At 61.0% G+C, this 114,442-nt stretch carries 102 protein-coding genes, 1 tRNA gene and 2 pseudogenes; 63 read left to right on the top strand and 42 right to left on the bottom strand.

The genetic code is table 11. The features are described 5' to 3' along the window. Window positions 1-968 precede the first annotated feature (968 nt). Window positions 969-1,175: a cold-shock protein gene (locus VNT00_RS17820; protein WP_325589952.1), complete on the bottom strand. Its 207-nt coding sequence runs from the start codon at window positions 1,173-1,175 to the stop codon at window positions 969-971. A gap of 419 nt (window positions 1,176-1,594) precedes the next feature. Here VNT00_RS17820 and VNT00_RS17815 point away from each other — a divergent pair, with 419 nt between their 5' ends. Further along, window positions 1,595-2,764: a methionine aminotransferase gene (locus VNT00_RS17815; protein ID WP_325589950.1), complete on the top strand. Its 1,170-nt coding sequence runs from the start codon at window positions 1,595-1,597 to the stop codon at window positions 2,762-2,764. A 616-nt stretch (window positions 2,765-3,380) separates the two neighbouring features. On the opposite strand, the gene VNT00_RS17810 is transcribed toward VNT00_RS17815, so the two are convergent. From VNT00_RS17810 to VNT00_RS17795, 4 genes are all read right to left on the bottom strand, one after another. Then, a complete protein-coding gene (locus VNT00_RS17810) occupies window positions 3,381-4,430 on the bottom strand; it encodes a metallophosphoesterase (RefSeq protein WP_325589948.1) in 1,050 nt (349 codons plus the stop codon). 175 nt (window positions 4,431-4,605) lie between these two features. Beyond that, window positions 4,606-5,088, bottom strand: coding sequence for a MarR family winged helix-turn-helix transcriptional regulator (locus VNT00_RS17805; RefSeq protein ID WP_325589946.1), 483 nt, complete (start codon window positions 5,086-5,088; stop codon window positions 4,606-4,608). Then, window positions 5,069-6,886 (bottom strand): acyl-CoA dehydrogenase C-terminal domain-containing protein, encoded by a 1,818-nt coding sequence (locus VNT00_RS17800; RefSeq protein ID WP_325589944.1) that lies wholly within the window; start codon window positions 6,884-6,886, stop codon window positions 5,069-5,071. Before VNT00_RS17800 ends, VNT00_RS17805 begins: the two co-directional genes overlap by 20 nt. A gap of 46 nt (window positions 6,887-6,932) precedes the next feature. Then, complete coding sequence (locus VNT00_RS17795; RefSeq protein WP_414650953.1) at window positions 6,933-7,736, bottom strand: crotonase/enoyl-CoA hydratase family protein; 804 nt, start codon at window positions 7,734-7,736, stop codon at window positions 6,933-6,935. Between the two features lie 309 nt (window positions 7,737-8,045). Here VNT00_RS17795 and VNT00_RS17790 point away from each other — a divergent pair, with 309 nt between their 5' ends. Further along, window positions 8,046-8,402: a hypothetical protein gene (locus VNT00_RS17790; RefSeq protein ID WP_325589942.1), complete on the top strand. Its 357-nt coding sequence runs from the start codon at window positions 8,046-8,048 to the stop codon at window positions 8,400-8,402. An 81-nt stretch (window positions 8,403-8,483) separates the two neighbouring features. Here VNT00_RS17790 and VNT00_RS17785 read toward each other — a convergent pair whose 3' ends face one another. The 4 genes from VNT00_RS17785 to VNT00_RS17770 are packed head-to-tail and all read right to left on the bottom strand — an operon-like array spanning window position 8,484 to window position 12,716. Continuing rightward, complete coding sequence (locus tag VNT00_RS17785) at window positions 8,484-8,792, bottom strand: antibiotic biosynthesis monooxygenase family protein (RefSeq protein ID WP_325589940.1); 309 nt, start codon at window positions 8,790-8,792, stop codon at window positions 8,484-8,486. 14 nt (window positions 8,793-8,806) lie between these two features. Beyond that, window positions 8,807-10,363, bottom strand: coding sequence for an AMP-binding protein (locus VNT00_RS17780; RefSeq protein WP_325589938.1), 1,557 nt, complete (start codon window positions 10,361-10,363; stop codon window positions 8,807-8,809). Then, a complete protein-coding gene (locus VNT00_RS17775) occupies window positions 10,360-11,568 on the bottom strand; it encodes a thiolase family protein (RefSeq protein WP_325589936.1) in 1,209 nt (402 codons plus the stop codon). The genes VNT00_RS17780 and VNT00_RS17775 overlap by 4 nt, the downstream gene beginning before the upstream one ends. Further along, window positions 11,565-12,716 (bottom strand): ABC transporter substrate-binding protein, encoded by a 1,152-nt coding sequence (locus tag VNT00_RS17770; RefSeq protein WP_325589934.1) that lies wholly within the window; start codon window positions 12,714-12,716, stop codon window positions 11,565-11,567. Before VNT00_RS17770 ends, VNT00_RS17775 begins: the two co-directional genes overlap by 4 nt. Before the next feature lie 123 nt (window positions 12,717-12,839). On the opposite strand from VNT00_RS17770, the gene VNT00_RS17765 reads away from it, so the two are divergent. Continuing rightward, window positions 12,840-13,796 carry a LysR substrate-binding domain-containing protein gene (locus VNT00_RS17765; protein ID WP_325589932.1) on the top strand — a complete coding sequence of 319 codons (957 nt, stop codon included), beginning with the start codon at window positions 12,840-12,842 and terminating at the stop codon, window positions 13,794-13,796. 1 nt (window position 13,797) lies between these two features. On the opposite strand, the gene mnmE is transcribed toward VNT00_RS17765, so the two are convergent. Further along, the gene (gene mnmE / locus VNT00_RS17760) at window positions 13,798-15,186 is read right to left on the bottom strand and encodes a tRNA uridine-5-carboxymethylaminomethyl(34) synthesis GTPase MnmE (protein WP_325589930.1); all 1,389 of its coding nucleotides are present in this window, start codon (window positions 15,184-15,186) and stop codon (window positions 13,798-13,800) included. 176 nt (window positions 15,187-15,362) lie between these two features. On the opposite strand from mnmE, the gene VNT00_RS17755 reads away from it, so the two are divergent. Continuing rightward, window positions 15,363-15,659 carry a YciI family protein gene (locus tag VNT00_RS17755; protein ID WP_325589928.1) on the top strand — a complete coding sequence of 99 codons (297 nt, stop codon included), beginning with the start codon at window positions 15,363-15,365 and terminating at the stop codon, window positions 15,657-15,659. A gap of 209 nt (window positions 15,660-15,868) precedes the next feature. On the opposite strand, the gene VNT00_RS17750 is transcribed toward VNT00_RS17755, so the two are convergent. The 5 genes from VNT00_RS17750 to rpmH all read right to left on the bottom strand — a co-directional run bounded on the left by VNT00_RS17750 (window position 15,869) and on the right by rpmH (window position 20,404). Next, a complete protein-coding gene (locus VNT00_RS17750) occupies window positions 15,869-17,302 on the bottom strand; it encodes a catalase (protein ID WP_325589926.1) in 1,434 nt (477 codons plus the stop codon). Between the two features lie 503 nt (window positions 17,303-17,805). Further along, entirely contained in the window at window positions 17,806-19,506 is a 1,701-nt protein-coding gene (yidC, locus tag VNT00_RS17745; RefSeq protein ID WP_325589924.1) for a membrane protein insertase YidC, read from the bottom strand. A gap of 111 nt (window positions 19,507-19,617) precedes the next feature. After that, window positions 19,618-19,851 (bottom strand): membrane protein insertion efficiency factor YidD, encoded by a 234-nt coding sequence (gene yidD / locus VNT00_RS17740; RefSeq protein WP_325589970.1) that lies wholly within the window; start codon window positions 19,849-19,851, stop codon window positions 19,618-19,620. A gap of 8 nt (window positions 19,852-19,859) precedes the next feature. Next, on the bottom strand, window positions 19,860-20,222 hold the full coding sequence (gene rnpA / locus VNT00_RS17735) for a ribonuclease P protein component (protein ID WP_325589968.1): 363 nt from the start codon (window positions 20,220-20,222) through the stop codon (window positions 19,860-19,862). A 47-nt stretch (window positions 20,223-20,269) separates the two neighbouring features. After that, window positions 20,270-20,404 carry a 50S ribosomal protein L34 gene (gene rpmH, locus VNT00_RS17730; protein WP_013521800.1) on the bottom strand — a complete coding sequence of 45 codons (135 nt, stop codon included), beginning with the start codon at window positions 20,402-20,404 and terminating at the stop codon, window positions 20,270-20,272. A gap of 261 nt (window positions 20,405-20,665) precedes the next feature. Between rpmH and dnaA the strand changes: the two genes are divergently transcribed. The 4 genes from dnaA (at window position 20,666) to dinD (ending at window position 26,845) form a co-directional block, all read left to right on the top strand. Beyond that, window positions 20,666-22,081, top strand: a complete 1,416-nt coding sequence (gene dnaA, locus VNT00_RS17725) for a chromosomal replication initiator protein DnaA (protein WP_325589922.1) — start codon at window positions 20,666-20,668, stop codon at window positions 22,079-22,081. A 2-nt stretch (window positions 22,082-22,083) separates the two neighbouring features. After that, window positions 22,084-23,193 (top strand): DNA polymerase III subunit beta, encoded by a 1,110-nt coding sequence (dnaN, locus tag VNT00_RS17720; RefSeq protein ID WP_325589920.1) that lies wholly within the window; start codon window positions 22,084-22,086, stop codon window positions 23,191-23,193. Between the two features lie 158 nt (window positions 23,194-23,351). Beyond that, window positions 23,352-25,802 (top strand): DNA topoisomerase (ATP-hydrolyzing) subunit B, encoded by a 2,451-nt coding sequence (gyrB, locus tag VNT00_RS17715; protein WP_325589918.1) that lies wholly within the window; start codon window positions 23,352-23,354, stop codon window positions 25,800-25,802. 194 nt (window positions 25,803-25,996) lie between these two features. Next, window positions 25,997-26,845, top strand: coding sequence for a DNA damage-inducible protein D (dinD, locus tag VNT00_RS17710; RefSeq protein ID WP_325589916.1), 849 nt, complete (start codon window positions 25,997-25,999; stop codon window positions 26,843-26,845). Window positions 26,846-27,017: 172 nt separating this feature from the next. On the opposite strand, the gene VNT00_RS17705 is transcribed toward dinD, so the two are convergent. Next, on the bottom strand, window positions 27,018-27,965 hold the full coding sequence (locus VNT00_RS17705; protein WP_325589914.1) for an AraC family transcriptional regulator: 948 nt from the start codon (window positions 27,963-27,965) through the stop codon (window positions 27,018-27,020). 172 nt (window positions 27,966-28,137) lie between these two features. Between VNT00_RS17705 and VNT00_RS17700 the strand changes: the two genes are divergently transcribed. The 7 genes from VNT00_RS17700 (at window position 28,138) to VNT00_RS17670 (ending at window position 33,589) form a co-directional block, all read left to right on the top strand. Next, a complete protein-coding gene (locus VNT00_RS17700; protein ID WP_325589912.1) occupies window positions 28,138-28,539 on the top strand; it encodes a (R)-mandelonitrile lyase in 402 nt (133 codons plus the stop codon). 65 nt (window positions 28,540-28,604) lie between these two features. Continuing rightward, a complete protein-coding gene (locus VNT00_RS17695; protein ID WP_325589910.1) occupies window positions 28,605-29,627 on the top strand; it encodes a zinc-dependent alcohol dehydrogenase family protein in 1,023 nt (340 codons plus the stop codon). A gap of 7 nt (window positions 29,628-29,634) precedes the next feature. After that, a complete protein-coding gene (locus VNT00_RS17690) occupies window positions 29,635-29,787 on the top strand; it encodes a hypothetical protein (RefSeq protein WP_325589908.1) in 153 nt (50 codons plus the stop codon). 76 nt (window positions 29,788-29,863) lie between these two features. Further along, entirely contained in the window at window positions 29,864-30,124 is a 261-nt protein-coding gene (locus tag VNT00_RS17685) for a helix-turn-helix domain-containing protein (RefSeq protein WP_325589906.1), read from the top strand. 4 nt (window positions 30,125-30,128) lie between these two features. Beyond that, window positions 30,129-31,487 (top strand): type II toxin-antitoxin system HipA family toxin, encoded by a 1,359-nt coding sequence (locus VNT00_RS17680; RefSeq protein WP_325589904.1) that lies wholly within the window; start codon window positions 30,129-30,131, stop codon window positions 31,485-31,487. Between the two features lie 156 nt (window positions 31,488-31,643). Further along, entirely contained in the window at window positions 31,644-32,138 is a 495-nt protein-coding gene (locus VNT00_RS17675) for a MarR family winged helix-turn-helix transcriptional regulator (protein WP_325589902.1), read from the top strand. Between the two features lie 254 nt (window positions 32,139-32,392). Beyond that, window positions 32,393-33,589: a M24 family metallopeptidase gene (locus VNT00_RS17670; RefSeq protein WP_325589900.1), complete on the top strand. Its 1,197-nt coding sequence runs from the start codon at window positions 32,393-32,395 to the stop codon at window positions 33,587-33,589. A gap of 92 nt (window positions 33,590-33,681) precedes the next feature. Here VNT00_RS17670 and VNT00_RS17665 read toward each other — a convergent pair whose 3' ends face one another. Further along, window positions 33,682-34,155: an antibiotic biosynthesis monooxygenase family protein gene (locus tag VNT00_RS17665; RefSeq protein WP_325589898.1), complete on the bottom strand. Its 474-nt coding sequence runs from the start codon at window positions 34,153-34,155 to the stop codon at window positions 33,682-33,684. A 160-nt stretch (window positions 34,156-34,315) separates the two neighbouring features. On the opposite strand from VNT00_RS17665, the gene VNT00_RS17660 reads away from it, so the two are divergent. The 7 genes from VNT00_RS17660 (at window position 34,316) to VNT00_RS17630 (ending at window position 40,238) form a co-directional block, all read left to right on the top strand. Continuing rightward, window positions 34,316-34,795: a flavodoxin domain-containing protein gene (locus tag VNT00_RS17660; RefSeq protein WP_325589896.1), complete on the top strand. Its 480-nt coding sequence runs from the start codon at window positions 34,316-34,318 to the stop codon at window positions 34,793-34,795. A 10-nt stretch (window positions 34,796-34,805) separates the two neighbouring features. Then, the gene (locus tag VNT00_RS17655) at window positions 34,806-36,077 is read left to right on the top strand and encodes an NAD(P)/FAD-dependent oxidoreductase (RefSeq protein ID WP_325589894.1); all 1,272 of its coding nucleotides are present in this window, start codon (window positions 34,806-34,808) and stop codon (window positions 36,075-36,077) included. Window positions 36,078-36,087: 10 nt separating this feature from the next. Next, complete coding sequence (locus tag VNT00_RS17650) at window positions 36,088-36,780, top strand: dienelactone hydrolase family protein (protein WP_325589892.1); 693 nt, start codon at window positions 36,088-36,090, stop codon at window positions 36,778-36,780. Between the two features lie 102 nt (window positions 36,781-36,882). After that, window positions 36,883-37,548, top strand: coding sequence for a cupin domain-containing protein (locus VNT00_RS17645; protein ID WP_325589889.1), 666 nt, complete (start codon window positions 36,883-36,885; stop codon window positions 37,546-37,548). After that, complete coding sequence (locus tag VNT00_RS17640) at window positions 37,545-38,102, top strand: cupin domain-containing protein (protein ID WP_325589887.1); 558 nt, start codon at window positions 37,545-37,547, stop codon at window positions 38,100-38,102. Before VNT00_RS17645 ends, VNT00_RS17640 begins: the two co-directional genes overlap by 4 nt. A 106-nt stretch (window positions 38,103-38,208) precedes the next feature. Beyond that, complete coding sequence (locus VNT00_RS17635) at window positions 38,209-39,426, top strand: OmpP1/FadL family transporter (protein WP_325589885.1); 1,218 nt, start codon at window positions 38,209-38,211, stop codon at window positions 39,424-39,426. Between the two features lie 62 nt (window positions 39,427-39,488). Further along, a complete protein-coding gene (locus VNT00_RS17630) occupies window positions 39,489-40,238 on the top strand; it encodes a class II aldolase/adducin family protein (RefSeq protein WP_325589883.1) in 750 nt (249 codons plus the stop codon). A gap of 87 nt (window positions 40,239-40,325) precedes the next feature. On the opposite strand, the gene VNT00_RS17625 is transcribed toward VNT00_RS17630, so the two are convergent. Both VNT00_RS17625 and VNT00_RS17620 read right to left on the bottom strand, forming a co-directional pair. Next, a complete protein-coding gene (locus VNT00_RS17625; protein ID WP_325589881.1) occupies window positions 40,326-42,149 on the bottom strand; it encodes an ABC transporter ATP-binding protein in 1,824 nt (607 codons plus the stop codon). Between the two features lie 14 nt (window positions 42,150-42,163). Next, the gene (locus VNT00_RS17620) at window positions 42,164-43,090 is read right to left on the bottom strand and encodes a LysR family transcriptional regulator (RefSeq protein WP_325589879.1); all 927 of its coding nucleotides are present in this window, start codon (window positions 43,088-43,090) and stop codon (window positions 42,164-42,166) included. 144 nt (window positions 43,091-43,234) lie between these two features. Between VNT00_RS17620 and VNT00_RS17615 the strand changes: the two genes are divergently transcribed. Continuing rightward, entirely contained in the window at window positions 43,235-44,440 is a 1,206-nt protein-coding gene (locus VNT00_RS17615) for an MFS transporter (RefSeq protein WP_325589966.1), read from the top strand. A gap of 32 nt (window positions 44,441-44,472) precedes the next feature. Here the strand turns inward: VNT00_RS17615 and VNT00_RS17610 are convergent, their stop codons facing one another. After that, window positions 44,473-45,243 carry an IclR family transcriptional regulator gene (locus VNT00_RS17610; RefSeq protein WP_325589877.1) on the bottom strand — a complete coding sequence of 257 codons (771 nt, stop codon included), beginning with the start codon at window positions 45,241-45,243 and terminating at the stop codon, window positions 44,473-44,475. A 124-nt stretch (window positions 45,244-45,367) separates the two neighbouring features. Here VNT00_RS17610 and VNT00_RS17605 point away from each other — a divergent pair, with 124 nt between their 5' ends. From VNT00_RS17605 to VNT00_RS17560, 10 genes are all read left to right on the top strand, one after another. Next, the gene (locus VNT00_RS17605; protein ID WP_325589875.1) at window positions 45,368-46,519 is read left to right on the top strand and encodes an ABC transporter substrate-binding protein; all 1,152 of its coding nucleotides are present in this window, start codon (window positions 45,368-45,370) and stop codon (window positions 46,517-46,519) included. 26 nt (window positions 46,520-46,545) lie between these two features. Beyond that, window positions 46,546-47,064, top strand: coding sequence for a VOC family protein (locus VNT00_RS17600; protein WP_325589873.1), 519 nt, complete (start codon window positions 46,546-46,548; stop codon window positions 47,062-47,064). A gap of 1 nt (window position 47,065) precedes the next feature. Beyond that, window positions 47,066-48,415 (top strand): fumarylacetoacetase, encoded by a 1,350-nt coding sequence (gene fahA / locus VNT00_RS17595; protein ID WP_325589871.1) that lies wholly within the window; start codon window positions 47,066-47,068, stop codon window positions 48,413-48,415. 23 nt (window positions 48,416-48,438) lie between these two features. Then, a complete protein-coding gene (locus VNT00_RS17590; RefSeq protein ID WP_325589869.1) occupies window positions 48,439-49,470 on the top strand; it encodes an aromatic ring-hydroxylating dioxygenase subunit alpha in 1,032 nt (343 codons plus the stop codon). Between the two features lie 93 nt (window positions 49,471-49,563). Beyond that, window positions 49,564-50,568 (top strand): aromatic ring-hydroxylating dioxygenase subunit alpha, encoded by a 1,005-nt coding sequence (locus VNT00_RS17585; protein ID WP_325589868.1) that lies wholly within the window; start codon window positions 49,564-49,566, stop codon window positions 50,566-50,568. 62 nt (window positions 50,569-50,630) lie between these two features. Next, on the top strand, window positions 50,631-51,428 hold the full coding sequence (locus tag VNT00_RS17580; protein ID WP_325589866.1) for a ferritin-like domain-containing protein: 798 nt from the start codon (window positions 50,631-50,633) through the stop codon (window positions 51,426-51,428). A 103-nt stretch (window positions 51,429-51,531) separates the two neighbouring features. Continuing rightward, window positions 51,532-52,641, top strand: coding sequence for a bifunctional DNA-binding transcriptional regulator/O6-methylguanine-DNA methyltransferase Ada (ada, locus tag VNT00_RS17575; protein WP_325589864.1), 1,110 nt, complete (start codon window positions 51,532-51,534; stop codon window positions 52,639-52,641). A 155-nt stretch (window positions 52,642-52,796) separates the two neighbouring features. Further along, window positions 52,797-54,923: a TonB-dependent siderophore receptor gene (locus tag VNT00_RS17570; protein WP_414650955.1), complete on the top strand. Its 2,127-nt coding sequence runs from the start codon at window positions 52,797-52,799 to the stop codon at window positions 54,921-54,923. A gap of 22 nt (window positions 54,924-54,945) precedes the next feature. Beyond that, window positions 54,946-56,091 (top strand): PepSY-associated TM helix domain-containing protein, encoded by a 1,146-nt coding sequence (locus VNT00_RS17565; RefSeq protein ID WP_325589860.1) that lies wholly within the window; start codon window positions 54,946-54,948, stop codon window positions 56,089-56,091. A gap of 53 nt (window positions 56,092-56,144) precedes the next feature. Beyond that, window positions 56,145-56,279, top strand: a complete 135-nt coding sequence (locus VNT00_RS17560) for a hypothetical protein (RefSeq protein WP_325589858.1) — start codon at window positions 56,145-56,147, stop codon at window positions 56,277-56,279. A gap of 61 nt (window positions 56,280-56,340) precedes the next feature. Here the strand turns inward: VNT00_RS17560 and VNT00_RS17555 are convergent, their stop codons facing one another. Next, entirely contained in the window at window positions 56,341-56,844 is a 504-nt protein-coding gene (locus VNT00_RS17555; protein WP_325589856.1) for a MarR family winged helix-turn-helix transcriptional regulator, read from the bottom strand. A 154-nt stretch (window positions 56,845-56,998) separates the two neighbouring features. On the opposite strand from VNT00_RS17555, the gene VNT00_RS17550 reads away from it, so the two are divergent. From VNT00_RS17550 to hppD, 4 genes are read left to right on the top strand one after another with little or no spacing between them, the layout of a single operon-like run. Then, window positions 56,999-58,144 carry an ABC transporter substrate-binding protein gene (locus VNT00_RS17550; RefSeq protein ID WP_325589854.1) on the top strand — a complete coding sequence of 382 codons (1,146 nt, stop codon included), beginning with the start codon at window positions 56,999-57,001 and terminating at the stop codon, window positions 58,142-58,144. 16 nt (window positions 58,145-58,160) lie between these two features. Continuing rightward, window positions 58,161-59,312 carry a hypothetical protein gene (locus VNT00_RS17545; protein WP_325589852.1) on the top strand — a complete coding sequence of 384 codons (1,152 nt, stop codon included), beginning with the start codon at window positions 58,161-58,163 and terminating at the stop codon, window positions 59,310-59,312. Further along, a complete protein-coding gene (locus VNT00_RS17540; protein WP_325589850.1) occupies window positions 59,309-59,731 on the top strand; it encodes an antibiotic biosynthesis monooxygenase family protein in 423 nt (140 codons plus the stop codon). The genes VNT00_RS17545 and VNT00_RS17540 overlap by 4 nt, the downstream gene beginning before the upstream one ends. A 13-nt stretch (window positions 59,732-59,744) precedes the next feature. Further along, complete coding sequence (gene hppD / locus VNT00_RS17535; RefSeq protein ID WP_325589848.1) at window positions 59,745-60,818, top strand: 4-hydroxyphenylpyruvate dioxygenase; 1,074 nt, start codon at window positions 59,745-59,747, stop codon at window positions 60,816-60,818. Window positions 60,819-60,859: 41 nt separating this feature from the next. Here the strand turns inward: hppD and VNT00_RS17530 are convergent, their stop codons facing one another. The 9 genes from VNT00_RS17530 to VNT00_RS17490 form a co-directional block, all read right to left on the bottom strand. Further along, complete coding sequence (locus tag VNT00_RS17530) at window positions 60,860-61,246, bottom strand: VOC family protein (protein ID WP_325589846.1); 387 nt, start codon at window positions 61,244-61,246, stop codon at window positions 60,860-60,862. Window positions 61,247-61,277: 31 nt separating this feature from the next. Continuing rightward, on the bottom strand, window positions 61,278-62,147 hold the full coding sequence (locus VNT00_RS17525) for an alpha/beta hydrolase (RefSeq protein ID WP_325589844.1): 870 nt from the start codon (window positions 62,145-62,147) through the stop codon (window positions 61,278-61,280). Between the two features lie 101 nt (window positions 62,148-62,248). Next, complete coding sequence (locus VNT00_RS17520) at window positions 62,249-62,716, bottom strand: MarR family winged helix-turn-helix transcriptional regulator (protein ID WP_325589842.1); 468 nt, start codon at window positions 62,714-62,716, stop codon at window positions 62,249-62,251. Between the two features lie 89 nt (window positions 62,717-62,805). Continuing rightward, complete coding sequence (locus tag VNT00_RS17515) at window positions 62,806-63,495, bottom strand: ABC transporter ATP-binding protein (RefSeq protein ID WP_325589840.1); 690 nt, start codon at window positions 63,493-63,495, stop codon at window positions 62,806-62,808. After that, window positions 63,488-64,258, bottom strand: a complete 771-nt coding sequence (locus VNT00_RS17510) for an ABC transporter ATP-binding protein (protein WP_325589838.1) — start codon at window positions 64,256-64,258, stop codon at window positions 63,488-63,490. The genes VNT00_RS17515 and VNT00_RS17510 overlap by 8 nt, the downstream gene beginning before the upstream one ends. Continuing rightward, a complete protein-coding gene (locus VNT00_RS17505) occupies window positions 64,251-65,285 on the bottom strand; it encodes a branched-chain amino acid ABC transporter permease (protein WP_325589836.1) in 1,035 nt (344 codons plus the stop codon). Before VNT00_RS17505 ends, VNT00_RS17510 begins: the two co-directional genes overlap by 8 nt. A 4-nt stretch (window positions 65,286-65,289) precedes the next feature. Next, window positions 65,290-66,162 carry a branched-chain amino acid ABC transporter permease gene (locus VNT00_RS17500; RefSeq protein WP_325589834.1) on the bottom strand — a complete coding sequence of 291 codons (873 nt, stop codon included), beginning with the start codon at window positions 66,160-66,162 and terminating at the stop codon, window positions 65,290-65,292. Between the two features lie 32 nt (window positions 66,163-66,194). After that, entirely contained in the window at window positions 66,195-67,373 is a 1,179-nt protein-coding gene (locus VNT00_RS17495; RefSeq protein ID WP_325589832.1) for an ABC transporter substrate-binding protein, read from the bottom strand. Window positions 67,374-67,711: 338 nt separating this feature from the next. Further along, a complete protein-coding gene (locus VNT00_RS17490) occupies window positions 67,712-68,269 on the bottom strand; it encodes a flavin reductase family protein (RefSeq protein WP_325589830.1) in 558 nt (185 codons plus the stop codon). Window positions 68,270-68,603: 334 nt separating this feature from the next. Here VNT00_RS17490 and VNT00_RS17485 point away from each other — a divergent pair, with 334 nt between their 5' ends. From VNT00_RS17485 to VNT00_RS17475, 3 genes are all read left to right on the top strand, one after another. Beyond that, window positions 68,604-69,875: an acyl-CoA dehydrogenase family protein gene (locus tag VNT00_RS17485; protein WP_325589828.1), complete on the top strand. Its 1,272-nt coding sequence runs from the start codon at window positions 68,604-68,606 to the stop codon at window positions 69,873-69,875. 89 nt (window positions 69,876-69,964) lie between these two features. After that, complete coding sequence (locus VNT00_RS17480; RefSeq protein WP_325589826.1) at window positions 69,965-70,939, top strand: amidohydrolase family protein; 975 nt, start codon at window positions 69,965-69,967, stop codon at window positions 70,937-70,939. A gap of 110 nt (window positions 70,940-71,049) precedes the next feature. Then, window positions 71,050-71,385, top strand: coding sequence for a FlxA-like family protein (locus tag VNT00_RS17475; RefSeq protein WP_325589824.1), 336 nt, complete (start codon window positions 71,050-71,052; stop codon window positions 71,383-71,385). A gap of 87 nt (window positions 71,386-71,472) precedes the next feature. Here the strand turns inward: VNT00_RS17475 and VNT00_RS17470 are convergent, their stop codons facing one another. Next, entirely contained in the window at window positions 71,473-72,576 is a 1,104-nt protein-coding gene (locus VNT00_RS17470) for a cupin domain-containing protein (protein ID WP_325589822.1), read from the bottom strand. A 127-nt stretch (window positions 72,577-72,703) separates the two neighbouring features. Between VNT00_RS17470 and VNT00_RS17465 the strand changes: the two genes are divergently transcribed. Beyond that, window positions 72,704-73,777, top strand: a complete 1,074-nt coding sequence (locus tag VNT00_RS17465; RefSeq protein WP_325589820.1) for an FUSC family protein — start codon at window positions 72,704-72,706, stop codon at window positions 73,775-73,777. A gap of 46 nt (window positions 73,778-73,823) precedes the next feature. On the opposite strand, the gene VNT00_RS17460 is transcribed toward VNT00_RS17465, so the two are convergent. After that, complete coding sequence (locus VNT00_RS17460; protein ID WP_325589818.1) at window positions 73,824-74,339, bottom strand: LysR substrate-binding domain-containing protein; 516 nt, start codon at window positions 74,337-74,339, stop codon at window positions 73,824-73,826. Here VNT00_RS17460 and VNT00_RS17930 point away from each other — a divergent pair. Both VNT00_RS17930 and VNT00_RS17925 read left to right on the top strand, forming a co-directional pair. Further along, window positions 74,302-74,397, top strand: a pseudogene (locus VNT00_RS17930) (hypothetical protein); the annotation flags it as partial. The gene VNT00_RS17460 and the pseudogene VNT00_RS17930 sit on opposite strands and share 38 nt — an antisense overlap. A 279-nt stretch (window positions 74,398-74,676) precedes the next feature. Next, on the top strand, window positions 74,677-75,060 hold the full coding sequence (locus tag VNT00_RS17925; RefSeq protein ID WP_491700835.1) for an MFS transporter: 384 nt from the start codon (window positions 74,677-74,679) through the stop codon (window positions 75,058-75,060). Window positions 75,061-75,160: 100 nt separating this feature from the next. Here the strand turns inward: VNT00_RS17925 and VNT00_RS17450 are convergent, their stop codons facing one another. From VNT00_RS17450 to mdlC, 3 genes are all read right to left on the bottom strand, one after another. After that, window positions 75,161-76,495 carry an MFS transporter gene (locus VNT00_RS17450; RefSeq protein ID WP_325589814.1) on the bottom strand — a complete coding sequence of 445 codons (1,335 nt, stop codon included), beginning with the start codon at window positions 76,493-76,495 and terminating at the stop codon, window positions 75,161-75,163. A gap of 66 nt (window positions 76,496-76,561) precedes the next feature. Then, complete coding sequence (locus VNT00_RS17445; protein ID WP_325589812.1) at window positions 76,562-78,037, bottom strand: aldehyde dehydrogenase; 1,476 nt, start codon at window positions 78,035-78,037, stop codon at window positions 76,562-76,564. A gap of 57 nt (window positions 78,038-78,094) precedes the next feature. After that, on the bottom strand, window positions 78,095-79,696 hold the full coding sequence (gene mdlC, locus VNT00_RS17440) for a benzoylformate decarboxylase (protein ID WP_325589810.1): 1,602 nt from the start codon (window positions 79,694-79,696) through the stop codon (window positions 78,095-78,097). Window positions 79,697-79,791: 95 nt separating this feature from the next. Here mdlC and VNT00_RS17435 point away from each other — a divergent pair, with 95 nt between their 5' ends. After that, window positions 79,792-80,715 (top strand): LysR family transcriptional regulator, encoded by a 924-nt coding sequence (locus tag VNT00_RS17435; RefSeq protein WP_325589808.1) that lies wholly within the window; start codon window positions 79,792-79,794, stop codon window positions 80,713-80,715. Beyond that, window positions 80,702-81,790: a tellurite resistance/C4-dicarboxylate transporter family protein gene (locus tag VNT00_RS17430; protein WP_325589806.1), complete on the top strand. Its 1,089-nt coding sequence runs from the start codon at window positions 80,702-80,704 to the stop codon at window positions 81,788-81,790. The genes VNT00_RS17435 and VNT00_RS17430 overlap by 14 nt, the downstream gene beginning before the upstream one ends. On the opposite strand, the gene VNT00_RS17425 is transcribed toward VNT00_RS17430, so the two are convergent. Further along, complete coding sequence (locus tag VNT00_RS17425; RefSeq protein ID WP_325589804.1) at window positions 81,787-85,104, bottom strand: autotransporter outer membrane beta-barrel domain-containing protein; 3,318 nt, start codon at window positions 85,102-85,104, stop codon at window positions 81,787-81,789. The two genes, VNT00_RS17430 and VNT00_RS17425, sit on opposite strands and share 4 nt — an antisense overlap. A 445-nt stretch (window positions 85,105-85,549) precedes the next feature. Here VNT00_RS17425 and VNT00_RS17420 point away from each other — a divergent pair, with 445 nt between their 5' ends. The 13 genes from VNT00_RS17420 (at window position 85,550) to modC (ending at window position 100,246) form a co-directional block, all read left to right on the top strand. Further along, on the top strand, window positions 85,550-86,254 hold the full coding sequence (locus VNT00_RS17420; protein WP_325589802.1) for a glutathione binding-like protein: 705 nt from the start codon (window positions 85,550-85,552) through the stop codon (window positions 86,252-86,254). A gap of 225 nt (window positions 86,255-86,479) precedes the next feature. Then, window positions 86,480-89,542 carry a formate dehydrogenase-N subunit alpha gene (gene fdnG / locus VNT00_RS17415; protein WP_325589801.1) on the top strand — a complete coding sequence of 1,021 codons (3,063 nt, stop codon included), beginning with the start codon at window positions 86,480-86,482 and terminating at the stop codon, window positions 89,540-89,542. A gap of 10 nt (window positions 89,543-89,552) precedes the next feature. Beyond that, entirely contained in the window at window positions 89,553-90,452 is a 900-nt protein-coding gene (gene fdxH, locus VNT00_RS17410) for a formate dehydrogenase subunit beta (RefSeq protein ID WP_325589799.1), read from the top strand. After that, the gene (locus tag VNT00_RS17405) at window positions 90,445-91,089 is read left to right on the top strand and encodes a formate dehydrogenase subunit gamma (protein ID WP_325589797.1); all 645 of its coding nucleotides are present in this window, start codon (window positions 90,445-90,447) and stop codon (window positions 91,087-91,089) included. The genes fdxH and VNT00_RS17405 overlap by 8 nt, the downstream gene beginning before the upstream one ends. Before the next feature lie 79 nt (window positions 91,090-91,168). After that, window positions 91,169-92,098 (top strand): formate dehydrogenase accessory protein FdhE, encoded by a 930-nt coding sequence (gene fdhE / locus VNT00_RS17400; protein ID WP_325589795.1) that lies wholly within the window; start codon window positions 91,169-91,171, stop codon window positions 92,096-92,098. 2 nt (window positions 92,099-92,100) lie between these two features. Further along, the gene (gene selA, locus VNT00_RS17395) at window positions 92,101-93,534 is read left to right on the top strand and encodes an L-seryl-tRNA(Sec) selenium transferase (RefSeq protein ID WP_325589793.1); all 1,434 of its coding nucleotides are present in this window, start codon (window positions 92,101-92,103) and stop codon (window positions 93,532-93,534) included. Further along, window positions 93,531-95,465, top strand: a complete 1,935-nt coding sequence (gene selB / locus VNT00_RS17390; RefSeq protein WP_325589791.1) for a selenocysteine-specific translation elongation factor — start codon at window positions 93,531-93,533, stop codon at window positions 95,463-95,465. Before selA ends, selB begins: the two co-directional genes overlap by 4 nt. A gap of 145 nt (window positions 95,466-95,610) precedes the next feature. Then, a tRNA-Sec gene (locus tag VNT00_RS17385) sits at window positions 95,611-95,703 on the top strand. Window positions 95,704-95,762: 59 nt separating this feature from the next. After that, the gene (gene selD / locus VNT00_RS17380) at window positions 95,763-96,824 is read left to right on the top strand and encodes a selenide, water dikinase SelD (RefSeq protein WP_325589789.1); all 1,062 of its coding nucleotides are present in this window, start codon (window positions 95,763-95,765) and stop codon (window positions 96,822-96,824) included. A 77-nt stretch (window positions 96,825-96,901) separates the two neighbouring features. Further along, on the top strand, window positions 96,902-97,711 hold the full coding sequence (locus tag VNT00_RS17375) for a TOBE domain-containing protein (protein ID WP_325589787.1): 810 nt from the start codon (window positions 96,902-96,904) through the stop codon (window positions 97,709-97,711). Window positions 97,712-97,733: 22 nt separating this feature from the next. Continuing rightward, window positions 97,734-98,489, top strand: coding sequence for a molybdate ABC transporter substrate-binding protein (gene modA, locus VNT00_RS17370; protein WP_325589785.1), 756 nt, complete (start codon window positions 97,734-97,736; stop codon window positions 98,487-98,489). Between the two features lie 15 nt (window positions 98,490-98,504). Then, entirely contained in the window at window positions 98,505-99,179 is a 675-nt protein-coding gene (gene modB / locus VNT00_RS17365) for a molybdate ABC transporter permease subunit (protein WP_325589783.1), read from the top strand. Continuing rightward, window positions 99,176-100,246 (top strand): molybdenum ABC transporter ATP-binding protein, encoded by a 1,071-nt coding sequence (gene modC / locus VNT00_RS17360; RefSeq protein WP_414650952.1) that lies wholly within the window; start codon window positions 99,176-99,178, stop codon window positions 100,244-100,246. The genes modB and modC overlap by 4 nt, the downstream gene beginning before the upstream one ends. Window positions 100,247-100,280: 34 nt before the next feature. Here modC and VNT00_RS17355 read toward each other — a convergent pair whose 3' ends face one another. From VNT00_RS17355 to VNT00_RS17330, 6 genes are read right to left on the bottom strand one after another with little or no spacing between them, the layout of a single operon-like run. Then, window positions 100,281-103,010, bottom strand: coding sequence for a nitrate reductase (locus VNT00_RS17355; RefSeq protein ID WP_325589779.1), 2,730 nt, complete (start codon window positions 103,008-103,010; stop codon window positions 100,281-100,283). 4 nt (window positions 103,011-103,014) lie between these two features. Next, window positions 103,015-103,353, bottom strand: coding sequence for a nitrite reductase small subunit NirD (nirD, locus tag VNT00_RS17350; protein ID WP_325589777.1), 339 nt, complete (start codon window positions 103,351-103,353; stop codon window positions 103,015-103,017). A gap of 7 nt (window positions 103,354-103,360) precedes the next feature. Then, window positions 103,361-105,796 (bottom strand): nitrite reductase large subunit NirB, encoded by a 2,436-nt coding sequence (gene nirB / locus VNT00_RS17345; RefSeq protein ID WP_325589775.1) that lies wholly within the window; start codon window positions 105,794-105,796, stop codon window positions 103,361-103,363. Further along, a complete protein-coding gene (locus tag VNT00_RS17340; protein ID WP_325589773.1) occupies window positions 105,793-106,695 on the bottom strand; it encodes an ABC transporter ATP-binding protein in 903 nt (300 codons plus the stop codon). Before VNT00_RS17340 ends, nirB begins: the two co-directional genes overlap by 4 nt. Window positions 106,696-106,699: 4 nt before the next feature. After that, on the bottom strand, window positions 106,700-107,530 hold the full coding sequence (ntrB, locus tag VNT00_RS17335; protein ID WP_414650951.1) for a nitrate ABC transporter permease: 831 nt from the start codon (window positions 107,528-107,530) through the stop codon (window positions 106,700-106,702). Window positions 107,531-107,542: 12 nt separating this feature from the next. After that, the gene (locus VNT00_RS17330; RefSeq protein ID WP_414650954.1) at window positions 107,543-108,835 is read right to left on the bottom strand and encodes a CmpA/NrtA family ABC transporter substrate-binding protein; all 1,293 of its coding nucleotides are present in this window, start codon (window positions 108,833-108,835) and stop codon (window positions 107,543-107,545) included. A gap of 366 nt (window positions 108,836-109,201) precedes the next feature. On the opposite strand from VNT00_RS17330, the gene VNT00_RS17325 reads away from it, so the two are divergent. From VNT00_RS17325 to VNT00_RS17305, 5 genes and pseudogenes are all read left to right on the top strand, one after another. Next, window positions 109,202-110,449, top strand: a complete 1,248-nt coding sequence (locus VNT00_RS17325; RefSeq protein WP_325589769.1) for a LysR family transcriptional regulator — start codon at window positions 109,202-109,204, stop codon at window positions 110,447-110,449. A 156-nt stretch (window positions 110,450-110,605) separates the two neighbouring features. Beyond that, complete coding sequence (locus tag VNT00_RS17320) at window positions 110,606-111,808, top strand: ABC transporter substrate-binding protein (RefSeq protein WP_325589767.1); 1,203 nt, start codon at window positions 110,606-110,608, stop codon at window positions 111,806-111,808. A 59-nt stretch (window positions 111,809-111,867) separates the two neighbouring features. Further along, window positions 111,868-113,067, top strand: a complete 1,200-nt coding sequence (locus VNT00_RS17315) for an ABC transporter substrate-binding protein (protein WP_325589765.1) — start codon at window positions 111,868-111,870, stop codon at window positions 113,065-113,067. Between the two features lie 211 nt (window positions 113,068-113,278). Further along, window positions 113,279-114,154 carry a branched-chain amino acid ABC transporter permease gene (locus VNT00_RS17310; protein WP_325589763.1) on the top strand — a complete coding sequence of 292 codons (876 nt, stop codon included), beginning with the start codon at window positions 113,279-113,281 and terminating at the stop codon, window positions 114,152-114,154. Window positions 114,155-114,187: 33 nt separating this feature from the next. Beyond that, window positions 114,188-114,442: pseudogene (locus tag VNT00_RS17305) on the top strand (hypothetical protein); the annotation flags it as partial.

Genomic DNA, 114,442 nt, shown 5'->3' with positions numbered 1-114,442 from the left:
AGCCCAGAGTAATTTTAATTCGAATATTTCACTGACCAACAGATATCCAGGCTCAGAAAATAGGGTTTTGCTACTAGAACAATTTCAGCTTAAGTATTTACACTGGCGGCAATGCCTAAGTTCGAAGAAGGGGTTTCGCCGCTAATCACTACCGCAAGGCCGGGGAGCGCCTGTGCCGGTAAGCGAAGTTGGAGCAAGCCATGGCGGCGGCCGTTTTCGGGAGGCAAGCGAGCCGTTGTTCGAGGACGGCGTTGACGGCCAGCCGGGGGCTGGCCGTTCGTCCGAGTTCGGCGAGCGCCCGAAAACGGCTGTCGCCATGGGTAGCCCCGGCTGCCGGGGCCGCCGCGACCTGAGCGCACCGGTGCAGGCGCTTCCCGGCCGTTCAAGAACCTAAAAAACACCCACTCCAATAACAAGGATCTAGGTCGAAGCCAACCGCCCAATAACAAAGTGCCAAAAAGTCGGGAAAAACACAGTTATTAAATCAAACAACATCAGATCATGTTTCACGTGAAACAAAAATAAGCTGAGCCTAAAATGCCTAAACCATCTCTGTGAATAACTCTGTGCATAACCCTGTGATTTCAAGCTTGATAATTTCGGGCTGCTCAAGGCTACAGGCTATCTTCACCGACAGCGCACCCAAATGTCCCTATATCCCTCCGAGGACTCAAATCCGAAAACGGGTACAGGCAAACACGATCGAACCAGGTAAATGTTATCCAGTAAATTGTGAACAACCTTGTGTATAACAAGGTGGGAAACCGGTGCATAGAAATGCAAGAGCCAGGTAAAACCTAAGGCCTTCTTAGAACGAAAGGTTCAACAAAAGAGGCCAATATCTACCTGGTCAGCAGCGAATATGAAGTGTCTGACCCTGACTAAGAAATCACAAGGCCAAAAATAAAACGTCCCACCGAAGTGGGACGTTCCCTAATTTGTGCGGATGCCACACAAACCAAACAGCTTTAGATTGCGCGGATTCCGGCTGCTTGCGGGCCCTTGGGGCCGTCTTTTACTTCGAATTCAACTTCCTGACCTTCGTTGAGGCTGCGATAGCCGCGGCCTTCGATTTCCGAAAAGTGAGCGAATACATCTGCTCCGCCTTCATCGGGGGTAATGAAACCAAAACCCTTGTCAGCGTTAAACCATTTAACTTTGCCCTTCTGAGCCATAATGCGTAGCGTCCAAAAAAATAAACAAAAATGCAATGAATCAAGACGCTCACATCAACAGCCTGAAACCTGCAACAGGAGTTCAATATTGATTGAAGCCTGGCGCAAATACCCATAGCGGAAGCTTGCGTGCGGCCTGTTTCAAATGCAGATGTGAGCATACCTATAGGGATTGGTATTTTCAAATACTTATTAACCCCAATGTGGTTTTTTATCGTCAAATAAAAATTAATATAAAGACTGTCAAATTAGAGTTATACGAAATGACGAATAAAAATACCTTTTGATTATTTTGAATATAGAGCGGTTTAATACCTACAAGCTATTTTCCAGGACCCAGGCAATAAATGCATCCGAATGGAAAACAGCATTAATACCCACCAACAATATCCTTTTTCAGCCATCAATATATTAGCGGCATGAACATTCAATCCAAACTACCCAACGTGGGAACCACCATATTTACCGTCATGAGCCAAATGGCCATCGACAACAATGCCATCAACCTCGGCCAAGGCTTTCCAGATTTCAATCCCCACCCGGAGCTTGTTCACCTGGTAAGCCAGGCCATGGAACAGGGGCATAACCAATATGCCGCTATGTCAGGGGTGCCCGCACTTCGTCATCAGATCAGCAAGAAAATAAAAACTCTATACGGCCATTATTACGATCCGGATACGGAAATTACCGTTACCAGCGGTGCAACCGAAGCCTTAATGGCCACCATTCTTGCTCTGGTCAACGCAGGTGATGAAGTCATAGTCATCGAGCCGGTTTACGACCTATATATACCTGCAATCGCACTGGCAGGAGGGATTCCCGTAGTCGTTCCAATGATTCCCCCGAATGAAGAGCAGCCAAAATACAGCATGGATTGGCAACGCGTTCGTGACTCTATAACTGCCAAGACAAGAATGATTATCCTGAATTTTCCTCATAACCCAACCGGAAACATTCTTGCCGAACACGAACTGGATATTCTTGAATCCATTGTTCACGATACAGGCATCCTGATATTGTCCGATGAAGCCTACGAACATATTGTTTTCGACGGAGAACCGCATCGAAGCATTTCCACGAGACGCGCTTTGGCAAACAATGCGATCGTGGTTTTTTCGTTTGGCAAAACGTTTCATACAACAGGCTGGAAAATCGGTTACTGCACAGCACCGGCAAAATTAACCGCCGAAATACGCAAAGTGCACCAATTCAGCGTTTTCAGCGTAAATACCCCCATGCAATATGCATTGGGCCAGTTTCTGGAAAATCCGCAGCACTATATGAATTTATCCGGCTTTTACCAGGCAAAGCGGGACTATTTTTCGAGTGCGTTGGCAACAAGCAGGTTCAAACCATTGGTAAGCCAGGGTACGTTTTTCTTGCTGGCCGACTACAGCAGCATCTCCAATGAAACCGAAATGCAGTTTGCGCAAAAAATGACCAAGGAACATGGTGTAACCGCTATCCCCATGGCCGCGTTCTACCAGAATCCCGAAGCACCCAAATCGAATCACGGGCTCGTTCGCCTGTGTTTTGCCAAGCAAAACGCAACGCTCGATGCCGCCCTTGAACGATTGAAACAAATCTAAAGTCCGCAAACCACCTCCGGGGCCAACTGATCAAACCTGCCTGCCAAAGCCCGGAACGCTCTTCCGGGAACCACCAAGACGGCCAAAACTTCCGTGGATCGAAGTATAGGCCAGGAATGGAAGAGGGTGTGAAGCCAGGATGGCAGGCCGAAAAGGGTTGATGTTTTTGGTTGTTTATCTTTTTTATATATTAAATTGGTAAGAATGATGGGTGTCTGTGGATAACTCTAACAAGCCAATCTTTTGATGTTTTTTCAACAGCCTACAAGCAATTTTTTTGCGGATAAGTCGGGTTTAGCAAAAGGATGGATTCTGGACAACTTTTGGCTGTTGAAAATAACGATAGCTTGTTAGCCTTCCATCCACAAGCTATCCACAAACCAGCCTTCCAGTACTTATCCACAATGTAATATATTGTAAATAACCATCTACGATAGGGGGGCTCGGCACTGCTGGGCCCTTATTTTTGCCGTGGAACCATTGCCGCGGCAAAAAACTCTTCATGATGGCGAGTTTTGCCTGGTAGCGTTTTGTGCTGTGCGGCTGTTTGGTTTGAACAGGCAGGAGCCGGCCTGGCTGCTGCCTGCCAATCTCATGCGAGGTATTCGTGCTGTTGCTATTCGGTGGCGATGATTTCGCCGGTGTCGAATACAAGGCGGTTTTCAGGCCACTGGAGCGCTGCCAGCCTGAACCGGGAGGGAGGGGAGCGTCGCGCCTTTCTATCGCGCCAGCGAGCTCCTACGGAGTAATCAACGCAGAATACATTACGATGCCTGCCGTGCCAGGCCGTGGGGGGGATATTGCGGAACAGCTGGCTGTAGCGCGGCGTCTGCGTGGAAGCGCCGGGCTTGAGCAGGCGCCAGTAATGACCGATGACAACGGGAACCCGGTCGTCGTAATGGTCCCACCAATTGACCCTGTCTGAAAACCGCCAGCGGTTGCCGGCGAAGAACGGCGTGTCGGCCTGCTGCTCGACGCCCGAGGTCAAGACCTTGAGCGGGTTGATCATTTGCTGGGTAGCTTCGTATTCGGCAATGGAATACAGGAATGGCGGAGGGTTGTGTTCGTCCTCGAGTTGGGCTGCCCAGCGGGCTTTCTCGGCCTGGCAGCGTTGAAATAGACCAGAGGCTTCCGCCTTGGATTGCGCGATGGAATCCCATAGCTTGAACTGCTGGGTGACGCTGCCTATGGGGACGTCCTGGATGGCTTCGATGGCGGAAGTGGTCCAGGCGGCGTGGACGACACGGATATCGTCGCGTATCAGGGCTATGGGCAAATTGCCCAGAAAGTCGCGCACCGCCTGCCGGCGCTCCGGCGCGGTGCGCTGGAACGGGGCGTAATTCTTGAGATCCGCCTTGTAACGCTCGTCGAAAAACCAGCCTGAACCGTCCTTGATGTCGTCTATCAGCAAATTGATTTCGTGATTGCCGAGAATGGAATAGGCGTTGCCATTGGCAATAAGCGATTGAACTAGGGCAAGCACGCCGTCGCTGTCCGGGCCTCTGTCGACCAGGTCGCCGATAAAAACCAGCTTTCTGTGTTTGGGGTGGTTTCCGCGCTCGTCGTAGCCAAGTTGAAGCAACAAGGCCTGCAATGCCGAAAGTTCGCCGTGGATGTCTCCGACAATATCAAGAGGGTTGTCTGGCAGTTGTTTGACTAAGTACATGCAATCATGAATGCGGAGGGCAAAAAGACGGATCGGCGCTTATGCAGGTGACTGGTTGGGCGCCCATTCGGCAAATGGAAAAAGACTTTTTATTTTAAAGCACTCGGGTTGGATACCCCCAAAAACCCTTGAGCCGTCATAGGCCCGTGGTCTTGATATAACCCAGGCCTGTCGATTAATTATTATCGTGCAGAAATACTTTTTGCAGCAGCCGCATCAGTTCCATGCGCTCTGCCTTGGTCAATTGCGGTATGGCTTCCAGCTTTTCGGCGCCAGCCTGGGCTTTGGCGCATAATTTCGCGCCCTTTTGGGTAAGGGCCAAAATTTGCGAGCGTTTATCCAGCGGGTTGCGCTGGCGCACCAGTAAACCGTCCGCCTCCATGCGGTCGAGCAGGGTAGCCAGATTGGGCGGCGACACATTTATGGTTTGTCCAAGGCGCTTTTGATTGATCTGCGGATTGGCCTTCACCAAAGACAGCACCGTAAACTCAACCGGCCGCAGGGAATGCTTGGCCAGCTGCTTTTTGATAACGGGAATGACTGCAAGATAAGCCTGCAGGCAGTTGTAGCCCAATAGACTCAGCAAGTCGCTTTGGTCTATTGGGGGAGGCGCCACGTCACGGGCCGTGGAGGTCTGCTTAACTGTTGCGGCAGGCATCGCGAATAGCCTTGGCGAAGAATGTGGTTTGCCTGCCTTTGGCGCTGTTTTTCAGGCTGCTTTCAATAACGGACAAAAGCTGTTCGGTTTCGGGCAGGACAAACGAGTAGTAATAGTCGGCGGTCGACAGTTTTTCGGTATGGAAGCCGAGGTCTTTATCCAGATTGGCCTGGGCCGCATGCGCGGCACGCAGCCAGAGCCAGGCGAACGCGCTGTGTCCCACCAGCCGCAACACTTCCGGCGCTATTTGGTAGGGCAGTTCCGGATACTGGGCGCTGGTCTCGATAATGCCGGCAATGGCGCTGCGAATGCGTTCGACAAGGGCCTTCAATTGATTGGCGTATTCGGCGAACTGGCCTTGCGCATGCTGCTGAACGGTGGCGTCGATGCTGCCCAGGAATCGATCCAGGCCGCGGCCGCCGTCGGCAATGATTTTCCGGATCAGCAAATCCACCGCCTGGATTTCATTGGTGCCTTCATACACCATGGTGATGCGCGAGTCGCGCACGTATTGTTCGATGCCGGTTTCGGCGACGTAGCCGTGGCCGCCGTATATTTGCAAAGCCTGGCTGGCGCCTTGAAACCCTTGCTCCGTCAGCATGGATTTGATGATGGGCGTCATGAGCGCCAGCTGCGATTCCATGGATTTTCGGACTTCGGCATCGGAATGATGTTCGGCATGATCGAGCAGCAGCGCATTCCAGTAGGTGAGCATACGCCCGCCTTCGAGATAGGCGCGCTGCGTCATGAGCAAGCGCTGCACGGCCGGATGCATGATGATGGGATCTGCTGCTGCGCTCTTGCGGTCGGCGGACCTGCTGACCGACCGCATCTGCAGCCTTTCCTGAGCATACGACAGGGAGTTCTGGTAGGCGGTTTCAGAGATTCCAACCCCGTTTATGCCGACTGCCAGCCGCGCGGAATTCATCATGACGAACATGGCGGCCAGGCCCTTGTTGGGTTCGCCGACCAGCCAGCCAGTTGCTTCGTTGAATTGCATGCTGCAGGTCGGGCTGCCGTGGATGCCCATTTTGTGCTCGATGCCAGTGCATTCGACGGCATTGCGCGCACCCGGTTCATTGCCGTCCGGCAGGAATTTGGGCACCAGAAACAGGGAAATGCCTTTGCTGCCGGCCGGCGCATCGGGCAGGCGGGCCAGAACCAGGTGCACGATGTTGTCTGTCATGTCCTGTTCGCCGCCCGAAATGAAGATTTTGTTGCCGCTGATGCGGTATGAGCCGTCTGCCTGGGGCACGGCGCGGGTGCGCAGAAGCCCAAGGTCGCTGCCGGCATTGGCCTCGGTGAGGCACATGGTGGCCAGCCACTCGCCGCTTACGATCTTGGGCAGGTAGCGCTGCTTGAGTTCGGTGGAAGCATGGCGGTGCAGGCAGGCGTAGGCGCCGTGAAGCAGTCCGGGAAACATGGTCCAGGCATGGTTGGTGGCGCTGAGCATTTCGTACAGGACGCTGTTGAGCGTATGGGGCAACCCCTGGCCGCCGTATTCGGGATCGCAGGCCAGCGCGGGCCAGCCGGCTTCGCGGAACTGCCTGTACGCCTGGGCGAAGCCTTTCGGCGTGGTGACCGTTCCTTCGCTGTAGCGCGCGCCTTCCCGGTCGCCCACTGCGTTCAGCGGGAAAAGGACTTCGCTGGCAAACCTTCCCGCTTCCTCTATAACCTGGAGCATCAAGTCGTCGTCGATTTCGGCGAAAGCGGGAATGGTGCGCAAGGACTCGGACGCGTTTAGGAGGTCGGACAGCACGAACTGGATGTCCTTGAGCGGGGCCTGGTAGGTGAACATGGTGAAGAATCCGATGTAGTAGGTATTGCGTGCGCGGCGGCCGAGCTCAGGACTTGAACTGAACCTTGTTTTTCTTGCCCTGCAGGAACTGGGCGAGAAGATCCAGGGTGGCCGGGTCGGTTTGCGCGACGGCTGCCATGAGGGATTCGGTGGCCAGGCCGTCCTGGATGTTTTGATCGGCAATACGCGGCAACATGTGCATGACGCCGTAGTTGGTCATGGCGGCGTTGGTGGCGATGCTTTCGGCCAGCTCCATGGCCTTGGCCAAGCCTTCGCCTTCGCCCACGGAATACTGCGAGATCCCGATGTCGTGGCCTTCCCGGGCGCTGAGCACCCGGCCGGTCAGCATGAGGTCGGTCATGCGGGGAACGCCGATGAGGCGCGAAATGCGCACCGAGCCGCCGCCGCCCACAAACAGGCCGCGCTTGCCTTCGGGCAGGGCGTAAAAGGCCGAGGGTTCCGCAATGCGTATGTGGGTGGCCGATGCCAGCTCGAACCCGCCGCCCACGACGGCGCCGTGCAGTACGGCAATGACCGGTGCGCGGCCGAACTGGATATGTTCGAAGGCGGCATGCCACCTGCGCGAGTGCAGGACGGATTCGGGCACGCTCATGGCGCTTACCTCGGAAAGATCCAGCCCGGCGCAAAAGTGATCGCCTTCGCCGTGCAGGACGATGGCCTTGACGAATTCGGGCATGGATTCGAAGCAGGCGTTGATGGCCATGACCAGTTCTGTGTTGATCGCATTGCGTTTTTCGGGGCGGGTAATCTTTACCTGGGCGATGGCGCCAACGTGCGTGACGGACAGAAGATGGGAGTAATCGGGCTGGCTCATGGTGGCAGGGCTCATAAAAGTGGGCTAATTTAGTTATAAAAAATAATAGTTATTAATTATAAATATTTTCGGGGAATAATCAAGAAAATGTGGATTGGCCGAACGCTGCGCTGACGTGGGCTGTGTGGCCATATTCCCAGGGTTGCGGTATGTCGTGGAAAACGTGGTGATGCGGCGACAAAATTGATAAAACACAACACTTTTGGATTCATTTCAGAGAAAACTGACAATTATTAATATATGTAAGTATTGAAAAGTAACAACAGGTTTTATAATTGGCGGATGTCTTGCTCAACGAGAACCATTTTTTAAGGTGCATCAAGCATGAACCCTCCCAGGAAAATCGACCCGCAGGTTCAAAGCGCCGCCAATGGGAAGCCGCCGAGCATGACGTCGTGGAGCAACGAAACCCGCGCCCAGATCGAGGCGCAGTATCGAGCCTGGGAGCGTATCAGCACAAAAATGGTCAAGAGCGCCGAAGACCTGTCCAAGGACGCGCCGGCGGTGTATAGCAAGGAAGAAATGCTGCAGCTGGACACCATGCTCAAGAACATGAGGCAGCTTTCCTTATGGCTAGGCGGGGAAATGGGCCAGAAAATCGAAATGCTGCATACCGTGACCAAGCTGGCTTACGAGCGGCATCTCGCCCATTTTGCCAAGGTGCATGCTTCGCAGAACTGAACGCGCGCCACAAGGCGACCCGCTAACCGCGTTCGGCCTGATTTGCTGAAATATACCGGCGGCGCAGCGGGAAGGTCGAGATCAGGGCTTGACCCAGCTTCGATCGGACTTGATTTCGGCGATCTGGATCGTGTAGTGGGTGAACAGCTCTTTCTTTCCCAGGGGGATCGCCTTGCGGTGCTCCGCGTTACTCATCCAGGCGCGCAATGACTCGGCGTCCCGCCAGTAGGAAAGGGTAATGACCTTGCCCGGTGTATCGCGGCTGACGAAACCTTCCTTTGAGATAAAGCCGTCGATGGTCCGGGCTTCGACCAGCAGTTCCGTGACCAACGCCCGGTTTTGTTCTTCCTTGCCGGGAACCGTTCCAAATTCAATAATACATACCAGCATTTGTCGTCTCCTTGTCAAATGTCATTGCGCGCCGCGGCGGGCTCGAATGCGGGTCTCAAGGCCTTTTTGTCGGTCTTGCCGACGGATGTCTTCGGCATGGCGTCGATAAAGCTGATGCGCGCGGGCAGTTTGTATTTGGCCAGGTTCCTGGCGCAATGCTCCAGAAGTTCTTCCGCCTGGCAGGTGCCGTTGCGGCGCAGAACGACGAAGGCGTGTAAAGACTGGCCCCGATAGCTGTCGGCTTCGGCAATGACCGCCGCTTCGATGACTTCCTGATGAAGCAATAAAACCTCTTCGATTTCGCGCGGATAAACGTTGTATCCGCCGACGATGATCAAGTCCTTCTTGCGATCCTGGATATACAGGTATCCGTCTTCGTCAAGGACACCGACATCGCCGGTGTACAGCCAGCCCTCACGCAGGGCCTCGGAGGTTTCGAGCGGGAGGTTGCGATAGCCTTGCATGATCTGGGGACCCCTGGCGCGAATTTCGCCAGGCGTTCCTTGGGGCATTGCCAAGCGGCCAGTTTCAACGTCGACGATTTCGATTTCGGTGTCTGGCAGCGCGCGTCCCACGGACCCAGCCTTGATTGGACCTTGCGGGCCGTTATACGCCAGCACGGGACCGGCTTCTGTTTGCCCATAGCCTTCATAGATGGGAACACCCACAATGGAGCGCCAACGGTTGAGCACTTCGACGGGAAGGGCCGAAGCGCCGGAATAGCATGTCTTTACGGAATGCCAGTTCGTGGTGGTTACCTTGGGATGATCGAGCAGGCCGATATAAATGGTGGGGCTGCCGGGAAAAATGGTAATGGCGTGCGTCTCGATGGCTTCCAGCAACGCTTCGCGCCGGTAGGCGGGCAATATGACCAGAGTGCCCCGGCAGCGCGCGGACAGGTACAGACCCATTGCCATTCCATAGGAATGAAACAAGGGCATGGCGCAAAGAATTCGCTCTTCATCTTCCCGCGTGGGTAGAACGGCTTCGCGCTGCTCTACATTTGCGCGCAGCGAAGCATGGGTAAGGTTCACGCCCTTGGGTTTTCCAGAAGTGCCGCCCGTGTATTGCAAAATGCCCAATGAACCCGCGCTTATGCCCGGCAAGGTCGAGACATCGGCAAATGGGGTGTCCGCCAGGCATCTTCCTTCATGGCCAACCCATATCGCGGGGATGCCAAGGCCGGATAACAGCGGCTGCATAACAGGCTGCAGGACGGCGTCGGCCAGGACGAGATCGAGATCGGCGTCTTCCAGCTGGTAAGCCAGTTCCCGTACTGTGTAGGCGGGATTCATCGGCAGCAGCTGGGCGCCGGCGGCCATGACGGCAAAGTGGGCAACGCATGCGTCGATGGAGTTGGAAATAATGGTTCCGATCCGTCCTTTCACCGGCCTGTGGCCAAGAAGCTCGGCCGCCAGGCCCAGCGAGGCATGCGCATACGTGCGGTAGTCGATCTCTTTGGCGTCGCAGACCAGCGCGCAACGATTTGGACTGGCAATGGCGGCGTCCAGCAGAAGTTCGACAACAGAACCCGCAAAGCGATCTTTCAATTGGTGCAGCGAAACACTCATCGGGGGGCATCCTCGACCCTGACGACTACGGCCATTGCGGAATCCCCCGCCGCGCATCCCGTGAACAGGCCGATGCCGCCGCCTTGCAATTCCAGTTCCTCGATCAGTTCCATGACGGAACGCAAGCCGGTGGGCCCCTGAGGATGACCCCAGATGAGCGAGCTGCCGTAGTTGTTGATCTGCATGACGTCGAGCCCGGTTTCCCTGGCCAGGGCGATATCGTTGATGACGAAGGGATTGTGGGTTTTGACGGCGTTCAACTGGGCAATATTCACTTGCGCGCGTTCCAGCGCCAGCCTGGCGGCGGGAATGGGCGCGTAGGGCATGAAGGCCGGCTCGGCGCGAGCCTGGCCGAAGCCGAGGATTTGCACCTGGATTTCAGGGCGCGAGCTGAGTTCCCGGGCTCGTTCCCGGGATGTCACCAGCATTCCGGCATTGCCATCGGCGGGATGGGTTTGCCCCCCGTAGGTCACAGATCCGCCCGGGGCCACGGGCCGCAGCCTGGCGAGTCCTTCGGCGGTTGATGCGAAAATGCCTTCGTCGCCGTCGATGCGATTAATGGTTTTGGCCAAAGCGGCGTTGGGCACGTCGAACGGCAATGCCATGAATCGTCCAAGGAAGGCGCTGTCGTTTTCAAGCGCGGCCTGGTATTGATGGTAGCGGCGCAGGACGACCTCGTGTTGTTCCTGGGTGGAAATGCCGAACCTGGAGGCGACATTTTCCGCGGTGGTGAGCATCGAAAGAGAGGTGGCGGGGTCTTTCTCGATGTTGGCCAGCACCCAGGCTTCGTTCTCGCCCGTGCCGCCAGGGCCCAGGGGATTGGGGTAATAGATTTGCGGGCCGTTGGAAATCCGGTCGGCGGCAATCACCAGCGTGCATTCCGAGGTGCCGTCCGCGATCGCCTGCGAGGCGGCAGCCAGGCATCTTGCGGATGTTGCGCAGGCCTGGGCAATATGCGGGCCCGCCAGATGGGGGGCGCCCATCATCGTGGCGACCCAAGGCAGGCCATAGAAAGCGCCAGGCTGGGGAACGGTTGAACCCAGGACGCCCATATCGATGCGGGATGCGTCGATGTTGCGTTCTGCAAGCGCGTGCCGGGCAACGTGGGCGGCGAACTTCAGGCTATGCAGGTGGGCGAAGCTGCCCTGCCACTTTGCGAAGGGCGTGCTCCAGTAGGCGCCGTAGGGAATATAGGCCGATGTCATTTCGCCAGTCGCCATTGCCCGTTCTTGACCTGAACCATGACGCGGGCCCGCTGGTCCAGCCCGTTATGGTTGGTTGCCGATATGTTGTAGATGCCGTTGGTGCCAACCAGGCCGGCGGTGTGGTTTTCCAATGCGTCGCGGATTGCGGTGCGGAATTGCTCGGTTCCGGGCTTGGCGGTTTTCAGTGCGACGCCGGCCGCTTTATCCAGCAGCAGGTAGGCGTCGTAGGCCCAGGTGGTAAAGGCGTTGACCGGCCCGTCGCCGTAGGCTTTTGAATACTTGGCCATGAAATCGGCCGAGACTTTCTTGATGGGGTCGGAATCGCTGAGATCCTTGTACACGACGACCGGACCGATAGGCGCCAGCGCGCCTTCCACGCCTTTACCGCCGATGCGCAGGAAATCGCCATTGACGGCGCCGTGGGTTTGATAGACCTTGCCCTTGTAGCCGTTGTCGGCCAGGGTGATCTGGGGAAGGGCGGCGGGGGTTCCCGCGGCGCCGATCAATACGGCGTCAGGGTTCAGCGACTTTGTCTTGAGGGCCTGCGCGACCACGGAACTATCGTTGCGGGCATAGCGTTCGTTGTTGACCACCTTGAGTCCGTACTTGCCGGCAAGCGAGGTAAGGGTCTTGTAGCAAAGATCGCCCCAGGAGTCCGAGTACCCAATGTAGCCCACGGTTTTCACGCCGGTGGCCTGCATGTTTTCAAGTATGGCCTCGATCATCAGGCCGGCGGGCTGCGGCACCACGAACACCCAGGGAAACTGGGCGGGTGCGGGCGTGAAGGGAGCCATCGAAATATGCGGAGTTTTGTTTTCCGCCGCGACGCCGGCAATCGCGATAGCGGAAGGCGTGTTGGACGCCGCGATCAGCGCGTCGACATGATCTTCGGAGATCAGCTTTTTTGCATTCTTGATGGCAAGCGAAGGATCCGTGGCATCGTCCAGGACAATGTATTTGACAGGTTCCCCGGCCAATGTCGGCGGCAGCATGTCGATCACGTTCTTTTCCGGCCTGCCTTGCGAGGAAGCGCCACCCGTGGCGCTAAGAACGACGCCAACGGCGATGTCGGCGTGGGCCAGGGGTGTGGCGGCGGTAAAGAGGGTAAGGCATGAAAGCACGAACAGAGATTTAGTGCTGGATTTCACGGGTCGTCTCCTTTATTGGTGATGTATGGTTGTTATGATAGGAGCAGCTTTTCCCCGTGGGCGCTTTCGAGAAAAATTACATATGCGTATAACCAAATCCGTATTGCAATGACTCAAGCCGGCATGCAGACCCCTCCTGTAGCCTTGAACCGCGTACGTTCCCGGCTGCGGATGCGCCACCTTGTCTTCATCGAGGCGCTGGCGCGGCGCAAGAATATCAGGCAGGCGGCGCAAGACCTGTTCATCACGCAGCCGGCGGCCAGCAAGCTGTTGACCGAGATCGAGTCGATATTCGATGCCAAGCTCTTCGAGCGCACGGCGCATGGGGTGGAAATGACTTCGCAGGGCGAAGCCTTGCTGCATTGGGCGGTAAAAGCGTTGTCCGACATGGACGCCGCGCAAACGGAAATCGAGACCCTGACGGAGGGATGGGCGGGGCGGGTAAGAGTGGGCGTATTCCCCGTTGCCGCACCCGTGCTCGTTCCCGACGCCATCGTCCTGCTGCGCGACACCCGTCCGCAAATCAAGGTCAGCATGCACGAAGGGCTGGAAGACACCCTGATCCCCATGCTGCAAAAAGGGCTGCTTGACTGCATCATCGGACGGATGACGTCCCAGCCGAATTCGCGTTCGGTCTCCACGGAAATATTGTTTGAAGAACCCACGGTCGTGGTCTGCCGGCCCAATCATCCGCTGCTTGGAAAACCAAGCTGGGAAGCCCGCGAGCTGAACGCCTACGACTGGGTCCTGCCTTCCACGATAGCGCCGCTGTATGCCTTGGTAACGGCCGGGCTCGCCGCCTATTCTGCCGCTGCTCCCAGGGTGTCGGTGGAAACCTCGTCCATCCTGATGATCCTGGAGATCATCAGGCAGACCTCGATGCTCTCGGCAATTCCCGAAGGCGTCGCCAACAGGTTCGTGCGGGCGGGGCAACTGGCCATCCTGCCCTTGCCGCTATCGGTCAACCTGCATCCCGTTTGCATCATCACGGTAAGCGAGGCCCCGCTCAATGCGGCCACCTCCGCGTATCTGGAAGCCGTCCGGAAGGTTGCGGCCGACTATCGGGCGCAGCGGGGGTGATTCACTTCCCAATACAAAAGCTGGAAAAAATCTCGCCCAGCAGGTCGTCGCTGGTGAATTGGCCGGTGATGGTGCAAAGGTCGTCGTGGGCCAAGCGGAGTTCTTCGGCGAACAGGTCAAGCACGCGGTCGTTGTGGCTGGCGTGTTCGTCGGCGATGTCCAGGTGTTCGGCCGCGAGGGTCAGGGCGCGCAGGTGGCGTTCGCGCGCGAGCCAGGGCGATTCGGCGCTGGGGTTCCAGCCGGCGATGTCCAGAAGCCGCTGGCGCAGATCGTCCAGGCCGGCGCCGGTCTTGGCGGAAATGCCGAGGCTGGATTCGTGGCTTGCGCCTGCGTTCACGCCGGGCAGGGCCATTACGCCCTCCGCCTCCAGCAGGTCGATTTTGTTGTAGACCTTGAGCACGGGGGTGCGGGGGGGCAGGCGCTGGGTGATGGCGGAGTCTAGTTCGTCGTTGTGGGTGCGTGCGTCCTGCAGGTGGATGATGACGTCGGCCTTTTCGATTTCGGCCCAGCTGCGTGCGATGCCCAGGCTTTCGACGGTGTCTTCGGTGTCGCGCAGGCCGGCGGTGTCGATGATGTGCAGGGGCACGCCTTGTATGTGGATTTGCTGGGCGACTTTGTCGCGGGTGGTGCCGGCGATGGGGGTGACGATGGCGATGTCGTCGCCGGCCAGGGCGTTGAGCAGGCTGGATTTGCCGACATTGGGTTGCCCGGCCAGCACCACTTGCAGGCCTTCGCGCAAGATCATGCCTTGCCTGGCCTGGCGGACGAGCGCGGCCAGGTCCTGGCGGATTCCCTCCAGGGCGCTCCGGGCCTGGTATTTTTCGAGGAAGTCGATTTCTTCTTCGGGGAAGTCCAGGGTGGCTTCGACCAGCATGCGCAGGTGGACGATGCGTTCGGCCAGCGCGTTGACGCGCTTCGAGAACTCGCCGCTGAGCGAGGCCATGGCGCTGCGCGCGGCGGCTTCGGAAGAGGCGTCGATGAGGTCGGCCACGGCTTCGGCCTGGGCGAGATCCAGGCGTTCGTTGAGAAAGGCGCGGCGGGTGAATTCGCCGGGCTCGGCGTGCCGCAGCTCGATGTCCCGCCCCGCCTCGATGCAGCGCTCCAGCAGGCGGCGCAGCACGGCGGGGCCGCCGTGGCCCTGCAGTTCCAGCACGTCTTCGCCGGTATACGAGTGCGGCGCCTTGAAGTACAGGGCGATGCCGGCGTCGATGGGCAGGCCCTGCGCGTCGTTGAACGGCAGGTAGTGGGCGTGGCGGGGCTGCAATGGAGCGGAAAACAGGGCTTCCACCAGGCGGCTCAGGTCGCGGCCCGAAACGCGGACGACGCCGATGCCGCCGCGGCCGGGGGCCGTGGCGATGGCGACGATGGGCTGGTGGGAATAGGTGGTCATGGCAATAAGCGGTTTGCGTAGGGGGGGTGAGACGGCCGGCAGGAATGGGAGCCGGAGGCGGCCTTTACATTGTAGTGGGCGCGGGGACGTATCGGTGAATTGGCCTGTACCCATTGGCGCGCGGATCGGGCGCGATTAACATGGTGTCGGGCCTATCCACATATCAAGGAAGCATCATGCCGTATTTGATCGAAACCGACGACAAGGAACACACCCACGCTTTGCGCCAGGCGCTGCGGGACAAGCATCTGGATTATCTTGAAGCGCATCGCCCCTTGCTGCTGGCTTGCGGCGCCAAGCTGGATGACGACGGCATCGGCAGTTCGGGCAGCCTGTACATCCTGAACGTGGAAACCCGGGCGGAGGCGGAGCAGTTCATCAACGACGACCCGTTCGCGAAAGGCGGACTGTTCGAACGGATCAGCATTACGCGCTGGCGCAAGGCATATCTGGACGGCAAATGCTATTTGTAGCACTGCCTGCTCGGCGCGATGCCGCGGCCGGCAGTCAATACCTCATGGGGCGACTTGCGCAAGGCGCTACGCTCGACGCTTGCGTGCATGCGGATAAGGAGGCAGCAAAGTAAGAGCGCTGAAAGTGGAAACTGCATCCGCCTTCAGCGCTTTTGGAAACCCGCCCCGTGTTTATCGGGGCGGGTAGCTACGTTGCTATTGTTCCAGGCTTAGCCCAGGGCCTTGATGGCGGCGGCGACGCCTGCGCCATAGGCCGGGTCGGCCTGGCGACAGTGTTCGATATGCTTGGCCTGAACTTCCTTGGTGACGCCTGCAATGGCCCTGGCCGTGTTGTCGAACAAGGCCTGCTTTTGCGTGTCGTTCATCAGGCGGAACAGGTTGCCGGCCTGGGAGAAGTAGTCTTCATCTACCCGGTGGTTCCAGTGGTCGGCCGCACCCTCGATGGACAGCGGCGGTTCGCGGAAGTCGGGCTGATCCTGCCATTCGCCCTGCGCATTGGGCTGGTTGCCCGTGATGCCGCCGTAGTTGCCGTCGACCCGCATGGCGCCGTCGCGGTGATAGGCGTGCACCGGACACTTGGCGGCGTTGATGGGGATTTGGTGGTGATTGACGCCCAGGCGGTAGCGCTGGGTGTCGCCGTAGGAAAAGAGGCGGGCCTGCAGCATTTTGTCCGGCGAAAAACCGATGCCCGGAACGACGTTGGCGGGTGTGAAGGCGGCCTGTTCGACTTCGGCGAAGTAGTTTTCGGGGTTGCGGTTAAGCTCGAGCACGCCGACCTCGATGAGAGGGTAGTCGCCGTGCGGCCAGACCTTGGTGAGGTCGAAGGGGTTCAGGTGGTACTTGCCGGCATCGGCCTCGGGCATGATCTGGACGTACAGTTTCCAGCGCGGGAAGTCCTTGTTTTCGATGGCGTTGTACAGGTCGGCCAGAGAGCTTTCGCGGTCTTTGGCAATGACGGCGCCGGCTTCGGCGTCGGTGAAGTTCTTGATGCCCTGCTGCGTCTTGAAGGTGAACTTGACCCAGTGGCGCTCGTTCTTGGCATTGATGAAGCTGAAGGTATGGCTGCCGAACAGGTGCATGTGGCGAAAGCCGGCGGGAATACCGCGGTCGCTCATGATGATGGTGACCTGGTGCAGGGCCTCGGGCAGGCCGGTCCAGAATTCCCAGTTGTTCTGGGCGCTGCGCCGGCCCGTGCGGGGGTCGCGCTTGACGGCGTGGTTCAGGTCGGAAAATTTAAGCGGGTCGCGCATGAAGAAGACCGGCGTGTTGTTGCCGACCAGATCCCAGTTGCCTTCTTCCGTGTAGAACTTCATGGCCACGCCGCGAATGTCCCGCTCGGCGTCCGCCGCGCCGCGCTCGCCGGCGACCGTGGAAAAGCGGATGAACATGGGAGTGGTTTTGCCGACTTCCGAAAATATCTTGGCGCGGGTGTACTTGGTAATGTCGTGGGTAACGGTGAATGTGCCGTGGGCGCCGGCGCCCTTGGCGTGCATGCGGCGCTCGGGGATGACTTCGCGGTCGAAGTGGGCGAGTTTTTCAATGAGCCAGACGTCTTGCAGCAGCGCGGGCCCGCGGGGCCCGGCGGTCATGATGTTTTGGTCGTCGGCGACGGGTGCGCCGGCAGCGGTGGTCAGTTTCTTCATGGCAGTCCTTTTGGCAGTTGAGGTTGACACTACTGTTCCATAACGCTTTATAGCCTGGAAAACTGTGCGGGAGGCCCCCGGGGTGTTGTTTCCGGCCGCGTCTTTTTTGCAATGCCTTGAGCAGGCCCTTCGCATCGGTGGCAAGCACGCAGGCTGTCTGCCGGGCAATTGCCAGGTTCGGCGGGGTGATCAGGCACTCCTGGCAAAGTTTACGTGGCTGAACGGCCAAAACAAAGATAATTAATATAAATATATTAATAGTTAAAAACTATTTCAAAATGAGTGAGCGGCTACCGTGCAGCTCGGTTTGGGCACCGAGCGGTTCTCCATCAGGGAGCAAGACGATGGGCGGTGGAAATCAGGCCGCCTGGGCCGGATGATTGAGCGCCTGGAGGTTTCAGGTGGAAGCGGTGGTTTGCGGCCGGCCAAGAAAAACCCCCGATCGGCGGAAGCCTGATCGGGGGCGTGGCGCCGTTTGGGCGGCGCGCTGGCGTATTGGAAAACTAGCGGTGCGCCGCCGCGTTCTCCTTGTCCAGCTTGTGCATGATGAACCGCTGCTGGGCGATCGACACGGCGTTGTTGAAGCAGTAGTACAGCACCAGGCCGGCGGGGAAGAAGAACATCATGCCGCCGAAGACCAAGGGCATGAACATCATCATCTTGGCCTGCATGGGATCGGGCGGCGTGGGGTTCAGCTTGATCTGCAGGAACATGGTCGCCATCATGATGGCCGGCAGGATGAACAGCGGATCGCGGGCCGAGAGGTCGTGGATCCAGAGGATCCAGGGTGCGCCGCGCATTTCGACGCTGCCCAGCAGCACCCAGTACAGGGCAATGAACACCGGCACCTGGACAATCATGGGCAGGCAGCCGCCCAGCGGATTGATTTTTTCGGTGCGGTACATTTCCATCATGGCCTGGTTCATCTTGGCGCGGTCGCCGCCGAACTTCTCGCGCAGGGCCTGCAGCCGGGGAGCCACCAGCTTCATCTTGGCCATGGATCGGTAGCTGGCCGCCGACAGCGGGTAGAACACCAGCTTGATCAGCAGGGTCAGCACCACGATGGTCCAGCCCCAGTTACCCACGAAGCTGTGGATCCAGGTCATGAGCTTGAACAGCGGCTTGGCGATGATGGTCAGGAAACCATAGTCGACCACGACGTCCAGGCCGGGGGCCACGCGGCTCATGGCGCTTTGGTCCTGGGGGCCGACCCACAACTGGGACTGGATGGTCTTGTGCTGGCCCGGAGCGATGGCGCCCAGGGCTTCGATGGCGCGTACCGCGTAAAGGTTGTCGGAGACGCGCAGGATTTCGTTGTGGCGGGCCTGGCCTTCGGGCGGTACCCAGGCGCTGGCGAAATAGTGCTGCACCATGCCTATCCAGCCGTCGTTGGACTGCTTGACGTAGCTGGCCTTGTTCTTGTCGATGTCCGAGAACTTGACCTTCTGGTACTTGTCTTCGCTGGAATAGACGACCGGGCCGGTAAACGTGCTGTAGAAGTGCGACGTATTGGGGGGGTCGTTGCCGTCGCGGGTAAGCTGGTAATACAGCGAGGGGGTGACGGGGCTGTTGCCGACGTTGTAGACGTCGTTGCGCACGCCGATATCGTAGCGGCCCCTGTGCAGGGTGTAGGTCTTGACGACCTTGACGTCGCCGGACTGGGCCTCGAACACCACGTCGAGGCTGTCGCCGGACATGACGCGCTCGGACGAAACCAGGCGGAAGGGAGTAAGGTGGGTGGGGAAGCTTTGCCCCTGCGGCGCGCCGACGACGCCGGTTTGCGCCATGTAGGTGGAATGCGCGGAATCGTCCAGCAGCACCATGGGCTTGCTGGGATCTTCCAGGTCGGTGAACTTGGTGAGTTCGGCCTTGACCAGCTGCGCGCCCGTCGTGTCGAAGGTCAGGTCGTAGACGTCGGTCTTGATGTTGATTTTTTCCGACGGGCTGGCGGCCTTCCTGGCGTTTTCCGGCACGCCGCCCGTGGCGGCGGGAGCCGCGCTGGCAGTCACGCCCGTGGGAACGCTGGTGTCGGCCGGCTTGGCCGGAGCGCTGGCGGCGCCTGGCCTGGCGGGCGTCTTGCTGGTTTGTGTCTGGCCCCACTCGCCGAATAACGACGGCTTGCCGGTATGCACTTGCCAGTTGTTCCACAACAGCAAGAGCGAGAAGGAGAAAATCATCCAGAGGACGGTGCGTCGGATATCCATAGCGCCTGTTTCAAGTTAAAGCCGAGCAAAAGCTGGTTAGTTTAACGTAACCCAACTGAATGACAGTTGAGCCTGCGGTATTCAAAAAAAGCGGGTATGCCCATGAAAGGGCTACTCGCACAAATGCTTCGACCCCGGGACGGGATCGCAGCCGCCGTGACACCACGGGTTGCAGCGGGCAATGCGGCATATGGCCAGCCAAAGCCCGCGTACCGGTCCGTGGATTTCGATGGCCTCGATGGCGTAGGCGGAGCAGGTCGGGGTGAAGCGACAATTGCGGCCCAGCCAGGGGCTAAGAAAATACCGGTAGAACCGGATGGGGGCGATAAGCAGCGTTTGAGCGATGGTGCGGCTCATTGCCTTGCCTTGTCCAGCAGGAGGTCGGTTTCGGCGCGCACCAGCTTTTTCAGCTCGGTCAGCGTAAGCGGCCCGACTTTGCTGTGCAGCCGAAATACATAGTCGCGCAGGGGTAGATTATGCCGGCGCAGCCGAAATGCTTCGCGGATGACGCGTTTGATGGCATTGCGGGTGACCGCCCTGGCGGCAAAACGTTTGGCGATGATGAGCCCCAGACGTGCCTGCCCGGTTTCTTCCACAGGGTTGCGCGGTGTTGTTACAACGAACAAAGCCCCTCTGGCGATACGTTTGCCCTTGAGGGCGGCGGCGTATTCCGAGGGGCGGTGCAGGCGCGCCGCGGGAGTGAACGTGGCACGCATGGGCTGAATCGTAGCCAAGGGGACAGCCTTGGCTGAGCCAAGCTGGCTTAGACGGCCAGGCGCTTGCGGCCCTTGGCACGGCGCGCATTGATGACGGCGCGACCGCCGCGGGTTTTCATGCGTACGAGAAAACCGTGGGTGCGCTTGCGGCGGGTAACGGAAGGCTGGAATGTGCGTTTCATGGATAATCCAAATATAAAAGAGCTAAAAAGCGGTTGCTCATGGCTGTTGCCATGCTTGCCGCAGCAAAGCGGCGGCGCCAAGGCGCAAGCCGCGCAAAATGCGCTGGCGCGACCTGTAAACTGTGAGAAAGCCCACTATTTCAGCAAACTTTGTGAAATTAGTCAACTGCTTAGCATAAATACTAGGAACGTTTTGTATCCCGGCTTGTGGATAACTTGCCGTTCAACAGGGTAGAATCGAGGTTTACTGAAGTGGTGGACATGAACGAATTTTGGCAGACTTGCCTGCGTCAGCTAGAGCAAGAACTTCCTCCCCAGCAGATTAGCGCCTGGATACGCCCCCTGGTTCCGCTTGCATTCGATGAGTCGCAGGCGGTGCTGCGCGTGTCCGCGCCCAACCGGTTCAAGCTGGATTGGGTGCGCAAGAATTTCTTACATCAAATCGAAGACCTGGCCACTGAATGGTACAAGCGGCCGGTACAGGTGGCTTTCGAACTGGCCACGCCCAGCCGCCCGGCCCCGGTGGCGCGCAGCGCCGCGCCCGCCCCCGAGGCCTCCGGCCAGGCATCGCCGGCCGCTGCGCCCCCGGCGGCCCAGGCACCGGCCCCTGCCGCGGCGGTGGTCAATGCCGTGGCCGCCGAAGTGGTGCACGACCGTTCACGCCTGAACACCGAGCTTACCTTCGACAATTTCGTAACCGGCAAGGCCAACCAGCTGGCGCGCGCCGCCGCGCTGCAGGTGGCCGAGAACCCCGGCGTGTCGTACAACCCGCTATTCCTGTACGGGGGCGTGGGCCTGGGCAAAACCCACCTCATCCATGCCATCGGCAATGCCTTGCTGGGCGGCGGCAATGGCAGGCGGGTGCGCTACGTGCATGCCGACCAGTACGTGTCCGACGTGGTCAAGGCATACCAGCGCAAAGCATTCGACGAGTTCAAGCGGTATTATCATTCGCTGGATCTTCTGCTGATCGACGATATCCAGTTCTTTGCCGGTAAAAACCGCACGCAGGAAGAGTTTTTCTATGCGTTCGAAGCCATGGTGGCCCAGCGCAAGCAAATCATCATTACTTCCGACACCTACCCCAAGGAATTGTCCAATATCGACAGCCGCCTGATTTCGCGTTTCGATTCCGGCCTTACGGTGGCCATCGAGCCGCCCGAGCTGGAAATGCGCGTGGCCATTCTGTTGCGCAAGGCGGAAACCGAAGGCGTGGCCATGCCCGAGGAAGTGGCGTTTTTCATTGCCAAGCATCTGCGCAGCAATGTGCGCGAGCTGGAAGGCGCGCTGCGCAAGGTGTCGGCGTACGCGCGGTTCCATGGCCGCGAAGTATTAAGCGTGGAAGTCTGCAAAGATGCGCTCAAGGATCTGCTGTCGGTGTCCAACGGCCAGATCACGGTCGAGAACATCCAGAAGACGGTAGCGGATTTCTACAAGATCAAGGTGGCCGACATGTATTCGAAACGCCGGCCTGCCAATATTGCCTTACCCAGGCAGGTAGCCATGTATCTGGCCAAAGAGCTGACGCAAAAAAGCCTGCCTGAAATCGGAGATTTGTTTGGGGGACGCGATCACACCACGGTGCTGCACGCGGTACGCAAGATCTCCGATGCCCGGTCCAAACAGACCGAGCTCAATCATGCTTTACACGTATTAGAACAAACCTTAAAAGGATAACCATGCAACTCGTACAAACGACTCGCGATGCATTGTTGAAACCGCTGTCGACGGTGGCGGGAATTGTCGAAAGAAGGAATACATTGCCGATCCTGGCCAATATTCTGCTGCGCAAGGAAGGCAACAACGTTGCTTTCATCGCCACCGACCTCGAAGTGCAAATCACCACCCATGCCGAATTCGGCGTGGGCGACTCGAACGAGTCGACAACGGTCGCAGCCCGCAAGCTGCTCGATATTTTGCGTGCTCTGCCCGAGTCGGGCGACGTTACCCTGGGCCTGGCCAGCAGCAAGCTGTCGGTGCAATCGGGCAAAAGCCGTTTCGCCCTGCAAACGTTGGGCGCCGCCGAGTTCCCAACCTTGTCGCAGCCCGAGAAATGGGACGTGTCGCTGTCGTTGTCGCAAAAAACCCTGAAGCACCTGTTCAACATGGTGCACTTCGCCATGGCGCAACAGGACATCCGCTACTACCTCAACGGTTTGCTGTTCGTTTTCGAACCGGGTTTCGTGCGCGCGGTAGCCACCGACGGCCACCGCCTGGCGCATAGCGGCGCCGCCGCCGAAGGCATTGCCGAAAAACACGATGTCATCGTGCCGCGCAAAACGGTCCTGGAAATGCAGCGCCTGCTGTCCGACTCGGACGATCCGGTGTCCATCGACGTCGCTCCCGGCCAGATCCGCTTCCGTTTTGGCGACGTCGAGCTCGTGTCCAAGCTGGTCGAAGGCAAGTTCCCCGATTTCACCCGTGTCATTCCCAACAACTACACGCGCCACTTCGACGTCAATCGCGAAGCCCTGCAGGGCAGCCTGCAGCGCGCCGCCATCCTTACCACCGACAAGCTCAAGGGCGTGCGCATTCAACTTTCCGATCATCTGCTCAAAATCTCGTCGACCAACGCCGAGCAGGAAGAGGCGCAGGAAGAGCTCGACATCGATTACGGCCACGAGCCGCTGGACGTGGGCTTCAACGTCAGCTATTTGCTCGACGTGCTGGCCAACGTCAAGACCGAGACGGTCAAGTGGTCGGTCCAGCCCGACGTCAACGCATCGGCGCTCATCACCTTGCCCGACGACGAGCAGTTCAAGTATGTCGTCATGCCGATGCGCATTTAATCTTCGATATGGACTGCAAGGCGGTTTGCTGCTTTTACGCGCGGATCATGTCGATACGCATCAATCCCCCCGGGTTCATGCCGAATGAGCCGGCCGGCACGCGGTTGCGTGCGGCCGGTTCGCCAGCCGCAAGGCTTATATAGGGTTTTATATTAGTTATGTCAGATCAAGCCACGAATACCCCCGATACCGAATACGGTGCCGATTCCATCAAAATGCTCAAAGGGCTGGAGGCTGTCCGCAAGCGCCCGGGCATGTACATTGGCGACACTTCCGACGGCACCGGCCTGCACCACATGGTGTTCGAGGTGGTCGACAACGCTATCGACGAAGCCCTGGCCGGCTATTGCGACGACATCGTCGTCATGATCCATTCCGACAGCAGCATTTCTGTTTCCGACAACGGGCGCGGCATTCCCACCGCCATCCACAAGGACGACGAGTTCGGCCGCAGCGCCGCGGAAATCGTCATGACCGAGCTGCATGCGGGCGGCAAGTTCGACCACAACTCGTACAAGGTGTCGGGTGGCTTGCACGGCGTAGGCGTTTCCTGCGTCAATGCGCTGTCCGAATGGCTGCGCCTGACCATCTGGCGGCAGGGCGAAACCCACGAGATGGAATTCCGCCGCGGCGAGCGCGTCCAGCCTCTTAGCGTTACCGGCCCTACGGAACTGCACGGCACGCGCGTCCAGTTCCTGGCCGACGCGGAAATCTTCGAGAACGTCGAATACCACTACGAGATCCTGGCCAAGCGCCTGCGCGAGCTTTCCTTCCTGAACAACGGCGTCAAGGTTCGCCTTATCGACGAGCGCCAGGACAAAGAAGAAAACTTCGCCTTCCTGGGCGGGGTCAAGGGGTTCGTGGAATACATCAACCGCACGAAAACCGTGCTGCACCCCAATGTGTTTTCGGTAAGCACCAATTCGGTGGTGGGCGATTCCACCATCGGCGTGGACGTCGCCATGCAATGGAACGACAGCTACACCGAAACGGTCTTGTGCTTTACCAACAACATTCCCCAGCGCGACGGGGGCACCCATCTTACCGGCTTGCGCACCGCCATGACGCGGGTGATCAACAAGTACATCACCGACAACGAAATGGCCAAGAAGGCCAAGGTCGACACCACCGGCGATGACATGCGCGAAGGCCTGGCCTGCGTGCTGTCGGTCAAAGTGCCCGATCCCAAGTTCAGCAGCCAGACCAAGGACAAGCTGGTTTCCAGCGAAGTGCGTCCCGCGGTTGAAGAAGCCGTGGCCCGCACGCTGGAAACCTGGCTGCTCGAGAACCCCAACGACGCCAAGGCGCTGTGCAACAAGATCATCGATGCGGCGCGCGCGCGCGACGCGGCCCGCAAGGCCCGCGAAATGACCCGCCGCAAAAGCGTGCTGGAAGGCGCCGGCCTGCCCGGCAAGCTGGCCGACTGCCAGGAAAAAGACCCCGCGCTCAGCGAAATCTACATCGTCGAGGGCGACTCCGCCGGAGGCTCGGCCAAGCAGGGCCGCGACCGCAAGTTCCAGGCTATTCTTCCGCTGCGCGGCAAAGTGCTCAATGTGGAAAAAGCGCGTTTCGACCGCCTTATCTCCAGCGAGCAGATCACCACGCTGATCACCGCCCTGGGCACCAGTATCGGCCCCGACTTCAATATCGAAAAGCTGCGCTATCACCGCATCATCATCATGACCGACGCGGACGTCGACGGCGCCCACATTCGCACGCTGCTGCTTACGCTGTTCTACCGCCAGATGCCCGAGCTGCTCGAGCGCGGCTACGTGTATATTGCCCAGCCGCCCCTGTACAAGGTCAAGGTGGGCCGCGACGAGCGCTATCTTAAAGACGACCAGGAAGAAGCCCAGTTCATGATGCAGCTGGCCCTGAAAGACGCCAAGCTGTTCCCGCGCGAGGGCGCCAACCCCATCGAGGGCGACGCCCTGGGCGAATTGGCCCGCCAGTACATCCTGGCCGACACCGTCATCAACCGCCTGTCACGCCATACCGACCTGGCCGCGCTGTCGTCCATGGCCGAGGGTGTGGAAATAAGCCTGCTCGACGCGGAACAGGCCCAGGCATCGGCCGAGCGCCTGCAGGCCGCCATCGACGATCCTTCCATGCCCAACAGCGTGACGGTAACGGTGGAAGCCAACGAAGACGCCACCTCGTGGCGCCTGGTGGTCAGGCGCATGCACCACGGCAACGTGCGCGTCAGCATCTTCGACCGCGCCTTCGTGCGCGGCGCCGACTACGCGGTCCTGTCCAAGGCCGCCAAGACCTTCGTCGGCCTGCTGGGCGAAGGCGCGCTGGTCGCGCGCGGCGAAGGCGACAAGCGCAAGGAAAAATACGTGGCCGACTTCCGCGAGGTCGTTCAATGGCTGCGCAACGAAGCCGAGCGCAGCGTCAGCAAGCAGCGCTACAAAGGCCTGGGCGAAATGAACCCCGAGCAGCTGTGGGAAACCACCATGGATCCCGCCGTGCGCCGCCTGTTGCGGGTGCAGATCGAAGACGCCATCGCGGCGGACGAGGTCTTCACCACGCTGATGGGTGATCACGTTGAGCCGCGTAGAGCGTTCATTGAACAGCATGCGCTGCAGGCGGGGAATATTGATATTTGAGTGTATTGGATTCGTTGGCGTTTAGATTTTTTCAGATAAAACCGGATTCCGAGAGAGAGGCCGCTTGAAAAATAACCTCTTTGGTTTTTTGAGGTCGACGAGCGGAAGCATGTTGGTTCTACTACAGGTTGAACTCACGCCGTCACTGCAACCCTTTCTGATGCAGTTTCTTGATTTCGAAGAGGATGCCAAAGATGTCTGAAAAATCGATCGCTCATCGGCATCACGTTACCTTTGAGGGCATCCGCCACGTCGATGATCAAGGTAATGAGTTCTGGCTCGCGAGACAGCTGGCTGCGGTGCTGGACTATTCCCAGTACCGTCATTTTCTCCCTGTCGTTGAGCGGGCCAAGGAAGCTTGTCGCAATAGTGGCCAGTTAGTCGAGGACCATATTGAGGATGTCCTCACAATGGTCGACATCGGCTCGGGCGCAAAGAGGCAGGTTGAAGATTTCCGTCTGTCCCGCTACGCCTGTTACCTGATTGTCCAGAATGGCGACCCAAGTAAGTCAGTTATTGCCAATGGTCAAACCTACTTTGCAATGCAGACACGGCGGCAGGAACTGACTGGTGATGCTACGTTCACTCTGCTCAATGAAGACGAGAAGCGTTTAGCCATTCGCAACGAGTTGGCCACCCACAACAAGCACTTGGCGGCGGCTGCCAAGAGTGCAGGCGTTGCGACACCACTGGACTACGCCATCTTCCAGGATCACGGTTACAAGGGTTTGTATGGCGGTCTGAGCAACAAGGAGATCCACGCCAGGAAGAGCCTCAAGAAAAGCCAGAAAATTCTGGATCATATGGGCAGCACCGAACTGGCCGCTAACCTGTTTCGCGCCACGCAGACTGAAGAGAAACTACGTCGCGATCAAGTCCAAGGTAAAACTCAAGCCAATAAAACCCACTATGACGTGGGTCGTAAGGTTCGCCAGACAATTCATGAACTTGGCGGCACTATGCCCGAGAACCTGCCCAAGCCCGAAACCAGTATCCAGCAGATAGAGTCTGCGAAGAAGCGGCTGGGAAAGAAAAAACCTTGAGGGCGCTGACGGTACGGCTACCTGGTAGCTTGTTGCTCTGCATCAGCTGGATTTCCGCGAATAGCGTGAAATTGACTTGAACGGCAACCGACAGTCCCTTTGCGTCGTGTTACAGATTCCTGGCCTTATATTGTGGTTGTAGAAACACCACCACATCATGTCGCGCCATCGCTTACGCAACCGCACGGGTATCCCCGGTTTGTCGCAGGCCTTCAATGTCGCGCTTTGGTGGCGCCCCGAAAAGGCGGCTGTACTCCCGACTGAATTGGGAAGGGCTTTCATAGCCGACCTGAAACGCGGCCCCTGCCGCGTCCATGTCTTCATTCAGCATCAGGCGTCGCGCCTCTCTCAGGCGCAGCCATTTCTGGTACTGCAGCGGACTCTTTGCCGTCAGTTGGCGAAAGTAATGGTGCAGGCTGGATGTGCTCATTTGCACATGCGCGGCAAGTTCGGCAGTGTGTAGCGGCTCGGCGTAATTCGTCTTCAGCCAGTCGATGGCCCGGGCGATGCGCTGGCGCTGTCCGCTCATCGAGGCAATCTGCCACAGGCGTGCGGCCAAATCGCTTTTCAGCAGTTTATAGTGAATCTCGCGTTTAACCAGCGGTGCCAGTACAGGGATATCCGCCGGTTCGTCCAGCAGCGCCATCAGGCGAGAGCAGGCCTCCAGCAAGGTTGGACTGATCCTGCCCAGGCCGACACTCGCCTCGGCGGAGCACTTGCCGGGTGAGGGCAATCGCGCTTGCGAGATCAGTTCGGCAATGAGGCTCAGATCGAGCTTGAGCACCAACCCAAGCAGCGGCTTGTCCGGGCTGGCTTCGAGCACTTGGGAACTGGCGGGAAGATCCAGCGAAGTGACCAGGAAGTGCTCGGTATCGTAGGCATAGGCGTGATCGCCGATCAGCAGTTGCTTCGCGCCCTGAACGACGATGACCAGGCTGGGCTCCACGACACAGGCACAGGGTTCCGTGACCGATTCCCGGCGGGACAAGCTCAGGCTTTTGATGGCGGTGGTGCAATGTTCACGGCCTACCGTCCGTCGGTCGATGGCTTCGGCCAACTCGGTCTGCATGGCCGTGAGCGTCTTGCGCGGCAGGGGGTCAGCAGGGCTTTGCGTTGGCATGGCGGTCTCCGGATGGTACTGCTTGAACTTTAGACGTTCGAGCGGGTACCGTCGAGAGGAAATCCAGGATTCTGGACGATTAGGCAAGAATTTTGCCAAATCATGCTATTACTAGCCGGCCAACCGAGCGCATCATGACATCGTCATCGCAATACAACATGGGAATACGATCATGAACCACATCCAGCGCAACGGTTCGCAGGCTTCCATCAAGGGCCCGGCAGAATATTTCACCGGCAGCGTGCGGGTTGAGCCCTTGTTTCAGTCGCCCGGCCCCGCAAACGTCCAGGGCGCCAACGTCACCTTCGAACCGGGCGCACGCTCGGCCTGGCACACCCATCCCTGCGGCCAGACCTTGGTCGTCACCTCCGGGCTCGGCTGGCATCAATGCGAAGGTGGGCCCAAAGAAGAAATCCGCCCGGGCGATGTGATCACCTGCCCACCCGGCGAGCGGCACTGGCATGGCGCGACCGCCACGACGGCCATGACTCATCTGTCCATCGTTCAAGCCGATGCCAACGGCCAGGCCGTGGTCTGGATGGAGCAAGTCACCGACGAGCAATACCTCGCCTGAGGCTACGTCGTTACAGTTTGACCGGCTGGCTCCGCAGTGAGTCAACCCCCAACAGGAGAAACTCCATGAAAGGCACCGTGCTCTATGGCGCAAAGGACGTTCGATTCGAAAACGTTCCAGAGCCCAAAATCATTCACCCGACTGATGCCATCATCAAACTGTCCGCAACCTGCATCTGCGGTTCGGATTTGTGGCCCTATCGCGGCCTCAACGAAATCGAATCGCCGATGCACATGGGGCATGAATACTGCGGTGTCGTGGTCGAAGTGGGCTCCGACGTGAAGACCGTCCGGCCTGGCCAGTTCGTCGTCGGCAGTTTCTGTCTGTCTGACAACACCTGCCCGCACTGCCGGTTCGGCTTCCAGTCGTCCTGCGAACAGCGTGAGTTCATGACCGGCGCGCAGGCGCCGTACGCTCGCGTGCCCCTGGCCGATGGCACCCTGGTCGCCACCGCCGAAATGCCGGACGCGGACATGATTCCGCACATGCTGGCGGTATCGGACGTTCTCGGCACCGGCTGGTATGCGGCCAATGCGGCACAGGTACACGAAGGCAGCACGGTCGTCGTGGTGGGTGACGGCGCCGTCGGGCTGATGGGTGTGTTGTCCGCCAGCCAGATGGGGGCCGGCCGCATCATCGCCATGAGCCGCCATGCCGACCGCCAGAAGCTGGCCCGTGAATTTGGCGCCACCGACATCGTTGAAGAGCGCGGCGAGGAAGGCATCGCCCGCATCATGGAACTCACCGACGGCGTCGGCGCCGAATCGGTGCTTGAGTGCGTGGGTATGGAAACGTCCATGCAGCAGGCAGTAGGGGTCTGCCGTCCCGGCGGTACCATTGGTTATGTCGGCGTGCCGCATGGCGTGAGCTTCGATGGCCAACAACTATTCTTCAGGCAACAGCGTATGCTGGGCGGCCCCGCTCCGGTACGCCGCTTTCTGCCCGACCTGATGAATCGCGTGCTTGAGGGCGGCATCCAGCCTGGCAAGGTGTTCGATCTGGTATTGCCCATCGCCCAAGTGGCCGAGGGCTACAAGGCAATGGACGAGCGCCGTGCCATCAAGACGATGCTGCGCGTGGATGAATGATCGTCGCATGGGTTGTAACCCCTACGGTACTTCGATGTTGCTCGAAGCGTTCGGCAGGGGCACGGCCGAAGGCGGCTCAGGCGGGGCGATCTCCTCGCGGTTCGGCTATTGCATTCCCGCGCTGACTGCGGAGCAGGACGCGTTACTGGCCAGCGAGTGATGTTTTACAAAGTATATTGCGTAAATTAGATTTACGCATTATGATTTGTAGATCATAAACACAGTCTGAGGTTTGTATGGCTGACTTCACCGTCCATACCGCGCAGCAACTGCCGGCGCTGCTTCAAGGCTTTCGCAAGCAGGCCGGTTTAACACAGGCCGCCATTGCAATGCGGCTGGGCGTTACACAGCAGACATTCTCCGCGCTGGAGCGTAATGCGGAGAAAATCAGCGCTGACCGTCTGCTGCAGGTGTTGAACATTTATGGGGTGGAGCTTGTCTTGCGTCAGGCAGGTGCCCCCCCCTCGCGTCAGAGCCCCTCCGGCCCGGTATGGTGAGCTCATGGGCCGACGTTCCCGTACACGGGCCCTGGGCCTTTGGATGAACGGCGCCTTCGTTGGCACGTGGAGCATTCAGCCCCATATGGGTGAGGCCCTCCAATACGACCATGGCTGGGTGGCTTCCGAGCAGGGGCGGCCGTTGTCGCTGTCTCTGCCCTTTACTCCAGGCAACCAACCCCATCGCGGCGAAGCAGTTCGGGCCTACTTCGAGAACTTGCTGCCAGACAGCAAGGCTATACGCGAGCGTGTTGCACGCCGGTTTCGGACAGGCTCTACCGATGCCTTCACCTTGCTGGCGGAGGTTGGCAGGGATTGTGCGGGGGCGTTGCAAATACTGCCCGACGGTGTCGCGCCCGCTGGCGTGACGTCTGTACAGGCAACGCCCATGAGCGACGCCGAGGTGGCGCAACGGCTGCGTGGGGTAGCGATGCCGGCGCAAATGGGCGGCCCTGAGCTCGACGATGAGGGCTTCCGCATTTCTATTGCCGGCGCGCAGGAAAAGACAGCCCTGTTGTGGTTCAACGGTCAATGGGGCCGGCCGCATGGCGCGACGCCAACCTCCCATATCTTCAAGTTGCCGCTGGGGTTGGTTGCCAACATGAAGTTCGACCTGAGTGAGTCGGTCGAGAACGAGTGGCTGTGCTCGGAGATTCTTGCTGCCTATGGCTTACCGGTTGCACGCACCGAGCTCCTGCGGTTCGAGGACATGAAGGTGCTTGCGGTGGAGCGGTTCGACAGAATGTGGTCGAACAACGAAAACGAGACGCCCTGGCTTGTGCGGTTGCCGCAGGAAGATATGTGCCAGGCTACCGGCACGCCGCCACACTTGAAGTACGAGGCCGATGGCGGCCCTGGAGTGGAGCGCATCATGAGCCTGTTGGAGACATCCCGTCAGTCGGAGCGGGATCGGCGGGTGTTCTTCCAGTCCCAGGTGTTGTTCTGGATGCTGTGTGCGACGGATGGCCATGCGAAGAATTTCAGCCTGTTTCTGCGTCCAGGCGGTTCTTACGAGCTCGCGCCTTTGTACGATGTATTGTCGGCCTATCCAATTCTAGGGGAAGGGCCGGGGAAGCTATCGCCCTTCCGGGCGAAGATGGCCATGGCGGTACGATCGAAGAACTCGCACTGGATCATGCGCGACATCCAGCGCCGGCACTGGTTGGCCCTAGGCGAACGCTACGGCGTCGTGACGACCGATGGCCGGGGGGCGCGGTTTGTGGTCGATGGCCTGGTCGCACGCACACCGGATGTCGTGCGTATGGTTCGTGCCAAGCTGCCGCCAGGGTTTCCCGAAGGCCTGGCCGACAGCATTCTGGGCGGGTTGCAGGCCGCAGCTGATAGGCTTGCCGGCTTGGCGTGATAGGGCCTAGGATTTGCAGAACATTTTCTCGATGGGGCCATGACTGCTTCGTCATACAAATCAGTGACATTGACATATACTTTCCAATTACGTGCTCCGCTCGATCGCAGCGGAACAATGTAACCCCCTTCCCAGTAAATCTCTCCAACCGAAACAATGCAAAACAAGCTGCACACCGATCCAGGACTCAAGCACAGCCCCGGGGGAAATCTGATTACGGATCTGATCCTGCTGATCTTCAGGGCCAATGCCGACTTCCTCGAGGCGGGTCCGTTGGTCGCGAAAGATCCCAATATCAGTGCGGTCAAGTGGCAGCTGCTTCACATGGTTTCCCGGCAGGCGAGGACGGCTGCCCAGCTTGGCAGGGAATTAGGTCTATCGCGGCAGGGCGCTCTTTGGAACGTACAAGCCCTTGAAGAGCTCGAGTTAATTGAGCTTAGGGATAATCCAGAAGATCGGCGCGCCAAGCTCGTTGCGATCACGGCCAAGGGAAAAAGAAAGCTTCGTACCATTACCAAGCTTCAATATGTTTGGTCGAACAAATTGGCGGAAAGTTTCGACATTGCCGACATCCAAGTTGCGCTACAGGTCGTTACCCGTCTCCGCGGGGATGTGCTTTCCTCCGTGGGTCTGGATACCGAAGAGCCGTGACATGGGCTGAAGCCCAGTGGCAGATTGCCAACTTGTAAAGGCTGGCAACTTACGCTGCTCGATACATAATAAAAAATAGACAAGTACTTGTCAATGTCAATTTAATCTTTTATCCTGCACGATTATCGGGACGCCAAAGTGAATGGTGCGTCTTGTCAACGTCGAGCGGGATGTATGCGTGCGGCTGCTAAAGTTACTTGGGCGGCGGATGATGCGGACCGGCCCCGGCGATCACACAATGAAGGAGAGTATTGATGCCGGGGGGAGATTATGAAGTTCCCAAGTTTTCATTGGATGAACGTGGGCGCCGGTGGGCCCGTGTGCGTGAGCTTATGCGCAGAGATGGCCTTGACGCGATTTTTGCGCCGCCCAATACGGGTATGTTCGACATGTTCCAGGCGAATGTCCGCTATTTGACTGGCCTGGGGGGCAATCATTGCATGGTGGCCGCCGTTTTTCCGGTTGGGGGCGAGGTTACAGCAATTACGAGTCCTGATGTTCCCAAAAAAACCTGGTTGGCGAGGCAGGATTGGGTAAGCGATATTCGCCAAATCACTTCGGGATGGGGGTTCACGGATACGGTCATTGATCGCTTGAAGGAGATAAGCGGATTGAGGCGGCTGGGTGTGACGGGGCTATCTGGCAATACCCGTTTTCCTGAAGGCATCACGTCGCATGGGATTGTGGAACGGCTGCGGCAGGGACTGCCACATGTCGAGCTCGTCAATGCCAACCCATTGATGGAGGAAGCGCGTTTCATTAAGTCCGATGAAGAAATCGCGTTCATAAAGAAGGCTGACTTACTGGTTGAACACGCGATCGATGTCTTGGCCAATGAAGCGCGCCCAGGTGTTCCTGAAAACGTGGTTTATGCACGTATGCTCGCTTCCATGATCGAAGCCGGCGGTGAGATTCCAACGATGATTCTGTGGTCTGCCGGTTGGCCACAGCCTCCGTCCAATGCCTATATGCCAACGCGCAGGCCATTGCAGGCGGGGGATATGATTCAAGTGGAGGCGGAAGCGCGATGGGCGGGATACGTGGCGCAAAATACGCAGCCGTTCTTTATTGGGAAAGCCCCTGATGAGTATCGAAGAATGTTCATCAGGCAGCAGGAAGCTATTGCTGTTTGCTATGACTTATTGCGTCCGGGCGAGACTATTGGAAACCTCGCCGCGAGGGTGGCTTCGATGTCGGATGACAACTGGGATTGTTCCATTCTGATTCATGCACGTGGTCTTGGCGACGATTCGCCGATTTGCATTTATGCACCGCGAGATAACGTAATGGCAAACTGGCGGCTGGAGGAAAACTCCGTGTTTATCGTCAAGCCGCAGATAAGCAACAAGGACAGATCGAAGAGAATTTACTGGGGCGATACGGTTGTATGCACGTCTTCGGGGGCAAGGCGGCTTGGCTCCCGGCCGGCTTCCATCATGGAGCTTGGCTAAGCTGGATTCATGAGCGCGATGCTTGTTCTCTTGGGGGCAAGCATCGCGCGTCGGGGGTTATCGTTCAAATTTTTCGCGGCGTTGTCCTGAAATCAGGCGACGCACAAGTTCTTGACGGTAAGCCTTTGGAAAAGGTGGGGCGATGTGGCGGCGCTTTCTGGATAGTTTCCGAGTTTCGAGTGGAAAACAGGATTATTAAAGGCGGCGCGAAACGCTTCTATGTTCTCCCAGATTGCGCAATTCAGGAATGTGGTACTGCCTGCTATGCCTCTATGCAGCTGCGTTGAAATGAACCCAGGCTGCGATTTGAAGTAATTGGCGTCGTCTTCCCAGGCGGCCAGCAACGCATCGACGTCGGCTTCGGCGACATGAAACACATTGGCGAGAGTCAGCGGCCCTTCGACCGACGATGCCAGTTGATCGCGGATCCCGACAGCAGGATCCAGCTCCACGAATTTGACCATTTCCATTTCCTTGAGCAAATAGTTTAAGAATGATGTTGCCCGTCGGGATGCTGCATCGTGCCTGCAATAGGTGACGGCTCGGGCGTGGCGATGCAAGGACACGGTCCTTAGCCTGTTTGCTGCAGCCCAGCGGGTGACCGAAATATCCCATGCCGCGTTGATGCTGTCTGCCCCCTGTTTACCCTAATTGACAAGTGTTTGTCGAAATCGGAGAATTGCACTCATCGAGAACATTGCCTTGCTATCGAAGGAGCCGTTGTCAGTGAGTCACGTAATCACCATTCTTGTCGCCACCATGAGCGGGACGGCGGAGCTTGTGGCGGATGAAGTTGCCGCTGTGTTCGAAGACGCCGCCTATATCCCAAGGATCATGTTGATGGACAAAGCAACGAGCTCGGATCTGAAACCGGGTTCGTATCTCATATGCACGTCGACGCATGGAACGGGAGATGTGCCGGACAACGGCAAACCGTTTTACTCCGAGCTCGAGAAAAGCAGACCAAGTCTAAAGGGAGTTCTTTACGGCGTGATCAGCCTTGGGGACAGCATGTATCCGAACACCTTCTGTTTTGGTGGCAAGCGGTTCGATGAGCTCTTCGAGGCGCTGGGCGCCAAGCGTGTGGGGGAGCGGCTCGAGCATGATCGGCGCTCGGGGATATACCCCGAGGACATTGCGCGTGAATGGGCTGCTGAATGGATCACGCTTCTGGCACGGCGCAGTTCGGAAACCCAGGCGTCTTGAAGGACTATGAATGAAGAAGTTTGATTACGTGGTAATCGGGGGCGGGCCTGCCGGCGGCGCTGCCGCAATCGAACTGGCGCGAAACGTAGATCGCCCATCTGTTGCGCTGATCGGCGAGGAATCGTTTACGCCATACGAGCGGCCACCGCTTTCGAAGGCCACGTTGGCGGCCCTGCCCGGCCAGCATAAGCCACAGCTCCTGTTCGGCAGCGCGGACGACCTGGCGGCTGCCGGCGTGACGCCGTTTATTCCGGCCAGGGCCGTGCGTGTGGACCCGGCTACCCGGGTAGTGGAGTTGGCGTCGGGCGTGTGTATGGGGTATGGCAGCTTGTTGTTCGCAACGGGCGCTGCACCGCGAAGATTGTCGACACCAGGAGCGACGCTAGGGGGTATTCATTATCTGCGCACCTTCGATCATGCCTTGGCGTTGTCGGCGGAGCTGGGCCCAGGCAAAAAGATTGTTGTTGTCGGCGGTGGCTTCATTGGGCTGGAGGTCAGCGCTACAGCGCGCAAGGCCGGCTGCAAGGCAACCGTGGTCGAGGCCGGCCTGCGGCTGATGGCGCGTGGGGTGCCGGAGGTGATCTCTCGTGCAGTGAAAGAAAAGTTCCAGACGGAAGGCGTCAACTTGATCTTAGGCAAGACCGTGCATGCATTCCATGGAGAGCAGCGGATTCGCGCGGTGGAGCTCGATGACGGCACACTCGTCGAAGCTGATTGCGTGGCGGTTGGCGTCGGCGCGATTCCCAACACGACGTTGGCGCGAGAGGCCGGGCTCGAGATTCGGGACGGGATTGTCGCGGACGCGCTGGGACGGACATCCGATCCATATTGTTTCGCGGCGGGTGACGTGGCGAATCGGCATCAAGGGCTGCCTAGCCACCCGCTGTACATACGCAGGCTAGAGGCGTGGGAGCCGGCGATCGAACAAGCCATTGCAACAGCGAAAGCTATGCGAGGAGAGTCGTGCGAACCAGCAGGCTTCCCGTGGTTGTGGTCGGATCAGTTCGACTGGAATCTGCAGATCGCGGGATATGGCGAGCTTGCGGACACGACGATTACGCGGCCGGGCGCGGAAGCCGGAGCCATGACAGTTTTTCAGCTCTATCGGCAGCGCCTGATTGGCGTGGTGACGCTGAACGAAGGCCGCAACATGACGTTGCTTCGCCGTGCCTTGCAGCGTGGCTTGCCACTTGACGCAAGTAGGCTCGCGGATCCTGGCGTTCCGTTGCGCCAGGCTTTGTCAGAGGCGGCAGCGACGATTTCCCAGTCTTCCGTACATTGAGAGGAAAGTAATGAGCTTCAACGAAGTGATGAATCTGCCCGACGGCGATATGCAGTGTTATGCCGCCGGCGACCGGGACAGCCAAACTCCGGCTGTCATCGTTGTCCAGGAGATATTCGGCGTAAACGCCAACATCCGTAAAACCGTCGATCGTTTTGCGGAAAATGGATTTCACGCGATTGCGCCCGATCTGTTCTGGAGGTTGCGCTCGGGAGTGGAGCTCGATCCTGAGCTGCCGGAATCCCGAGGCGAGGCAATGCGGCTGGCGCAACTTTATAGCGAGGACATCGAGCGGGGAATAGGCGATCTGAGCGTTCTGGTGACCGGGTTGCGCGAGCGGCACAGGAAAGTGGGCATGGTTGGCTACTGCCTGGGTGGGCGCGTCGCGTTCATTGGTTGGCTCAAGTTGGGCCTCGACGCGGTGGCCAGCTATTACGGTGTCGGCCTGGCGCCGTTGCTGGAAAGCATGGTTGCACCGGAGAAACCGTTGTTGATGCATCTGGGCAAGGACGACCCGCTGAATCCGCTGGACGTGCAGGAAGCCATTTCCAGTCGCCTTGGCCAGGAGTCCAATGTCGACGTGCGTTTCTACGAAGGGGTGGGCCACGCCTTTGCCAGGCTGGGCGCAAGCACCTATGTCAAGGGCGCGGCCGGACCCGCCGATGACGCGACGCTTCAGTTCCTGCGCGAACACCTGAAATAGTTGGCTGGGGTGCAGCCAATGCTGGCTGGGTCCTGTCATGTTGGAGAAGAGCCCCAGCAGTCGCATCGCTGCCGGAGGCGTAGAAACTTGAGGAGATGAACGATGAATGATTCACAGAATGTCGAGCCGGTAATGCCGGCGCCAAAGCCTGGGAAGCACCCGATGAAGACCAATGTGTACTTGCAGGCTAGGCACTCGAATGCGCAACTGCTTCCGCTGTTCCCTTATGACGGGGCCGGCGATATGGTGCCGGCCTGCGCATCCATGCGCGGCTTTCCGGGCGGACCGGGAATTGGCTACTTTCAACACACCAATACGGTCGACGAGATCATGGTGTCGTTCGGATCGACGGGCGATATTCGATCTGGCGATGTTGCGGTTGGTTCGAGGACGCACGGCGTTGGCGGATGGGGGGCGACGCATGAGTTCTTTGCCGTCATGTCGATCACGCAAAGGCAGATGGAGGGCCCGGGGCAGACCGAGGCGCTGGCATTCATCTGCGAAGGGTGCGGCGCGGAAATAGACCGGATTGATTATCCAGGGCAGGTCGGTGCTGATGATCGCAGGCAATTTCCCGCAATGCCAACCATTGACTACAGTGCAAAGTGGGCAACCCAGTACAACGAAAGCGAAGCGCTGCGCACCTGCAAGGCGTGTGGTTGCGTCAACAAACCGTTTCCGACGTATATCTGGGGATGGGATCGTTATATGTTCAACACTGGCGTCGTTGAAGAGGCGCGTGCCGCACTGGAGGAAGCAGCAAAATGAGTTCGATCGAAATTCGCCGAAAAAACCAATTGAACCTCTTTCGCGAAAAAGCGAAGTATCACGATTACGATGAAGCGCCTTTATTGAAGGAAGACGTGGATCCGCAGCTTCATGCAAGCCTGAATACTGTTGATCAGCCGTTCTACCTGATTTGCGAGAAAGATACTGTTCTGGCTGCCGTGTCGGGTAGTGCGAAGGTGGTATTTCGCGACTCCTCGATACGTTATTTCGAGCTTGGTCCTGGGGATCATGTGTATGTTCCGGGCGGCATCCCGCATCGCATCGAGTGCTCGCAAGAGTCGTTGCACCTTCGCTACAAAGCACGTGTCTCGGGGCTTGAGGCCATTGCATGGTTTTGTGAAAGTTGTGGGAACGAGGTGGACCGTTATACCTGGGACAACGCAAAGCAGTCGCCACAGGCTGGATACAGGATCGGCTCGAATCGCTTCAATGCGGATGCCAGCCGTCGCGTATGTTCACACTGCGGCGTGGCGCACGCCCCGCTTGACTTGACCCGCTTCCGTTGGGATCAGTTCCCGGACATCAGCGCTTAAAACCAAAATTTTTTCGGCCAGCACTGCTGGAAATGCCGATCAGGGGGCGGCCTTCTGATCGCTTGGATTCGTGCGGCCATATGAATCGAAATATAAGGAGGAGACAGTGAGCAATCTATTCAAATATAAGCTTGGAAAACCTGTTGCCAGCATTTGCGTGGCCATGGCGATTTCGGCTGGCATGGCGGACGTTTGTTGGGCAGGAACCGGGTTGTACACGACGGGATACGGAACGAGAGAGCAGGGCATGGGCGGGGTCGGCATAGCGACCGGAGAATCCGGCCTTGCGCCGGCAGTGAACCCGGCCGGCATCGCCTTTTCAGGCGATCGGTTGGATATCGGCGGTGGCTTGCTTATCATCAATGCCGGGTCGACAAGCAATGGCACAACCTACGCCGGGAAGACGGGATTCGTGCCGCTACCGGAATTCGGTTACGTGCATTCGCTATCTCCCTCTCTTGTATTCGGTGTGGCTTCCTGGACATCGGGGGCGCAAATCGATTATGGAACGCCATTTGGCAGCATTCCAGGAAACTCGGACACGTCCGCCCAGGCCATCTTCCTGCACGTTGCGCCCACCGCCGCATACCGCTTCGGCCTTGGAGGCCAGAAGAACAACGCCATCTCATTGGCGCTGGTCGGCGCACTTTCTACGCTTGATGCCAAAGGCATTGAGGCGCAGACCAGCCAGTCGAACCAGGGGCGTGCCTGGGCGCCAGGCTACGGTTTCAAGGTTGGCTGGATGAGCCAGATCACATCACAGTTTGCCCTGGGCGCGTTCTATTCATCGAAGATCTCGTACTCTTCCTGGAGCCGGTACAGCAAGATTTTTGCGGATGGAGCACGGTTCGAAGAGCCGGAGCAGTACGGCATTGGCGTTGCCTTCCGGCCAACCCCGAAATGGCTGCTGGGATTCGACTGGATCCGCTTTAACTACGGCGATACGCATGTCCTGGGAAACCCGGTTACCTTTGCCGAACCTCTCGGCAGCCCCAACGGGGCGGGCCAGGGCTTCAACAATATCAATGCCTATCGCTTTGGCGTGCAATACGACTTGACCGACCGGATCACAGTCCGGGGCGGCTTCGAGTACACCGATCAACTCATGTCGTCGGACAACACCGGATTCGGATTCCTGGTTCCGGTTCCAGCCAATCGTACCTACACGTTGGGTGGCACTTATAAGATCGACAAGAGTTCAGCATTGTCGTTTTCGTGGGCAATATCGCCACGTGTGCAAGTTACGGGCACGGGGATTAGCACAGGGGCTAATCCGTATGCTCAAGACAATGTCATTTCATTCTCGTATACGAAAAGGCTATAGCGCTTGATTCGTTATACCCGCGGCACGTGGTGCCGCGGCCCATTGAAGAGGATCCGGAACGTATGTCCGCCAGCCACCCCAACCCCATTGCGCCGCCCGACGCGGCATTGATTGACGATCTCGTCTACGCTAACCGCATTCTGTTCGATCAGGGCATTGTCGATGCGTTCGGCCACGTCAGTGTCCGTCATGACAAAGATCCGAACAAGTTTCTTCTTGCCCGGAATATGGCGCCTGGTACCGTTACCCGTGGCGACATCATCGAATTTTCTTTGGACGGCGTTCCAATCGATGGCGGTGGCCGTGCTGTCTACCTCGAACGATTCATCCACGGCGAAATTTACAGGTCTCGCCAAGACGTGCATGCAATCGTTCACAGCCATTCGCCTACCGTCCTGCCGTTCAGCGTGGTGAAGAATGTTCCACTCAGGCCGCTCTGCCATATGAGCGGCTTCCTGGGCAAGGAAACACCTGTCTTTGAAATCCGCGAAGTCGCCGGCGACGCGACAGACCTGTTGATTCGTGATAGCTACCTGGGATCCGCTTTGGCACGCAAGCTTGGCAATTCAACATTGGTGCTGATGCGCGGACACGGATCTACCGTCGTAGGCCCGACCTTGAAACATGCGGTATATCGCGCTGTGTACACGGAAGCCAATGCATGCCTGCAACTTGAAGCATCTCGTCTGGGCGAGGCAATCTATCTTAGCGAAAAAGAGGCGGATGCCGCGTGCCGCAATATTGAAACCCAGATCGAGCGTCCGTGGGCTTTATGGAAGAAACGCGTCCAAGACGACATTCAACGGCGATGAAGCGCGCAATTCTGGCCATTTGGCTCGAACCGGGCAGCAGGTAAAATTGCCAAGGCAGATGGTGGCTCGTTATGGAGTGTCTAGCTCCTACTGAAGAAACCCGCCGCTCTGGCGCCGCCACAGCCTTGCATACATACCGTTTTTCTCCAGCAGCTCGGCATGGCTGCCCTCCTCGACGATACGTCCTTCGTCCAGGACGATGAGGCGATCCATGGCGGCGACGGTGGAAAGGCGGTGGGCGATGGCGATGACGGTCTTGCCTTCCATCATTTTGTAAAGGCTTTCCTGGATGGCGGCTTCGACTTCGGAATCGAGCGCGCTGGTTGCCTCGTCCAGCAGCAGGATGGGCGCGTTCTTGAGCATGACCCGGGCGATGGCGATGCGCTGGCGCTGGCCGCCCGAGAGCTTCACGCCCCGTTCGCCCACCAGGGTGTCGTAGCCGCTGTTGCCTTGCGGGTCGCTCAATAGCTGGATGAAGTCGTGGGCCTGGGCGCTGATGGCGGCGGCCTGGATCTCCGCGTCGCTGGCATCGGGGCGGCCATACACGATGTTGTCGTGGATCGAACGGTGCAGCAGGGACGTGTCCTGGGTGACCATGCCGATGGCGGCGCGCAGGCTGTCCTGGGTGACGTGGGCGATGTCCTGGCCGTCGATGCGTATGCGGCCGCCATTCACGTCATGGAAGCGCAGCAACAGACTGATCAGGGTGGATTTGCCCGCTCCGGAACGGCCCACCAGTCCGACTTTCTCGCCGGGGCGCACAGTCAGGTTCAAACCGTCGAATACCTGGCGTTCGCCGTTGTAATTGAAGGCGATGCGGTCGAACGCCACTTTGCCGTGTGCCACCTTCAGTTCGGGGGCGCCCGGCGCGTCCTGCACCTGGGCCGGCCGCGTCAGTGTGGAGATGCCGTCCTGCACGGTGCCGATGTTCTCGAACAGCGAGGTCAGTTCCCACATGATCCACTGCGACATGCCGTTTACCCGCAAGGCCATTGCGGTCACGGCGGCGACCGCGCCGGCGCCGATCTGGCCGCCGTGCCAGAGCCACAGGGCGTAGCCGCCCGCGCCAAGAATCAACCCCGTGACCAGGGTCTGGTTCGTGATCTCGAACTGGCTGACCAGGCGCATTTGGCGATAGCCGGTGTCCTTGAAGTCTTCCATGGCCGCGCGCGCGAACCGGGCTTCGCGACGAGTGTGCGAGAACAGCTTGACGGTGGCGATGTTGGCATAGGCATCCGTGATGCGGCCGGTCATGGATGAGCGGGCGTGGGCCTGCTCCTGCCCGACTTTGCCCAGGCGCGGCACGAAGTAGCGCATGGCCAGCCCGTACAGCACGATCCACGCGATGAAGGGAATCATCAGCCGCAAGTCGAAGCTGCCCGCCAGCGCGATGATGGTGAAGAAGTACACGCCGATGCCGACCACGATTTCGAACACGGTGAGAAGCACGTCGCGCACGGCCAGCGCGGTCTGCATGACTTTCGTGGTGACGCGTCCGGCGAATTCGTCGGCGAAGAAAGACAGGCTTTGCCGCAACATCAGGCGGTGGAAATTCCAGCGCAGCCGGAGCGGCAGGTTGACGGCCAGGACCTGGTGCTGCACCAGGGTGCGCAGGGCTACCAGCACGATGCTGGCCGCCAGCACAATGCCTATGCCCCAAAGCACCTGGCGCTCATGGGCCGATGCCGGCCCGCCGACCTGCCAGGCGGAGAGAAGGTCCACCACTTGCCCCAGGAAGGCGAACAGCCACGCCTCGTAGATCGATACCCCGGCGCTCAATACCGCCAGCGCAAGCAGATAGCGCCGGGAGCCCCGTGTGCAGCACCATAGGAATGGCAGCAGGCCGCGCGGCGGCAATCGGGGATCTTCGGGCGGGAAGGGATCGAGTAGTGGTTCAATCCGGCTCAACAAGTTCGTCTCCGATGCTATGAGAATTTGCCCTTGGCACTGCGCCTGACGGGGCCAGCCAGACGCAGTGCGTCGACGACCAGCGAGAAGGCGGGCGATGGCTGTCGGCGGCTGGGGTAATACAGATGGTAACCCGTGAATTTCGGGCACCAGTCCTGCAGCACGGAGACAAGCCGGCCGGCTTCGATGTGCGGCATCAACTCATCTTCCGGCAGCAGCGCGATACCCAGTCCGGCCAGCGCCGCATCCACTTGGGGCTGCGTGGTGTTGAAGATCAACGGGCCGTCCACATGCACGTTTACCTGCTGGCCACGGTGTTCGAAGTCCCAGACGTACAGCCCGCCGGAGGTGGGCATGCGCTGGTTGATGCAGCGGTGCGCCGTGAGGTCGCGAGGCGTCTTGGGAACAGGGTGGGCGGCAAAGTACTCCGGCGAGGCCGCGACCGCAAGGCGCAGCGGCGGACCGATGGGCAGGGCGATCATGTCTTTGTCGATGGTGTTGCCCAGGCGCACGCCGGCATCGAAGCGATCGGCCACGATGTCGCGGAAGCCGTAGTTCACATCGAACTCCAGCTTGATGTCAGGGTATTCGCGCAACAGCGGCGTGAGCTTGGGCAGCAGAATGCTGTGCAGAACATAGTCGCCGCAGGTGATCCGCACCGTGCCCGCGGGTTTGTCGCGCAGGTCGGTGAGCTCGTCCAGTTCCGCCTCGATTTCGTCGAAGCGATGGCCGATCGCGTTCAGCAGCCGTTCTCCCGCCGTGGTGGGCGACACACTCCGTGTGGTGCGCGTGAGCAGGCGGATTTCGAGCCTTGCTTCCAGACCGCTGATGGCTTGGCTGAGCGCCGACTGGGTGACACCCAGCAATGCTGCCGCGCGCGTGAAGCTACCCTCGCGCGCCACGGTGACGAATGACAGGAGATCGTTGAAGTTGCGTTTGGCCACGTTTTCAGTTTCCCATGAATTATTTATTAGTACAACTTATAAGGGTTTTAAGTATTGATTAGCTAGTAGGATGGTCAGGCTCCCGCCAGAATATCGGCTATGAATGAATCGATTTCCGCGACTGCCACAGTGATCGACGCCCGGATGGGCGATGCCGAAACCCATAACGATGTCGCAGGACACCCGGCGTCCTGGAGCGGCGTCTTCGCCATGTCGGTTTGCGCATTCGCGCTGATCGCATCGGAATTCCTGCCGGTCAGCTTGTTGACGCCCATGGCGGACGACCTGCGGGTCACCGAAGGCATGGCGGGCCAGGGCATCGCCATTTCCGGCGCATTCGCCGTGCTCACGAGCTTGTTCATATCCGCGCTGGCCGGCGGCCTGAACCGCAAGGCGCTTTTGCTGCTGCTGACGGCGGCCATGGGCGTGTCCGGCGCCATTATCGCGCTGACGCCGAATTATCTCGTCTATATGCTGGGACGGGCGCTGATCGGCGTGGTCGTCGGCGGCTTCTGGTCCATGTCGGCGGCCACGGCCATCCGACTGGTGCCTGCGCGGGATGTCCCGCGCGCCCTGGCCATCGTCAATGGCGGCAACGCGCTGGCTACGGTGGTCGCTGCGCCATTGGGCGCTTATCTGGGTACCGTTATCGGCTGGCGCGGCGCTTTTCTTTGCCTTGTGCCTGTCGCCCTGCTTGCACTGGTCTGGCAATGGATCACGCTGCCTTCCATGCCGGCGGCGGAGCGTGCGCCCGGCACCGGCAATCTGTTCAAGGCATTCATACTGCTCAAGCGCCCGGGCGTTGCCGTGGGCATGTTGGCCAGCAGCCTGCTGTTCATGGGGCAGTTTTCGCTGTTCACTTACGTAAGGCCGTTTCTGGAGACGGTCACGGGAGCGCATGGGGCCACGCTATCGCTCATCTTGCTCGTGATCGGCGCAGCGGGCTTCATCGGCACGGTGCTTATCGGCAGAGCTCTGCAGCGGGGCTTCTACCAGACGCTGATCGTCATTCCGTTGCTGATGGCCGTGACGGCCCTGGCATTGATCGCCCTTGGCGGCTGGATGGCTGCCGTCGTCGTGTTGCTTGGTTTGTGGGGATTGGCGGGCACTTCCGCGCCTGTGGGCTGGTGGGCGTGGCTTGCCAGGGTCTTCCCCGGAGATGCCGAAGCCGGCGGCGGCCTGTTCGTCGCGGTTGTCCAGTTGTCCATTGCGCTGGGCTCCACTGCGGGCGGCCTGCTGTTCGACCACACCGGCTATCAGAGCACATTCGTCGCGAGCGCCGCGCTGCTGGCAATCTGCGCCGTCCTGACGGCCTTGACCGCCCGAAGGACCGGGGCGCATGGTGTCTGAGCGGCGGAATCCCCGATTTGAAGTACGGCGCCTTAAATTGCCTGCTGTATGCGCGTGCTGATCTCGTCCGCGCTTTGCATCACCAGGTTCGCCAGGACCTCGGGGGCCATATCGGGTGCATGCTCGGTGGAATAAATCAGTACCAGGCTGCCCACGATTTCGGTGTTCTCGCTGAATACCGGGACGGCAATGCCCGTTATGCCCGGATCGAGCTGGTCGTGCGAGATGTAATGGCCGGCGGCTCGAATGGCTTTCAGTTCTTTGTTGAAGGCCTTCCAATCGGCGCCTATGGCCAGCGCGTCTTCTCGCTGTTCTTCATTGTCCAATGCCGCTTCGTACAGGCGCTTGAGTTTGCGCTTGTTCATGTAGGCTAGGACGATATGGGCCTGCGCGCCCTTGAACAACGGCATCCTCATCCCTTTCGTGTATGAAAGCTTGATCGGGTACGCCCCTGTGATGTGCAGCATATTGACGATGGTGTATTCGTAGATATTGCACAGCAGCACGTTGCAGCCCGTGGATGTGGCCAGCTTTTCCATCAAGTCTCTGCCCGCCCTGAGAATGGGGTCGTAGGACTGGATCAGGTATTCGAGCTCGATTATTTTCGGGCCGAGCCGATAGCGTCCCGACGAGTTGCGCAACAGTAAGCCGGCGCGGGAAAGGTCGCTGACGTAACGGTAGGTCGAGGCAATGCTCATGTCCAGCGCAGCGGCGATGTCGTCGACGGTTACGTGGATTTTTTCTTTGGTGAACAGGTTCAGGATGTCGACGACGCGACTGATGACGAATGAAGGCCGGGACATAGTGGAAATACCTTAAGGGAAAACACGGATTATGTAGCAGTAAATATCGTTGACTTGCCTGACAATAAAAAATAGACTGTTTTTATCCATTATGGATAAAAAAGTAATTTTTAAAGGAGAGGCAATGCGACTGTTATTCAAGCTGATGCTGGGATTCACCACCATGATGGCAATTACGCAGGCCAATGCCGACATCAATGTGGGGGTCATTGTTTCGTTGACGGGACCGGCGGCGTCCGCAGGCATTCCCGAGCGCGACTCCATTGTATTATGGTCAAAACACATAGCCGGCCATAAGGTGAACCTCACCATCCTGGACGATGCCTCCGACCCATCCAAGACCACCGCCGCCGCCCGAAAGCTCGTTACCGAGAAAAACGTCGACGTCCTGATCGGAGCCTCGGTGACGCCCACCACGCTGGCGGCCTTGCAGGTCGCCGCCGAAACCCATACTCCGCTTATCTCCATTGCCGGCGGCGGCGCCATCGTGAATCCGCAGGACGACATACGCAAGTGGGCGTTCAAAATGCCGCCCCCCGAGGAAATTCCTCTAGGCATGATCTACGACACCATGAAAAAGCAGGGCAAAAAAAGCCTGGCTATTGTGGCCATGAGCAACGCCTATGGGCAAACTTTTGTCGACATTGCACAGAAAACCGTTGGGAAAGCGGGTATTGATTTGGTTCGCGTAGAGCGTTTTGGCGCAGCCGACACCAGCTTCGTGTCGCAGGCCATGAAGCTTATCCATGCCAAGCCCGACGCCATACTGATCGTTGCCGCCGGCAGCCCCGCGGTGATGCCGCAGCTGGAGCTCAAGAGCCGCGGCTACGACGGCATGATTTTCCAAACGCAAGCGGTCGCCGGCAACGACTTCCTCCGGCTGGGGGGCAAGGCATTGAACGGCACGTACATGCCGGTTTCGCCGTTCCTGGTTGCCGAGCAGCTTCCCGACGGCAATCCGACGAAGGTAACCGGAAAACGCTATGTCGACCTTTACGAGGCCAAGTATGGGCCGGGCAGCCGTTCGCTGTTCGGCGGCTGCGCCTGGGACACTCTTCTGCTGCTGGAAGATGCGGCCAAGCGGGTGCCGAAAACGGCCCAACCGGGAACTCCCGCGTTCCGGGCCGCTTTGCGCGATGCGCTCGAGCACACTCACGAGCTGGTCCTGACGCAAGGGGTCTACAACATGACGCCCGCCGATCACAACGGCGCCGATGCGCGCAGCCAGGTCATGGTGCGTATCGAAGATGGCAAGTGGCGCTACGTCGCGCAATAAATGGCCATAACCGGAACGATAATCAAATGCCCATCAATTCTGCGCCAATCCGCATCAAGCAACTGCATCACTTCGCATACCGATGCCGGGATGCGGAAGAAACCCGGCACTTTTACGAAGACCTGCTGGGTCTGCCGCTGGTTCACGTCATCCAGGCCGATAACGTGCCCAGTACCGGCGAATACTGCCCTTACGTGCATATTTTTTTTGAAATGGCCGATGGTTCGTGCATTGCGTTTTTTGATCTGGGCGACAATGAAAAAGCCCTGCCGTCTCCAAATACGCCAAGCTGGGTCAACCATATCGCCGTCCAGGTGGATACGGAGGCCGAATTGCAGATGGCGTCCCAACGTCTGGCCGGGGCGGGCTACGAGGTTGTCGGCGTGACGGACCATCATTTCGTCAAGTCCATTTATGTCTTCGACCCGAATGGGTTGCGGCTGGAGCTCACCACCCCCGTAGGCGATCCCGGTTTTCTGGAACACGCCCGCGATACGGCGCACCAGAAACTGCGGGCCTGGATCAAGCGCAGGCAGGAGGGCTGACGTGATCAATGAAACGCACGATCCGCAGCGGAGAAGCTGGGTCGAGTCCGCCAATGTCCCGGAGCAGGATTTCCCTTTGCAAAACCTGCCTGTAGGCCTGTTTTCCCGGGATGGTTCTTTGGCGCCGCGTCCTGGCATCGCCATCGGCGACCAGGTGCTTGATCTGGCCGAGTGCGCTGAGATGCGGCTTATTCCCGACGAGAGGCTTTCCTCCTTGTTGCGCGCCTGCGTGGAAAGCCGTGCGCTCAACCCATTGATGGCCGCAGGCAAATCCGTGGCGCAGGCGTTGCGCAACGCGGCCTTCCGCTTGCTGGACGGGCAGCACAGCCAGGCAATCGCCACACCGGATTGGCGCGGACGGGTGCTTGTTCGCGCAAGCGACGTGCAGATGCACCTGCCTTGCCGAATCGGCGACTATACCGACTTCTTGACTTCCGCGTACCACACTGAACGCCATGGCCGCTTCAAGGGCCTGGAGGTGCCTTTGCCCCCGGTATTCAAAAGCCTGCCCGTGGCTTATCATGGCCGCGCCTCTTCCATACGCGTAAGCGGTCACCATGTGCAACGGCCCCACGGCCAGTGGCGCGGGGCCGACGGCCAGGTCTGTTTCGGCGCGGCGCAAGCCCTGGATTTCGAGCTGGAGCTGGCCGCCTTTGTCGGGCAGGGCAACGAACTGGGCAAGCCGGTTCCGCTGGACGACGCCCCCTCGCATATTTTTGGCTATTGCCTGTTGAACGACTGGTCCAGCAAGCAGGTCCAGTGGTGGGAGCAAATGCTGGGGCCGTTCCTGGGTAAAAGCTTCGGCACGACGATTTCGCCCTGGATCGTCACCGAAGAGGCGTTGGCGCCATTTCGCAAAGCCGCCCCGGCGGGCGACCCGGCGCCGCTGGCCTATCTGGCTTCCGCACGGCATACGGCCCAGGGTCGGTTGAACCTTGCATTGCAAGCCTGCCTGCATACTCCGAGCATGCGCCGGGCCGGCCAGCCGCCCGAGCGCATCGTCGATACTCATCTGGACCATTTGTATTGGACGTTCCCGCAAATGCTGACCCACCACGCCAGCAACGGCTGCAACCTGCAGGCCGGCGATCTTTTGGGCAGCGGTACGGTGTCGGGGCCGAGCCCGGCCAGCATGGCCTGCCTGACGGAAAAAACCGAAGCGGGGCGCGTGCCCTTCATGTTGGCCAACGGAGAAAGCCGCCTTTGGCTTGCCGACGACGATGAAATCATTCTTACCGCCAGGGCGGCCCAAAAAGGATTCGTGTCCATCGGCTTCGGAGAGTGCCGGGCCCGCCTGCTGCCGGCTCGGCAATGGCCCGCAAAGGGGCGCTCGACCGGGCAAGACGGCTGAAACAGAGACCAAAGGAGATCAACATGGAGTACCTTCCGAACCAGTGGTATGCCGCCGCCTGGAGCCACGAGCTGACCCAGGCACTGATGGTCAGAACCCTGCTCGACGAGCCGGTTCTGATGTACCGTACCCAGGACGGGGAGCCTGTCGCCCTTTCCGACCGTTGCCCCCACCGTTTTGCGCCGCTGCATAGCGGAAAGCGCTTCGGCGATGTCGTGCAGTGTCCGTACCATGGTCTGCAATTCGATAAAACCGGCGCCTGTGTAAAAAACCCGATCGGAAATGGCGCCATACCCGCCAAGGCCAGGGCGCGCGTGTTCCCGCTGGCTGAGCGCAACGGTATCGTCTGGATGTGGTTTGGCGATGCCGGGCCCGATCCGGCGCGGATTGTCAACTTCGGCTTTCTGGACGAGCCCGGCAAGTACGCCTATGCCGAAGGCTATATGCAACTGGATGCCAACTACACCCTGGTTTCGGACAATCTGCTCGATTTGAGCCATGCCGAGTTCCTGCATCCGAACCTCGCCAACCCCGGGGCCAATCAACGGGTGAAGTTTTCGGTCGAACAAGAGGGCAATACCGTCCACGCATTCAACCAGCGTCCCAGTGAGCCGCCAACCGTGCTTATCCGGAATGCCTTCAGCGGGAAGCCGCCGGGGGACACCATAGACATGTGGTCCAACACGACGTGGAATCCGCCTTCGTCCATCTGTGTGGAAGTTGGAGGGACACGGCTCGGCGGTAGCAAGGAAGAAGGGGTGAATACCCTGGCGGCGCATCTTATTACCCCTATAAGCAAGAACCGCAGCCATTACTTCTGGAAAATGGCAAGAACATTCCGCCGCGACGAAGCCGAGTTCGGCGAGAAATTCCAAAGCATGGTGCAAAGCGCGTTCTTCACCGAGGACAAGCCCATTATCGAGGCGCAACAAAGGTATATGGAGTTGCCGGATGGCCGGCAGCCCGAATCGGTGCTGCTGCAAAGCGACGGCGCGGCGGTCAGGGCGCGACGGGTCATGGCCTCGCTCATGGAGCAGAACGTTCGAGGCGGTTGATGCGTCGCGCGGCAGGGTCACAATGCTTTTAGAAGGGCTTCAGTTATGTATCCATATAAAGCTGGACAAAAGTACGTACGAAATGCGTGGTATATGGCCGCCTGGGCCGAAGAGGTCGGCCGGGAGCCTTTGCAGCGGACGTTTCTGGATGATCCCGTTGTTCTGTATCGTAAGCAGGACGGAACGCCGGTGGCGATGTGGGGGTTGTGCCCGCACAGGCACTATCCATTGAAAAACGGCGCTTTGGTCGGCGACTCCATACAGTGTTCGTATCATGGCTACACCCTGAATTGCGAGGGGCGGTGCACGAAGATCCCCGCCCAGGGCAATGCGCCGAAGGCATTCAAGCAGCGTACTTACGCTGTCGTGGAGCGAGGCGGCCTGATATGGATATGGATGGGTGATGCGGACAAGGCTGATTTGTCGCTTTTACCTGCGCTGGATCGTGCCGGCATCGATCTGCCCGGCTGGCGGCTGGTGCCTAACGGTATTACGCCCATCAAGGCGCGCGGGCAATTGATTATCGACAACGTCATGGATCTCAGCCATATCGGCTATCTGCATGGCAAGACAATTTCCGCGCCCGATGCGGCGGAAGCGCCGCCCAACCAGGTGCGTGAAGAACCTATCGCCGTTTACCGCTGGCTGCTGGACCAGGCGCCGGCAATGCCTTATATCCGCGAAGGGTTCCCTGGTTTCGAGGGCGCCATGGATATCGAGTTGGGTTCCGAATTCCTGGGACCGGGTCTGGTTATTACGTTTTTCCATTTTTATACCAGCGCCTCCAAGGGCGAGCGTACATTGCTGGGGATCTCCAATCATCTTCATGGCGTTACCCCTGAAACCGCCACGACTTCGCACGACTTCAGCGGCATCTGCCGCAATTTCCATACAGAGTCGGTGCAATTCGATGCGTGGCTTAAAAAAGCCGTCGAAGACACGCGCGAGGAGGACGTCTTTGCGCTTGAGCAGATCGAGCCGCTGCTGGAGCAATATGCGAACGTCAAGACCGAGCTCTCGGGGGTGTGCGATGTGGGCGCCACATGGGTACGCCGAAAGATAGGGGCGATGCTGGATGCGGAGGGTTCGGGTTCTTAGTATGCTAACTTAGCGAAAAAGAAGCGGATGCCGCGTGCCGAAAAATGGAAAGATCTTGCACGATGGAAAACAAAGGGGAACTGCGCCGACGGGCGCTCGATGCCTTGGCATTGCAAGATGCCGAGGCAAAATGCGCGGCGGTTTGGTCGTTGCGCGCTTTGGTGAACATAGATGTCGATGTGCGCCTGGATGTTCCGCCCGGCATTCCGGGCAGGCCTGCGCGCCCTGAACTCATTGCGCCCGCAAGTGTGCCGCGCCGCACCATGTCGACGATAGAAGGCCGGGTCGTGCTGTTGCATGCGTTGGCGCACATTGAATTCAACGCCATTAACCTGGCGCTGGACATCATGTGGCGTTTCCCTGGCATGCCGGAGGCGTTCTACCAGGACTGGTGCGTGGTGGCGTTCGAAGAAGCGACGCATTTTGATCTGCTTTCACGCCGTTTACAGGCATTGGGCCATGTTTATGGGGATTTTCCCGCTCACAATGGCTTGTGGGAAATGTCTGAAAAGACGCAGAGTGATTTGTTGGCGCGGCTGGCCCTGGTGCCGCGTACGCTGGAGGCGCGCGGCCTGGATGTCTCGCCGCAGATACGGCATCGTCTTGCTCAGGCGGGCGATAACGAAAGCGCGGCCATACTGGACATTATTCTGCGCGATGAGGTCGGCCATGTGGCCATTGGTAATCGTTGGTACAAATGGCTTTGCCTGCAACAGCGGCGTGACGCCCTGGACACATACGAAGCAATGGCCAGGCAGTATCGAGCGCCGCGCCTGCGCGGGCCATTCAACCTCGATGCCCGGCGTGCGGCGGGTTTCGATGAATTGGAACTGGAAGCGCTGCAGCGTATGGCTGAGTGAGCTGTATTCGATTCTTAAAAAATTCCACCGCAAGAATCGGATTCTTTGCGATGGGATTCGGGTTTAAGCTGTCGCCATGGATCAAGTTTTCGGGATGGCAGCCATGAATACCAGCGTTTTGATTTCTGCGGAATACTCGACGGACGAAGCTCGTTGGCGGGCCGTCCAGCGGCGTGATGCGGCGGCGGACGGTTGTTTTGTTTATGCGGTGCGGACCACCGGTGTGTATTGTCGTCCGGGCTCGTCCGCGCGTTTGCCAAAGCGCGAGAACGTGGAGTTCTTCGACACGGCCGAGGGCGCCGAGGCGGCGGGCTATCGTCCCAGCCGCCGTGCCGGGGAGGCTGGGGCCGGCGAAGGCCCGGGGCGGGCGGAGCTCGTGGCGCGGGCCTGCCGGCTGATCGAATCCGCCCAGACTCCGCCGAATCTGGACGAGCTGGCGGCCTTGGCCGGCATGAGCCCTTTTCATTTTCATCGTGTGTTCAAGGCGGAAACGGGGCTGACGCCCAAGGCCTATGCCTCGGCCTACCGGGCCCGCAAGCTGCGTGAGGAGTTGAGCGTGGCGGGGGCCTCTGTTACGGATGCGATCTATGGCGCGGGGTTCAATTCCAACAGCCGGTTCTACGAGGCCTCGGAACGGCTGCTGGGCATGCGAGCGCGCGATTACCGGGCTGGCGGCACGGGCGCGGTGATCCGGTTCGCGGTGGGTCAGTGTTCGCTGGGCGCCATCCTGGCCGCCCAGAGCCAGCGGGGCATTTGCGCCATTTTGCTGGGCGAGGATCCGGATGCGTTGGTGCGCAGCCTGCAGGATCAATTCCCCAGGGCGCAACTGATTGGCGGCGACGCGGGCTTCGAGCAGTTGATGGCCCGGGTCGTGGGGTTTGTCGAAGCGCCGTCGATAGGTCTGGATTTGCCGCTGGACGTGCGGGGCACCGCCTTCCAGGAGCGGGTCTGGCAGGCGCTGCGTGAAATTCCACCCGGGGTTACGGCAAGCTATGCCGAGATCGCCGAACGCATCGGCGCGCCCAGGGCCGTGCGGGCGGTTGCGGGGGCCTGCGCGGCCAACCGCATTGCCGTCGCCATTCCCTGCCATCGCGTTGTGCGGCGCGATGGGCAGCTTTCAGGCTACCGTTGGGGGGTGGATCGCAAGCGCGAGTTGTTGCGGCGGGAGGCCGTTGCGGCGCCGGGGCCTGCGCCGGGCTCATCGGGGTTGTGAAAGGCCACGCACGTAACCTTATTATCAATAAGAATTAGTTGCATTCTCGATATTAATTTATAATCCTGACCGAAATTATCTACTCGATCAGGATTTTTATGCCGGCTGCAAGAAGAAACGTAGGGAAAGGTCTGTCCATATTGACGCGCACGCCGCTGGCGGTGGTGGTCGCGGCGGGCCTGGGCGCGGGGCAGGCTGCTTGGGCGCAAAGTGCGGATTCAGCCGCAAAGTCCGTAACGCAACTGCCGTCCGTGACGGTTACCGGCACGGCCGTGGACGACACACTGCAGCATCTTCAGGCGCCGGTGGATAGCGGCGCGCTGGGCAGCCGCAGCCAACTCGAGACGCCGTTCTCGTCGTCGGTCGTGACCAGCGCCGACATCGAATCCCGCCAGGTGAACAAGCTGGGCGATGTCTTCATGCTGGACGCCTCGGTCTCCGACAACAGCGCCGCGAGCGGCGCCTGGGCCAGCTACCTGACCGTGCGCGGTCTGGACCTGGACTGGCAGAACTCCTTTCGCATCGACGGCAAGCCGTTCATCAGCTACGTCACCACGCTGCCCTACGAGCAATTCGAGCGGATCGACCTGCTCAAGGGGGCATCGGGCTTCATGTACGGCTTTGGCGCACCGGGCGGCCTGGTCAATTACGTTACCAAGAAACCCACGAACGAGCCGGTGCGCGCCGTGACGTTGGGGTACACCTCGAAGAGCCTGTGGCGCGAAAGCGTGGATCTGGGCGGGCGCGCGGGCAACGATGGCCGGTTCGGCTACCGGCTCAATGCCACGCACGAGGAGGGCGCCACCAACAACGACGGCCGGCTGAAGCGGGATTCGATTTCACTGGCGCTGGATGCCAAGCTTATGGACAAGCTGACCTGGGATTTCCAGAGCATTTACCAGGACAGAAAGGCTTCCGACACCGAGCCCACCATCACCACCTCGGAACTGGCGGGGCAGAACCTGCCTTCGCCGGTGCGCAACGACAATGGGCGCCTGGTGGGCAATGGCACGTATTCCGACAATGCCTTCCGGTTCTATTCCACGGGGCTGAAATACGAGATTTCGCCGGAGTGGACGTTGAGCACCAGCTACAGCCAATCGTCCACCAAGACGCGGCGCAACGAAGAGGTGCTGTATTTGCAGGACGACCTGGGCAATTACGATGACGCCCGCTCGGATTACGGCGAAGCCTACCAATTCAATCTGTGGCAGGCGATGGCGCAAGGCCGATTCCAGACCGGTTCGCTCAAGCATGATGTCGTGATCGGCGTATCGTGGCAGGAACAGAAAAACGACTATAGCCTGGGCAATTATGCGAACGGCGGCTATCCGGGGAAGCTGGGAACGGGTTCGTTGTGGACGCAAAACACCAATTCCTTCTACAGCGTCGGCACCGTAAACAGCCTGGGCCTGTATCGCGGCGCCGAGATTACCCAGAAAGCCATCTTCGCCAGCGATACGGTGCAATTGACGGATCGCTGGTCGGTGCTGGGCGGCCTGCGCTATACCAATTACGATCAAAAGGCCTTTACCGCCGCCGGTGCTGAATACTCGTCATACAAGAAGAACGGCGTGGTTACGCCGACCGTGGCCTTGATGTACAAGCTTGCGCCGCAAACCATGGCGTACGCGAGCTACGTTGAATCGCTGGAGCAGGGCACTTCGGTGGGCATCGGCTACGCCAACTACGGGGCGCAGCTCAACCCCTTGAAAAGCCGGCAATACGAAGTCGGCGTGAAGACGGAGAACGAACGCTGGGCGGCGACCGCGGCATTGTTCCGCATCGAGAGGAAGGCGGAGTATGCCAATGCCGCCAATGAGCTCGTGCAGGACGGCTTGTCGACCTACCAAGGGGCGGAACTGGGGGCGTCGGCCCGCCTGGGTTCCAACTGGAACGTGGGCGGCAGCGTAATGCTGCTGGATTCCGAATATAAGCGGGGCGCGGCCAATATCGGCAACCGTGTGGCGGGAGCGCCGAAGTTCGTGGCAGCGGCCCGGATTTCGTATCGCGTTCCGCAGCTTTCCGGCCTGAAGATTTCGGCCGATGCCAAATACACCGGCAGCACCATGCTGCGGCCCACCAACGATATCAAGGTGGGCGGGTATACGATTGTCGACGTCGGCGCGACCTACGACACGCAGATCAGCGGCTACGACACGACGTTTCGCCTTGCGGTGAACAACGTCGCCGACAAGAAGTACTGGATGTATCAGTATGCCGACTACATCAAGGCGGGCGACGCGCGCAGCATCAGCCTCAACGCCACCATGCGCTTCTAGGCCCGCCGGCTGAAGGCTCGATATGAAGACCGCCACCTTGCGATACTGGGCTTGGCTGCATAAATGGAGCAGCCTGGTCTGCACCGTTTTCATGCTGCTGTTGTGCCTGACCGGCTTGCCGCTGATTTTTCATCATGAGATCGGCCATTTGCTGGGAACGGAAGTGGAAGCTCCGCAAATGCCGGCGGATACGCCGCGGGCCAGTATCGACAAGGTGCTGGAAACGGCCAAGGCGCGTTTTCCGGGCAAGCCAGTGCTGTACCTTAGCCAGGAGCCGGACGACGATACGTTCTGGTACGTATCGCTGGCTGACAAGCTGAACGAAACCGAGCGTTTCGACGTGGCGTTGGTCGATGCCCGCACCGCCAGGCTATTGGGCGCTCCCGATTTCAACCAGGGCTTCATGTTCTGGATGACGCGCCTGCACATCGACTTGTTCGCCGGCGTGCCGGGCATGCTGTTTCTGGGCTTCATGGGGTTGCTGCTTGTTCTGGCCCTCGTGTCGGGGGTGGTTCTGTATGCCCCGTTCATGCGCAAGCTGGAGTTCGGCACGGTACGCAGCGGGCGCTCGGCGCGCGTCCGGTGGCTGGATCTGCACAATGTGCTGGGCATTGTCACGCTGGGCTGGGCGCTGGTGGTCGGCCTGACAGGGGTAGTCAATACTTTGTCCGTGCCGCTGGTCGGCTATTGGCAGAGCACGCATCTTGCGCCGTGGCTGGCGCAGTACAAGGACGGCAAGCCGCCTTCCCCCGATGCCCTGGCGTCGCTCGAGCTTGCCGCCAAGGCGGCGCAGGCCGCTGAACCGGGCATGACCATCAGCTTCGTGGCGTTTCCGGGCACGATAAGCAGCACGCCGCATCATTACGCGATTTACATGCGGGGCAATACTCCGCTGACGTCGCGGCTGTATCAACCCGTGCTGGCCGATGCGCTTACCGGCAAGGTGGTCGGCAGCGTGCCGCCGCCCTGGTACCTGAATACGCTTTATATGTCCCAGCCCCTGCACTTCGGCGATTACGGCGGCATGCCCATGAAGATACTCTGGGCGCTGCTGGATCTGATTACTATTGTGGTGCTGGGCAGCGGTTTGTATTTGTGGCTGCGCAAGCCCCGCGCGGTGGCCCTGGCTGCGGGCGCGGGCCGTGTGCACAAAGGGGCATTGTCGTGAGGCCGCCTGCGCGGGGCTATGGCCGCATATTCCGCTGGCCTGCGGCGCTGGCTGTGATGACTCTTGTCGGGCTGGTCGCGGGGTTGCTGGGCGACGGCTGGCATGATGGGGTGGCCTGGATCGGGCTGGGCGTGCCCGTGCTGATTTGCGCCTGGGCGCTATGCCGCCGCCCGCGGGCCCGCCGGTAAGTGTCGAAAGCTCCCGGGCAAAGGCCGCGCATATAGCCGTTCGGGCCGCCGAGATAGCGCGCTAGCCACCTAGAAAATCTTTTTTCAGTTTCGCCATGATTTTTCTTAGCGCCGCCGCTTCGCGGCTGCTAAGGCAATTCAGCATGTCTCTTTCGAGTTCCAGGGCAAGCGGTGTTATGGCTAGAAAAACCCGCTGGCCCTGTTTGGTCAAGGCAAGCGGCTTGCGCCGCTTATCATCGTTCGCGATCGTACGAGTCAGAAGGCCTTTCTTAAGCAGGCACTTCACGGCTCGGTGGATGGCTACCTCGTCCAGTCTGGTGCTTTCGGAAATCTCTCCTGCCGACAGACCGACTTTGTTGCCAAGAAAGGCAACGACCCTCCATTCTGGGATTGTTAGGTTGAATGGTTCGCCGTATTGGCTCATCAAAACTTGACTAAGGTAGCCGGACAACACCGAGAATTGATAAGGGAGATAGTCGTCGAGCTTCAACTCATCAAGCTGGTGGCTCGCCTCGCTTTGAGGTGCCAATTCGGTACGGCGATTTCTGTCTTTTTTTGGAACCATAGTGGTCTTTATACGGTGGAATGGGGTAGGGCGATTGTAAGCGTAATGTGTTCCTGATCGTTGCGAAACGATGCTTGCAACTTTCTTCGAAGCTCGATAATATACTTACAAATGAAAGTAATTGGATTGATAATAAACCCACCGAGGAGACAAGATGGAATTTTTCAAGCAGTCAGCGGCGATTGCAGTTCTAGCGCTTGCAACGGTTACCGTAGCTCATGCTGATATAAAGGTGGGCATTACGCTTGCTTTGACAGGCCCGGCGGCATCAGCGGGTTTGCCCCAGAAAAATACGGTGCCTCTCCTCCCGACGGAGATAGGAGGGGAAAAGGTACGATATATCGTTCTCGATGATGGAACCGACCCGACGAATGCGGTGAAGAACGCGAAGAAATTGGTTTTCGAGGACAAAGTCGACCTTTTGATCGGTTCTACGGCGACACCAGGAACCATTGCCGTCGCCGGGGTGGCATTGGAGACGCAAACACCGCATATTGGTCTGGCCGCATTCGACTTGCCGCCGGAGCAGGAAAAATGGAGCTTCAAGTCTCCGTGGTCGTTCCAGATTGCCGCGGATGGCGTTGTCGAGCGTATCAAGGCAAATGGTGGCAAAACCATAGGCTTTATCGGTTTTTCCGATTCGCTGGGTGAGACCTGGCTTCAGGCGATCAGCAAAGCGGCAAAGGCGGCGAATATCCGTATTGTGGCCGTCGAGCGGTTCAACCGTACCGATACGTCGGTGCTGTCGCAAGCCCTGAAGGTGGTCGCCGCCAAACCCGATGCGGTGGTTGTGGGTGCGACTTCCGCAGCGGCGGCAGTGCCTCAATTGGCAATCGTTGACCGAGGCTATAAAGGGCCTATATATCATACGCACGCGACTGCCACGCCCGATTTCATCCGTATGGCTGGAAAGGCCGCCGAAGGTGCAATCATGCCAGCCTTCCCTATTGTTGTGGCAGAACAGCTTCCCGATGCATTTCCCGGCAAGGCCCAGGCGATGGCATTCGTGCGTGCGTATGAAGGGAAGTATGGTGTCAATACGCGCACGAACTTCGCGGCGCATTTATGGGATGCTGCGTTGCTGTTGAAAGCAGCCGCTCCGTCGGCGCTTGCAAAGGCAACTCCAGGAACGGCCAAATTCCGTGCGGCTTTGCGTGACTCGCTCGAGAGCATAAAAAATCTTCCGGTTAGCAATGGCGTAGTCTCGATGTCACCAACAGATCATAATGGCTTCAACAGCCAGGCCAGGGTCATGGTTCAGGTCAAGGACGGGAAGTTTCAGATAATCCAGGCTCAATAGCGTTGAGGACAATGCGATGGAATTCAAAGAAAGTTGGCAAAGCGCGCTCGACAATCTATGCGATCGTGTTTTGAGCATAAGAAGCGCCATTGGTGATGAATGGCCATATCATAGCGACCCAGAGCAGGGTGTTTGGGATACAACTTCCGATGGCGATTGGTGTGGGGGCCATTGGGTAGAGTGTTTGCGTATTGCGGGCGAGCTACTTGGTAGGCAGGATCTGCTTGATGAGTCGGCCGCGCGTACGGAGAGGTTGCGTCAGTATCTCGAGCGTGACGACATGTTCCGCGCCCATCGATTTTATTATTCCGCTGCGAGACAATATGCGTGGACTGGCGAGTCCAGGTTTCGTACGTTGGCGTTGGCGGGAGCCTACTCTGTCCGATCCATGGCCATGGCGTCCAATGGGGCCATGCCCATCGGCACTCAGGTTCAGGTTCGCTCCACGACTATTTCTGGGCGGGACAAGGTCTGTATTGACAATGTTCATCCCAATCTGATTCTCGACTGGTGGGCGTACAAGGAAACCGGGGACAGTACATTTATCGAAGGTGCGCGTAAGCATCTTGACCTGTCCATTCGTGACTTTGTCCTTGATGATGGCTCTACGCTTGAGTTCATAGACTACGATGCCCGAACTGGTAAAAAACTGAGGCACTATACGCTGCTCGGTGCGCATGACGACAGTTGCTGGTCTCGCGGGCAGGCCTGGGCGATTGCCGGCTACTTGCGCGCCTGGGAAGAGCTTCGTGAACCACGTTATCTGGCGATGGGGAAAAAATTGCTGGGTTATTGGATTTCCAATTCGAATGAGCATCGGATTCCGCCATGGGATTTCAAGGATCCCAAGATAAAGGAATCACCGCAGAAAGTGCCGTTGGATACATCGGCAGCGGCGATTGTTGCCGAGCAGTTGGCGCGGATTTCCATATTGCAGCCATTGCCGCGCGAGGCGAAGGAGGTCTCAGATCTTACCGAGTCCTTTATCGATGGGCTGTTGAATTATGTGACGAATCAGGACGGCAATGATAACAAGCCGGCCGGTATTCTTCTTGAAGGGTGTTTCAATCAGCCCAAGGCTTACGCGAATCGAAGCGAGTTGATCTGGGGAACGGCTTACCTACTGTTTGCGCTGTATTATTTGAAAACCGGCCGGATAGTTGAATGAGCCTGGGTGTCAAGAATAAGCGAAAAAAAATTTTTAGGGCGCCTGGTTTTACTCTGGGAGAGTCGCATCAAGAAGGCGGTGTTTTCGAGTTGGCGCTGCTTGTATTGAAAGATGACGAAGGCATTGCCGAGCGCTTCGAGTCGGCGTTTTCCGAAGCTGTGGTGTTGCTTGAAAATGCGCCTGGATATCGCTCGCATTGTCTGACAAAATGTCTTGAGGCGGCCCGCCATTATGCGCTGGTAGTTGAATGGGAGTCCTTATCCCATCATATCGAAGGGTTTCGGGAGTCGGCGGTATACCCTCAATGGAAGGCCTTGCTGGGGCTGTATATACAGCCAGGCACCTGGGTCAGGCATTTCAGGCCGGTGGTACGAGAGGAGGCGCGGGAAGGCGGCTGCTTTGATGGTGATTATATTTAACAAAGGAATTGCAATGGCCGATTTATTTGAAAACCCGATGGGTTTGATGGGCTTCGAGTTCGTCGAATTCGCCTCTCCGACTCCCAATATCCTGGAGCCGGTGTTCGAGCGGCTGGGCTTTTCCAAGGTCGCCGTGCATCGTTCCAAGGACGTTACGCTGTACCGCCAGGGCGGGATCAACTTCATCATCAATAACGAACCGAAAAGCGTGGCCTCGTATTTTGCGGCCGAGCACGGCCCCTCGGCCTGTGGCATGGCGTTCCGGGTGAAGGATGCGCACAAGGCCTATGCCCGCGCGCTTGAGCTGGGGGCGCAGGCGCTGGACCTGCCGACCGGCCCCATGGAACTGCGCCTGCCGGCCATCAAGGGAATAGGCGGGGCGCCGCTTTATCTTATCGACCGGTTTGCCGAAGGCAAGGCCATCTACGACATCGATTTCGAGTTCATCGAGGGCGTCGACCACCATCCAGTCGGACACGGGCTCAAGGTCATCGATCATCTTACGCATAATGTGTATCGTGGCCGGATGAGCTATTGGGCGGGCTTCTACGAGAAGATCTTCAATTTCAGGGAAATCCGCTACTTCGATATCAAGGGTGAATACACCGGCCTGACTTCGCGGGCCATGACGGCGCCCGACGGCAAGATCCGCATTCCACTGAACGAGGAGGCGGGCGGGGGCGGCCAGATCGAAGAGTTCCTCATGCAGTTCAACGGCGAAGGTATTCAGCATATTGCAATGCTCACCGACAATCTGTTCGCCACCGTTGACAGCTTGCGCAAGGCGGGTGTCGAGCTGATGAAGGCGCCGCCCGACACGTATTACGAAATGCTGGAAGACCGCCTGCCGGGTCACGGCGAATCGGTCGACGACCTGCGCATGCGGGGCATTTTGCTGGATGGCAGCAGCGAACCGGGCAACCGGCGCCTGCTGCTGCAAATCTTTTCCCAGACCCTGCTGGGCCCGGTTTTCTTCGAGTTCATCCAGCGCAAGGGCGACGACGGCTTCGGCGAAGGCAACTTCAAGGCGCTGTTCGAGTCGATCGAGCGCGACCAGATACAGCGCGGCGTGATTAGCGGTTCTTAGGCCGGCAGGCGTATCGGTCGCAGAGATGTCCGTGGGCCCGGCTATGTCTTGCCGGTGCCCTGCCACCCCTTGCCGGAAATGTCGAAGATGATGCCGTCGGGGTCCTTGAACTTGAGTTCGAAATTCTGCTTGGCCGGGTCGCCAAGGCTGAAGAAGAACGAGCCGCCGTTTTCTTCGATGGCTTTTCTCATGGCTTCGGTATCGTCGACGATGAAGCCGAAGTGATGCGCGCCGACGAAGTCGCTGCTGCTTGCGCCGGGGGTGCCCTTGAGCAGGGCCAGGTTGACGACGCCGTCGCTCAGGTAGATGCCCGAGCCGATGTCCAGGATTTCTTCGCCGACGCGCTCCAGTCCGAAGACCGTTTGGTAGAAGCGGGCCGCTGCTTCGAGGTCGTTGACGCAAATTGCAAAATGCCGCAGGCGTGCCATGGTGAGTGCTCCGGAAATGTGGTGGGTTGGGTCAGGGCCTTGCGGCGTTGGCGAAGCCCGCCTCGAATGCGCGGCATGTTTGCGCAAGCGATGCCAGCCGGCCGATGATTTCGTAATGGTTGGTATTGGGAACCTGGATCAGCTCGCAAGGTAGCCGGGCGCCCGTCAGGGCGTCGGCGAATTGCCGGGCCTGGCGGATGAATTCGGGGCTGTCGTTCTGGGCGTAGGCAATGCTTACCGGGCAAGAGATGGCCGCATGCGTTGCCACGGGGCTGAGCGCGCGTGCCTCCTGGGGGTCGAGCTCGACATACGAACGCCGCGCGCTCAGCAGCACTGGCTCCATGTCGTACATGCCGCTGATGCACAGGCCGCCCTTTATGACGTCCGGCGGCAGGCCGTATTTTGACCAGTCCAGTGTCAGGAGCACGGCGCATACATGCCCGCCGGATGAATGGCCTGAAATGAAGATGCGGTCGGGGTCGATGTTCAGTGCCTGGGCATGCTGGTGGATCCAGGCCACGGCCCGGGCCGATTGGTCGACGACTTCGGGCAGCCGCCGGCCGGGCAGGGCGCTGAAGTCGGGCGCGACGTAATGCATGCCGGCCTGCGTGATCGCGGGCGCGGCGTGCGAGGCATCTTCCTTGCGTTGCAGGCGCCAGCCGCCGCCATGGATGTGGATATGCACGGGGGCGGGTGCCGGGCCGGCGGGGAACAAATCCAGGAATTCGTCGGGGCCGGCGCCGTACTGGAGGTTCAGCCGGCAAGGAAGGCTGGCCCGCGCCTGCTCGCCCAGGGTTTTGTAGTGTTCGAGGGTTTCGGCGCCGTTGGACGCCCATGCTTGTTGATCGAACGCCCGATCCAGCGCTTCTTGGTCGTAGTCCAGGAATACTTTGGCAGCCATGTCTCGCCCCTGATGGTGTTTATGTATTTACACCCATTCTAGCAACTGCCGGCCGTGTTCGTTGATGGTTGTGGCGGACCCGTATTTCAGGCGATGCCGGCTCAGGGGCGGCCCAGGGAGCCGATATTGTCGTAGATTTGCACGAGCAGGCGCTTCAGCGTGGCGATTTCGTCGGCCGAAATATTTGAAAGGGCCACCCTTTCGTACAGGTCGGCAAGCGGGGCGACGCGCATGCCCAGATCTCTGCCGGCTTCCTCCAGTACCACGTGAACCGACCTTCGGTCTGTTTCGCCGGGCTGACGGCGCACCAGCTTTTTTCTTTCCATGGCTGCGATGAGCCGGGAGAGGGTGGAGATGTCGATGGACGTGTATTCGGCCAAGTGGGTCATGCGCTGGGCGTCGATGCGCAGCAGCGAAGCCAGCACCCGGTACATGGGCAGGGTCAGGTTGAATTTGACCAGCTCTTTGGAAAACGTTTCGCCGATGCGTACGCCGGCCCGATTGAGCAAATAGGGCACGGCCTTTTCAAGGGCGTATTCGTCTAGCTTGAATTCGCTGTCGGTTTTCATGCGTTGGTGGTCTTATAAAATTTCAGCCTGCTCCGGATTTTACCGGCATCCCGACGATATGGCGCCGGGCCCGGCGGCGGCGCCGGGATTCAAACGCTCAGGTGCCGTTGGCTGAGTTCGGGGTGCGACTGCAGTTGTTCGCTGGTTCCGTGCCAGATGACTTGTCCTTTTTCGATAATGTAGTGACGGTCGGCGATTTGCGTCAGCGCGTCGATGTTCTTGTCGATGATGAGTATGGACTGGCCTTTCTTTTTGAGCTCCCAGATGCATTGCCATATTTCCTCGCGGATGAGGGGGGCGAGCCCCTCGGTGGCTTCGTCCAGGATGAGCAGCCGCGGGTTGGTGAGCAGCGCTCGGGAAATGGCCAGCATTTGCTGCTCGCCGCCCGAAAGCTGCCCGCCCATGAAGCGCCGGCGTTCGTGCAGGCGCGGGAACATGCGGTAGGCTTCCGCGAGGTTCCAGGGGCCGGGCCCGCGCGCCGTGGCGACGAGGTTTTCCTCGACGGTGAGATTGGGCGTGACGTGCCGCCCTTCGGGCACCAGCCCGATGCCCAGGCGGCAGATACGGTAGGGCGGCAGGCCGGTTATGGGCTGCCCGTCGAACAGCACGCTTCCGGCTGTGGGCTGGACGATGCCCATCATTGTGTGGATGGTCGTGGTCTTGCCCATGCCGTTGCGGCCCAGCATGGTGACGACCTCGCCCCGTTCCACCGCCAGGGAAATGCCGAACAGCACGCGGCTTCTGCCATAGCCCGATTGCAGGTCTTCGACTTTAAGCATGCTGGAACCTTTGCCCTTCCTGTTTCGTGCCCAGATAGGCTTTCTGGACTTCGGCGTTGGCCCGGATTTCGTCGACCGAGCCTGTTGCAATGACGGTGCCATACACCAGGACGGATACCCGGTCGGCGAGACTGAAAATGGCGTTCATGTCGTGCTCGATGAGCAGGATGGTGTGATCCTTTTTAAGCGCTTCCAGCAGCTGGATGATCTGGAGGCTGTCTTCGACGCCCATGCCGGCCAGGGGCTCGTCCAGCAACAGCAGTTCGGGCTCGGAGGCCAGGGCCATGGCGAGTTCGAGCTGCCGCTGCTCGCCGTGGGCCAGGCCGCCTGCCACGACATTGGCCCGTTCCTGCAGGCCGACGCGGGCGAGCAGCTCGGCGGCGGGTTCCCGCAGCCGCTGCTCTTTGCGGGCACTGGACCAGAAGTGGAAGCTGTGCCCCTGGTGGGCCTGGACCGCCAGCATGACGTTTTCCAGGGCCGAAAAGCCGTTGAAGATGGTCGTAAGCTGGTAGGAGCGCGCGATACCCAGCGCCGTGCGTTCGTACACGGGCAGACTGGTGATGTTTTGGCCTTTGAAGAAGATATTGCCTTCGCTGGGGGCGATTTCGCCCGACAGCTGGTTCATGAGGGTGGATTTGCCGGCGCCGTTGGGGCCGATGAGGGCGTGGGTTTCGCCCTGGGTTACCTGAAGGTTGAGCGCATTGCTGGCCAGCAGGCCGCCGAAGCGCTTGGACAGGTTGTCTACGCGCAGAAGGTCAGTCATTGTCGCCCCCGCGTCCGGTAAGAATGCCGTACAGCCCACGCCGTGCGAAGAGAACGCAGATGAGCAGCAGCGGGCCGTATACGATTTGCCAGTGTTCGGTGTAGCTGGACAGTACGTCTTCGAGCCCAAGGATTGCCGCCGCGCCCAACACCGGGCCCATGAGGTTGCCGGTTCCCCCAAGGACCACCATGGCGATGATGTCGCTGGAACGGACCCAGTGCATGAAGGCCGGGCTGATGAACTTGCCGTGGTTGATCATGAGCGCGCCGGCCAGACCGGCGATGGCGCCCGAGATGACGAAGGCCGTGAGCCTGTATTTGAAGCATGAAAAGCCCAGCGCGGCCATTCTGCGTTCGTTTTGCCGGTTGCCGCGCAGGACGAGCCCGAAGCGCGAGTCCACCAGTCGTCGCAGGAAAATATAGACAAGCGCCAGGATGACGAAGGTAACGTAGTAGAAGACGACATGGTTGTCCAGGTTGAGCAGCCCCGCCGTGCTGGAGCGGTCGTGCAGCCGCATGCCGTCTTCGCCGCCGTAGGCGTCCAGGTTGACGAAGAAGAAGTAGATCATCTGGGCGAAGGCCAGGGTCAGCATGATGAAATACACGCCCCGGGTGCGCAGGGCGATAAGGCCGATGACCAGGGCCGCGAGCGCGGAGACGAGCATGGCCGCCGGCCAGGTGATGAACGCGCTGGCGCTGCTGGGTATGGTGAAGGGCCAGGTAAGGAGCGGCACGCCGTTCCGGACGTGGTCGGACATGATGAGGACCACGTAGGCGCCGATTCCCGCAAAGGCGGCCTGGCCGAAGCACACCAGCCCCGCGAACCCCAGGATGAAGCCCAGGCTTATGGCGATGATGGCGAAGATCATGATGCGCGTGAGCAGCGTTACATAGAACGGGGTGTCGATGTAGTACGCCACGACGGGGAACAGCGCGAGAACCAGGGTTATGACGGCAAGAAGGATTCCCGGCGGAATTCGGGGAATGGCGGCGAACCGGCTCGATGGCTTGGGAGGTGGTGGTTGCATCGACTTATCCATTGGCGGGGAACAGGCCTTGAGGGCGCCATGACAGGATGACCGCCATCAGCAGGTATACGGAAATGTCGCCGAGCAGCGGCGAGAGCAGCAGGCGGCCGAAGGTGTCGATGAGGCCGACCAGGATGGCGGCCGCGAAGGCGCCGCGAAACGACCCGATGCCGCCGATGACCACGACGATGAGCGCGAAGATAAGCACGCTTTCGCCCATGCCCGCCTCGACGGCCAGTATGGGGGCGGCCAGGGCGCCGGCCAGGCCGGCAAGCGCCGCGCCGACGCTGAACGCGCAGGAGAAAACGGTATTGACGTTGATGCCCAGCGCGCCGATGAAGGTGCGGTTGCTGGCGCCGGCCCGCACCAGCATGCCCATGCGCGTTTTGGCGACGATAAGATAAAGAAGCAGTGCGACGAGGACGCCGATGGCCAGGATGACGAGCCTGATGGTGGGATAGGAAAGGCTGCCGATGATGGGCACCGAGGTGGCCAGCGCCGCGGGCAGCGGGACGCTGAGCGGCTGGGCCCCCCAGATGATGCGGGTAAGCTCGTTGAAGAACAGGATGAGCCCCAGCGTTGCCAGCACCTGATCCAGATAGGGTCGGCGATAGAAGGGCTTGAGCGCCACGCGTTCGAGCAGGGCGCCGACGAATCCGGTAAGGACGACCGCCAGCGCCACGCTGACCCAGAATGCGCCGACTCTTTGCAGGATGGTCGCGAACAGGTAGGCCCCGATCATGTAGAAGGAGCCGTGCGCAAGGTTCACCAGGTTCATGATGCCGAACACCAGTGTGAACCCCGCGGCGATCAGGAACAGCATGACCCCGAATTGCAGGCCATTGAGCGCTTGTTCGATGAACAGGGATAGGGTCATGATATCGGTTCGCTATCTGTTCGCATTGAGGTTTAGGGCTTGGCCTTCGGCATTTTGCACTGGCCTACGTAGGAATCGGCGTAGGCGGTGGCGACGGTCTTGACCACGGCATTCACCAACTGGCCCTTGTCGTTCTTTTCGACCTTGAACAGGTAGAAGTTCTGGATAGGGAAGTTGTTGGTGTTGAACTTCAGGCTGCCGCGTACGGACTTGAAGTCGATGCTGTGCATGGCCTTGGCGAAGGCGTCCGCCGAGCCGAATTTGCCGCCGTTTTCCTTCAGGGCCGCATCGATGATGCGCGCGCCGTCGTAGCCTACGGCGGCCCGGGTCGAAGGGATTCGGTTGTAGGCTTTTTCGAAGTCGGCCACGAATTGTTTGTTCAGGGGGTTGTCGAGCTTGACGCTCCAGTAGCCGGTGGATTCCATGCCCAGCGCGGCGTCGCCCATGGCGGGCAGGGAGTCCTGGTCGGGCAGGAAGGAGGAATACACGGGGATCTTGCCTTTCAGGCCAGCCTGATCCATTTGCTTGGAGAAGTTGACGCCCATGCCGCCTGGATAGAACGTGAACAAGGCCTTGGGGTTGACGCTGCGCAGCTTGGCCAGTTCGGCCGAATAATCGAGCTGCCCGAATTGCGTGTAGACCGTGGCGTCGACCTTGCCCTTATAGGTGCGCTTGAGCCCGGCGACCATGTCTTTGCCCGCGGCGAAGTTGGCCGACATGATGTACAGGTTTTTGACGTCGATGCTGTTCAGGTAGAGGCCCAGGGTTTCGGGCCCGGTGTCGTTCTGGTGCGCGATGCTGAAGAAATGGGGCGAGCAGTCGCGGCCCGCCAGTTCGGATGGCCCTGCATTGAGGCTGATATAGATTTTGCCGGCATCGAGCACCTTGGGCACGGCGGCGAGCAGCACGTTGGAAAGGTTGATGCCGGTCACGATGGGAACGCGGTCGCGCTCGACGAGCTTTTGCGCCGCCTGGGCGCCGACGTCGGGCTTGCCCTGGTCGTCCATGACGATGACCTCGGCGGCATGCCCGCCCAGCTTGCCGCCCAGCGATTTGAGGCCAAGATTGAAGCCATCGAGCAGGTCTCTTCCGAGTACTGCCTGGCTGCCCGACAGGCTGGCGATGAAGCCGATCTTGATGGAGTCGTCGGCATGGGCCGTGCCTTGCACGAGAGCCAGGCCGAACAGTGCGGTTGTTATTGCCTTCAACATGTTGGTCTCCTTGAGCGGATATTCCGCAAAAAATGCGTTGCGTTTATTGGGCCGCCGCGGCTGGTGATGGAAGGATCCGCAGTGGCATGCACGACTTTTTTTCTTGTATCTATAGATGCTATTGGCTAGTTGTTTATTTGTAAATGAAATTTTATTGGGGAATTTACTTAGACCGTTTCAAAGGTTTTGGTAATGAATTTCCTAATTAAATTAATGAAAATATTGAAAATTAAGTTGATTGAAGAGTTTTGCCTGGATGAAATTGTCTTGATAAATTTATTTGAAAATACATATAAATTTGATCGATATAAAAATGATTGCGTCGCCCGGCCAGCCGGTCAATCCGACAAGGGTTGTACGGTTGTATAGGCGCCCGAGTGGAACGCCAGCGGCGTGGCTTGCGAATAGGTGTACCGCTTTACCGCGCCGTAAAAAACAATGTGGTCGCCGACGGAATGGTGTTCGAGCTGTTCGCATTCGAAGGTGGCGAGGGCGTTCTTGAGCGCGGGTATGCCCTGCAGGCCTTCGGTGAATTCGTCCGCCACGCCGTCGAATTTGTTCAATTGGGGGCTGCAGAAGTGCCGGGACATGCCGACCTGGCGCGCGTGCAGGACATTGATGCAGAAGTGGGAGGCCTCTTTGAAAGTGGACAGGCTGCCGGCGTCTTTGCGCAGGCTCCACAACACGATGGGGGGATCGAGCGAGATCGAGCAAAAGGAGTTTGCCGTCAGGCCCTCGAGCTTGCCGTCCGGTCCGCGGGTGGTGATGACGCAGACGCCGGTTGCGAATTTTCCCAGGGCGTTGCGCAGGTCGCGCGGGTCGTGGTGGATGGCCGCCGTATCGCCGCTGTGGACGTGGGGAGGCGGGGGCGCTGCCGCATGCGTTGCTGGAGTCATGGCTTTCTCCGTGGTTTCCAGTGGCCAAGGCGATGACACCTTGAGTACTGCAAGATAAATATTTATTGATTACGCAACTTGTTTTTTTAGTTTATTCCAAAGCAAGGCAAGAGTCATGGCTTTGTTTCATGGGGTTTACCCTTGTCCGAGTAAATGGTGCAGTGCATTGAGAATAAAAGGGTTTACAGTGGCTGTAGCGTAATGGAAGCACCTATTCGAATCTTTCAGGGTTTACACTGAATTTACGATGAAACTGCAATTTTTATTTGAAAATACAAATAAAAAGGACTAGATTAGCTGGACAGAGTCATTCCTAAAAACATCGAGGCAACCCATGAATCACTCAGAAACCTGCGATTTCACTCCTCCGGAAGCGGCATGGTTTGATACGCCGGCGCGGCGCACGTCCGCTCCGGGCGCCCCCGAGTGTGCGGCGCTGTTGGGCCGGGCGCGTGATCTGGCCGATGGCTACCTGAAGGAAAACGCGCGCCGCACAGAGGCGGAGCGCCGTGTGTCCGAGCACACCACGTCCTTGTTCCGCGAGGCGGGCTTCTTCCGGTTGATGCAGCCGTCCCGGTTCGGCGGGTACGAGTACGGTTTCACCCCTTTCATCGACATCATCAGCGAACTGGCCCGGGGCTGCCCCTCGTCGTCCTGGGGCTGCTCGCTGGGCATGGTGCACCAGTGGCTGCTGGGCACTTGCCCCCTGCAGGCGCAGGAGGATGTCTGGGGCGAGAATCCGGACGCCATCTTGTGCGGCTCCTATGCGCCGGTGACCGACGCCCAGAAGGTCGACGGCGGCTACCTGGTGTCGGGCAAATGGCATTGGTCGTCCAATATCGATAATTCCTCGTGGGCGTTCATTGGCGTGTTCTTCCCGCCGGACGACGAGATTCCGGAAAAGCATGCCGGCTTCCTGCTGGTGCCCAGGTCCGACTGGGAGATCGACGACGACTGGTTTACCGCCGGCCAGGCGGGCACGGGCTCCAAGACGGTGTGGATCGAAAAGCCGGTGTTCGTGCCGGCCCATCGCAAACTGACCTTCGCCCAGGCTTCGTCGAATAACCCGCCAGGTTCCTTGACCAACGACAATCCGGTATACCGGATACCGTTTCTTTCGGCCGTGCCGGTATGCCTGGTGGCGCCCATCCTGGGCGCCGCGCAAGGCGCCATCGACGAGTTCATGCATATAGCGGGCGTTCGGGTGACGCGCGGCGCCGTGGCGGGCGGGGGCGGCAAGCTGCGCGAGTTCTTCCCGGTCCAGTCCCGGGTGGCGGAAGCGACGGCCCTGCTGGATGCCGCTCGCCTGCTCATCTATCGCGACACGGCGCAGGTCGAGCAGATGGCGGCGGCAGGGCATGCCATCGACGTTGCAACCCGGATCCGCAATCGGCGCGATCACGCCTTCGCCGCGCGCATGGCCCGCGATGCCATCAACGCGGTGTTCGACAATGTGGGCGGGAACGGGCTGGCGCTGGATCAGCCTATCCAGCGGTTCTGGCGCGACGGCAACGCCATCGCCAAGCACATAAGCCTCAACTGGGACGCGGTATCGTCCATGGTGGGCCAGCAAATGCTTGGCCTGGAGCCCAAGGGGCAGTATTAGCATCCGGTTTTTATTGCGGCGGCGGAATCCGGCAGCGGTATCCGCCCAAAACTTTGGTAGCACTATCCGAACTTAGAGGAGATCTGGTCATGCAAGGAAAAATAGGTCTGGAGGAACACTTTGCCATTCCCGAAACATTGAACGATTCGGCCGGGTTCCTTCCGGATAACAGTTGGCAAGAGCTGAGCAAGCGTTTGCTCGACATTCAGGAATACCGTTTGCGGCTGATGGACGAATACGGCATGGAAATGATGCTGCTTTCGCTGAACGCGCCAGCGGTTCAGGCCATACACGACACGGCCAAGGCGTGCGAGATCGCCACGCGGGCCAATGATTTTCTGGCCGAGCAGGTGGCCAAGCGCCCCGACCGATTCCAGGGTCTGGCGGCGCTGCCCTTGCAGGATCCGGAACGGGCCACCCGCGAACTGGAGCGCTGCGTCAAGGACCTGGGGTTCCGCGGCACGCTGGTCAATGGCTTCTCGCAAGTGGATACCCCCGAGAACGTGGTGTATTACGATGCCCCGCAGTTCGACGGTTTCTGGAAGACCGTGCAAGAATTGGACGTGCCGTTTTACCTGCATCCCCGCAATCCGCTTCTGTCGCGGGCCAGAATCTACGAGGGGCATCCCTGGCTGCTGGGTCCGACCTGGGCGTTCGGCCAGGAAACGGCCGTTCATGCCTTGCGCCTGATGGGCTCGGGTCTGTTCGACCGCTATCCGCGCCTGCGGATCATCCTGGGCCATATGGGCGAGGGCCTGCCGTACAGCATGTGGCGCATCGACAACCGCAATGGCTGGACCGACGCGCCCAAGGCTTACCCGGCCAAACGCACGTTCGCCGAGTACTTCCAGGAAAACTTCTATCTGACGACTTCCGGGAATTTCCGCACCCAAACCCTCATCGACGCCATTCTCGAAATCGGCGCCGACCGCATCCTGTTCTCCACGGATTGGCCGTTCGAGAACATCGACCATGCGGCGAACTGGTTCGATGCGGCATCCATCAGCGAGGCCGACCGGCTAAAGATTGGGCGAACCAATGCCGTAAACCTGTTCAAGCTGTAAAGTCGAACGGCGCGCTTCCTTGTTCCGGCCGGCTTTACGCGGTTCCCGGCCGGAGGGCTCCTTCCGGCCCAGAGGCATGCCTCGTCATGCATACAGCAAGGAAACATGAAATGGTATCGGCAATCAGTTCGGCCGCGGCGTCGTCGGTGGGCAATGCGGGCGGCGACAACAGTTCGCAAATAGCGGCACTGCAAAAACAGATCAGCGCGCTCGAGAAAAAGCTGGCCAGCGTGCAGAAGGACTCGTCGCAGGCCAGCCAGGAGCAGGCCCAGCTCATCCAGGCGCAAATCACCATGCTGCAGGCCCAGCTTGCGCAGTTGCAGGCCGAGCAGGCCGAAAGCACGGTCGGCGCTTCGGCGCAAAGCGTGTCCGAGGCGTTGGCAAGCTCCTCTTCCAGCCGCTCGCCCAACGGCATGCTGGGCGGCAACGTGGACGAATTCGTCTGATCCACACACCGCAAGCGCAATAAAAACGGGCTCGTACAAAATACGAGCCCGTTGGTTTTTTGCCGCCGACGCGGTTGGCGCCGGCGATCAGCCGATCTGGGTGCGGGCGAAGTTCAGGCGTTCCATGATGGGGGCGTCGGAGAAGCGGAACAGGTCGAACTGGGTTTCCGCCTGCAGCGACCACGAGACCCACGAAGGAATGACGAACATGTCGCCGATGTCGAGCTTGTGCTCGACGCCGTTGAGCACGACGGAGCCGCGTCCTTCGAACACCTGGAATACGGTGGAACCGACCTCGCGGCGCACGGCCGTGGTGGCGCCGGCGCGCAGGCGATGGAATTCGGCGCGGATGGTGGACATGACGTCGCCGCCAGTAGTGGGGTTGACGTAGCGGACAGCGGCGTGCCCGGGCTCGGCGACGCCCGGGTGGCCTTCATCTTCGAGCCGCAGCTGTTCGGCGAGGGCGCGATCGGTGTGTTCCCAGCGGTAGGCGCCGATGGGCGAGCTGATGGTGTCCTGCAGGCCCGAAAGCGGGCGCAGGCCGGGATGACACCACAGGCGCTCTCCGCGGGAATAGTCGGGCGTGGTTTCGTCGGAAAGCTTTTCCGAGCCGAATTCGAAGAAGCCGACATCGTTCTGGTAGGAGAAGGGGATGTCGAGCCCGTCGATCCAGGCCATGGGATGGTCGGTGATGTTCTGGTGGCCGTGGAAGTGCCAGCCCGGGGTGAGCAGGAAGTCGCCGCGGCTCATGCGCACGGGGTCGCCGTTGACCACGGTCCAGACGCCTTCGCCCTCGACCACGAAGCGGAAGGCGTTTTGAGCATGGCGGTGTTCGGGGGCGGTTTCCTTGGGTCCAAGGTACTGGATGGCGGCCCACAAGGTGGGGCTGATGTAGGGGCGCCCGCCCAGGCCCGGGTTGGCAAGCCCGATGGCGCGGCGTTCGCCGCCGCGGCCCACGGGAACGAGATCGCCGGACCGCTGCGCCAGCGGATACAGTTGCGACCATTTCCAGACATGCGGCACGGCTTCCGGTGCGGGGTGGCGGGGCATGAGGGTGCCCAGCTGGGTCCACAGAGGCATCAGGTGCAACGACTCGAAATCCGCGTAAAGCTTGCGCAGTTCCGGAGTGTCGTCCGGCGCCATGGCGTTGTGGGCGGGTTGTTGGTCGATGGTTGGGGTGTCTGTCGTCATGGCGCTATTTCCTCATAGGGGTGGCTCTGGCCGAATCAGGGTTGAGCCAAGTATGTGCATGGGTCTGATTTTAGCGCGCCCGGGGGCTGCGGTAGACTGGAGTCCCGTTTGGCGCCGGTGCCTGTCTATGATCCACCCACTGTTTTCCCGTATCCTGTCGATATGGCGGGGCATGCTCCGCCAGGTGCAGGACCCCGCGCGCCGCTACCGGCATGCGAATCTGCTTCACGCGGTCAGGGTTGCGCTGGGTTTGCTTGCGTCCATCGCCTTGACCACCGGCATAAATCTGCCGCATGGAGAATGGGCTTCGATCACCGTGCTGGTTGTCATCGGAGGCCTGCAGCATCACGGCAATATCCGGCGCAAGGCGGCCGAGCGCGCTTTCGGCACATTGATCGGGGCGGCGATCGGGTTGCTGGTGATATTGCAGCAATCGTATTTGCACCAGCCGCTGCTCAGCTATCTGCTTATCCTGGTCGCCTGCGGGTTCTGCGCATATCATGCCATCGGCAAAGGCGGGTATATTGCCCTGCTTTCCGCAATCACCATCCTGATCGTCGCGGGCCATGGCGACAGCCCCATGGCCGATGGCCTCTGGCGTTCGGTCGACGTTCTGGTGGGCATAGCCATTGCCTTGCTGTTTTCCTTCGCCTTTCCGCTGCATGCCACGTATTCGTGGCGCTACAAGTTGGCGGATGTGTTGCGCGGCTGCGCCAGGACATATGCCCTGATCGTCACGCCGGCCTTTGTCGAAAAGGGCGAGCTGCAAGCGGCTCTGGTGCGGTTGAGCGCTCAATTGGTGCAACTGCGTACGCTGATGCCGTGGGTTGCCCGCGAAATCAAGGTGTCGGCGGCGCAGCTTGAGGAAATCCAGCATGGTTTGCGGGTCGGCATCAGCTTGCTCGAGGTGCTTGCCGCCATGCGTCCGCAGGCCGGGGACGACGAGGCCCGCATGTTCATGCAGCAGCAACTGGCCGGCGAGAATCGCCGCCTGCACGATATGCTGATCGGCATGGCGCGCGCACTAAGGTTCGGCACCGTTGCCCGCCTCCAGGAAGACGCTGTCGCTGCGTCCGGGCAAATGGCGGATCCGGCGCCGCCGCAACTGGGAGGCTACGTGATGCTGCTGCACCGCCTGCAGAACGAGTTCGACACGCTAAGAATGCATTTGGCCGCCACGGCGGATCGCTGGAATATCTGACGGCGCTTTGAGGAACAAAGGCCCGGTTGTGCACCGCCTGTCGCCATCAGCGCAGCTGGCCGGCTTCGCGGATGAGGGCATTGGCGAATGCCTCGGCGGCGGGCGTCAGCGGCAGGCCCTCGCGGCGGATCAGGCAGATTCTTGGCGCGCTGATATTTTCGCGCACGCGTATTTCGCTTAGCGCGTGCGATGTCAGTGGGGAGCCGGCCCATTGTTCGGGCAGAAAGGCCAGCAGGTCGCTGCTTGAAAGCAGGGAAACCAGGGCAAGCAGCGATTCGCATTTCACATCGGCGCGGGGAATGGGCAGGCCGTTGTTCCGGAACTGCTGTTCGAATTCCGTAGCCCGGGGACCGGCGGCGCCCGTCAATATCCACTCGGCGTCGACGAGATCGGCCAGGGAGCTGGCGCCGCAAAGGGGGTGATTGCGCCGGCCGACCACGGTTTGGGTTCCTGTGAAAACGGGCTCGATGTTGAATTCCTTGCTGAGCGCCTGCGAGGGAAAGGGGCCCATCGCGAAGTCCAGCGTGCCGATTTGCGTCAGCACCCGGCTCGAATGGTTCACTGATGATGGCCACGAAGTCGCCGCGCTGGTTACGGATCTTGCGGCCTCGGCCAAGCGCACCGTGCGTGGGCGCTATCTGGTCGGCGCCGACGGCGGGCGCAGCTGCGTGCGGGATCTTTGCCGGCGTCATCGGCATCGCCCTGGGCCAGAGATACGGTTGGGAATGGATCTACGTCGTTGGCGTCCTGTGCCTTGTCGTGGCCGCATAGGCGTGGTTTCCCGAGTCGATCCGGTACCTGGCCTTGCGTGGAGACACCGAGCGCTGCGCGGCCGCCGAGTTCGAAATGCCCTGGCCTGCGCCTGGCTCGCGGACCGCATCAACAGCCGCGCAATTTCCATGGCCGTCGGCTATGTGTTTGCGGGCGTTGCGATGATTTGCCTGGGCATGTATTCAAACCAGTGGGTCATTATCGGGCTGGTCGCGGCGACGGGATTCTTCCTGTTCGGGGCTCAGGCCGTCATGAACAACTTCCAGGCCATGTCTTATCAGACCGAGGTAAGAGGCACCGGGGTCGGAGTCGCCATCGCACTGAACCGGGTTGGGGGAATACTGGGGCCGTTCCTGATCGGGGTTCTGCACAGCATCCATCCCGCACCGAAATACACTTTCTTCGCCTTGGCGGCTGCGCTGTTCCTGGCCGCTGTCACCGTGTCGTTCGCCCGCCGCAACATGGTGTCGACGGACTCGGCACCGGACTCCCTGGCGCAATTGCAGCATTGATGGCGGGCCGGCGGCCCCTTGCTCTGGTAAGGTGCCGTTGTTGCCAAGGTATGCGTCGATCGAAGCGGGCGAACGTCGTCCACCCGCTTCGGCGCGGAGGCTACTGCAGCGTGCCGTGCGAGGTCTCGCGGGTGCTGAACACGGCGCTGCAGGCCACGATGCAGATCAGTACGAAATAGGCGACGGCCCAGGTCAGGGCGCCGCCGCCGAATGCCAGCAGGGCGGTGGCGATCATGGGCATGAGCCCGCCGCCGAGAATGGTGCCGAACTGCCGGCCCACCGAAACACCGCTCAGCCTGAGCTTGGCGTCGTTGAACTGTTCCGGATAGAAGCTGCCGGTGACGGCCAGGGACATGGGCTGCAGGATGGCGCCCGGAATGGCCATGGCGATCAGGATGACGGCGTGGTTGGCGGTGGCCAGCAGCGGGAAGAAAATGAACAGGACATACAGCGCCGACAGGGCATACGAGCCGAACACCAGCGGCTTGCGGCCGATTTTGTCGGACAGGCAGCCGAACAGCGGGTTGGTGGCGATGCCGATGACATTGCCGATGACCACGCCGGCCAGCAGCGTGCCGCGATCCAGGTGAAGGGTGGAAACTCCGTAGGACAGGCCGAATATGGACGTGAAGTAGAACGTGGAGGACTCGGCCATGGCACATAGCAGCACGACCAGGGTGGGGCGCTTCTGGTGGCGGAACACCTTGGCCAGGGGGATTTTTTCGGGGGCGGTGTCCTTGATGGCGGCCAGGAATACCGGCGATTCCTCGACCTTCATGCGCACATAGAAGCCGATGGCGAAGATGATGGCGCTGGCGATGAAGGGAATGCGCCAGCCCCAGGACAGCAATTGCTCGTTGGGCAATATGGCCACGGCAAACGCGGCCAGGGCGCCGAGCACCGTGCCGGCCGCCGCGCCCGACTGCACGAAGGCCGCGAACAGTCCCCGCTTGCCGTCGGGGGCGCTTTCGGTCGCCAGCAGCGGCCCGGTGGCCGATTCGCCGCCAAGAGCGAAGCCCTGCAGGAAGCGCAAGACGACGAGAATGACGGGAGCGGCGATGCCGATCTGGAGGTGGGTTGGCGTGAAGCCGATGGCGGTCGTGCTGAGACCCATGAGGCTGAGCGTGGCGATGAGGATGGGCTTGCGGCCCAGCCGGTCGCCGAAGTGGCCGAAGAACATGCCGCCCAGGGGACGGGCGGCGAAGCCGACGGCGAAGATGCCGAAGACGGCGATCGTGCCCGCGAAGGAACTGTACTCGGGGAAGAACAGCTTGTTGAAGACCAGCGGCGCCAGGAACCCGTAGATCAGGAAGTCGTACCATTCGATGGTGGTGCCCAGGAAGCACGAAAGCAGCATGCGCTGGTTGGCTTTCGAGATGCCGGCCCGCGGCGTTTGCTGAATGCCGCCTTGAATTGCGATGTTTTGAACAGTCATGTGTTTGTCTCCATGTGTTGCAAGGAGCGGGCATTGGTTTTGTTTTTCGCCCGCTTGTCGTTTGGCTCAGGCCGGCATATAGACGGCCTTGCATTCCAGATAGGCTTTCAGGCCTTCCACGCCGCCCTGGCGGCCGACGCCCGATTGCTTGTAGCCGCCGAACGGAATACCCGGATCCACCACCAGCCCGTTCACCGAGACGTTGCCGGTGCGGATGCGGCGCGCCATCTTGTAGCCGCGTTCGGCATCCCGCGTGAATACGGCGCCGCTAAGCCCGTAGCTGGAGTCGTTGGCGATGCGGATGGCGTCTTCTTCGTCCTCGTAGGGAATGACGCAGACGACCGGGCCGAAGATTTCCTCGCGGGCAATGGTCATGCCGGGGTCGACGTTGGCGAACACCGTGGGCTGCACATAATAGCCGCGCTCTTGCGTGTCGACGGCCTTGCCGCCGGTTTTCAGCACGGCGCCCTCCTTGACGCCCTTGTCGATATAGCCCATGACGCGATCGAACTGGCGCCGGGTGGCCAGGGGGCCTATCTGCGTTTCGGGTTTGGCGGGGTCGCCGACATTGACGGATTCCACCGCGGCCACGAAGGCCTCGAGGAAGGCGTCCATGTTTTTCCTGGAAACCAGGACGCGAGTCAGCGAGAAGCAGATTTGTCCGCTGAACGGCATGGAGAACGGCACGATGGTCTGGATGGCCGAGCCGATGTCGGCGTCGTCCAGGACGATGGCCGCCGATTTTCCGCCAAGCTCGAGGTTGACCCGGGCGATGCGTTCGGAGCAGGCGGCCGCGATGGCCTTGCCCGCCGCCGTGCTGCCGGTGAAGCTGATCTTGTCGAATTCGGGCCTGTGGATGAGATAGTCGCCCACTTCCCGCCCCGCGGGCAGGATATTCACGACACCGGCAGGCAGTCCCGCCGCGTCGATGCACTCGGCCAGCAGCAGGGCGTCCAGGGGTGTTTCGGGCGAGGGCTTGGAAACGACCGTGCATCCGGCGGCCAGCGCGGCGGCCAGTTTGTACGACAGGAGGATCAATGGTGCGTTCCAGGGGGTGATGAGGCCCACCACGCCCACCGGCTCGTGCGCCACGCGCGCCACCGCGCCGTCGCCGTACTGCCGTTCTTCCGTGAATTCGTGGGTCTCGGCCAGCCCGGCATAGTATTCGAACAGGGCGATGGCGGTGGGAACCAGATAGGTGGCGAACGAAATGGGCGCGCCGACCTGGGCGTTCCACACCCGGGCGAACAGGGATTCACGCTTGCGCATTTCGCTGGCGATCTTGCGCAGGTATGCGCCGCGTTCCTGCGGCGCCAAGTGCGGCCAGGGGCCTTCGTCGAAAGCCTTGCGGGCCGCTTTGACAGCCAGGTCGACTTCGGTGGCCGAAGCCTCCGGAACCTGCAGCATTAGTTCTTCGGTGACGGGTGAAACCAGGCTGAGCTTCTGCGCCGTGCTGGGCGCCGTCCACTGGCCGTCGATGTAGAAGCGGTTGCGTACATTGTCCGAAAGTTCGGATTGGAAATTGAATCGGCTTTCCGGCATGGTTGTCTCCTTTGTTTATGGATCGGTATATTGCTTTTCCGGCGGGGTGCTGCTTTTTCAGTCGACGATGATCTCCAGCAGTGTCGGTTCATGGCTGTCCAGGGCGGCTTGCAGCGCGGCTTTCAGGCCGGCCGGCTGCGATACGCGCTGGGCCGCGCAGCCATGGCCCTTGGCGATGGTCACGAAATCCAGGCCGGGCAGGTCGGTGCCGACGGGCTTGTCCAGTTCGAACACGGGGGCGAAGCTGTTCAGCGCTTCGTAGCGGCTGTTGTTGAGAACGATGAAGGTGATGGGCAGTTTCAGCTGCGCCGCGCTCCAAAGGGCCTGGGTGGCGTACATGGTGGAACCGTCGCCCACCAGGGCAATGACCTTGCGGTCCTTTTTGGCCAGCGCCACGCCCACCGACGCCGGCATGGCGTAGCCAAGGCCGCCGCTGCTGCAGGCGTAAAAGCTTTCGGGGCGGTCGATGGGCAGGTGGGCCTGCATGATGGTGCGGCTGCTGGGCGATTCTTCGACGACGATGCTGTCCCGGGGACGCAGCTGCGCCAGGGTGTGCATGACCAGCGCCGGTGTGATGGTGGCGCCGATTTCCACCAGCGGCGCGGGGCGGCGCCCGGCGGGCGCGGGACGCTGCACGCCGGCCGAATCGTCCAGCAGGGCCGCGATGCCGTGCCGCAGGCCCGTTACCACGGCCGTCCCCACCGGCGCCCAGGCGGCTTGCGTGGGGTCGTCCACCAATTGGAACAGCTGCGAGCCGGCGGGTATGTGCGGGCCGAAGCCTTCCACGTGGTAGGTGAACGCGGGGGCGCCCAATGCCAGGACCAGGTCGTGGCCGACCAGCAGGTCGACGATGCGTTCGCGGCTGGCGGGCAGGAAGCCGGCAAACAGCGGATGGCTTTCGGGAAAGCTGCAGCGTCCCGAAAGCGGGGCCACCCAGACCAGCGCGTTGTGTCGTTCGGCCAATTGCACGGTCTGGTTCCAGGCGCCGTCGCGGTCGACGCCAGCGCCGACGACGATGGCCGGGCGGGCGCATGCCCGCAGCGCGTCGGCGACGATTTTCAGTTCTTCCGGGTCGGCGCTGATGCTGCGGCTGACGCGGCGAGGCGGGAGGGGCTCGGCGGGCGCGTCCCAGTCGTCGACCGGCACCGACACCAGCACGGGGCCGCACGGCGCCTGCATGGCGGTGTAGTAGGCCCGCGCGATGGCGGCCGGCACGTCCTGGGCTCTTGCGGGCTCGCAGCTCCATTTGACGTAGGGCTTGGGCAATTCGGCCGCCTGCTGGGAAAACAGGAAGGGTTCGTAAGGCAGGATGGAGCGCGCCTGCTGGCCGGCGGTAATGACCAGCGGCGTGCAGTTCTTATAGGCGGTGAAGATATTGCCCATGGCATGGCCCACGCCCACCGCCGAGTGCAGATTGACGAATCCCGCGTTGCGGGAGGCCAGGGCGTAGCCGTCGGCCATGCCGACGACAGTCGATTCCTGCAGGCCCAGTATGTACTGGAAGTCTTCCGGGAAGTCGCGGAACATGGGCAATTCGGTGGAGCCGGGATTGCCGAAAATGGTGTCGATGCCGAATGACCGCAACAGGTTGAATACGGCGGTTCGTACTGTGTTGGCTTGAGTCTGGGCTTCAGGTGCGATGGATCGCTGATCGCGCATGGTGTCTCCGTTTTTTTGATCTTGCTTGAAAAATTATCTTTGGCCTGACCATGCTTGAATATTGCTTTTTTTGATTAAAGTCATAAAAATAAGGCATGACTTTGGATATTCGACAGCTCACGGCCTTCCTGGCCATTGTTCAAGCCGGCAGCCTCGGGCGCGCGGCGCAGGCGCTGCACATTACGCAGCCAGCATTGAGCCGCAGCGTCAGGCAACTGGAAGAAAAGGTCGGCGTGCCTTTGTTCGAGCGGCACTCCAAGGGTATGGTGCTTACGCCCTACGGCGAGGCGCTTTTGCCGCATGCGAAATTGCTGAAGGAAGAATCGGCGTTGGCTCTCGACGAAATCGATGCGCTGCGGGGCCTGAGCAAGGGCACGGTACGCGTGGGCGCCATTGCCAGCGTCGCCAGCGCGGCGCTGCCGCGCGCCATCGAGCGCCTGCTGCTGCGCTGGCCCGGCCTGCAGATTCAAATCATGGAGGGCGTGGACGACGTGCTGGCCGATGCCTTGATCAAGAACGAAATCGACCTGGCCATCGGCATTTCCCAAGAGGAAACCGACGAGATCAGCATGGTGGCGGATTCGGGCTGGGAAGACCTGAGCGGCATCGTCGCCTCCACCAGGCATCCCCTCTGGGGCCGGGAGGGCCTGTCGTTCGCCGACCTGCGGCATGAGCGCTGGGTTTTGCCGCCGCGCGGCACCAAACCGCGCGAAGAGCTGCACCAGCTGTTTGCCGGGGCGGGGATGCCGCCGCCGCAGGTGGTGGTTGAAACCCGCTCGATCGTCACGATCAAGGCCCTGGTGCTGCGGGCCAATTTCCTCAGCAGCCTGCCCATGCCTTTGTACGAGGCCGAGCGCGAGGTGAACACCATTGCGCCGCTGCCGATTCCGGGCGCCCAGCTCAGCCGGCACTTCTATGTGTTCCGCCGCCGCAGGGGGTCTTTGCCGCGCACGGCCGTGCAGCTGCTGGAAGAGCTGCGGCATATTACCAGCGGGGGGGATCTCGATGAAGCGGCATGAAGCAGCCTGGAAAATAGCGGGCAAGGCTTCGCTGGCCGCCATGTCGCCGGCGTATTTCGGCATGGTCATGGCCACGGGCATTGTGTCGCTGGCTGCCGATATGCTGGGCATGGCGCCGTTGGCGCGCGGGCTGTTCCATTTGAACATTGCAATGTATGGCGTGTTGTGGGTGCTCATGGTGACGCGGGCCGTGTTCTGGCCCAGGCGGTTTTGCGGCGACCTCGTCGATCACCTGCGGGGCTGGGGGTTCTTCACGGCGGTTGCCGCCTCGGGCATTCTTGGCGAGCAGTTTCTTACCCTGGCGGGCAACGAGCGCGCGGCGTGGCTGTTGTGGGGCGTGGCGCTGGGCCTGTGGGTGTGCCTGACCTACGTCATTTTCATTGCCCTGATCATCAAGCCCGGCAAGCCGTCGCTACGGCGCGGCATCAATGGCGGCTGGCTGCTGGCGGTGGTGGCGACCCAGTCGCTGGCTTCGTTGAGCCTGCTTCTCGTGCCATACGCAAGCCCGCCGCAGCAAATCGAAATGGTCTTCTTCGCCCTGTCGATGTGGCTGTGGGGCGGCATGCTGTATATCTGGATGGTGTCGCTGATTTTCTACCGCGATACGTTTTTCCGGTTTTCACCCGGAGACCTGGTGCCGCCGTACTGGATCAATATGGGCGCCATGGCCATTTCGGCGTTGACCGGCTCCATGCTGATTCTGCATGCGGGCCGGATTCCCTATCTGGCTTCGCTCGAGCCGTTCCTGAAGGGATTCACCATTTTCTACTGGGCCACGGGAACTTGGTGGATACCGATGCTGGCGGTGCTGGAAATATGGCGCCACGGCTACCGGCGCTTTCCCGTGCAATACGACGCGCTTTATTGGGGCGCGGTGTTTCCGTTGGGCATGTACGCGGCCAGCACGCATCAAATGGGCAGGGCGATGGGGTTCGCTTTTCTGGATCCCATCGCCAGAGTGTTTCTATATGTAGCGCTTGCGGCCTGGCTGGTTACGTTTGGAGCCTGGGCCGCGCGGGTCGGGCGCGGCATTTTGCGCGCCACCCTGCCGCGCAGCCATCGACCGAGTTCCTAGAACCGCCGCGAAAGCGAGAGATTGCCCGAGACGGACTGATAGCCCGCCCGGAACAATTGGCTGCTTACGTTGGCGCCCACGGTGAAGTTCTTGTCGACCTGGTAGGTAAGGCCCGCGGCCAGGCCCAAGGCGTCGCGTCCGGCGAGCTTGTTGCGGCTGGCGAAGGAGGCCTGCGGATAGTCGGCGAAAGCGGCTTGCTGCACATAGTCGTTGTCCAGCAGCTCGCGATCCCAGGTGGCCTGCAGATTGGCGGTCAACAGTGCGCCGCTGGGCCGCGCCAGGTTCAGGCTGGCGCTTACGCCGATGCTCGACTGCAGCGAATCGAAGTGGGAGGACGAAAGCCGCAGGCGGCTGGCGTCGTTGCCCGATTCGGTCAGGCCGGGGCGGTTCAGGCGGGTGTAGTTCAAGGTGGCCATCGGACCCAGGCTAAACGATCGGCTCAATGCCCAGCGATAGCCGCCGCCGGCCATCAGGGTGCCGTTCAGGGCCGTCCAGTCGGCCTGGTTCTTGGCCGAGTAGCTGTCGATGGCCAGGCGCCGGGTGAAGTGGGCATCTTCGATGCCCAACTGGCCCAGGCCGAACAGATAGGGGCCGGAGGCGGGATCGGGCGCGTAGCCGGCCTGCAGGCCCAGGTTGAAGGCGGTGCTGCGGCCCGATGCATGAAGGCCGTCGTTGACATTGACGGATTGGCCGCTGACGGCGCCGTATACGCCCCATGACCAGTCGGGATGCTGGCTGTCGAGTTTTTCGGCGCCGAAGGTCACGCCGTAGCTCGAGGCGTTCTGGCCGATCAGCGTGCCATGTGGATTCTGGCTGGTTCCTCCGCCAAAGGGAATGGCAAAGCCGCGCCATTGGCCGTCGGCCGCCGCGTCGCGCCGGAGGGCCTGGCCGCGTGCGCTGATCTGGCCGGCGATCTGGCGTTCGCGGTTGAGCGAGCTGGCGGCCATGGCGCTGTATGCTTCGGGCGACAACTGAGGCAGAGCGCCGGCGATGATGCTGCCGTCTGGCGCCGAGAAGTCCAGCGTCTGGTAGAGCGGCTGGATGCCGGGTCCGGCATAGCCGGCGATGGCGTCCAGCGCGCGTCCGGCCTGGCGCGCATTGTCGCTCGAGGCGTATTGGCTGTAGGCGTTGCCCTGGCGCGTAATGCTCAATTGATAGTTGTTGCCTCCCAGCGTGCTTGCCGTGGCGAGCAGGGTCGGCGACGCGATGACGCTGCCCAGGGATACGAAGGTTCCGGTGGTGGAACCGGCCTGCACCAGGTCGCCGAGGCCCAGGGTCAAGGTGGCGCCGGTGGCATACCAGTCGGAAGCGGCGGCCAGGGTCAGCGTGCCGTCCAGTTCCGCCGTGCCGCTGACAATGAGAGTGTCATGGGCTCCGTGGTTGTTGACTTCCATGAGCAGATTGCCAGTGGCGGACTGCTCGTAATCGCCGTTGATGGCGATGGTGCCGATGGAATTGCCTGGGCTGACCGTGCCGTGGTTGGCGAAGGCGCCGTCGGCGTTCAAGGTATATGTGCTGTTGCCGCCCAAGGTGGCGCCCGAGTCGACCACGACGCCGTAGAGTTCCTGCGAACCGTTCAGCGAGGTGCGTCCGCCCTTGGCGTTGACGACCAGATTGTCGATGCCCTGGATATTGCCGTCGTAGCGCAAGGCGAAGTCCGGGTCGGGCCGGCCCGTGGCGCGGCCCTGTCCGTCGGCCAGTTGTCCGAAGGTGATGTAGGTCAGGCGCTGCTCTCCGCTGCCGTTCTGCTCTTTGTAATCGGAGTGGATATCGCCCTGGATCTGCGCGCCGCGCATGATGTTGATGTTGCTTACCAGGGCGTTCTGCGAGATATAGATGGCGGCGGCGCTGCCCGCCAGCCTGCCGGTCAGGTCGAAGTTGTCGACGAGCGCGCCATTGAGTTCGTCGAGGGGGGGCAAGAGTGTCCCACTGATCGAATAGATGTATGAACCCCGGTAGCTGGCTTCATCTCCTATGGCGTTGTTGCCAAAGTCGAAACTCGCGCCGACGCCTAGCTCGCCCAGGGCCTGCACGTCGCCGCGCTGAACGAGGTTATGGTTCTTGCCGTAGGTGAACATGATGCCGCGCCCGTTCAGGCCGTCGGCGTAGATGCGGGTGCCGGGCTGCACGACCAGCGTGTTGCCGACGCCGTCCACGCGCACGCCCGCGCCGCCGGGGCCCTTGGTAAGCAGGTCGGCCTGCTGGTAAACGGTGTTGTAGCTGCCGTAGATGTGCAGGCCCAGGCCGAGGACGGCGGTGTTGTATTGGCCGGACACGTAGGCGGTGCCGGCGTCGTTGCGCAGGAAGTAGCCGTTGGTGTTGACCAGTTGCTGGCCGTTGCCGTAGATGGAATAGCCGAAGAAGTTGCGCCGGTCGATGTTGTAGCCCATGTCCTGCATTGCAGCCAGTTCGGCTTCCATGAACTGCGTGTAGTTGCGATAGCCCTGGTGGCTCATGAGGCTGTTCTTGAGCTCGATATGGGCCATGTATCCGGTATCGATCCGGCCGCTCTCCGAGTGTATGCGAACCGGCAGGCCGGGCATGGCGCCGGCCAGCACCTCCTGAACGTGTTTGCCCGTGAAATAAGCCTTGTCGCTTCCCACGTTGAAACTGTCGGGTGTATAGGGATTATTGCAGCCGGAGCAATAAATGGCTTGTCCGGGCCGGGCCGGATTGCCGTTGTCGTCACGCAGGTGCTGGGTCCACGAATCCAATACGTCTGCGAAATAGGGGGTATACCGGCTCGGGCCACGGTCGGTGGCAACGCCCAGGATGCCCAGGCCGTGCGCCAGCTCATGAAAGGCGACGGCGGTAAGATCCGCTCCGAATTGCGCGCGCGGCAACTGGGAAGGCAGATAGGACTCCAGGAAGTCCCAGTTCATTTTCCCCATGACGAACTGTGCGTGGGAGCCGAATGTCAGCGAGGGGTTCGTCATGCCGAACAGTACGCGCTGCAGCTGAGTCAGACTGGTCTGCCCATCGGGTACGGCCGTGCTGCTGCCGAAGGCGTTGTTGTCGTCGACGGTGCCGATGTTGATGATTGCCGGAAGCTGGCCGGGGACTGGCTTGATGATTTCGGCCCAGCGATTCAGGGCCTGGAGTATCTTGTCTTTTTGCTGGCCGTCCAGGTTCCAGGTGGATTCCGTAACCTCGTCGTCGTCGTCCATGACCGGGCCGTCGCCCACGTCCATGAAGCGGGCCCGGAATACCGGCTGGCCATCGGAACCGTAAGCCAGCCGGTATTCCAGCGCCTGAGCGCAATGGCTGGCCAGGGCAAGGGCTATTGCCAGGACAAGCCTGTTTCGAGTTCTCATGATTTCCCCATTTGATGCGTTGGCAGTGATGTGCCTGTTTGTCTTATGAATGCGCGCGGCGGACGTTTCGGGATCTTCGGCCGGGATTTTCCGGCGCTCTGCCAAGCGAACCACGCCTCGCACGGCACGGTTGCCATGATCGTGTTTGTGAGTGCGACGACGAGTAGGGCGGAAGGGCGGGCGGAACGACGCGCTGCCCGTTTTTACTATAAGTAAACAGGATTTACAACGTGTGAAACCTGCTGCGCACAGGAATTCCGGGGGCGACGACGCTTGTGAAAGGGCAACGTCTCCGGCGGCGGTTCATGTGGCTTGGCGTGACTGTACGGCGCCGCTCATGCCGGGGATGCGCCGTGCCATAATGCCTGTTGTTTTCGCAAGGCGCGTTTTATTGCCGCGCCCGTTCATTCCCGACCCAACGCAGGCACTTTTCAATCTTTCAATCATGACCGATCTCTCCGCGTTTCCCATTACCAAGAAATGGCCAGCCAAGCATCCAGACCGCCTCCAGCTCTATTCCTTGCCTACGCCCAACGGGGTCAAGGTTTCCATCATGCTCGAGGAAATGGGGCTGCCGTATGAGCCGCACCTGGTGCGGTTCGACGCCAACGACCAGACTTCCCCCGAGTTTCTGTCGCTGAACCCCAATAACAAGATTCCGGCCATCCTCGATCCCAACGGGCCCGAAGGCAAGCCGCTGCCCTTGTTCGAGTCGGGTGCGATCCTGGTCTACCTGGCCGGGAAGGCCGGGCAGTTCATGCCCAAGGATGTGGCCGGACGCTATGAAACCCTGCAATGGGTGATGTTCCAGATGGGCGGCATCGGCCCCATGTTCGGCCAGGTCGGCTTCTTCAACAAGTTCGCCGGCAAGGACTACGAAGACAAGCGCCCCCGCGACCGCTACGTCGCCGAATCGCGCCGTCTGCTGGGCGTGCTCGAGCAGCGCCTGGCGGGCCGGGCCTGGATCATGGGAGACGAATACACCATTGCCGACATCGCCACCTTTCCCTGGGTGCGCAATCTCGTCGGCTTCTACGAGGCGGGCGACCTGGTCGGCATTGCCGACTTCCCGAATGTCGTGCGTGTATTGGACGCCTTTCTTGCCCGGCCGGCCGTCGCGCGCGGGTTGAATATTCCCAAGCGGGACTGAACCCCGCCCGGCAACCGGGCAATGGTTTTGCAGAGGGCGGCGGGGTTGCTTGCAACCTTGCCGCCCTCTTGTCTGGGGCATGAAACGGGATGCCTTCTTGATTGGTATTTTTATGCGGCGAGGCCTATACTCAGCCGTATCGGGAATGCCGACAGGGCGTTTCCCCGGCAAGGGTAGTAAGCGGGCGCGCGGGCGCGCAATTTCCTTCTTCCTCTGGAGAGCTCCATGGTCAACATGACTCGGCGCCAATTCTTCAAGGTGACAGGTACTACACTGGCGGGCTCCAGCCTGGCTTTACTGGGGGCCGCCCCCAGTCCGGCCCTGGCCGAAGTCCGGCAGTACAAGCTTGCGCGCATGACTGAAACGCGCAATACCTGTCCTTACTGTTCGGTGGCTTGCGGCATACTTATGTACAGCCTGGGCGATGGCGCCAAGAACGCCACGGCCAGCATCACGCACATCGAAGGCGATCCCGACCACCCGGTCAACCGCGGTACGCTGTGCCCCAAGGGCGCGGCGCTGGTCGACTTCATCCACAGCCCCAACCGCCTGCAATATCCCGAATACCGCGCGCCCGGCTCCGACAAGTGGCAGCGCATGTCGTGGGACGAAGCCTACACCCGCATCGCCAAGCTCATGAAGGACGACCGCGACGCCAATTTCGTCGAGAAAACCGACGACGGCAAGGTGGTCAACCGATGGACGACCACGAGCATGCTGGCGGCCTCAGCCAGCAGCAACGAGGTCGGCTACGTCACGCACAAGGTCATCCGCAGCCTGGGTATCCTGGGGTTCGACAACCAGGCGCGTGTCTGACACGGCCCGACGGTGGCAGGTCTTGCCCCGACGTTTGGCCGTGGAGCGATGACGAACCATTGGGTCGACATCAAGAACGCGGATATCGTGCTGATCATGGGCGGCAATGCGGCCGAGGCCCACCCTTGCGGGTTCAAGTGGGTCACCGAGGCCAAGGCCCACAACAACGCGAAGCTCATCGTCGTCGATCCGCGCTTTACGCGCTCGGCGTCCGTGGCGGATTTCTATGCGCCCATACGCACCGGAACCGACATCATCTTCCTGGGCGGGGTCATCAAGTATTTGCTCGACAACGACAAGATCCAGCACGAATACGTGCGCAACTACACGGATTTTCCGTTCATCGTGCGGGAAGACTTCGCCTTCAAGAATGGCCTGTACTCCGGCTACGACGAGGCCAAGCGCAATTACGACAAAGACTCCTGGGAGTACGAGCGCGGCGAAGACGGCTACGTCAAGGTCGATCCCACGCTGCAGCATCCGCGCACGGTCTATCAACTGCTCAAGAAGCACTATTCGCGCTATACGCCCGAAATGGTCTCGCGGGCCTGCGGCACGCCTCCCGAAAAATTCCTGAAAGTCTGTGAAATGCTGGCCTCCACGTCGGGCACCGACCGGTCGGCCACCATTTTGTATGCGCTGGGCTGGACGCAGCACACCATCGGTTCGCAAATCATCCGCACCGGCGCCATGGTGCAGCTGCTGCTGGGCAATATCGGCGTGCCCGGCGGCGGAATGAATGCGCTGCGCGGCCATTCCAACATCCAGGGCCTCACCGACCTGGGCCTCATGACCGACCTCCTTCCGGGCTACCTGACCCTGCCCAGGCAGGCCGAGCAGTCGTTCGACGCCTATATCGGCGCGCGCACGCAAAAGCCGTTGCGGCCCAATCAACTCAGCTACTGGAGCAACTACAAAAAATTCCATGTCAGCCTCATGAGGGCCTGGTGGGGCGATGCGGTAAGCGCCGAGAACGACTGGGGCTTCGACTACCTGCCCAAGCTGGACAAGACGTACGACATGCTGCAGGTCTTCGACCTGATGAACAAGGGCGAGATGACCGGTTACATCTGCCAGGGCTTCAACCCCCTGGCGGCCGCGCCGTACAAAAAGAAACTGCTCGACGCCTTCTCCAAGCTCAAGTTCCTGGTCGTCATGGATCCCCTGGCCACCGAAACCGCCGAGTTCTGGCGCAATGTCGGCGAGCACAACGACGTAGACACCGCCAGCATCAAGACCGAGGTGTTCCGGCTGCCCACCACCTGTTTCGCCGAAGAGGAAGGCGCGCTGGTCAATTCGGGCCGCTGGCTGCAATGGCACTGGAAAGGGGCCGAGCCTCCGGGCGAGGCGAAAAGCGACATCGAGATCATGGCCCAGCTGTTCGTGCGCCTGCGCAAGCTTTACCAGACCGAGGGCGGCAAGTATCCCGATCCCATCCTGAAGCTGTGGTGGCCGTATTCCAATCCTGAATACCCCACGGCCGAAGAGCTTGCCAAAGAGTACACGGGGCGGGCGCTGGTCGACCTGACCGACCCGGCGGGCAAGGTGTTGCGCAAGGCGGGCGAACAGCTTGCCGGCTTCTCCGAGCTGCGCGACGATGGGTCCACCATCAGCGGCTGCTGGATCTACGCCGGGGCCTGGTCGGCCGCCGGCAACCTCATGGCCCGCCGCGACAACAGCGACCCCACCGGAATCGGCCAGACTCTGAACTGGGCGTGGGCCTGGCCGGCCAACCGGCGCGTGCTGTACAACCGGGCGTCTTGCGATCCCCAAGGCAAACCGTGGAATCCGCGGCGCAGCCTCATTTCTTGGAACGGCAAGACCTGGGGCGGCGCCGATGTCCCCGATTTCAAGCTGGACGAAAATCCGGCGGGAGGCATGGGGCCGTTCATCATGAACCCCGAGGGCGTGGCCCGCTTCTTCGCTCGCAAGAGCATGGCCGAGGGGCCTTTCCCCGAGCACTACGAGCCGTTCGAGACGCCGGTGGGCTACAACCCGCTAAGTCCCGACGAGCCCCGGGCCACCAACAATCCCGCAGCGCGGGTGTTCCAGGACGACCTGGCGACCATGGGCAAGGCTGCGCAGTTCCCTCACGTGGGCACCACCTATCGCCTGACCGAGCATTTCCATTACTGGACCAAGAACCTGCGGATCAATTCCATTCTGCAGCCCGAGCAGTTCGTCGAAATCGGCGAGGCCCTGGCCAAGGAGCTGGACATACCCAACGGTTCGCGGGTCAAGGTGTCTTCCAACCGCGGCTATATCAAGGCGGTTGCCCTGGTCACCAAGCGGATCAAGCCGCTCACCATCGAGGGAAAAACGGTGCATCAGGTCGGCATTCCCATTCATTGGGGGTTCGTGGGCATCGCCAAGCCGGGTTTCCTGGCGAACACGCTGACCCCGCCCGTCGGCGACGGCAATTCACAGACACCCGAGACCAAGTCATTCCTGGTCAAGGTCGAGAAGGTCTAGGAGCGCAGCCATGGCATTGCAATCACTCGATATCAAGCGGCGCTCGGCCACCACTACTCCGTCTCCCAGCGTGCGTGCGCCGGCGGCCGGCAGTGTCGCCAAGCTTATCGACACCACCAAATGCATAGGCTGCAAGGCTTGCCAGGCAGCCTGCATGGAATGGAACGATCTGCGCGACGAAATCGGCGTCAACGTGGGCGTCTACGACAACCCCGCCGACCTCACCGACAAGTCCTGGACCGTCATGCGGTTTGCCGAGTACGAGAACCCCCAGGGCGACCTCGAATGGCTGATCCGCAAGGACGGCTGCATGCATTGCGAGGATCCGGGGTGCCTCAAGGCCTGTCCGTCGCCGGGCGCCATCGTGCAATACACCAACGGCATCGTGGACTTCCACGAAGAAAACTGCATCGGCTGCGGCTATTGCATCACCGGCTGTCCCTTCGATATTCCGCGCATATCCAAAGACGATCACAAGGCCTACAAATGCACCTTGTGTTCCGATCGGGTGGCGGTGGGCCAGGAGCCAGCCTGCGTCAAAACATGCCCCACCGGCGCCATTGTGTTCGGCACCAAGGAAGACATGCGGCAGCACGCCGCCGAGCGCATCGTCGACCTGAAATCGCGCGGCTTCGAAAATGCCGGCCTGTACGACCCGCAGGGAGTGGGCGGCACGCACGTCATGTACGTGCTGCACCATGCCGACAAGCCCGGGCTATACAGCGACCTGCCCAAGGATCCCGTCATCAGCCCCATGGTCGGGCTGTGGAAGGGCGTTGCCAAGCCATTGGGCGTGGCCGTCATGGCCGCTACGGCGCTGGCCGGATTCTTCCATTACATGACCAAGGGCCCCCTCGAGTCGGATGCCGACGACGAGCGCAAGGCCGAGGAGGAAATCCATCATGAATGAGGTCAAGAAGCCCCGAACCATCTTGCGCTATACGCCGGGCGAGCGCGCCAACCACTGGATCATCGCCATTACCTTCGTACTGCTGGCGCTGTCCGGGCTGGGCCTGTTCCATCCGGCGTTCTACTGGCTGACCAGCCTGTTCGGCGGCGGCACCTGGACGCGCATCCTGCACCCGTTCGTGGGCCTGCTCATGGTCGTCTGCTTCGCGGTGTTCGCCGTGCGCATGTGGAAGCACAACCTCATGACGCGGCAGGATGCCCAGTGGCTGCGGCAGTTCGGCGATGTCGTCAACGGGCGCGAAGACAAGCTGCCCGACGTGGGCCGCTACAACGCCGGCCAGAAGGTGCTGTTCTTCGCGCTGGTCTTGTTCCTGCTGGTGCTGCTGGTTACCGGCGTGGTCATGTGGCGCGTGTATTTCGGGGCGGTCTTCCCCATCGGGGCAATTCGCCTGGCTTCGCTGCTGCACGCCCTGTTTGCATTTTTGCTGATTTGCGCCATCATTGTGCATATCTATGCAGCCGTCTGGGTCAAGGGGTCGGTGCATGCCATGACGCAAGGCACGGTGTCGCCGGGTTGGGCCTGGAAGCATCACCGGGCCTGGTTTCGCCAGGTGTTCGGACTGCCCGCCCGGAAATAGCGTCTTGCTTCGCCATCCTGGTTTGGCGTGTGGCTGCCCTGCTTTGCGGAAGGCAGCCATATTTGTTTAGGAGAGCATATTGCAGCGAATTTTGCCGCGCGGCGAGATCGAAAGCCTGGATCGCACTTCCATTCCCCGCGTCCGCTTGCCCGATCGGGCGTCGGTTCTTGCCGGCAGGGCGGCGCGCTTGCGGCAATTGGCGCCGGATAACGCGGCGGGCGACTATCTGCTGCTGATGGCGCAATTGGTCGATGCGCAAGCGCATGTCCTGGCCGGCTTCTCGGCCCCCGAAGCCTCCGAAGAACACATCTCGCAAGCGCAGGCGCATGGCATGCCGCCGCTGCAAGCCATAGGGTGGCGGCGCGATCCGGCCTGGCGCAATATGCTGGCCGAGCTGCTCGACCACTTGCTGGCGGCCGGCATTCCGCATCCGGCGGCAAAGGTCTGTGCCGAGCTCAAGGCCCTGGCCGCCAGCGGCGCCGACGAGCTCGAAGCCATGGCCGATGCGGTGCTGGCCGAACGCGATGACGCCATCGACAGTACCATCGCGCCTTTCGTGATGGCGGCCCTGCAAGTCTATTGGATCGACCTGGCCAGCCGCTTCGACGAGCGGCAATTGCCGGTGGTCAGCCCGTTCGGCGTATGCCCGGTCTGTGCCAGCCTGCCGGTTGCCAGCGTGGTTCGCATCGGCGGCGCGCAAGATGGCTGCCGCTATCTGTGCTGTTCGCTGTGCGCGACGGAATGGCATCTGGTGCGCGTGACCTGCTCGCATTGCGAACAGACCAAGGGTATTGCCTACCATTCCATAGAAGGCGGCCGCGAAGGCGTCAAGGCCGAGTCCTGCGAGCATTGCCGCAGCTACCGCAAAATCTTCTACCAGGAAAAAGACTTCAACATCGAGCCCGTGGCCGACGACTTGGCAAGCCTGCCGCTCGATGTACTCATGGGCGAGGAAGGGTATTCGCGCGCCAGCGGCAACCCCTTGCTGTGGCAGCCTTCCCAGGGGTGAACATGGAATCCGCCCGTAAATCCAAGGTCGCGCTCGCCTCCGCGGCCGACATCCCTTCCGTGGACCGCTTGCTCAATACGCAGGCGGTCGTCCTGTTGCTGGCCGAATACGGCCGCAGCCAGGTAACGGCCATGCTGCGCAAGCAACTGGATGATCTGCGCCGACAGGTATTGGGCGGCGAGGTGGCGCGCAAGACCCTGTTGCCCGAGACGCTGGCGCTGGATTTGCGCAACAGGCTCAAGCGCGATTCGGCGCCGCGCCTGAAGGCCGTATACAACCTTACCGGCACGGTGCTGCACACCAATCTGGGGCGCGCTTTGCTGCCCGACGACGCTGTCCAGGCCGTGATGCGGGCGCTTACCGCGCCTGCCAATCTCGAATTCGATCTTGCCACGGGCCGGCGCGGCGACCGCGACGACCTTGTCGAGCAGCTTGTCTGCGAGCTGACGGGCGCCGAGGCGGCTACGGTGGTCAACAACAATGCCGCTGCCGTGCTGCTCATGCTGAACACGCTGGGCAATCGGCGCGAGGTGGTCGTGTCGCGAGGAGAACTGGTCGAGATAGGCGGCGCTTTCCGCATTCCAGACATCATGCAGCGCGCCGGTGCCCGCCTGGTCGAGGTGGGAACGACCAATCGCACCCACGCGGCCGATTACGCCAATGCCGTGGGACCGCGCACGGCCATGCTGATGAAAGTGCATTGCAGCAACTATGCGGTCACAGGGTTCACGAAAAGCGTGCCGGTTGCCGAGGTGGCGGCGATAGCCCGTAGCCATGGCCTGCCCACGGCGGTGGACCTGGGCAGCGGCACGCTGGTGGATCTTGGCCGGTGGGGGCTGCCTCGCGAAGACACCGTGGGTGAAACCGTGCAGGCCGGCGCCGATATCGTGACCTTCAGCGGCGACAAGTTGCTGGGCGGGCCGCAAGCCGGCTTGCTGGTGGGCCGCGCCGACATCATCCGCCGCATCAAGAAGAACCCGCTCAAGCGCGCCCTGCGTGTAGGCAAGCTGACGCTGGCGGCGCTGGAGCCTGTGCTGGCCTTGTACAAGGCGCCCGAGTTCCTGGCCGACCGCCTGACGACGCTGCGCCTGCTGACTCGTCCGCGCGAACACATGGCGCTGCAAGCCTCGCGCCTGCAGCCTGTGCTGCAAAAGGCGCTGGGCCAGTCCTATGCCGTGCAGGACGTGCCGTTGTTCAGCCAGATCGGCAGCGGGGCCTTGCCGGTGGATCAACTGCCCAGCCATGGCCTGAAGATCGACTACGTGGGCACGGGCGGCAAAGGGCGCCATCTGGACAAGCTCGAGGCGCGTTTGCGGGGCCTGCCGCGCCCGGTTATCGGCCGCATTGCCAACGACGCGCTATGGCTGGACTTGCGCTGCCTGGAAGAGCATGACGAAAAGGCTTTCGTCGAGCAGCTGAGGGTGCTGTCCGCATGATAGTGGGGACGGCGGGCCACATCGACCATGGCAAGACCACGCTGGTTCGCGCGCTTACCGGCGTGGAGACCGACAGGCTCAAGGAAGAAAAGACGCGGGGCATTTCCATCGAACTGGGCTACGCCTACACCCCGATGGACAACGGCGACGTGCTGGGTTTCATCGATGTTCCCGGGCACGAACGCCTGGTGCATACGATGGCGGCGGGCGCCAGCGGCATCGATTTCGGCCTGCTGGTGGTAGCGGCCGACGACGGCGTCATGCCCCAGACGCGCGAACATCTGGCCATCCTGGAATTGCTGGGTGTCGAGCGCGGGGTCGTGGCGATTACCAAGATCGACCGGGTGGATGCGGCGCGGCTCACCGCCGCGAGGCTTGAGGTCGAGGAACTCGTGGCGGATTCCTTTCTGCGCGGGGCGCCGGTCTTTCCCGTGGATGCGGCGGCAGCGGATGCGCCGGGTGTGGATGCATTGCGAACGCATCTGCACGACAGTGCCAAGGCCATGGCGGCGCGCGGCGCCGACGGCCTGTTCCGGCTGGCGGTGGACCGAGTCTTTACCTTGCAGGGGCATGGCACGGTAGTGACCGGCACGGTTCATGGCGGCCGGGTGCTGGCCGGGCAGGAAGAGGCTTGCTTGCGCCTGATGCCGGCGGGCAGGCCTGTGCGTGTGCGCAGTATCCACGCGCAAAACCGGGCCAGTCCCTCCGGCAGCGCCGGCCAGCGCTGCGCGCTGAACCTGGCGGGCATCGAAAAGCAGGCAGTGGAGCGCGGGGCGTGGATTGCCGATGCCCGGTGCTTTGCGCCGTCGCGTCACGTCGATGCGGTCTTGCGGCTGCTGCCGTCGGCGGACAGCCCCGTCCAGGCCTGGTCGCCGTTGCACATCCACCTGGGCGCGGCGCATTATGTGGCGCATGCGGTGCCGTTGGCGCCGGAGTCGCTGGCCCCGGGACGGGAAGGCCTGGTGCAGTGGGTGTTCGACGAGCCGGTCTGCGCCATGCCGGGCGACCGTTACATTGTGCGCAACCCGCAGGCCAACCGTACCGTGGGCGGAGGCCGGGTGCTGGATCCCAACGCGCCTGACCGCAAGCGCCGCACCCCGCAGCGGCTGGCCTGGCTGGACGCGGTGTCCGCCATGCTCGACGGAGAGGGTATCGAGGCCTTGCTGGCGCAGGCTCCGCAGGGGCTGGACGAAGAACGGCTGACCCGCCTGGCCGGAAAAGACGCAGGCACCCTGCCGGCGCCGGACGGTGCCGTCTGGATCCGAGGGCAGGGCGCGCAGGCGCCTCGCACGCTGATCCTGCGCACCAGTTGGGAACGTCTGGGCGGCCGGGCGCTGCAATCGCTGCAGGAGTTTCATCAGACTGCGCCTGATGAAGCGGGTGTCGGGGCGTCGCGGCTGCGGCGCATGGCCTTGCCGGCCCTGCCCGAAGCGCTGTGGCTGGCGCTGTGCGACGAGCTTCTGGCCGAGGGCCGCGTGCAGCGCAACGGCCCCTGGCTGAGGCTGCCCGGCCACGCCGTGGCCATGTCGGAGGCGGAAAGTGCGTTGGCCGGGCGTGTGCTGCCGCTGATTCTTGCCGGGGGATTCGAACCCCCGTGGGTGCGCGACCTGGCCTCCGAACTTGGTGAACAGGAAGACGTGTTGCGGCAATTGCTGCGCAAGCTTGTGCGCGACGGCCAGGTGCAGCAAATTGTGCGCGACTTGTTCTACCACCGTGAGCAGGTGGCGGCCATGGCGGCCCTGGTTGCTGAGCTGGGCGGCGCCGATGGCGTGGGCGCCGCCCAGTTCCGCGATGCTACCGGCCTGGGTCGCAAGCGTGCCGTCCAGGTGCTGGAGTTTTTTGATCGTGTTGGCTACACCCGCCGCGTGCGCGACCGGCATATGCTGCGCGGCGTCGGCGCGGTGTTTTTCGGGGAGAATGGGCACGGCTGACTTCCCGGGGCTTCGGCGGTTTTCGTTGCCTGTGCACCGAGGTTTGCGATCATCCGTCAGGAAATCGGCGCAGGAATCAGCCAGGCAGGCAAGGCTCCGCCAGCGGGACGCTTGCGCGGGGAGAGGGCTATCATACGGTTTCACTGGAAAGCATTCGCGCCCGGTGGCGCGGCTGGGCTTCAAACCCAGTTGGGGGCGTCAGACGCTCCCAGGTAGGTTCGACTCCTGCTGCTTTCCGCCTTTCGCCTTGGCCGTCCCGAGGCGGAAAGCGCAGCCCTACACTCTGGAGATACCATCATGACGCCATCGATAGCCGTCACCGATACACCGCGACTGACCTCTCTTTCGCACGGGGGAGGCTGCGGCTGCAAGATCGCGCCGGGCGTGCTTTCCGAGTTGCTGGCCAAGATGCCGATGGGGCAGGCGTATCCGAACCTGCTGGTGGGCACCGAGACCTCGGACGATGCTGCGGTATACAGGCTGAACGCCGAGCAGGCCTTGATTGCCACGACCGACTTTTTCATGCCCATTGTTGACGACCCCTACGATTTCGGGCGGATTGCGGCGACCAACGCGCTGTCCGACGTCTATGCCATGGGCGGGTCGCCCATCATGGCGCTGGCCATCGTGGGCATGCCGATCAATGTCCTGCCCAGGGACGTCATTGCGCGCATCCTCGAGGGCGGTGCTTCGGTCTGCGTCCAGGCAGGCATTCCGGTTGCGGGCGGCCACTCCATCGATTCGGTCGAGCCCATCTACGGGCTGGCGGTCATGGGCCTGGGGCATCCGGATCGCATCAAGCGCAACAAGGACGCCCGCGCCGGCGACGTGCTGATCCTGGGCAAGGCGCTGGGCGTCGGCGTGCTGTCGGCGGCGCTCAAGAAGGGCATTCTGGACGAGGCGGGCTATGCGGCCATGCTGGCCTGCACGACCCGCTTGAATACGCCGGGCATTGCGTTGTCGGCGCTGGCGGACGTACATGCCGCGACCGACGTGACGGGTTTCGGCCTGCTTGGCCATGCGGTCGAAATGGCGCAAGGAGCGGGGCTGACCGCAACCATACGCCTGGACGATTTGCCGTGGCTGCCGGGCGTCTGCGAACTGGCGGCCCAGGGAGTGATTACCGGTGCGTCGGGCCGCAACTGGGCGGCATACGGCGCCGCCGTCGATCTGCCCATCGGGCTGGACGACGCCTCCCGCGCTCTGCTGACGGATCCGCAGACCTCGGGCGGCCTGCTGGTAGCCTGCGCCCCGGAAGCGGCGGCTCGGGTGCTGGATGTCTTTCATTCCGAAGGTTTCGGCCAGGCGGCCGTGATCGGCCAATTCGAAGCCGGCGAACCGCGGGTTCGAGTCATATAGTTTTTTTGCCTTTTGGCCGCTGCCGCCAGTTTGCGGTATAGTCACCGCTATATAGTCAACAATATAGCGGTATCGTGATGAAGAACGAGTCGCGTCTGAAAGGGCGGTTGGAGGTCGAAACGGAGCTGGGGGCCTTTCTTGGAGGCACCCGCATCCGCCTGCTCGAAGGGATTGCGCAGCATGGTTCCATTACCCAGGCCGCCAAGGCCGTGCCCTTGTCGTACAAGGCGGCCTGGGACGCCATCGATGCCATGAACAACCTGGCCGACCAGCCGCTGGTCGTTCGCACCGCGGGCGGCAAGCACGGCGGCGGGACCCAGCTGACCGATTACGGCCGGCGTGTCGTGGCGCTGTACCGGGCCCTGGAGGCGGAATACCAGAGCGCCCTGGATCGTCTGGCCGCGGGCATGAACGAGGGCGAGGCGGGCAGCTTCGATCAGTTCCGCCATTTGCTCAGGCGCATGTCCATGCGCAGCAGTGCGCGCAACCAGTTCGCCGGCGTGGTTTCGGGACTGCGCATGGGCGAGGTGGACTGCCAGGTAAGCATCCGGCTGGACGATGTGAACGAAATCGTGGCGGTCATTACCCGCGAGTCCGCCGAAACCCTGGAGCTGGAAGTCGGCAAAGAGGCCTATGCGCTGGTCAAGTCCTCGTCGGTGCTGCTGATGGCGGACGCGGACGTGCGCACGAGCGCGCGCAACCAGCTTTGGGGCGAGATCGAGCGCGTTCATGCCGGCCCCGTCAATACCGAAGTCGTCCTGAGCCTTGCGCAAGGCAAGTCGGTCTGCGCCGTGGTTACCCAGGACAGCGCCGAACGGCTCGAACTTGCGCCGGGCGGACGAGCCTGCGCTATCTTCAAGGCCTCGTCCGTCATCGTGTGTCTTTGATTGTCAAAAAGAGGAAGGAAAAATGTCTGTGATCCGCAATAAATTCATCGCCCTGGCTGCCGCGGTGGTCGTCTCGATGCCGGCCATGGCCGATGAGGTCCAGGTCGCCGTCGCGGCCAATTTCACGGCGCCCATGCAGGCCATTGCCGCCCAGTTCCAAAAGGACACGGGCCATACGGCCAAGCTGTCGTTCGGCTCGACCGGCAAGTTCTTTGCGCAAATCCAGAACGGCGCGCCGTTCGAGGTGTTTCTGGCCGCGGACTCCAAAACGCCGGCCAAGCTGGACGCCGAGAAGGCCACGGTGCCGGGCAGCCGGTTCACCTATGCCAAGGGCACGGTGGTCTTGTGGAGCAAGGACGACAAACTGGTCGACCCCAAGGGCGAGATCCTGAAGACCGGCAATGCGGCGCATCTGGCCATTGCCAATCCCAAGACCGCGCCGTATGGCGCCGCCGGGGTGCAGACCATGGAAAAGCTGGGCGTGACGGACAAATGGAAGGACAAGCTGGTTCAGGGCGAAAACATCGCCCAGACCTACCAGTTCGTGGCGACCGGCAATGCGCCGCTGGGTTTCGTGGCCTTGTCGCAAGTGTTCAAGGACGGCAGGATCACCAGTGGTTCGGCCTGGATCGTGCCCGAGAAATTCCACGATCCCATCCTGCAGGATGCCGTGCTGCTTAAGAAGGGCAAGGACAATCCCGCCGCGACGGCTCTGCTCAAGTACCTGAAGGGCGACAAGGCCCACGCCATCATCAAGTCCTACGGCTACGGTTTGTAAGCACGGCGGCGTTTCATGAGTGCGGTCGATCTTTCGGCGCTTTGGCTCACGCTGCAGCTGGCCCTGGTGGTAACGGCGATTCTGCTGGTGGTGGGAACGCCGATAGCCTGGTGGCTGGCGCGCACGCCGTCGCGCTGGAAGGGGCCGGTGGGCGCGCTGGTGGCATTGCCGCTGGTGCTGCCGCCCACGGTACTGGGCTTCTACTTGCTGGTGGTCATGGGCCCGAACGGGCCGGTCGGCCATCTTACGCAGGCGCTGGGGCTGGGCCTGCTGCCGTTCACGTTTCCGGGCCTGGTGGTTGCGTCGGTGCTGTATTCCATGCCGTTCGTGGTCCAGCCTATCCAGAACGCCTTCGAGGCCATGGGCGAGCGTCCGCTGGAAGCGGCCGCCAGCCTGCGCGCTTCGCCGCTGGATGCGTTTTTCAGTGTTGCCCTGCCTTTGTCCCGTTCGGGTTTCCTGACGGCGGCGATACTCGGATTCGCCCACACCGTGGGCGAGTTCGGGGTGGTGCTGATGATAGGCGGGAACATTCCCGACCAGACCCGGGTCGCCTCGGTGCAGATCTACGACCACGTCGAAGCCATGGAATACGGCCAGGCCCACTGGCTTGCGGGCATCATGGTGGCGATCAGCTTCCTGGTGCTGCTGTTGCTGTATACCCGGCGCGGCAGGCAGGGATGGTCGGTATGATCGAGGCGCGTTTCAAGGTGGAGCATCCGGGTTTCACGCTAGCTGTGGATCTGCATTTGCCGGCAAAAGGCGTGACGGCCTTGTTCGGGCCCTCGGGTTCGGGCAAGACGACGCTGCTGCGTTGCGTTTCGGGGCTGAACCGCGCTTCGCAGGGACGCCTGGTGGTGGATGGCCAGGTCTGGCAGGACACGGACAAAGGGGTTTTCTTGCCGCCGCACAAGCGGCCGATGGGGTTGGTGTTCCAGGAGGCCAGCCTGTTCGCACACCTGTCCGTGCGCAAGAATCTGGAGTACGGCATGAAGCGGTCGGGCAACAAGGCGGGCGAGGGGTTTGCCGGCATTGTCGACCTGCTGGGCATCGGCGCCCTGCTGGAGCGCTCGCCCGGAAAGCTGTCGGGCGGCGAGCGCCAGCGGGTGGCGGTGGCGCGGGCCCTGCTGACGCGGCCGCGCCTGTTGCTGATGGACGAGCCGCTGGCGGCGCTGGACATCAAGCGCAAGCAAGAGATCCTGCCCTATCTGGAACGATTGCACGACGAGCTGGATATCCCGGTTCTTTACGTCAGCCATGCGCCCGACGAAGTCGCCCGCCTGGCCGACCACCTGGTGCTGATGGAGGCGGGCCGCGTGGCGGCCAGCGGCGGCCTGCGCGATACGCTGGCGCGCACCGACCTGCCTCCCATATTCCTGGACGATGCTGGCGTGGTGCTGGAGACCCGGGTGGGCAGTCATGAAGGAGATGGCCTGACGCGGCTGGATTTCGCGGGCGGACGGCTGTATGTGTCGCAGCGCCCCGAGGCGGTTGGCTGCCGATTGCGTTGCCGGATCAATGCGCGCGACGTGAGCGTGGCGCTTACCGCCAGCGCCGATAGCAGCATCTTGAACCTGCTGCCCGCGACGGTGGACGAGGTGGCGCCGACGGATACGCCGGGACATGTTTTGCTGCGGCTTACGCTTCCGGGCGGGGACACGCTGCTGGCCAGGATTACCGCGCGTTCGCGAGACGCGCTGGATATCCGGCCGGGGACGGCTGTCGTGGCCCAGGTAAAGGCGGTGGCCTTGCTGGGCTAGGCCTGTCAGTCCGTTGGGTTGACAGGCCCTGAATTCATGACGCGATCGAGGGCGAGGACGCCCTGAGCATCTGATTGATCTGGGGCAGGCACGAGCCGCAGCCTGTGCCGCACTTGAGGGTTTCCTTGATCTGCGCCAGATCCTGGCCTTCGGCGACAGCTTGCAGGATGGCCTGGTCGCTCACGTTCTCGCAGGTGCAGACGATGCGGGCGCGGCTTGCGGCGGGGCCCCGTCCCATGAGGACTTGCGTGGCATTTTCGGGCGCGATGCCGCTATCGGCCCACATCAGCAAGGTTTCATGGGCGCGCGTATCGCCGGCCAGCAGGAAGGCGTCGATGCCTGTTTGCGCGCGCTGGATCCGGCGCACCAGCCCGCGCGACGGATCGTCGAAAGCCAGGTCGGCGTGTTCCAGGTTAAGGTCGCCGATGAGCTCGGCCAGCAGGGACGGGTCGGCGGCCTTTGCTGCCGCCAGCCGTAGCCGAACCCCTTCGCCGCCCACGGCGGTGGGCAGAAGCACGGCGTAGGGAAACACCTTGAGCCATCTGGCGAGTTTGCTTCGCCACGGGCTTATCGAGCCGCGCACCCAAGCGCAGGCCTGCCAGGGGTATTTCACGGCTTCGATCCCGACGGCGCTGTGCTTGAGTTCCGGCTGGTGCGAGATGGGGTCGCGCGCATTGCCGGCCAGGGCGTTGACGCCTTCGCCGGCCACGAAGCCGCTGCCCCAGTGCATGGGCATGTAGGCCTGGCCGGACTGAATGTCCAGGGAGGCGCGGGCGGGCACGATGATATGGCCGCGGCGGGATCTGACCTTGACCAGCGCGTCGTCGTCGAGGCGATAGCGCCGCATGTCGGCCGGGTTAAGGGCAATGAACGGTTCTTCCGCATGCCGCGTCAGGGAAGGTACGAGGCCGGTGCGGCTCATGGTGTGCCATTGATCGCGCAGCCTGCCCGTGGTCAGGTGCAGCGGAAACTGCGCCGATACTTTTTCCGCGACGGGCGTATAGCCGACGTCGAGGAAGCCGGCCCGTCCGGTTTCGGTGGGAAAGCGGCCGTCTTCGTACAGGCGCGCGGCGCCTTGCCGGCTGGCGGAGTAAGGCCATTGTTGCGGGCCTTCGGCGTCCAGCACGGCGTAGCTCAGCGCGCTGTAGTCGAGATCGCGTCCCTTGGTGCTGCGTGCGTGCTCGTCGAAAATCCGCGCTTCGTCGGCGTAATCGAATAAAGCGGCCTTGGCCGGCGCGATGCGCCCGGCCAGTCGCCGGGCGACGGCGCAAGCCAGCTTCCAGTCAGCCATTGCCGCGCCGGGCGGCGCGATGGCCGCCCGCACGCGGCTGATCCGCCGTTCGGAGTTGGTGACCGTGCCTTCCTTTTCGGGCCACGTCGCCGCCGGCAGAACCAGGTCGGCATAGGCCAGGGTTTCCGTGTTGGTGAAGGCTTCCTGGACAATGACCATCTCGGCCTTTTGCAGCGCGGCCCGCACCCTGGCCTGATCCGGCAAGGATTGGGCCGGATTGGTGGCGGCGATCCAGAGCACTTTGATCCTGCCCCCCAGCACGGCGTCGAACATGTCGATAGCGGTGCGGCCGGGGGCGCTTGGCAGCTCCTCCACGCCCCAAAGATCGGCGACTTCCTGGCGATGCTTGGCGTTGGCCGGGTCGCGGTGGCCGGGCAGCAGAGTTGCCATGCCGCCGGCTTCCCGCCCGCCCATGGCGTTGGGCTGGCCGGTCAGCGAAAAAGGCCCCGCGCCCTTCATGCCGATCTGCCCCGTGGCCATGTGCAAATGGATGAGCGCCGCGTTCTTGGCGGTGCCGCTGCTGGATTGATTGAGCCCCATAGTGTAGAGAGACAGGGCCGATCCGGCCTGGCCGAACCACCGCGCGGCCTGAACGATATCGTCGGCCGGCACGCCGCAGATGTCCTGCACGGCACGCGGCGTGAATTCATGGATGCGCTGCTTGAGCGCCTTGAAGCCCTGTGTGTGCTGTTCGATGTAGCGTTTGTCGATCAAATCCTCCCAGACCAGCACGTTCAGCATGGCGTGGAACAAGGCCACATCCGTGCCTGGAGCAATGGCCAGATGCAGGTCGGCGATATCGCAGGTGTCGGTGCGGCGCGGGTCGACCACGATGATTTTCATCTTCGGACGCGCCGCCTTGGCTGCGCTCAGGCGGCGGAACAGCACCGGATGGGCGTAGGCCATGTTGGAGCCGGCGATCATGACGGTGTCGGCGAAATCCAGGTCTTCGTAGCAGGCGGGCGGGGCGTCGGCGCCCAGCGTGGCCTTGTAGCCCGACACCGCGCTGGACATGCACAGCCGCGAATTGGTGTCGATGTTGTTGGTGCCGACCAGGCCGCGCGCCAGCTTGTTGAAGACCGCGTAGTCCTCGGTAAGGAGCTGGCCCGAAAGATAGAAGCCCACGGCATCGGGGCCGTGTTCCTGGATGACCTGGGCCAGTTTGCCGGCGGCGGCATCGAAGGCGGCGTCCAGTGCGATGGGCCGAAGGGCCTCGCCTTTGCCGGGGCGCCATTGCGCGGCCAGTATGCGGCTGCCGTCGCTGCGCACGGTTGCGGGCAGCGACATGCCCTTGCTGCACAGCTTGCCTCGGTTCGAAGGGTGGTCGGGGTCGCCGGCAATGTGTATCACTTGCTGGCCGGTGACGTGTATTTGCACGCCGCAGCCGGTGCCGCAATAGCAGCAAATCGATGCGACGCTGCGTATCGCGGCGCCGGGCCTTGGCCCCGATGCGGTTGCGGCCGGTGCGTTCACGGCTTCAGCCCTGTGTGGAAAGGTTCAGGTAGATGCGTTCGCCGTCGACCCGTACCGCTATCTTGTGAACCCGGCCTTCGTCCGGTGCGTGCGCCTGGCCGTCTTCCAGGTTGATGGTCCAGCTGTGCAGTGGGCAGGTGACGGCGTGTCCGTGAACCAGGCCGCAGGAAAGCGGGCCGCCCTTGTGGGGGCAGCAGTCCACGATGGCGAAGATCCGGTCGTCCGAGGTGCGGAACACGGCGATGTCGTCATGCCCCGCGCGTTTGACGATGCGGGCTCCCTGGGTGGGTATGTCGCCGATATTGCACACGGGCGTCCATTCGGAAAGCAAGGCTGTATTCATGGTCGTCCTAGATGTGAAGCGCTTCGAATTCGCGGCGCACTGCGGGGCTTTCAATGCGCTCGGCCCAGGGGTCGGTCGTGAACGACAGCGCGAACTTCAGGCGAGCATAGAGCTCGGCGCGGCCGGCGGGGTCGTCGACCACACGCGCCTTGGCGTGGTCCAGGCCGACCCGGTTCAGGTAGTGGCAGGTGCGCTCGAGGTAGAACGCTTCTTCGCGATACAGCTGCAGGAAGGCGCCGCTGTATTCCAGCACTTCGTCATGCGTTTGCACCTTGGCGAAGAACTGCGCGACCTCGGTCTTGATGCCGCCGTTGCCGCCTACATACAGCTCCCATCCGGAGTCCACGGCGATGATGCCGATGTCCTTGATCCCGGATTCGGCGCAATTGCGCGGGCAGCCCGAGACGGCCAGCTTCACTTTGTGGGGGCTGCTCATGCCGACCAGTTCCTTTTCCAGCGCGATGCCCATGCCGGTGGAGTCCTGCGTGCCGAAGCGGCAGAACTCCTTGCCCACGCAGGTCTTGACGGTGCGCAGCGTCTTGCCGTAGGCGTGGCCCGACGGCATGCCAAGGTCTTTCCAGACGCTGGGCAGGTCTTCCTTCTTGATGCCCAGCAGGTCGATGCGCTGGCCGCCCGTTACCTTGACCATAGGAACCTGGTATTTATCGGCCACGTCGGCGATGCGGCGCAGTTCGGCGGCGCTGGTCACGCCGCCCCACATGCGGGGCACGACCGAATAGGTGCCGTCCTTCTGGATGTTGGCGTGCACCCTTTCGTTGACCAGACGGGATTGCGCATCGTCCCTGGCTTCGCCCGGCCAGGTGGACGTCAGGTAATAGTTCAGCGCGGGCCTGCAGCTTGCGCAGCCGTCCACGGTGCCCCACTCCAGAAAGCGCAGGGTCTGGGCGATGGAGGTCAGGTGCTGTTCCCTGATGGCCTTGCGGACCTGGCCGTGCGTGAATTCGGTGCAGCCGCACATGGGCTTTTCTGACTTCGGCTTGATGTCGGCGGCGCCGCCTATGCAACTGATCAGCAGTTGTTCCACCAGGCCGGTGCACGAGCCGCAGGAGCTGGCTGCCTTGGTGTGTTTCTTGATTTCGTCGACGGTGAACAGGCCTTGTTCGCGGATCGCCTTGACGATGGTGCCTTTGCACACGCCGTTGCAGCCGCAGATCTCGGCGCTGTCCGGCATGCCGGCCACGCTGCTTTCGCCCGCATGGCCCGTGTCGCCCAGCGCACCCTCGCCGAACATCAAGCTCTCGCGCAGCTCGGCGATGGATTTGGCTTCGCGGATAAGGCGGAAGTACCAGGCGCCGTCCACGGTGTCGCCGTACAGGCAGGCGCCGACCAGCTTGTCGCCGCGAATGACCAGCTTCTTGTAGACGCCGCCCACCGGGTCGGCCAGAGTAATGGCCTCGGTGCCGTCGCCCTCGTTGAAATCGCCCGCGGAGAACACGTCGATGCCGGTGACCTTGAGCTTGGTGGAGGTGGCGCTGCCCGCGTAGCGTCCGATGCCGTGGAAGGCGAGGTGATTGGCGGCGACCTTGGCCTGTTCGAACAGCGGAGCGACCAGGCCGTAGGCGACGCCCCGGTGGCTGACGCACTCGCCCACGGCATAGATGCTGGGGTCGTAGGTTTGCAGGGTGTCGTTGACGACGATGCCGCGATCCGTATAGATGCCGGCTTGTTCCGCCAACTCGGTGTTGGGCCGGATGCCGACCGCCATGACGACAAGATCCGTGGCCAGCTCGGAACCATCCTTGAAGCGCAGACCCGAGACGCGGCCTTGCGCATCGCCCAGCACGGCTTCGGTCTGGCGGTTCATCAGGAAATCCAGGCCGCGTTTTTCAAGGCTGGTCTGCAGCATGCGGGCGGCGGCCGTGTCGAGCTGGCGATCCAGCAGGGCGTTGCCCAGATGTACGACCGATACCTTCATGCCGCGCGAAGCCAGGCCGTTGGCGGCTTCCAGGCCGAGCAGGCCGCCGCCGATGACCGTGGCATGCTTGAGCCGCGCCGCGGCGTCGATCATGAGGTCGACATCGCGAATGTCGCGGAACGCGAGCACGCCTTCCAGATCGTTGCCCGGCACGGGCAGGATGAACGGATTGGAGCCGGTGGCGATGAGCAGGCGGTCGTATTTGACGACGCTGCCGTCGTCGGCGACCACTTCCTTGCGGGCGCGGTTGATTTTCGTGACCCGGCAGTTCATCTTCAGGGTAATGCCGTTGTCCGTGTACCAGCTGATGTCGTTGAGGATGATGTCCTTGATGGTCTGCTCGCCGGTCAGCACCGGCGACAGCAGGATGCGGTTGTAGTTGGGGTAGGGCTCGGCGCCGAACACCGTAATGTCGTACAGGTCGGGATCGAGCTTGAGCAGCTCTTCCAGGGTTCGAATGCCGGCCATGCCGTTGCCGACGACCACGAGTTTCATGGTTCTGTTCATGATGCTTCCACCACAGTTGGGTTTTCGTTTCTTTCCATTCTTTCCATATGGCCCGCTTCCGTCGTTTTTGTTTGCGGGGCGACGAGGGTTGCGGCGGGCTCTACGCTTGCCCGTGGATCGACGCGGCGTTGATGCAGAAAACGCATGACGGCTGCGTGGCACGAGGCGTAGCCGGGGTCGCCGACGAGAGCCAGGCGGTTGCGCGGACGAGGAAGAGGCACGTCGAGTATTTCGCCTATGGTGGCGGCCGGCCCGTTGCTCAGCATGACGATGCGATCCGACAGAAGAACGGCCTCGTCGACGTCGTGGGTCACCATGATGGCCGTCGTGCCGGTGCTCGCTACGATGCGCAGCAGCTCGTCCTGCAGATGCGCCCGCGTCAGCGAGTCCAGTGCGCCGAAGGGTTCGTCCAGGAGCAGTACCTTGGGTTCGATGGCCAAGGCCCGGGCAATGCCTACGCGCTGCTTCATGCCGCCGGAAATTTCGTGGGGCAGTTTATGTTCGGCGTGCCGCAGTCCGACCATGTTCAGTGCGGCCGAGGTCCTGGCCCGAAGCTGGCGCTTGTTTTCCGTTTTCGAGAATACGCGTTCCACGGCCAGGTAGACGTTCTGGAAGCAACTGAGCCAGGGCAGCAAAGAATGGTTTTGAAAGACCATGGCGCGATCCGGGCCCGGCCCCTTGATTTCCCGGCCGGCGCACAGCAGTACGCCCTCGGTGGGCTGGGCCAGACCGGCGATGAGGTTCAGCAGCGTGGATTTGCCGCAGCCCGAATGGCCGATCAACGACACGAACTCGCCCTGACGCACGGCGAGGTTGATGTCCCTCAGGGCCACGAACGGGCCGTTGCGGGTATCGAATGTTTGTCCCGCGTATTCGATGCTGACGTACTTGTCGTTCATGGCATTACCCTTCTTTGTGGCTGTAGCGCCGGCCCAGCGCCAGCAGGGCCGCATCCAGCAGCATGCCGACCACGCCGATGACGAATACTGCGACCAGGATGTGTTCGACATTCATGTTGTTCCATTCGTCCCAAAGCCAGAAGCCGATGCCGGTGCCGCCGGTCAGCATCTCGGCGGCCACGATGACGAGCCAGGCTGTGCCGATGGACAGGCGTGTGCCGGTGATCAGGTAGGGCAGGACGGAAGGCAGAAGTATGCTTTTGAACACTTTCCATTCGGAGAGGTTCAGCACGCGGGCCACGTTCAGATAGTCCTGCGGAATGCGTCGCACACCATCGGCCGTGTTGATGATGATGGGCCAGATGGAACAGATGAAAATGGCCCAGATCGCGGCGGGGTTGGCGGCGCGGAACAGCAGCAGGCCCAGGGGCAGCCAGGCCAGCGGAGAGACGGGCCGCAGCAGGCTGATGACGGGCGAGCATATGGCGTTCAGGGTCTTGAAGCGGCCAATCAGGAATCCGGTGGGAATGCCGACGGCCGCCGCTAGCAGAAAGCCCATCGCGACGCGGCCCAGAGAGGCCAGGATGTTCCAGCCCATGCCGACGTCGTTCGGACCGGTGCGATGAAAGGGGTGTTCGAACACCTGGATGGCGGAGGCCAGCGTGGGCCAGGGCCCGGGAATTTCCGGAATACGCAGGCTGATCAGCTGCCATGCGATGACAAGCATGGCGCCGCCGGCGGCGGGGCCGGCGCAGGCGGCAAACACGCCGGCGGCGCGATTGAGCCAGGAGGGGTTGCTTGGTCGAGTGGCGGGCGGGGCGGCAAGGGTATCCATGGTTTTCCTGTGCTAGGTTGAAGCGTGAATCGTGAAGCCGTCGGCATAGGCGGCGGGATCGCTGCCATCCCATACGACGCCGTCCATGAGGCGGCTGGAGCGGCTTTCCGATGCGGGCAGCGCTGCTCCAGCGGCGGTGGCGGCTTGCTTGTACAGGTCGATGCGATTGACCTGTCTGGCGACGGCCATGTAGTCGGGGTGTTTGTCGAGCAGGCCCCAGCGCTTGTGTTGGGTCAGGAACCACATGCCGTCGCTCAGGTAGGGAAACGTCGCCGCGCCTTCGCCATAGAAGCGCATGGGGTGCTTGTCCGTCCACGTCTTGCCGAGGCCATTGGCATAGCGGCCGAGCATGCGGTCGACGATGATGTCTGGGCTGACGTTGACGTACGACTTTGCTGCGATGGTTTGCGCGGTCTTGCGCGTGTTTTCGGGCGAGCCGTCTATCCATTTGCCGGCTTCCAGAATGGCGGCCATGACGGCGCGGACGGTGTTGGGATGCTGCTGGACGAAATCCGTGCGCGCGCCCAGCACTTTTTCGGGGTGGTCGGCCCAGATGTCCTGCGAGGTGGCTGCGCTGAAGCCGACCTTGTCGGCAATGCTGCGGGCATTCCAGGGTTCTCCCACGCAGAAGCCGTCCATGTTTCCGATGCGCATGTTGGCAACCATTTGCGGGGGCGGCACGGTGACGGCGCGGACATCCTCGATAGGGTTGATGCCGTAGGCGGCCAGCCAATAGTACAGCCACATGGCGTGCGTGCCGGTGGGGAAGGTATGGGCGAACGTGTAGGTTCTGGGGTTGGCCGAAATGGCTTTTTTCAGACTTTCGCCATCGACGGCGCCGGCATCGCGCAACTGGTTCGACAGGGTAATGCCCTGGCCGTTCTGGTTCAGGCCCATCAGAACCGACATATCGTGCTGCTGACCCGCGATGCCCAGGTGCATGCCGTAGATCAAACCGTAGAGGACGTGGGCGAAATCCAGGCCGCCGCTGGCGAGTTTCTCGCGCAGGCCCGCCCATGAGGTCTCTTTGCTGGGAATGATGGTGACGCCATGCTTTTTATCCAGCCCCAGCACCGACGCCATGATGACGGGGGCGCAGTCCGTCAGCGGGATGAAGCCGATCCTGACCTCGGGCTTTTCCGGGGCGTCCGAACCCGCGGCCCAGGCCGCCGGCTTGAGAACGGCGTCGGCCATTGCGATGGCGCCCAGGCTTGCGGCGGCTTTCGCGGTGTTTCCGAGCCAGCGGCGGCGCGATGGATTGGCGGCTGAACCGGTGTTTCCGATGGTGTTGGAGGGCTTGGCGATGTTCATGGTTGTTCCTGATTCCTTTGCTGCGAAGTCTCATCTCGATGCGGTGGTCTCCGCCAGTGTCGTCTGGCCGCGCGGGCCGGCGTCATAATTTTGATTAAGCAAGTACCGTGCCAGGATTCCCATGGGGGATGATTGGGTTGGGAGCCGACAGGAATGGAGGGGTTTTTGCCGGTCTTGTATGACGGAGGCCACCGAAGCCGGCGGGCCAGGCCCGGTGTTCCGGGCCTGGGCGCTCGCGCACCTCGATCGGGCGCGGTGCGACAAAATGGGGCGGGGCAGGCGTGGCGCGCCGGCTTTGAGTATGATGACGCGTGGGGTGCGCCGACGCGGGCGCAAAGTCGAAAAAGGAGGGTGGGCCGGATGCGCGACAGGCACGGCAGGTCTTTATTGCTTGCCCGGTATCTGAAACAGTTTCGTTCGGTGCTGGCGGTCAGCAAGACCGGCAGCACGGCGCAGGCCACGCAGTTGCTGCCGCTGTCCCAGTCCGCCATCGCCAGGGCTATCCGGGAGCTGGAAAGCAGCCTGGGGGTCGCGCTGTTCGAACGCGCGGCGCGCGGCATGCTTACCACCGCCGAAGGACGCCTGCTGGTGCACCGCGCCGAGCGTGCGATGGCGCAGCTTGTCCTGGCCGAAAGCGAGTCGGCCGCCGCCGTCGAATCGGGCGTGCCGCCGGCCCGGCCTTCGGCAGGCCGTTTTGCGGGGGCTTGCGCCTATCGCCATCTGGAAACGTATATTGCGTTTTGCGAAACGGGCGGCGAGAGTTCTGCGGCAGGCCGGCTGGGCGTGAGCCAGCCGGCGGTCAATCAGGCGCTGCGCCAGATGGAGCACATGCTGGGTGTCAAGCTGTTCCAGCGCTCCGTGCGCGGCATGCGCCTGACGGAAAGCGGCGAGGCGGTCTTGCGGCGCAGCAAATTGGCCCTGGCGGAATTCCGGCATGCCGAGGAAGACCTGATGGCGCTGCACGGCCGGATGACGGGCCGCATCGTCATCGGCTCGTTGCCGCTTTCGGCCGGGGTGCTGGTGCCGCGCGCGGTCGATAGGGTGCTGGCTCTGCACAAGGATCTGAACGTCACCATTGTCGATGGCACTTACGATGCGCTGATGCATCAATTGCGCCATGCCGACGTCGATGTCATTGTCGGTGCCTTGCGGGCCAAGCAGCCCAATGCCGACGTGGTGCAGGAGCCTTTGTTCGAGGACACGCTTTCGGTGGTCGTGCGGCAGAGCCATCCCCTTGTCGGGAAGGCGCTTTCCGGCCTGCATGAACTGGTGGGCGAGTCCTGGATAGCGCCGCTGAGCGGCACGCCGGCCAGGGCGGCCTTCGAGCGCGCGTTCGCCGCCGATGGCGTCGCGCCGCCGCATGCGCCGCTGGAAGTCAACAGCGCCGTGGTGCTGCAGGCGCTGCTCATGGACAGCAACCGCCTGGCCCTGCTGTCCCGCCGGCAGATCGTTCGCGGGATTTCGGCCGGGCTGCTGCAGGTGCTGCCCGTCGACGTCAAGGAAACCAGCCGCCACATTGGGCTGACGATGCGCGCCGACAGCGACCTGGGCGCCAGCATGAAATCGTTCATCGCTGAGCTGCGCACCTTGTGCCAGAACGACGGCTAGGTTTCGGACACAGCCTGTACCCTCCAATCTTATAAGCAAAACGCATACCTTCTGTGCCGATTGGCATTGGTCGCGTCGGGGCGGCGATGCGATCATAAGCGTCAATTCGGCGCAAACCCATGCGCTGAAAAGATCAACAACATTTTGGAGACAGGCATGCATTTACTGCGTAGCAAGTATCTGGGGATGGGGGCGGCGCTGTTCGCCGCAGCGAGCGTGGTGCTTGCGGCTCCCGCCAGGGCGGATGACATCAAGGTCGGGCTTCTGAGCCAGTATTCGGGCACCTATTCGTGGTGGGGCCAGGAATACGATCGCGGCACCGAGCTCTTTCTTTCGGAGCACGGCGGCAAGGTCGACGGCCATACCATTACCATCGTCAAGCGCGACGAAGGCGGCGCCAGTCCGCAGCGCGCGCGCCAATTGGCCCAGGAACTGGTGGTGCGCGACAAAGTGCAATACCTGGTGGGCGGCACCTTCACTCCGACCGTCATGGGCACGGCCGACATCGTCAACGAAACCAAGACCCCTTATGTGTTCGTCAATGGCGCCACGGCCAACATGACCGACAAGTCGCCGTATTTCGTGCGCGTGGGCTATACCTCGTGGACCTACTGTGTGCCCCTCATCACCTGGGCGTACGAGCATGGCGCGCACAAGGCGGTTACCGTCACGGCCGACTACGCGCCGGGCGCCGACATCGTCAACGCCTTCAACGACACGTTCAAGAAGCTGGGCGGAACCATGGTCGAGAACATCAAGGTTCCGCTGGGCACCACCGACTTTTCCACCTATCTGCAGCGCATCCACGATTCGGGCGTCAAGCACGTATTCATGTTCATGCCGGTGGGTCCCATGTCGGCGGGCTTCATCAAGGCCTATGCGCAGCGCGGCCTGGCCAAGGACGGCGTTGCGCTGTACGCCGGCGCCGAAACCCAGGAATCCGACCTGCCGGCCATCGGCGATTCGGCGCTGGGTATCATTACCGCTCTGCATTATTCGCCTTACCTCGACACCAAGGTCAACAAGGACTTCGTGGCCAAGTACAAGGCCAAATTCGGCAAAGACGCGCTGCCCAGCCTGGCCTCCATGGCGGCCTACGACGCCATGGGCGTCGTCGCCCACATGATAGAAGCCACCGGCGGCAAGAAGGACGGCGACAAGGCGATTGCCTCGGTCAAGGGCTATGCGTGGGAAAGCCCGCGCGGCCCGGTTTCCATCGATCCCGCAACGCGTGAAATCGTCCAGAACGTCTATATGCGCAAGGTCGAGAAGGTCGAGGGCGGCGCCCTGGGCAATGTGCCCTTCTATACCTACAAGGCCGTGTCCGAGCCTTGGCACGCGGCTCAAAAAGCTAAATAAGCCGCTTGCCGGCGGTGCGCCGCACCGCCGATCATCCAGTGAATTCCAGGAGATTATCAATGAACTCGAGACTCATGAACAGTCTTAAGCTCGGCGCCGCTGTGTTCGTTACCGCGAACATGCTGGGCCTGGCCCCGGCCCATGCCGACGAAATCAAGATCGGGCTTCTTAGCCAGTATTCGGGCACCTATTCGTGGTGGGGCCAGGAATACGATCGCGGCGTCGGCCTTTACCTTGACGAACACGGCGGCAAGATCGACGGCCATACCATCACCATCGTCAAGCGCGACGAAGGCGGCTCGAGCCCGCAGCGCTCGCGCCAGCTGGCCCAGGAACTTGTCGTGCGCGACAAGGTGCAGTACTTGATCGGCGGTGCGTTCACCCCGACCATCATGGGGACGGCCGACATCGTCAACGAAACCAAAACCCCGTACATCATGGGCAATAGCGGCACTTCCAGCGTGACCGACAAGTCGCCGTACTTCGTGCGGGCGGGCTTTACCCAGTGGCAGCTGAACATTCCCCTGACGCAATGGGCCTACGAGCAGGGCGCGCGCAAGGCGGTCATCGTGGCGGCCGATTTCGCGCCGGGCCACGATGCCATCGACGCCTATACGGCGGGCTTCACGAAAATGGGCGGCAAGATCGTCGAGGCCATCAAGGTTCCGCTGGGCACGACCGATTTTTCCACCTATCTGCAGCGCGTCAGCGACTCGGGCGTCAAGCATGTATTCATGTTCATGCCGGTGGGCCCCATGTCGGCGGGCTTCATCAAGGCCTTCTATGCGCGCGGCCTGGCCAAGCAGGGTGTCGCCCTGATGGCCACCAACGAAACCCAGGAATCCGATCTGCCCGCCATCGGCGACGGCGCCATCGGCATGGTCACGGCCCAGCATTATTCACCCTACCTCGACAACCCCGCCAACAAGGACTTCGTGGCCAAGTACAAGGCCAAGTACGGCGCCCTGCCAAGCCTGGCGTCGCTGGCGGTGTACGACGGCATGCATCTGATCGAAAAAATGATCAAGGCGACCGGCGGCAAGAAGGACGGCGACAAGGCGATTGCCGCGGTGAAGGGCTATTCGTGGGAAAGCCCGCGCGGGCCGGTCACCATCGACCCCAAGACGCGTGAAATCACACAAAACGTCTATATGCGCCGCATTGAAAAAGTCGATGGCGTATTGGGCAACGTTCCGTTCAAGACCTACACGGCGGTGGTCGAGCCCTGGCACGCCCAGCGCGCCGCGTCGGCCAAGTAACAAGCAGTCCGGCATCCGGCCCTGCGGGCTGGATGCCGCTTCCGCTCCTGCAGTTTCGTATTTGGCCGCGTTTGTTTCTCAGCGGCTTTTTGTCGCCGGGCCGCTCCCAAGGCAAAAGGCGCCCCCCTTGGGGGCGGCAAGCCGCTTTGGCGGTGCAGCGTGGGGGCATTTCTTTCCGGCGCGGCCGCCATTTGCGAATCGAGTTTCTTCAATGCCACATGTATTTTCCACGTTCCTGACGCTGCTGATCGACGGTGTGTCGTATGGAATGATGCTGTTCCTTATTTCCGTCGGTCTGACCATCACCATGGGCGTGATGCGGGTCGTCAACCTCATGCACTCGGCCTTTGCCATGGTCGGGGGCTTCATCACGCTGTGGCTGGCCAGCCATGTCGGCCTGAACTATTTCGCCGCGCTGGTGCTGGGCGTGGCGGCGACCATGCTTATCAGCTTGGTCCTGGAGCGCACCTTGTACCAGTGGGTGTACAAGAGCAATGCGCTGGGGCAATTGTTGATGACCCTGGGCATGACCTTCGTGGTTACCGCCGTTGTCAAGAACATTGCCGGCCCGCAGATCCAGAGCATCGTGTTGCCGTCCGTCCTGACGGGGCAGATCACCTTGGGCGCCCTGAACATTTCCGTCTATCGCCTGTTCGTGCTGGTGCTTAGCGTGGTGGTGGCGGGCGTACTGTGGTTGTGCCTGGAATACACCACCTTCGGCGCCCGCCTGCGCGCGGCGGTCGACAACCCCCGCATGGCGCGTTGCGTGGGCATCAATGTGCCTGCGGTGTTCGCCGTTACGTTCGCCATCGGCTGCGGCCTGGCCGCCCTGGGCGGCGCCGTGGGCACCCAGATGTTGCCCCTGGAGCCCTACTACGGGCTCAAGTACCTGGTGCTGGTTCTTATCGTCGTGGCAGTCGGGGGCGTGGGCAGTCTGAAGGGTTCGCTGTATTCGGCCTTGCTGCTGGGCGTCATCGACACCATGGGCCGGTATTACATTCCGGCGCTGGGCGGCTTCATCATCTATCTTGCTGTGCTGGCCATTTTGCTGTTGCGGCCGCGGGGCCTCGTGTCCCGCGTCGGGTAGCCGCGGCAACAAATTTCTATTCGCGGAGAAACCATGAATAAACTTTCCGACGCCGGCCTCGTCATCGCCTCGTTCAGGCGCCAGAGCTATACCTGGGTGGACGCGCTGCTGGTGCTTGCCGCCGTGCTGACCTTCTTTTTCGCCGAGGGCTACCTGGCGCTTGCCGCCGTGGTGGCCGTCATGGCCGTCTTTGCCTTGTCGCTGGACCTGGCCCAGGGCTATGGCGGGGTCGAGTCCCTGGGCCACGCGGCCTTTTTCGGGATGGGGGCCTACGCCGCCTCCCTGTAT

It is taken from the genome of Eoetvoesiella sp. (assembly GCF_035555955.1).
Lineage (GTDB): Bacteria > Pseudomonadota > Gammaproteobacteria > Burkholderiales > Burkholderiaceae_B > Eoetvoesia.
Note: the sequence above shows the minus strand (reverse complement) of the source record. Positions and strands in the feature narration are given on the sequence as shown.

Excerpts from the sequence above, each read along its gene's own strand:
- selD (WP_325589789.1), top strand. The coding sequence starts at position 95,763 with ATGACGCCATCGATAGCCGTCACCGATACACCGCGACTGACCTCTCTT.
- VNT00_RS17510 (WP_325589838.1), bottom strand. The coding sequence starts at position 64,258 with ATGACTGACCTTCTGCGCGTAGACAACCTGTCCAAGCGCTTCGGCGGC.
- modC (WP_414650952.1), top strand. The coding sequence starts at position 99,176 with ATGATCGAGGCGCGTTTCAAGGTGGAGCATCCGGGTTTCACGCTAGCT.
- VNT00_RS17790 (WP_325589942.1), top strand. The coding sequence starts at position 8,046 with ATGAACCCTCCCAGGAAAATCGACCCGCAGGTTCAAAGCGCCGCCAAT.
- VNT00_RS17465 (WP_325589820.1), top strand. The coding sequence starts at position 72,704 with ATGATCCACCCACTGTTTTCCCGTATCCTGTCGATATGGCGGGGCATG.
- nirD (WP_325589777.1), bottom strand. The coding sequence starts at position 103,353 with ATGAATACAGCCTTGCTTTCCGAATGGACGCCCGTGTGCAATATCGGC.
- VNT00_RS17605 (WP_325589875.1), top strand. The coding sequence starts at position 45,368 with ATGCGACTGTTATTCAAGCTGATGCTGGGATTCACCACCATGATGGCA.
- VNT00_RS17320 (WP_325589767.1), top strand. The coding sequence starts at position 110,606 with ATGCATTTACTGCGTAGCAAGTATCTGGGGATGGGGGCGGCGCTGTTC.
- rnpA (WP_325589968.1), bottom strand. The coding sequence starts at position 20,222 with ATGCGTGCCACGTTCACTCCCGCGGCGCGCCTGCACCGCCCCTCGGAA.
- dnaN (WP_325589920.1), top strand. The coding sequence starts at position 22,084 with ATGCAACTCGTACAAACGACTCGCGATGCATTGTTGAAACCGCTGTCG.
- VNT00_RS17630 (WP_325589883.1), top strand. The coding sequence starts at position 39,489 with ATGTCCGCCAGCCACCCCAACCCCATTGCGCCGCCCGACGCGGCATTG.
- VNT00_RS17750 (WP_325589926.1), bottom strand. The coding sequence starts at position 17,302 with ATGAAGAAACTGACCACCGCTGCCGGCGCACCCGTCGCCGACGACCAA.
- VNT00_RS17480 (WP_325589826.1), top strand. The coding sequence starts at position 69,965 with ATGCAAGGAAAAATAGGTCTGGAGGAACACTTTGCCATTCCCGAAACA.
- VNT00_RS17475 (WP_325589824.1), top strand. The coding sequence starts at position 71,050 with ATGGTATCGGCAATCAGTTCGGCCGCGGCGTCGTCGGTGGGCAATGCG.
- VNT00_RS17565 (WP_325589860.1), top strand. The coding sequence starts at position 54,946 with ATGAAGACCGCCACCTTGCGATACTGGGCTTGGCTGCATAAATGGAGC.
- VNT00_RS17500 (WP_325589834.1), bottom strand. The coding sequence starts at position 66,162 with ATGACCCTATCCCTGTTCATCGAACAAGCGCTCAATGGCCTGCAATTC.
- VNT00_RS17555 (WP_325589856.1), bottom strand. The coding sequence starts at position 56,844 with ATGGTTCCAAAAAAAGACAGAAATCGCCGTACCGAATTGGCACCTCAA.
- modA (WP_325589785.1), top strand. The coding sequence starts at position 97,734 with ATGTCTGTGATCCGCAATAAATTCATCGCCCTGGCTGCCGCGGTGGTC.
- gyrB (WP_325589918.1), top strand. The coding sequence starts at position 23,352 with ATGTCAGATCAAGCCACGAATACCCCCGATACCGAATACGGTGCCGAT.
- ada (WP_325589864.1), top strand. The coding sequence starts at position 51,532 with ATGAATACCAGCGTTTTGATTTCTGCGGAATACTCGACGGACGAAGCT.
- VNT00_RS17685 (WP_325589906.1), top strand. The coding sequence starts at position 29,864 with ATGGCTGACTTCACCGTCCATACCGCGCAGCAACTGCCGGCGCTGCTT.
- VNT00_RS17495 (WP_325589832.1), bottom strand. The coding sequence starts at position 67,373 with ATGTTGAAGGCAATAACAACCGCACTGTTCGGCCTGGCTCTCGTGCAA.
- VNT00_RS17680 (WP_325589904.1), top strand. The coding sequence starts at position 30,129 with ATGGGCCGACGTTCCCGTACACGGGCCCTGGGCCTTTGGATGAACGGC.
- VNT00_RS17420 (WP_325589802.1), top strand. The coding sequence starts at position 85,550 with ATGACCGATCTCTCCGCGTTTCCCATTACCAAGAAATGGCCAGCCAAG.
- VNT00_RS17650 (WP_325589892.1), top strand. The coding sequence starts at position 36,088 with ATGAGCTTCAACGAAGTGATGAATCTGCCCGACGGCGATATGCAGTGT.
- VNT00_RS17785 (WP_325589940.1), bottom strand. The coding sequence starts at position 8,792 with ATGCTGGTATGTATTATTGAATTTGGAACGGTTCCCGGCAAGGAAGAA.
- VNT00_RS17775 (WP_325589936.1), bottom strand. The coding sequence starts at position 11,568 with ATGACATCGGCCTATATTCCCTACGGCGCCTACTGGAGCACGCCCTTC.
- VNT00_RS17580 (WP_325589866.1), top strand. The coding sequence starts at position 50,631 with ATGGAAAACAAAGGGGAACTGCGCCGACGGGCGCTCGATGCCTTGGCA.
- VNT00_RS17645 (WP_325589889.1), top strand. The coding sequence starts at position 36,883 with ATGAATGATTCACAGAATGTCGAGCCGGTAATGCCGGCGCCAAAGCCT.
- hppD (WP_325589848.1), top strand. The coding sequence starts at position 59,745 with ATGGCCGATTTATTTGAAAACCCGATGGGTTTGATGGGCTTCGAGTTC.
- ntrB (WP_414650951.1), bottom strand. The coding sequence starts at position 107,530 with ATGGATACCCTTGCCGCCCCGCCCGCCACTCGACCAAGCAACCCCTCC.
- VNT00_RS17675 (WP_325589902.1), top strand. The coding sequence starts at position 31,644 with ATGCAAAACAAGCTGCACACCGATCCAGGACTCAAGCACAGCCCCGGG.
- VNT00_RS17530 (WP_325589846.1), bottom strand. The coding sequence starts at position 61,246 with ATGGCACGCCTGCGGCATTTTGCAATTTGCGTCAACGACCTCGAAGCA.
- VNT00_RS17490 (WP_325589830.1), bottom strand. The coding sequence starts at position 68,269 with ATGACTCCAGCAACGCATGCGGCAGCGCCCCCGCCTCCCCACGTCCAC.
- selB (WP_325589791.1), top strand. The coding sequence starts at position 93,531 with ATGATAGTGGGGACGGCGGGCCACATCGACCATGGCAAGACCACGCTG.
- modB (WP_325589783.1), top strand. The coding sequence starts at position 98,505 with ATGAGTGCGGTCGATCTTTCGGCGCTTTGGCTCACGCTGCAGCTGGCC.
- VNT00_RS17540 (WP_325589850.1), top strand. The coding sequence starts at position 59,309 with ATGAGCCTGGGTGTCAAGAATAAGCGAAAAAAAATTTTTAGGGCGCCT.
- yidC (WP_325589924.1), bottom strand. The coding sequence starts at position 19,506 with ATGGATATCCGACGCACCGTCCTCTGGATGATTTTCTCCTTCTCGCTC.
- VNT00_RS17610 (WP_325589877.1), bottom strand. The coding sequence starts at position 45,243 with ATGTCCCGGCCTTCATTCGTCATCAGTCGCGTCGTCGACATCCTGAAC.
- VNT00_RS17375 (WP_325589787.1), top strand. The coding sequence starts at position 96,902 with ATGAAGAACGAGTCGCGTCTGAAAGGGCGGTTGGAGGTCGAAACGGAG.
- VNT00_RS17435 (WP_325589808.1), top strand. The coding sequence starts at position 79,792 with ATGACTTTGGATATTCGACAGCTCACGGCCTTCCTGGCCATTGTTCAA.
- VNT00_RS17470 (WP_325589822.1), bottom strand. The coding sequence starts at position 72,576 with ATGACGACAGACACCCCAACCATCGACCAACAACCCGCCCACAACGCC.
- VNT00_RS17925 (WP_491700835.1), top strand. The coding sequence starts at position 74,677 with ATGGCCGTCGGCTATGTGTTTGCGGGCGTTGCGATGATTTGCCTGGGC.
- VNT00_RS17430 (WP_325589806.1), top strand. The coding sequence starts at position 80,702 with ATGAAGCGGCATGAAGCAGCCTGGAAAATAGCGGGCAAGGCTTCGCTG.
- VNT00_RS17405 (WP_325589797.1), top strand. The coding sequence starts at position 90,445 with ATGAATGAGGTCAAGAAGCCCCGAACCATCTTGCGCTATACGCCGGGC.
- VNT00_RS17545 (WP_325589852.1), top strand. The coding sequence starts at position 58,161 with ATGGAATTCAAAGAAAGTTGGCAAAGCGCGCTCGACAATCTATGCGAT.
- VNT00_RS17325 (WP_325589769.1), top strand. The coding sequence starts at position 109,202 with ATGCGCGACAGGCACGGCAGGTCTTTATTGCTTGCCCGGTATCTGAAA.
- VNT00_RS17795 (WP_414650953.1), bottom strand. The coding sequence starts at position 7,736 with ATGAGCCCTGCCACCATGAGCCAGCCCGATTACTCCCATCTTCTGTCC.
- dnaA (WP_325589922.1), top strand. The coding sequence starts at position 20,666 with ATGAACGAATTTTGGCAGACTTGCCTGCGTCAGCTAGAGCAAGAACTT.
- VNT00_RS17450 (WP_325589814.1), bottom strand. The coding sequence starts at position 76,495 with ATGACTGTTCAAAACATCGCAATTCAAGGCGGCATTCAGCAAACGCCG.
- VNT00_RS17695 (WP_325589910.1), top strand. The coding sequence starts at position 28,605 with ATGAAAGGCACCGTGCTCTATGGCGCAAAGGACGTTCGATTCGAAAAC.
- nirB (WP_325589775.1), bottom strand. The coding sequence starts at position 105,796 with ATGAACAGAACCATGAAACTCGTGGTCGTCGGCAACGGCATGGCCGGC.
- VNT00_RS17805 (WP_325589946.1), bottom strand. The coding sequence starts at position 5,088 with ATGCCTGCCGCAACAGTTAAGCAGACCTCCACGGCCCGTGACGTGGCG.
- VNT00_RS17765 (WP_325589932.1), top strand. The coding sequence starts at position 12,840 with ATGCAGACCCCTCCTGTAGCCTTGAACCGCGTACGTTCCCGGCTGCGG.
- VNT00_RS17705 (WP_325589914.1), bottom strand. The coding sequence starts at position 27,965 with ATGCCAACGCAAAGCCCTGCTGACCCCCTGCCGCGCAAGACGCTCACG.
- VNT00_RS17310 (WP_325589763.1), top strand. The coding sequence starts at position 113,279 with ATGCCACATGTATTTTCCACGTTCCTGACGCTGCTGATCGACGGTGTG.
- dinD (WP_325589916.1), top strand. The coding sequence starts at position 25,997 with ATGTCTGAAAAATCGATCGCTCATCGGCATCACGTTACCTTTGAGGGC.
- VNT00_RS17815 (WP_325589950.1), top strand. The coding sequence starts at position 1,595 with ATGAACATTCAATCCAAACTACCCAACGTGGGAACCACCATATTTACC.
- VNT00_RS17820 (WP_325589952.1), bottom strand. The coding sequence starts at position 1,175 with ATGGCTCAGAAGGGCAAAGTTAAATGGTTTAACGCTGACAAGGGTTTT.
- VNT00_RS17520 (WP_325589842.1), bottom strand. The coding sequence starts at position 62,716 with ATGAAAACCGACAGCGAATTCAAGCTAGACGAATACGCCCTTGAAAAG.
- VNT00_RS17505 (WP_325589836.1), bottom strand. The coding sequence starts at position 65,285 with ATGCAACCACCACCTCCCAAGCCATCGAGCCGGTTCGCCGCCATTCCC.
- VNT00_RS17670 (WP_325589900.1), top strand. The coding sequence starts at position 32,393 with ATGCCGGGGGGAGATTATGAAGTTCCCAAGTTTTCATTGGATGAACGT.
- VNT00_RS17700 (WP_325589912.1), top strand. The coding sequence starts at position 28,138 with ATGAACCACATCCAGCGCAACGGTTCGCAGGCTTCCATCAAGGGCCCG.
- VNT00_RS17800 (WP_325589944.1), bottom strand. The coding sequence starts at position 6,886 with ATGTTCACCTACCAGGCCCCGCTCAAGGACATCCAGTTCGTGCTGTCC.
- VNT00_RS17640 (WP_325589887.1), top strand. The coding sequence starts at position 37,545 with ATGAGTTCGATCGAAATTCGCCGAAAAAACCAATTGAACCTCTTTCGC.
- VNT00_RS17340 (WP_325589773.1), bottom strand. The coding sequence starts at position 106,695 with ATGAACGACAAGTACGTCAGCATCGAATACGCGGGACAAACATTCGAT.
- VNT00_RS17425 (WP_325589804.1), bottom strand. The coding sequence starts at position 85,104 with ATGAGAACTCGAAACAGGCTTGTCCTGGCAATAGCCCTTGCCCTGGCC.
- VNT00_RS17315 (WP_325589765.1), top strand. The coding sequence starts at position 111,868 with ATGAACTCGAGACTCATGAACAGTCTTAAGCTCGGCGCCGCTGTGTTC.
- VNT00_RS17525 (WP_325589844.1), bottom strand. The coding sequence starts at position 62,147 with ATGGCTGCCAAAGTATTCCTGGACTACGACCAAGAAGCGCTGGATCGG.
- VNT00_RS17810 (WP_325589948.1), bottom strand. The coding sequence starts at position 4,430 with ATGTACTTAGTCAAACAACTGCCAGACAACCCTCTTGATATTGTCGGA.
- VNT00_RS17515 (WP_325589840.1), bottom strand. The coding sequence starts at position 63,495 with ATGCTTAAAGTCGAAGACCTGCAATCGGGCTATGGCAGAAGCCGCGTG.
- selA (WP_325589793.1), top strand. The coding sequence starts at position 92,101 with ATGGAATCCGCCCGTAAATCCAAGGTCGCGCTCGCCTCCGCGGCCGAC.
- VNT00_RS17780 (WP_325589938.1), bottom strand. The coding sequence starts at position 10,363 with ATGAGTGTTTCGCTGCACCAATTGAAAGATCGCTTTGCGGGTTCTGTT.
- VNT00_RS17485 (WP_325589828.1), top strand. The coding sequence starts at position 68,604 with ATGAATCACTCAGAAACCTGCGATTTCACTCCTCCGGAAGCGGCATGG.
- VNT00_RS17615 (WP_325589966.1), top strand. The coding sequence starts at position 43,235 with ATGGGCGATGCCGAAACCCATAACGATGTCGCAGGACACCCGGCGTCC.
- VNT00_RS17655 (WP_325589894.1), top strand. The coding sequence starts at position 34,806 with ATGAAGAAGTTTGATTACGTGGTAATCGGGGGCGGGCCTGCCGGCGGC.
- fdxH (WP_325589799.1), top strand. The coding sequence starts at position 89,553 with ATGGCATTGCAATCACTCGATATCAAGCGGCGCTCGGCCACCACTACT.
- mnmE (WP_325589930.1), bottom strand. The coding sequence starts at position 15,186 with ATGACCACCTATTCCCACCAGCCCATCGTCGCCATCGCCACGGCCCCC.
- VNT00_RS17755 (WP_325589928.1), top strand. The coding sequence starts at position 15,363 with ATGCCGTATTTGATCGAAACCGACGACAAGGAACACACCCACGCTTTG.
- VNT00_RS17690 (WP_325589908.1), top strand. The coding sequence starts at position 29,635 with ATGGGTTGTAACCCCTACGGTACTTCGATGTTGCTCGAAGCGTTCGGC.
- rpmH (WP_013521800.1), bottom strand. The coding sequence starts at position 20,404 with ATGAAACGCACATTCCAGCCTTCCGTTACCCGCCGCAAGCGCACCCAC.
- mdlC (WP_325589810.1), bottom strand. The coding sequence starts at position 79,696 with ATGCGCGATCAGCGATCCATCGCACCTGAAGCCCAGACTCAAGCCAAC.
- VNT00_RS17585 (WP_325589868.1), top strand. The coding sequence starts at position 49,564 with ATGGCCGCCTGGGCCGAAGAGGTCGGCCGGGAGCCTTTGCAGCGGACG.
- VNT00_RS17590 (WP_325589869.1), top strand. The coding sequence starts at position 48,439 with ATGGAGTACCTTCCGAACCAGTGGTATGCCGCCGCCTGGAGCCACGAG.
- VNT00_RS17445 (WP_325589812.1), bottom strand. The coding sequence starts at position 78,037 with ATGCCGGAAAGCCGATTCAATTTCCAATCCGAACTTTCGGACAATGTA.
- VNT00_RS17600 (WP_325589873.1), top strand. The coding sequence starts at position 46,546 with ATGCCCATCAATTCTGCGCCAATCCGCATCAAGCAACTGCATCACTTC.
- VNT00_RS17550 (WP_325589854.1), top strand. The coding sequence starts at position 56,999 with ATGGAATTTTTCAAGCAGTCAGCGGCGATTGCAGTTCTAGCGCTTGCA.